Annotated in this window: 103 protein-coding genes (2 of these 103 running past the window's edge); 55 read left to right on the top strand and 48 right to left on the bottom strand. The window is 36.5% G+C overall.

The annotated features are described in order from the left end of the window. Nucleotides 1-477: the end of a cation diffusion facilitator family transporter gene (locus tag ACLMCG_RS13355; RefSeq protein WP_413959886.1), read on the top strand. 522 nt of this gene lie to the left of the window's left edge; the window shows 477 of its 999 coding nt (coding positions 523-999); the start codon falls outside the window, past its left edge; its stop codon occupies nucleotides 475-477. A 13-nt stretch (nucleotides 478-490) separates the two neighbouring features. Here the strand turns inward: ACLMCG_RS13355 and ACLMCG_RS13350 are convergent, their stop codons facing one another. Continuing rightward, entirely contained in the window at nucleotides 491-931 is a 441-nt protein-coding gene (locus ACLMCG_RS13350; protein WP_413959885.1) for an exosortase F system-associated membrane protein, read from the bottom strand. After that, complete coding sequence (xrtF, locus tag ACLMCG_RS13345; RefSeq protein WP_413959884.1) at nucleotides 918-1,448, bottom strand: exosortase family protein XrtF; 531 nt, start codon at nucleotides 1,446-1,448, stop codon at nucleotides 918-920. Before xrtF ends, ACLMCG_RS13350 begins: the two co-directional genes overlap by 14 nt. Nucleotides 1,449-1,689: 241 nt before the next feature. On the opposite strand from xrtF, the gene ACLMCG_RS13340 reads away from it, so the two are divergent. From ACLMCG_RS13340 to ACLMCG_RS13315, 6 genes are all read left to right on the top strand, one after another. Then, nucleotides 1,690-2,709, top strand: coding sequence for an aminoglycoside phosphotransferase family protein (locus ACLMCG_RS13340; RefSeq protein ID WP_413959883.1), 1,020 nt, complete (start codon nucleotides 1,690-1,692; stop codon nucleotides 2,707-2,709). 95 nt (nucleotides 2,710-2,804) lie between these two features. Continuing rightward, on the top strand, nucleotides 2,805-3,212 hold the full coding sequence (locus ACLMCG_RS13335) for an RNase adapter RapZ (RefSeq protein ID WP_223598421.1): 408 nt from the start codon (nucleotides 2,805-2,807) through the stop codon (nucleotides 3,210-3,212). A 109-nt stretch (nucleotides 3,213-3,321) separates the two neighbouring features. After that, nucleotides 3,322-4,035 (top strand): nucleotidyltransferase family protein, encoded by a 714-nt coding sequence (locus ACLMCG_RS13330; RefSeq protein WP_223598420.1) that lies wholly within the window; start codon nucleotides 3,322-3,324, stop codon nucleotides 4,033-4,035. Nucleotides 4,036-4,043: 8 nt separating this feature from the next. After that, nucleotides 4,044-4,796 carry a TIGR00730 family Rossman fold protein gene (locus tag ACLMCG_RS13325; protein ID WP_052186347.1) on the top strand — a complete coding sequence of 251 codons (753 nt, stop codon included), beginning with the start codon at nucleotides 4,044-4,046 and terminating at the stop codon, nucleotides 4,794-4,796. A gap of 58 nt (nucleotides 4,797-4,854) precedes the next feature. After that, on the top strand, nucleotides 4,855-5,325 hold the full coding sequence (locus ACLMCG_RS13320) for a DUF6702 family protein (protein WP_223598419.1): 471 nt from the start codon (nucleotides 4,855-4,857) through the stop codon (nucleotides 5,323-5,325). Between the two features lie 275 nt (nucleotides 5,326-5,600). Beyond that, on the top strand, nucleotides 5,601-6,152 hold the full coding sequence (locus tag ACLMCG_RS13315; RefSeq protein ID WP_149834031.1) for an inclusion body family protein: 552 nt from the start codon (nucleotides 5,601-5,603) through the stop codon (nucleotides 6,150-6,152). Nucleotides 6,153-6,246: 94 nt separating this feature from the next. On the opposite strand, the gene ACLMCG_RS13310 is transcribed toward ACLMCG_RS13315, so the two are convergent. Together ACLMCG_RS13310 and ACLMCG_RS13305 are read right to left on the bottom strand one after the other, a co-directional pair. Beyond that, nucleotides 6,247-7,671 (bottom strand): DUF5689 domain-containing protein, encoded by a 1,425-nt coding sequence (locus ACLMCG_RS13310; RefSeq protein WP_413959882.1) that lies wholly within the window; start codon nucleotides 7,669-7,671, stop codon nucleotides 6,247-6,249. A 26-nt stretch (nucleotides 7,672-7,697) separates the two neighbouring features. Beyond that, the gene (locus ACLMCG_RS13305) at nucleotides 7,698-10,574 is read right to left on the bottom strand and encodes a carboxypeptidase regulatory-like domain-containing protein (RefSeq protein ID WP_413959881.1); all 2,877 of its coding nucleotides are present in this window, start codon (nucleotides 10,572-10,574) and stop codon (nucleotides 7,698-7,700) included. A 250-nt stretch (nucleotides 10,575-10,824) separates the two neighbouring features. Between ACLMCG_RS13305 and ACLMCG_RS13300 the strand changes: the two genes are divergently transcribed. Both ACLMCG_RS13300 and ACLMCG_RS13295 read left to right on the top strand, forming a co-directional pair. Further along, nucleotides 10,825-12,015, top strand: coding sequence for an endonuclease (locus ACLMCG_RS13300; protein ID WP_223598416.1), 1,191 nt, complete (start codon nucleotides 10,825-10,827; stop codon nucleotides 12,013-12,015). Nucleotides 12,016-12,066: 51 nt separating this feature from the next. Continuing rightward, the gene (locus ACLMCG_RS13295) at nucleotides 12,067-12,486 is read left to right on the top strand and encodes a DUF6146 family protein (protein ID WP_413959880.1); all 420 of its coding nucleotides are present in this window, start codon (nucleotides 12,067-12,069) and stop codon (nucleotides 12,484-12,486) included. Nucleotides 12,487-12,557: 71 nt separating this feature from the next. Here the strand turns inward: ACLMCG_RS13295 and ACLMCG_RS13290 are convergent, their stop codons facing one another. Together ACLMCG_RS13290 and rho are read right to left on the bottom strand one after the other, a co-directional pair. Further along, nucleotides 12,558-13,154 (bottom strand): superoxide dismutase, encoded by a 597-nt coding sequence (locus ACLMCG_RS13290; RefSeq protein WP_255813510.1) that lies wholly within the window; start codon nucleotides 13,152-13,154, stop codon nucleotides 12,558-12,560. Between the two features lie 197 nt (nucleotides 13,155-13,351). Beyond that, complete coding sequence (gene rho / locus ACLMCG_RS13285) at nucleotides 13,352-15,184, bottom strand: transcription termination factor Rho (protein ID WP_413959879.1); 1,833 nt, start codon at nucleotides 15,182-15,184, stop codon at nucleotides 13,352-13,354. Nucleotides 15,185-15,327: 143 nt separating this feature from the next. On the opposite strand from rho, the gene ACLMCG_RS13280 reads away from it, so the two are divergent. The 4 genes from ACLMCG_RS13280 (at nucleotide 15,328) to ACLMCG_RS13265 (ending at nucleotide 19,209) form a co-directional block, all read left to right on the top strand. Then, entirely contained in the window at nucleotides 15,328-15,717 is a 390-nt protein-coding gene (locus ACLMCG_RS13280; RefSeq protein WP_223598412.1) for a DUF4293 family protein, read from the top strand. A gap of 132 nt (nucleotides 15,718-15,849) precedes the next feature. Next, nucleotides 15,850-16,770 (top strand): M28 family peptidase, encoded by a 921-nt coding sequence (locus ACLMCG_RS13275; RefSeq protein WP_413959878.1) that lies wholly within the window; start codon nucleotides 15,850-15,852, stop codon nucleotides 16,768-16,770. A 234-nt stretch (nucleotides 16,771-17,004) separates the two neighbouring features. Beyond that, nucleotides 17,005-18,843 (top strand): ABC transporter ATP-binding protein, encoded by a 1,839-nt coding sequence (locus ACLMCG_RS13270; protein ID WP_223598410.1) that lies wholly within the window; start codon nucleotides 17,005-17,007, stop codon nucleotides 18,841-18,843. An 18-nt stretch (nucleotides 18,844-18,861) separates the two neighbouring features. Further along, nucleotides 18,862-19,209: a DUF1801 domain-containing protein gene (locus ACLMCG_RS13265; RefSeq protein WP_413959877.1), complete on the top strand. Its 348-nt coding sequence runs from the start codon at nucleotides 18,862-18,864 to the stop codon at nucleotides 19,207-19,209. Between the two features lie 49 nt (nucleotides 19,210-19,258). Here ACLMCG_RS13265 and ACLMCG_RS13260 read toward each other — a convergent pair whose 3' ends face one another. The 9 genes from ACLMCG_RS13260 to rsfS all read right to left on the bottom strand — a co-directional run bounded on the left by ACLMCG_RS13260 (nucleotide 19,259) and on the right by rsfS (nucleotide 28,299). Continuing rightward, a complete protein-coding gene (locus ACLMCG_RS13260; RefSeq protein WP_413959876.1) occupies nucleotides 19,259-21,058 on the bottom strand; it encodes a hypothetical protein in 1,800 nt (599 codons plus the stop codon). A gap of 300 nt (nucleotides 21,059-21,358) precedes the next feature. Next, nucleotides 21,359-21,679 carry a helix-turn-helix domain-containing protein gene (locus ACLMCG_RS13255; RefSeq protein WP_413959875.1) on the bottom strand — a complete coding sequence of 107 codons (321 nt, stop codon included), beginning with the start codon at nucleotides 21,677-21,679 and terminating at the stop codon, nucleotides 21,359-21,361. A 1-nt stretch (nucleotide 21,680) separates the two neighbouring features. After that, nucleotides 21,681-22,094, bottom strand: coding sequence for a transposase (locus tag ACLMCG_RS13250; protein WP_413959874.1), 414 nt, complete (start codon nucleotides 22,092-22,094; stop codon nucleotides 21,681-21,683). Between the two features lie 97 nt (nucleotides 22,095-22,191). Then, nucleotides 22,192-23,184 (bottom strand): helix-turn-helix transcriptional regulator, encoded by a 993-nt coding sequence (locus ACLMCG_RS13245; RefSeq protein ID WP_413959873.1) that lies wholly within the window; start codon nucleotides 23,182-23,184, stop codon nucleotides 22,192-22,194. A 429-nt stretch (nucleotides 23,185-23,613) separates the two neighbouring features. Continuing rightward, nucleotides 23,614-24,270, bottom strand: a complete 657-nt coding sequence (locus ACLMCG_RS13240; protein ID WP_149834046.1) for a phosphatidylserine decarboxylase family protein — start codon at nucleotides 24,268-24,270, stop codon at nucleotides 23,614-23,616. Nucleotides 24,271-24,274: 4 nt separating this feature from the next. Beyond that, nucleotides 24,275-25,147 carry a phosphatidate cytidylyltransferase gene (locus tag ACLMCG_RS13235; RefSeq protein ID WP_223598403.1) on the bottom strand — a complete coding sequence of 291 codons (873 nt, stop codon included), beginning with the start codon at nucleotides 25,145-25,147 and terminating at the stop codon, nucleotides 24,275-24,277. Nucleotides 25,148-25,172: 25 nt separating this feature from the next. Then, complete coding sequence (locus ACLMCG_RS13230) at nucleotides 25,173-25,754, bottom strand: LUD domain-containing protein (RefSeq protein WP_047422252.1); 582 nt, start codon at nucleotides 25,752-25,754, stop codon at nucleotides 25,173-25,175. 136 nt (nucleotides 25,755-25,890) lie between these two features. Continuing rightward, the gene (ftsH, locus tag ACLMCG_RS13225; protein WP_047422251.1) at nucleotides 25,891-27,912 is read right to left on the bottom strand and encodes an ATP-dependent zinc metalloprotease FtsH; all 2,022 of its coding nucleotides are present in this window, start codon (nucleotides 27,910-27,912) and stop codon (nucleotides 25,891-25,893) included. A 21-nt stretch (nucleotides 27,913-27,933) separates the two neighbouring features. Then, nucleotides 27,934-28,299 (bottom strand): ribosome silencing factor, encoded by a 366-nt coding sequence (rsfS, locus tag ACLMCG_RS13220; RefSeq protein WP_047422250.1) that lies wholly within the window; start codon nucleotides 28,297-28,299, stop codon nucleotides 27,934-27,936. Nucleotides 28,300-28,386: 87 nt separating this feature from the next. Between rsfS and ACLMCG_RS13215 the strand changes: the two genes are divergently transcribed. Further along, nucleotides 28,387-29,100, top strand: a complete 714-nt coding sequence (locus ACLMCG_RS13215) for a biotin--[acetyl-CoA-carboxylase] ligase (RefSeq protein WP_413959872.1) — start codon at nucleotides 28,387-28,389, stop codon at nucleotides 29,098-29,100. On the opposite strand, the gene ACLMCG_RS13210 is transcribed toward ACLMCG_RS13215, so the two are convergent. From ACLMCG_RS13210 to ACLMCG_RS13195, 4 genes are all read right to left on the bottom strand, one after another. Continuing rightward, a complete protein-coding gene (locus tag ACLMCG_RS13210; RefSeq protein WP_223598400.1) occupies nucleotides 29,094-30,206 on the bottom strand; it encodes an LptF/LptG family permease in 1,113 nt (370 codons plus the stop codon). The two genes, ACLMCG_RS13215 and ACLMCG_RS13210, sit on opposite strands and share 7 nt — an antisense overlap. Before the next feature lie 6 nt (nucleotides 30,207-30,212). Continuing rightward, nucleotides 30,213-31,343, bottom strand: a complete 1,131-nt coding sequence (tgt, locus tag ACLMCG_RS13205) for a tRNA guanosine(34) transglycosylase Tgt (RefSeq protein ID WP_142717246.1) — start codon at nucleotides 31,341-31,343, stop codon at nucleotides 30,213-30,215. Between the two features lie 64 nt (nucleotides 31,344-31,407). Further along, complete coding sequence (locus ACLMCG_RS13200) at nucleotides 31,408-31,776, bottom strand: DUF4296 domain-containing protein (RefSeq protein WP_223598399.1); 369 nt, start codon at nucleotides 31,774-31,776, stop codon at nucleotides 31,408-31,410. A gap of 5 nt (nucleotides 31,777-31,781) precedes the next feature. Continuing rightward, on the bottom strand, nucleotides 31,782-32,498 hold the full coding sequence (locus ACLMCG_RS13195; RefSeq protein WP_047422245.1) for a polyprenol monophosphomannose synthase: 717 nt from the start codon (nucleotides 32,496-32,498) through the stop codon (nucleotides 31,782-31,784). A 242-nt stretch (nucleotides 32,499-32,740) separates the two neighbouring features. On the opposite strand from ACLMCG_RS13195, the gene ACLMCG_RS13190 reads away from it, so the two are divergent. From ACLMCG_RS13190 to ACLMCG_RS13170, 5 genes are all read left to right on the top strand, one after another. After that, on the top strand, nucleotides 32,741-33,409 hold the full coding sequence (locus ACLMCG_RS13190) for a DUF4271 domain-containing protein (protein ID WP_413959871.1): 669 nt from the start codon (nucleotides 32,741-32,743) through the stop codon (nucleotides 33,407-33,409). Nucleotides 33,410-33,421: 12 nt separating this feature from the next. After that, entirely contained in the window at nucleotides 33,422-34,162 is a 741-nt protein-coding gene (locus ACLMCG_RS13185) for a uroporphyrinogen-III synthase (protein WP_149834373.1), read from the top strand. Nucleotides 34,163-34,334: 172 nt separating this feature from the next. After that, entirely contained in the window at nucleotides 34,335-36,380 is a 2,046-nt protein-coding gene (locus tag ACLMCG_RS13180) for a S9 family peptidase (protein WP_413959870.1), read from the top strand. A gap of 10 nt (nucleotides 36,381-36,390) precedes the next feature. Further along, on the top strand, nucleotides 36,391-36,750 hold the full coding sequence (locus ACLMCG_RS13175; RefSeq protein WP_047422502.1) for a four helix bundle protein: 360 nt from the start codon (nucleotides 36,391-36,393) through the stop codon (nucleotides 36,748-36,750). A 40-nt stretch (nucleotides 36,751-36,790) separates the two neighbouring features. Next, on the top strand, nucleotides 36,791-37,132 hold the full coding sequence (locus ACLMCG_RS13170) for a hypothetical protein (RefSeq protein ID WP_047422243.1): 342 nt from the start codon (nucleotides 36,791-36,793) through the stop codon (nucleotides 37,130-37,132). A 112-nt stretch (nucleotides 37,133-37,244) separates the two neighbouring features. Here the strand turns inward: ACLMCG_RS13170 and ACLMCG_RS13165 are convergent, their stop codons facing one another. Beyond that, a complete protein-coding gene (locus ACLMCG_RS13165; RefSeq protein ID WP_413959869.1) occupies nucleotides 37,245-37,736 on the bottom strand; it encodes an SRPBCC family protein in 492 nt (163 codons plus the stop codon). 201 nt (nucleotides 37,737-37,937) lie between these two features. Between ACLMCG_RS13165 and ACLMCG_RS13160 the strand changes: the two genes are divergently transcribed. The 5 genes from ACLMCG_RS13160 (at nucleotide 37,938) to ACLMCG_RS13140 (ending at nucleotide 44,195) form a co-directional block, all read left to right on the top strand. Continuing rightward, nucleotides 37,938-39,482, top strand: a complete 1,545-nt coding sequence (locus ACLMCG_RS13160) for a sensor histidine kinase (RefSeq protein WP_142717251.1) — start codon at nucleotides 37,938-37,940, stop codon at nucleotides 39,480-39,482. A 161-nt stretch (nucleotides 39,483-39,643) separates the two neighbouring features. Continuing rightward, a complete protein-coding gene (locus tag ACLMCG_RS13155; protein WP_002982671.1) occupies nucleotides 39,644-40,330 on the top strand; it encodes a response regulator transcription factor in 687 nt (228 codons plus the stop codon). Between the two features lie 78 nt (nucleotides 40,331-40,408). Continuing rightward, on the top strand, nucleotides 40,409-41,038 hold the full coding sequence (locus tag ACLMCG_RS13150; RefSeq protein ID WP_413959868.1) for a hypothetical protein: 630 nt from the start codon (nucleotides 40,409-40,411) through the stop codon (nucleotides 41,036-41,038). Nucleotides 41,039-41,057: 19 nt separating this feature from the next. Next, on the top strand, nucleotides 41,058-41,420 hold the full coding sequence (locus ACLMCG_RS13145) for a hypothetical protein (RefSeq protein WP_413959867.1): 363 nt from the start codon (nucleotides 41,058-41,060) through the stop codon (nucleotides 41,418-41,420). A 69-nt stretch (nucleotides 41,421-41,489) separates the two neighbouring features. Beyond that, nucleotides 41,490-44,195 (top strand): TonB-dependent receptor domain-containing protein, encoded by a 2,706-nt coding sequence (locus tag ACLMCG_RS13140; protein WP_413959866.1) that lies wholly within the window; start codon nucleotides 41,490-41,492, stop codon nucleotides 44,193-44,195. 212 nt (nucleotides 44,196-44,407) lie between these two features. Here ACLMCG_RS13140 and ACLMCG_RS13135 read toward each other — a convergent pair whose 3' ends face one another. From ACLMCG_RS13135 to ACLMCG_RS13080, 12 genes are all read right to left on the bottom strand, one after another. Then, nucleotides 44,408-44,905 carry a phosphoheptose isomerase gene (locus ACLMCG_RS13135; RefSeq protein WP_413959865.1) on the bottom strand — a complete coding sequence of 166 codons (498 nt, stop codon included), beginning with the start codon at nucleotides 44,903-44,905 and terminating at the stop codon, nucleotides 44,408-44,410. Between the two features lie 23 nt (nucleotides 44,906-44,928). Beyond that, nucleotides 44,929-47,211: a GH92 family glycosyl hydrolase gene (locus ACLMCG_RS13130; RefSeq protein ID WP_413959864.1), complete on the bottom strand. Its 2,283-nt coding sequence runs from the start codon at nucleotides 47,209-47,211 to the stop codon at nucleotides 44,929-44,931. Nucleotides 47,212-47,234: 23 nt separating this feature from the next. Then, nucleotides 47,235-48,095, bottom strand: coding sequence for an ROK family protein (locus ACLMCG_RS13125; protein WP_413959863.1), 861 nt, complete (start codon nucleotides 48,093-48,095; stop codon nucleotides 47,235-47,237). Nucleotides 48,096-48,225: 130 nt separating this feature from the next. Beyond that, nucleotides 48,226-50,634, bottom strand: a complete 2,409-nt coding sequence (locus tag ACLMCG_RS13120) for an endo-beta-N-acetylglucosaminidase H (RefSeq protein ID WP_413959862.1) — start codon at nucleotides 50,632-50,634, stop codon at nucleotides 48,226-48,228. Nucleotides 50,635-50,692: 58 nt separating this feature from the next. Continuing rightward, nucleotides 50,693-52,846, bottom strand: coding sequence for an endo-beta-N-acetylglucosaminidase H (locus ACLMCG_RS13115; protein WP_413959861.1), 2,154 nt, complete (start codon nucleotides 52,844-52,846; stop codon nucleotides 50,693-50,695). A gap of 108 nt (nucleotides 52,847-52,954) precedes the next feature. Beyond that, nucleotides 52,955-54,382: a glycoside hydrolase family 125 protein gene (locus ACLMCG_RS13110; protein WP_413959860.1), complete on the bottom strand. Its 1,428-nt coding sequence runs from the start codon at nucleotides 54,380-54,382 to the stop codon at nucleotides 52,955-52,957. Between the two features lie 31 nt (nucleotides 54,383-54,413). Further along, the gene (locus ACLMCG_RS13105) at nucleotides 54,414-56,645 is read right to left on the bottom strand and encodes a GH92 family glycosyl hydrolase (RefSeq protein ID WP_413959859.1); all 2,232 of its coding nucleotides are present in this window, start codon (nucleotides 56,643-56,645) and stop codon (nucleotides 54,414-54,416) included. A 128-nt stretch (nucleotides 56,646-56,773) separates the two neighbouring features. Next, entirely contained in the window at nucleotides 56,774-57,745 is a 972-nt protein-coding gene (locus ACLMCG_RS13100) for a glycosidase (RefSeq protein WP_413959858.1), read from the bottom strand. Between the two features lie 30 nt (nucleotides 57,746-57,775). After that, nucleotides 57,776-59,077, bottom strand: a complete 1,302-nt coding sequence (locus ACLMCG_RS13095) for an MFS transporter (protein WP_413959857.1) — start codon at nucleotides 59,075-59,077, stop codon at nucleotides 57,776-57,778. A gap of 175 nt (nucleotides 59,078-59,252) precedes the next feature. Next, the gene (locus ACLMCG_RS13090; protein ID WP_413959856.1) at nucleotides 59,253-60,875 is read right to left on the bottom strand and encodes a SusD/RagB family nutrient-binding outer membrane lipoprotein; all 1,623 of its coding nucleotides are present in this window, start codon (nucleotides 60,873-60,875) and stop codon (nucleotides 59,253-59,255) included. A gap of 10 nt (nucleotides 60,876-60,885) precedes the next feature. After that, nucleotides 60,886-63,849, bottom strand: a complete 2,964-nt coding sequence (locus ACLMCG_RS13085; protein ID WP_413959855.1) for a SusC/RagA family TonB-linked outer membrane protein — start codon at nucleotides 63,847-63,849, stop codon at nucleotides 60,886-60,888. A 387-nt stretch (nucleotides 63,850-64,236) separates the two neighbouring features. After that, nucleotides 64,237-65,115: an AraC family transcriptional regulator gene (locus tag ACLMCG_RS13080; RefSeq protein WP_223598382.1), complete on the bottom strand. Its 879-nt coding sequence runs from the start codon at nucleotides 65,113-65,115 to the stop codon at nucleotides 64,237-64,239. 201 nt (nucleotides 65,116-65,316) lie between these two features. On the opposite strand from ACLMCG_RS13080, the gene ACLMCG_RS13075 reads away from it, so the two are divergent. From ACLMCG_RS13075 to fabF, 6 genes are all read left to right on the top strand, one after another. Continuing rightward, complete coding sequence (locus ACLMCG_RS13075) at nucleotides 65,317-66,183, top strand: helix-turn-helix domain-containing protein (RefSeq protein WP_223598381.1); 867 nt, start codon at nucleotides 65,317-65,319, stop codon at nucleotides 66,181-66,183. An 86-nt stretch (nucleotides 66,184-66,269) separates the two neighbouring features. Beyond that, nucleotides 66,270-66,689 (top strand): OsmC family protein, encoded by a 420-nt coding sequence (locus tag ACLMCG_RS13070; protein ID WP_002982623.1) that lies wholly within the window; start codon nucleotides 66,270-66,272, stop codon nucleotides 66,687-66,689. 174 nt (nucleotides 66,690-66,863) lie between these two features. Then, the gene (locus tag ACLMCG_RS13065; protein WP_413959854.1) at nucleotides 66,864-67,469 is read left to right on the top strand and encodes a TetR/AcrR family transcriptional regulator; all 606 of its coding nucleotides are present in this window, start codon (nucleotides 66,864-66,866) and stop codon (nucleotides 67,467-67,469) included. A 10-nt stretch (nucleotides 67,470-67,479) separates the two neighbouring features. After that, nucleotides 67,480-68,748, top strand: coding sequence for an acetyl-CoA C-acetyltransferase (locus tag ACLMCG_RS13060; RefSeq protein ID WP_413959853.1), 1,269 nt, complete (start codon nucleotides 67,480-67,482; stop codon nucleotides 68,746-68,748). A 10-nt stretch (nucleotides 68,749-68,758) separates the two neighbouring features. Continuing rightward, the gene (locus tag ACLMCG_RS13055; protein ID WP_223598378.1) at nucleotides 68,759-69,184 is read left to right on the top strand and encodes a PaaI family thioesterase; all 426 of its coding nucleotides are present in this window, start codon (nucleotides 68,759-68,761) and stop codon (nucleotides 69,182-69,184) included. A 2-nt stretch (nucleotides 69,185-69,186) separates the two neighbouring features. Beyond that, nucleotides 69,187-70,428 carry a beta-ketoacyl-ACP synthase II gene (gene fabF / locus ACLMCG_RS13050; RefSeq protein WP_213277724.1) on the top strand — a complete coding sequence of 414 codons (1,242 nt, stop codon included), beginning with the start codon at nucleotides 69,187-69,189 and terminating at the stop codon, nucleotides 70,426-70,428. A gap of 155 nt (nucleotides 70,429-70,583) precedes the next feature. Here the strand turns inward: fabF and ACLMCG_RS13045 are convergent, their stop codons facing one another. From ACLMCG_RS13045 to ACLMCG_RS13035, 3 genes are read right to left on the bottom strand one after another with little or no spacing between them, the layout of a single operon-like run. After that, nucleotides 70,584-71,063, bottom strand: a complete 480-nt coding sequence (locus tag ACLMCG_RS13045; protein ID WP_223598376.1) for a hypothetical protein — start codon at nucleotides 71,061-71,063, stop codon at nucleotides 70,584-70,586. A 21-nt stretch (nucleotides 71,064-71,084) separates the two neighbouring features. Next, on the bottom strand, nucleotides 71,085-71,504 hold the full coding sequence (locus ACLMCG_RS13040; RefSeq protein WP_413959852.1) for a Dabb family protein: 420 nt from the start codon (nucleotides 71,502-71,504) through the stop codon (nucleotides 71,085-71,087). Between the two features lie 10 nt (nucleotides 71,505-71,514). Next, a complete protein-coding gene (locus ACLMCG_RS13035; protein WP_413959851.1) occupies nucleotides 71,515-72,843 on the bottom strand; it encodes a hypothetical protein in 1,329 nt (442 codons plus the stop codon). A 238-nt stretch (nucleotides 72,844-73,081) separates the two neighbouring features. On the opposite strand from ACLMCG_RS13035, the gene ACLMCG_RS13030 reads away from it, so the two are divergent. Together ACLMCG_RS13030 and ACLMCG_RS13025 are read left to right on the top strand one after the other, a co-directional pair. Beyond that, nucleotides 73,082-73,768 carry a response regulator transcription factor gene (locus ACLMCG_RS13030; protein WP_213277721.1) on the top strand — a complete coding sequence of 229 codons (687 nt, stop codon included), beginning with the start codon at nucleotides 73,082-73,084 and terminating at the stop codon, nucleotides 73,766-73,768. Next, the gene (locus ACLMCG_RS13025) at nucleotides 73,765-75,138 is read left to right on the top strand and encodes an ATP-binding protein (protein ID WP_413959850.1); all 1,374 of its coding nucleotides are present in this window, start codon (nucleotides 73,765-73,767) and stop codon (nucleotides 75,136-75,138) included. The genes ACLMCG_RS13030 and ACLMCG_RS13025 overlap by 4 nt, the downstream gene beginning before the upstream one ends. Nucleotides 75,139-75,171: 33 nt before the next feature. On the opposite strand, the gene ACLMCG_RS13020 is transcribed toward ACLMCG_RS13025, so the two are convergent. Next, nucleotides 75,172-75,927, bottom strand: coding sequence for a murein L,D-transpeptidase catalytic domain family protein (locus ACLMCG_RS13020; RefSeq protein WP_413959849.1), 756 nt, complete (start codon nucleotides 75,925-75,927; stop codon nucleotides 75,172-75,174). Between the two features lie 127 nt (nucleotides 75,928-76,054). Continuing rightward, nucleotides 76,055-76,594, bottom strand: a complete 540-nt coding sequence (msrB, locus tag ACLMCG_RS13015) for a peptide-methionine (R)-S-oxide reductase MsrB (RefSeq protein ID WP_413959848.1) — start codon at nucleotides 76,592-76,594, stop codon at nucleotides 76,055-76,057. 83 nt (nucleotides 76,595-76,677) lie between these two features. Here msrB and ACLMCG_RS13010 point away from each other — a divergent pair, with 83 nt between their 5' ends. After that, nucleotides 76,678-77,922 carry a DUF445 domain-containing protein gene (locus tag ACLMCG_RS13010; RefSeq protein ID WP_413959847.1) on the top strand — a complete coding sequence of 415 codons (1,245 nt, stop codon included), beginning with the start codon at nucleotides 76,678-76,680 and terminating at the stop codon, nucleotides 77,920-77,922. An 18-nt stretch (nucleotides 77,923-77,940) separates the two neighbouring features. Beyond that, nucleotides 77,941-78,831 (top strand): hypothetical protein, encoded by an 891-nt coding sequence (locus tag ACLMCG_RS13005; protein ID WP_413959846.1) that lies wholly within the window; start codon nucleotides 77,941-77,943, stop codon nucleotides 78,829-78,831. Between the two features lie 30 nt (nucleotides 78,832-78,861). On the opposite strand, the gene ACLMCG_RS13000 is transcribed toward ACLMCG_RS13005, so the two are convergent. Together ACLMCG_RS13000 and ACLMCG_RS12995 are read right to left on the bottom strand one after the other, a co-directional pair. Then, nucleotides 78,862-79,899, bottom strand: a complete 1,038-nt coding sequence (locus ACLMCG_RS13000) for a quinone-dependent dihydroorotate dehydrogenase (RefSeq protein WP_413959845.1) — start codon at nucleotides 79,897-79,899, stop codon at nucleotides 78,862-78,864. Between the two features lie 363 nt (nucleotides 79,900-80,262). Beyond that, on the bottom strand, nucleotides 80,263-80,970 hold the full coding sequence (locus ACLMCG_RS12995) for a pseudouridine synthase (protein ID WP_413959844.1): 708 nt from the start codon (nucleotides 80,968-80,970) through the stop codon (nucleotides 80,263-80,265). Nucleotides 80,971-81,174: 204 nt separating this feature from the next. Here ACLMCG_RS12995 and ACLMCG_RS12990 point away from each other — a divergent pair, with 204 nt between their 5' ends. Both ACLMCG_RS12990 and ACLMCG_RS12985 read left to right on the top strand, forming a co-directional pair. Beyond that, nucleotides 81,175-82,716: a glycine--tRNA ligase gene (locus tag ACLMCG_RS12990; RefSeq protein WP_413959843.1), complete on the top strand. Its 1,542-nt coding sequence runs from the start codon at nucleotides 81,175-81,177 to the stop codon at nucleotides 82,714-82,716. Between the two features lie 82 nt (nucleotides 82,717-82,798). Continuing rightward, on the top strand, nucleotides 82,799-84,328 hold the full coding sequence (locus tag ACLMCG_RS12985) for a hypothetical protein (protein WP_413959842.1): 1,530 nt from the start codon (nucleotides 82,799-82,801) through the stop codon (nucleotides 84,326-84,328). A gap of 130 nt (nucleotides 84,329-84,458) precedes the next feature. Here ACLMCG_RS12985 and ACLMCG_RS12980 read toward each other — a convergent pair whose 3' ends face one another. Further along, nucleotides 84,459-85,787, bottom strand: a complete 1,329-nt coding sequence (locus ACLMCG_RS12980; protein WP_413959841.1) for a M48 family metalloprotease — start codon at nucleotides 85,785-85,787, stop codon at nucleotides 84,459-84,461. A 98-nt stretch (nucleotides 85,788-85,885) separates the two neighbouring features. Here ACLMCG_RS12980 and ACLMCG_RS12975 point away from each other — a divergent pair, with 98 nt between their 5' ends. From ACLMCG_RS12975 to ACLMCG_RS12965, 3 genes are read left to right on the top strand one after another with little or no spacing between them, the layout of a single operon-like run. Further along, nucleotides 85,886-87,019 carry a serine hydrolase domain-containing protein gene (locus ACLMCG_RS12975; protein WP_413959840.1) on the top strand — a complete coding sequence of 378 codons (1,134 nt, stop codon included), beginning with the start codon at nucleotides 85,886-85,888 and terminating at the stop codon, nucleotides 87,017-87,019. A gap of 5 nt (nucleotides 87,020-87,024) precedes the next feature. Further along, nucleotides 87,025-87,636, top strand: coding sequence for a YdeI/OmpD-associated family protein (locus ACLMCG_RS12970; protein ID WP_413959839.1), 612 nt, complete (start codon nucleotides 87,025-87,027; stop codon nucleotides 87,634-87,636). A 16-nt stretch (nucleotides 87,637-87,652) separates the two neighbouring features. Beyond that, nucleotides 87,653-89,212: a tetratricopeptide repeat protein gene (locus ACLMCG_RS12965; protein WP_413959838.1), complete on the top strand. Its 1,560-nt coding sequence runs from the start codon at nucleotides 87,653-87,655 to the stop codon at nucleotides 89,210-89,212. On the opposite strand, the gene ACLMCG_RS12960 is transcribed toward ACLMCG_RS12965, so the two are convergent. The 4 genes from ACLMCG_RS12960 to ACLMCG_RS12945 all read right to left on the bottom strand — a co-directional run bounded on the left by ACLMCG_RS12960 (nucleotide 89,213) and on the right by ACLMCG_RS12945 (nucleotide 93,655). Next, nucleotides 89,213-90,124, bottom strand: a complete 912-nt coding sequence (locus tag ACLMCG_RS12960; protein WP_413959837.1) for a hypothetical protein — start codon at nucleotides 90,122-90,124, stop codon at nucleotides 89,213-89,215. 11 nt (nucleotides 90,125-90,135) lie between these two features. Then, on the bottom strand, nucleotides 90,136-90,948 hold the full coding sequence (locus ACLMCG_RS12955) for a hypothetical protein (protein WP_413959836.1): 813 nt from the start codon (nucleotides 90,946-90,948) through the stop codon (nucleotides 90,136-90,138). A 10-nt stretch (nucleotides 90,949-90,958) separates the two neighbouring features. Next, nucleotides 90,959-91,819 (bottom strand): hypothetical protein, encoded by an 861-nt coding sequence (locus tag ACLMCG_RS12950; protein ID WP_413959835.1) that lies wholly within the window; start codon nucleotides 91,817-91,819, stop codon nucleotides 90,959-90,961. 564 nt (nucleotides 91,820-92,383) lie between these two features. Next, nucleotides 92,384-93,655, bottom strand: coding sequence for a DUF4113 domain-containing protein (locus ACLMCG_RS12945; protein ID WP_413959834.1), 1,272 nt, complete (start codon nucleotides 93,653-93,655; stop codon nucleotides 92,384-92,386). Between the two features lie 310 nt (nucleotides 93,656-93,965). Here ACLMCG_RS12945 and ACLMCG_RS12940 point away from each other — a divergent pair, with 310 nt between their 5' ends. From ACLMCG_RS12940 to ACLMCG_RS12865, 16 genes are all read left to right on the top strand, one after another. Further along, nucleotides 93,966-94,466, top strand: a complete 501-nt coding sequence (locus ACLMCG_RS12940; RefSeq protein ID WP_223598357.1) for a M15 family metallopeptidase — start codon at nucleotides 93,966-93,968, stop codon at nucleotides 94,464-94,466. Nucleotides 94,467-94,711: 245 nt separating this feature from the next. Then, on the top strand, nucleotides 94,712-95,749 hold the full coding sequence (locus tag ACLMCG_RS12935; protein WP_413959833.1) for a patatin-like phospholipase family protein: 1,038 nt from the start codon (nucleotides 94,712-94,714) through the stop codon (nucleotides 95,747-95,749). A 156-nt stretch (nucleotides 95,750-95,905) separates the two neighbouring features. After that, a complete protein-coding gene (locus tag ACLMCG_RS12930; protein WP_413959832.1) occupies nucleotides 95,906-96,151 on the top strand; it encodes a hypothetical protein in 246 nt (81 codons plus the stop codon). Nucleotides 96,152-96,384: 233 nt separating this feature from the next. Further along, complete coding sequence (locus ACLMCG_RS12925; protein WP_413959831.1) at nucleotides 96,385-97,020, top strand: leucine-rich repeat domain-containing protein; 636 nt, start codon at nucleotides 96,385-96,387, stop codon at nucleotides 97,018-97,020. A gap of 8 nt (nucleotides 97,021-97,028) precedes the next feature. After that, entirely contained in the window at nucleotides 97,029-99,200 is a 2,172-nt protein-coding gene (locus ACLMCG_RS12920) for a hypothetical protein (protein ID WP_413959830.1), read from the top strand. Nucleotides 99,201-99,206: 6 nt separating this feature from the next. Further along, the gene (locus ACLMCG_RS12915) at nucleotides 99,207-103,361 is read left to right on the top strand and encodes a hypothetical protein (RefSeq protein WP_413959829.1); all 4,155 of its coding nucleotides are present in this window, start codon (nucleotides 99,207-99,209) and stop codon (nucleotides 103,359-103,361) included. Nucleotides 103,362-103,378: 17 nt separating this feature from the next. Then, nucleotides 103,379-103,741 carry a hypothetical protein gene (locus tag ACLMCG_RS12910; RefSeq protein WP_413959828.1) on the top strand — a complete coding sequence of 121 codons (363 nt, stop codon included), beginning with the start codon at nucleotides 103,379-103,381 and terminating at the stop codon, nucleotides 103,739-103,741. Then, nucleotides 103,734-106,409, top strand: coding sequence for a hypothetical protein (locus ACLMCG_RS12905; protein ID WP_413959827.1), 2,676 nt, complete (start codon nucleotides 103,734-103,736; stop codon nucleotides 106,407-106,409). The genes ACLMCG_RS12910 and ACLMCG_RS12905 overlap by 8 nt, the downstream gene beginning before the upstream one ends. Nucleotides 106,410-106,423: 14 nt before the next feature. Then, the gene (locus ACLMCG_RS12900) at nucleotides 106,424-106,762 is read left to right on the top strand and encodes a YrhB domain-containing protein (RefSeq protein WP_309873830.1); all 339 of its coding nucleotides are present in this window, start codon (nucleotides 106,424-106,426) and stop codon (nucleotides 106,760-106,762) included. A gap of 290 nt (nucleotides 106,763-107,052) precedes the next feature. Beyond that, nucleotides 107,053-107,361, top strand: coding sequence for a hypothetical protein (locus ACLMCG_RS12895; protein ID WP_413959826.1), 309 nt, complete (start codon nucleotides 107,053-107,055; stop codon nucleotides 107,359-107,361). Between the two features lie 16 nt (nucleotides 107,362-107,377). Next, nucleotides 107,378-107,746: a hypothetical protein gene (locus tag ACLMCG_RS12890; protein WP_413959825.1), complete on the top strand. Its 369-nt coding sequence runs from the start codon at nucleotides 107,378-107,380 to the stop codon at nucleotides 107,744-107,746. Nucleotides 107,747-108,053: 307 nt separating this feature from the next. Next, nucleotides 108,054-108,440 (top strand): hypothetical protein, encoded by a 387-nt coding sequence (locus ACLMCG_RS12885; protein ID WP_309873829.1) that lies wholly within the window; start codon nucleotides 108,054-108,056, stop codon nucleotides 108,438-108,440. Between the two features lie 139 nt (nucleotides 108,441-108,579). Beyond that, the gene (locus ACLMCG_RS12880; protein ID WP_223598354.1) at nucleotides 108,580-109,500 is read left to right on the top strand and encodes a helix-turn-helix transcriptional regulator; all 921 of its coding nucleotides are present in this window, start codon (nucleotides 108,580-108,582) and stop codon (nucleotides 109,498-109,500) included. Nucleotides 109,501-109,553: 53 nt separating this feature from the next. Then, on the top strand, nucleotides 109,554-110,168 hold the full coding sequence (locus ACLMCG_RS12875) for a hypothetical protein (RefSeq protein WP_413959824.1): 615 nt from the start codon (nucleotides 109,554-109,556) through the stop codon (nucleotides 110,166-110,168). Next, a complete protein-coding gene (locus ACLMCG_RS12870; protein ID WP_413959823.1) occupies nucleotides 110,168-110,761 on the top strand; it encodes an energy transducer TonB in 594 nt (197 codons plus the stop codon). The genes ACLMCG_RS12875 and ACLMCG_RS12870 overlap by 1 nt, the downstream gene beginning before the upstream one ends. Beyond that, complete coding sequence (locus ACLMCG_RS12865; RefSeq protein ID WP_413959822.1) at nucleotides 110,762-111,193, top strand: nucleoside deaminase; 432 nt, start codon at nucleotides 110,762-110,764, stop codon at nucleotides 111,191-111,193. Nucleotides 111,194-111,345: 152 nt separating this feature from the next. Here ACLMCG_RS12865 and ACLMCG_RS12860 read toward each other — a convergent pair whose 3' ends face one another. The 4 genes from ACLMCG_RS12860 to ACLMCG_RS12845 form a co-directional block, all read right to left on the bottom strand. Continuing rightward, nucleotides 111,346-111,873, bottom strand: coding sequence for a GNAT family N-acetyltransferase (locus ACLMCG_RS12860; protein ID WP_413959821.1), 528 nt, complete (start codon nucleotides 111,871-111,873; stop codon nucleotides 111,346-111,348). A 60-nt stretch (nucleotides 111,874-111,933) separates the two neighbouring features. After that, nucleotides 111,934-112,692 carry a type III pantothenate kinase gene (locus ACLMCG_RS12855; RefSeq protein WP_413959820.1) on the bottom strand — a complete coding sequence of 253 codons (759 nt, stop codon included), beginning with the start codon at nucleotides 112,690-112,692 and terminating at the stop codon, nucleotides 111,934-111,936. 223 nt (nucleotides 112,693-112,915) lie between these two features. Then, nucleotides 112,916-114,754 (bottom strand): M1 family metallopeptidase, encoded by a 1,839-nt coding sequence (locus tag ACLMCG_RS12850; RefSeq protein WP_413959819.1) that lies wholly within the window; start codon nucleotides 114,752-114,754, stop codon nucleotides 112,916-112,918. A gap of 189 nt (nucleotides 114,755-114,943) precedes the next feature. After that, nucleotides 114,944-115,343 carry the 3' portion of a DUF1572 domain-containing protein gene (locus tag ACLMCG_RS12845; protein ID WP_413959818.1) on the bottom strand. It continues 71 nt past the right edge of the window, so the window shows 400 of its 471 coding nt (coding positions 72-471); its start codon lies off the right edge, out of view — the gene reads right to left on this strand; its stop codon occupies nucleotides 114,944-114,946.

Genomic DNA, 115,343 nt, shown 5'->3' with positions numbered 1-115,343 from the left:
TTTACTAAAATTTATTGGCTGGATTCAGCGGTAGCACTATCTTTTGGGCTTTACATCATATTTGTTGGCTATAAAATCGTCCGAAAATCTTTAAGCGGTATCATGGATGAGCAGGATCCCGAAATACTGAATCAGGTCATCAGAATCCTTGAAGGAAACAGACAAATAGAATGGATTGACGTACACAATATGAAAATACAGCAGTTTGGTTCTTCCTTGCATATTGATGCTCACATAACATTGCCATGGTATTACGACCTTCGTGATGCCCACAGTGAAATGGAAAAGGTAATTATCCTTCTTGCCAAAAATATGAAACGAAGCATTGAGTTCAATTTTCATATGGATGATTGTAAACCGATTTCATGCCCGGTCTGCCAGATCAAAGACTGCCCTGTCCGCGAAAAAGATTTTATCAAACGAGTAGAATGGACTCCGGAAAATGTAACCAGTGTAGATAAACACACCGTAGAATAAATAATACATTCACTTATGTACCCTCTTTATCCATCATCTGCTTTCTGTAATAAAACATCGGAACAATCAGCAGTATAATCAAAGGCTGGATTACAAACCTTCTCATATAGAACGAAAATAAGTATCCTATTTCAAATTTATCATGAATACAGTACAGGTAAATCGGTAATGTAATAGCAAAGACAGCAACGATCATTACTGCACCCTGCAATGCCCATTGTTTGTTTTTGAATAAACCATAAATGATCAGGCAGGAAAACAAAAGATTTAAAACGAATCTAAACAAATGTCCGGCAATCAGTTTTCCCCATTCAAATGCAGGGAATTCAATATGTTTATTCGCTTCATGGAAATAACCAAGGAAAGGATCATAAAAAAGAGTATCCTCCAGAGCTCTCACCCCAATCAATCCGCAGATTCCTGCTATAACCAGAAGCCAATTAAGAATTTTCATGTTTTAAAGCAAAAAATTTAATCCAGATCAGCCAAAGCACAACGACACTTCCATAAATAATAGCAGGAAAAATAAAATCATGGAACATTTTACCATATTCTTTATGATCTGTCATGACGATATTCAAGCCTACAATTCTTAGAAGATTCATTATGTATAGGATAATCAACCCTGCCCCAACAAAGACAAAGGTTTTCATTCCTTTATAAAAAGCGAAAACGAAAGAAACAAACAAAATGATCACAGAAACAGCATTACAGCCCTCCACCATTCTCGTCTCATAGCGTTGTTTTACATAAAACCAAACCTGCTCATTCTTTACGTCATCATAAAGCTCCGTAGGATAACCTATGCTATTCTGCAGAGCAGCTACCTGATTGGCAATTATTCTTGAAAAAGAGTCCAACCCGGCATCTTTACCACTATTCAGATAGAACTGATAGGCAAAAAGCAATACCAGGTAAATAATAATGAAACGCAATAAAATACCTAAAACAGGTTTAAAGTCTTTCAGCATTCTGCAAAGATAAAAATTAGACTGTAATATCCTGAATTTGAATCAAGAAACTTAAAAAACACTCATCAGATCTTTCGATTATGGGATATAATACTGTAAAATTTTCTTTAAAATCTTTCATAAAATAAATATTCAACACTTCTTTTACACCTTCATTACAACGGTCTCTTCCTTTCACATTTTCACTTCTTTAAACTATAATTCCCAACTCACGTTAATTTAGTATATTTGTTTCCATATTATGACTTCTGAAAACGCAAAACGATTTTTTGAAAACCATTTGGGGAAAAAATCTTCCGAATTCGTCACATTAGCTCAAAGCGGCTCTGCGAGGGTAAATTTTCTGGCCACTGCAGGCACTGAAAAATATATCATCACCTACAATGAAAATATCCCGGAAAATGAAAGTTTCCTTTACTATTCTGAGTTATTTTCAAATTTGAAACTCAATACTCCTACTATTCTTGCCGTTTCTGATGACAGAAAAATGTATATCCAGGAATTTCTGGGACAGCACACTCTTTCGGAGGTTATTACAAAAGAACAGCAATCTTCCACTGTAAGAGCTTTGGTACAGCAGACATTGCAAAGACTTTTCCAAATGCAGACACAGACACAGGGAAAAATTGATTTTTCAAAAACCTTTGAATACGAAAGTTATGATGAGCTTCCTGTGATTCATGATCTTTATTATTTTAAAAATTTTGTGGCTGATGTCCTGGAACTTGAATACAACAAATCAACACTTTTAAAGGAATTCAAAAAAATCGCTTTACTCATTGAAAACATTGAGCCTAAAGGAATTATGATCCGTGATTTCCAGGCAAGAAATATCATGGTGAATGAAAAGAATGAAGTTTCTTTCATCGATTACCAGTCTGCAATGAGGGGACCGTTAATGTACGATGTCATCTCTTTTCTTTTTCAGGCTAAAGCCAACTTCACAGAAGACTTCAAACAGGAAATGCTGGAATTTTATATTCAGCAGTTTGAAAATCCTGAAACAAAGATTCAACTAAAAGATGCGGTAATGCCCATTCAGATGATGAGATTCTTACAGGTATTGGGAGCCTATGGGTTTCGGGGGCTGATTCAGAGAAAACAGCATTTCATGGCCAGTCTGGAAAAAGGAATTCAGAATATCACACAATTTGCCGACTCATGGGGGCAAATGAATAATTACCCAGAACTGAAAAAAGTAATTCAGCAGCTGACTTCAGACAGAGCAAAGCAAAAAATTGAGGAAATATTAAATAACTAAGTCTTCGACTCCGCTGAGACTGACTGAAACGAAATAAAAAACACATCAATATCACTAAATAAACCTTAATGGTTTAAAAATTTAAAAGAAAGAATATGCTACACATCGAGATACACAGTTTTTCATACAAGAAAGGAGGAATTCCTAAAGACAATTCAGGAAATGGCGGAGGTTTCGCTTTTGACTGCCGTGGAATTTTAAATCCCGGAAGAATTGAAGAATATAAAATTCAGACCGGAAATGATATCGGAGTTCAGGAATATCTGGAAACAAAAACAGAAATGCCAAAGTTTCTTGAACTGGTAAAATCCATTGTTTCAATCAATATCGACAACTATCTTGACAGAGGATTTGAACATCTGCAGATTAACTTCGGATGTACCGGCGGACAGCACAGATCAGTATATTGTGCCATAAAAATTGCTGAATTTATCAAAGAAAAATATCCTGAAGGAACTGAGATCACCCTTCAACACGATGAACAACCGCAACTGAATTCATAAAAGATAAGCGATGATTGATAAATGATTATTTTCCAATGTTATTTTAATGATCATTTATTAATTATAAAAGTTTTATCATCCATCAACTATCATTTATCAATTATAAAAAATGAAAGCTCTAATTTTCGCAGCAGGAAAAGGAACCAGATTGAAACCGTTTACCGATCACCATCCGAAAGCGTTGGCAAAAGTAAACGAAATTCCACTTCTGGAAAGAAATATAAATTACCTGAAAAGTTTCGGAATAAAGGATTTTGTCATCAACATTCATCATTTTGGAGAACAGATTGTTGATTTCTTAAATAAAAACAATAATTTCGGATGCAGGATTGAAATCTCTGATGAAACCAACGAGCTTCTTGAAACAGGCGGTGGCTTGATTTTTGCGAGAAAATTTCTTGATCATGGAGAAGATTTTTTAATCATGAATGCGGATATTCTCACAGACCTGAACATCAATGCGTTGGTTGAATACCACAAAAAGATAAAAGATTTTGCTACTTTAGCGGTTTCCGACAGAGAAAGCTCGAGAAAGCTCCTCTTCAATGATGATATGGTTTTGAGAGGCTGGCTGAATGTCCAAACTGGTGAACAAAGGCTGGCAGAATTCAATAAAGGCTTTAAAGCGCTTGCTTTCAGCGGAATTCATTGTATCAATCCTACGATCTTCGAAAAAATAAAAAGAACAGGCAAATTTTCTGTTATGGAAGAATATCTGGACCTTATGCAGACCGAGCATATACACGGTTTTGTACATGACAGTATTCTTATCGACGTCGGAAGACCTTCATCTGTAACAGAAGCCGAAAAACACTTTAAATAAATTTTGCAATGGAAATTGATGGAACTAGGGATGAAAGTTTAGTAAATCCGGAACTTGACATTAACGAAACAAAACTACATAACAGTTTCAGACAAAAAACCTGGGACGAAACAATTGCCAAAGACAGCTGGATGGTCTTCAAGGTCATGGCTGAATTTGTAGATGGTTATGAAAAACTGGCCAAGATTGGACCATGTGTTTCTATATTTGGTTCTGCCCGACTGAAGCCGGAGAACAAGTATTATGAAATGGCTGTAGATATTGCGGAGAAGATTACCAAAATAGGCTTCGGAATCATTACCGGAGGTGGTCCGGGTGTTATGGAAGCTGGAAATAAGGGAGCTTTCAATGCTAAAGGAAAATCTATCGGATTGAATATTGATCTTCCTTTTGAACAGCATTTTAATCCTTACATCAATAAATCCTATTCTATGAATTTTGATTACTTTTTCGTGAGAAAAGTAATGTTTGTAAAATATTCTCAGGGGTTTGTGGTAATGCCTGGCGGTTTCGGGACATTGGATGAGCTTACTGAAGCGATGACTCTTATTCAAACCAACAAAATAGGAAAATTCCCAATTGTTCTGGTAGGAAGCGAATTCTGGGGAGGATTATTAGACTGGTTCAAGGCAACTTTGTTGAAAGAAGGAATGATTGCTGAAGATGATTTGGATCTTTATCGTGTGGTAGATACCGCTGACGAGGCTGTAGCACATATTAAAGCCTTTTATGATAAATATTCTGTGAATGTAAATTTTTAATTGGCATATTATTTGTGACTTATAACTAACAAGTATGATTGTAAATCTATTAATTAAGATGAAAAAACTTTTATATATATCAGGAATTTTAACATTTTTTGTGTTAATGAGTTTTATGTATGTAGACTTTTTCTCTTCAATGACCAAAGTGGATTATGTTGATGGAAGCAAGACATTGAAGTTTACCACAAAAATGAATACAAGCCACATCTCTGACGCGATCAAGATCAACCCCAACACGGCTGGATTTGAAGCAGAGGTAAAAAAATATGTGAACAATAATTTTGATGTGTTTGTCAATGGTACTCCTAAAACGATAACCTTCACAGGAAGTCAGGTCAGTGGAGAAACTGTATGGGTGTATTTTGAAACCGGAGGTGTTTCAGATATCAACACCTTAAAGATTAAAAATACGATCCTCTTAAGCGCTTTTCCTAAGCAGATCAATCTGGTGAACATCGCCTACAAAGGCAGCCAGAAAACAATGAATTTTCAAAGAGGAAAAGAAGTGAATGAGGTTTCTTTTTAACGTGAATTAGATTTAACCATTATAAAATGGGTACCCTGGAGAGTAAAACTTTTCAGGGTATTTTTTTGTCCAAATCAAACAAATCACGAAAAAGAGATTAATTACGTAAAAATACCTATCTGAAAATTTCAGCATTTACACTGTAATATTTTCATTATCAGGAATGTACATTTGTATTGTAATTACAACCAAACGTGAAGCCGGAATCACTTTAATAACGGGGCAGAATCTGAAAAGCCAAATGAGTAAGAAACACCAAACTAAAACCAAATATCATGGACGATGTAACACTTAAATCATCGAGTCAGGCAATAGATGTCCTGATTGTAATTGACACGGATTATGTACGAGCAAATTATAAAAACCCCAGTACGGATCCAAATAAGCCTGTAGGAATTGACCATAACAGCCAGCATATGATTGTTTCCAATGCCAACGCTATTTCCGGACAAGGTTCTGCTGACCTGAACTTCAGCGCAAGAGCCGGAGATACAGTTTCATTCAGAGGAACTTCAATTTATCAGAATTCGGATGACGCAGTTATTATTTATAATATTAAATACTGGTCAGGAGATCAGGTTTTTAATAATTTCGTATACAATTCTGTGAGAAGAAAGCAAGCTGCTGTACCAGATGTAAATTCTTTAAACGGTCTCCCTGCCACCTCTGCAGATATCAGCTTTGCCAGTATTGACTCAAAAGTAAGATCTACTGGAAAAGAGAACTTCTATGTACAGTTCGGTCTTTACATTTTAGACCCGAATGACAGTAACAAACAAATTTTGTACGGTTACTTTTACTGGGATCCAACAATTACGGTTAAGTAAACGAAAATAAAACCTCTTATAAATAAAATCGGGCAGCTCGTACGAGCTGCCCGATTTTTATAAAGTATATTAGAATATATTTTATCCTAATGTATTACTCAATTTTGATATTGTCAATCTGAAGATCATATATTCCATCTTTTCCTGTTTTTAGGGCAAACATAGTTTTTCCAGAGGTAATGTTAAGATCGGTAAGACCTGTAAGGGTAAGCTCAATCAGTCTCCATTGTCCGTTTGTATTAATTGAACCAGTATATGAATTAGTACTTTCAGGGCTTAAGGTAGCACCAGTAGAGAATGTTCCTAAATTGAATGTATAGAAAGCAGATGTATTAGGAGCTAGTGGTGTTGCTCTATATACATTGAAGGAAAGTGATTTTCCTGATGCAGTCCCTTTGATATACATTGTAATTCTCTTTGGAGTCGCTGGTATTCCTGACGCAGCATTCGCTGTAAATACATAATCATTATTGGCAGGTGTACCTTTAATCTGAAGAGAATTTGTATCGTTATACCCCAAACCACTACCTTGAGATGCATAAGGCATAAGCCCAAAGCTATTTAAACTTGACAGGAAAGATGTCCAGTTTTCAAAATCAGAGCTCGGGAAAAGATTTACGGCATTAGCAGAAGGAAGTTCCGGCTCCCCCGGCGTGAATCTGGCGTTAGGGAAATTAATATCATTAAGATCTCTTATATAAGCCTGATCTGTGAAAACTGTCGCGTTATTTGAGCTTGTAAAACGGCTTAAAACAAGAACGATATCACCACTTTTTTCATATTTAGGAGCGATCGGAGATTTTCCAAAAGTTGAAAAGTTACTGAAACGAAGATCTAATCTGCCTGCTTTTTTATCCGTAATATAACGATCCCCTGTAGCTGATTCGTCAGCAAAGTTCTTTGCCAATTCAGGCTCTTCAAACTGAACGTTTTTTATTTTCACAAGCTGGTTAATGTGTGCACCGTTTTTCAGAGCATCAGAGATAAAGTTGAACTCTAATGGTTTCATTGCGGCTACTACAGGCTTCTGTCCGTCGCAAACTCTTGCCATGTAATTTGAAACTTTATTTGGGTTGATTCTACCGATAGGATAGTTAGGATCATAAGTACCTACTTTAATGTTTCCATTAACTCCCTGAACGATCAATCCTTTCAGGTTGATTCTTACTAAAGCTCCTACCGGATAATCAAGATATTGGCTTGCACCATCAATATCAATTTCAATACCTTGTGTCGGGTTTTCAGGCTTATCCTGAAGGAACATCATTTTGTAAAGATTTCCGGATTCATCACTTGAAGAAACATAAGCTTCTACGATGAAATCTTCTTTAATGATATCAGCTTCAACGGGTTTTGCTTTTGCAATGGTTGTAATTTCAGATAACTGGTGATTAGCTGCTGCAAATTTGTTGGTACATTTGATTTCCGGCACATCATAATCATCAGTTTTTACACAAGACGAGATTGCCAGCATTGAAATGGCACTAAAGATCGCCGCTTTAAAATATATATTTTTCATTGTTTTCGATTTTTAATTTTAATTTTTTAGAATCTGAATTGAAGGTTAACAAAATAAGATCTACCCTGATTATACCAATATTTAGGAGCGAATACCATGTTTCCGCTGTCATAATCATTAGCATAGTCAGTATAGTTAACATTTCTCGTCTGCTCAAATCCACCTGTAATAAAGTTTCTGTTATTAAGGATATTATTTACGGATCCAGACACTAATACATAATATTTACCAATCATCCAGGATTTACCTGCATTCACATTGAAGAAGAATGCTGAAGGTAATTTTGTAGGGGTAAGAATTCTTGCAAGTTCTTCTGCACTTACGTTATCATAAGGTACTCCCGGTGTATTAGGGTTCGTATAGAATCTTTCTGTTCTGGTTACCGGAGACGGATCAAGGAATGAATGTCCGAAATAGTTCCATGTAGCTCCTACCCACCAGTATTTAGGGCTGCTGTAACGAAGACCTAATGTATACGCCTCCTGAGGTGTTCCTCCCTGTCTGTAGTTTTTAAGGGTAGCCTCTCCCATATTAGTATAAGATCTTGATACGATATTTCCGTTTCCGTCAAGCTCTCTGAACGTTCCTACAGCATCAGATGCAAAATAAACAGTAGGGTTATTAGTATAAGTATATTGTCCTACACTTAATAATCCGCTGGCTGTTAAAGTAGGCGTAACTTTCACCTGTGCACCAAGCTCAACACCCATATTTCTCTTATTAGCACCTGCCAGTACCTGAGTAATGAAAGCCCCATCCTGAACAGGAGTCTGATCTCCGCTTTCAGTCAGAGTAGTCAGCTTAACTCCCTGTGCGAAGTATCTTTGTACACTTGTTTCATTTTGAGTGTTAACAAGATAACCTGTCAATCTAAGTTTTACAATCGGAGTAGAGATTACATAACTCAAATCGTTGGCATCAACAACAACATTCTTGATTCCCGGAGTGGTAACACCGCTTACTCTTGTATTAAAATAAATATCATTTAAGAAAGGAGACTGTGAAAAGTAAGCTCCGTTATAAACCAGGAAGTTTCTACCATTGATTTTATACGTAACCTGACCTTTAACCCCTGCATTCCAGAAGTTTTGGTCTGCTCCTTTTCCGTAAGAAGACTCATATAGATAATGCTGAAACAATCCTTCTCTGCTGTTCGTTGTATATCCGAATAATCCGGAAACAAAAACATCAAATTTCCCAGTCGAGAATTTGAAAGCAGGATTTACTTTAAATTCCTGTCTTCTGAAAATATAGCTGTATCCTATTTTGTCGCCTTCTCTTTTGGCAACATCGGTATCATTTTCTCTTGTATTAAATTTACCCCAAACACTGCCTGCCGTTGTATTGGATGCAAACGGGTCCATATTCAAAGCGAAATCAGCACCCAAAAGATCATTTACTTCTCTGTACTGTTCAGATCTGTAGTTCTGGTAAGATAAATTTAAAATAAAACGGGATGTATCGCTAAAATTATATGTGTAGTGTGTAGAGACATTCCATACTTTATCGTCTTTTACGTCATCCACAAGATAATAAGCTGCTCTTCTACCCCCTAACATAGCATTATACTCTACGTTTCTGTTGGCATTATAAAGATTATCCCAGTTGATCTGTGTATGTGACTGATCATCATTAGTCCACCAGTCTCTTGTAATACCGATATTGGCAGCCTGTTCCGGAGACGGATTTGTATAGTTTAACCAATAGCTTGGTAAATTACGGTAATAGGTCGGAGACGGGTTATTAGCTCTGTACCAATCCAGTCTCGAACTGTATTCTTTACCAAACTGGTAAGAAACAGACGTCCATAGCTGAGCGTTTTTATTGATTTTCCAGAAATCCTGCAATTGGATCATTGGCTGGAAACCTCTTTTTACTCTTTCATTTCTTTTATCTCCGTTTTGCCATCCCCAGTAAGAATTATAATGAACTCCTCTGAAATCATATACTTCCTGAGTGCTTGGACTTGAAGAACTTCTTGAATATTTGGAACCAATGGCATTTAAGGTCATTGTATGGCTGTCACTGAATTTCTTCTCAATACCAACATATCCACTGTATGCATCATAAGCAGTACCATCCTGAATCCCTTCCTGTGCCCATCTTCTTGCGATCATTCCTGTAAATGCCCATCCGTTCTTATTCATTCCGGAAGAGAATCTGTAAGACAGTCTGTTCGTATAGTTTCTGTTGGTCAGAGAGTACGTCAATTGACTTCCTTTTCTGTACTCGCTGGCTTTAGTATTCTTATAAAATACTCCGGTAGTTCCTCCGAAAGCATATTCAGAAGGTGCATGATTAGCTGAAATTTCCGGGTAACGGGTGATTTCGTTCAATCCTCCCCAAGTACTGAAATCTACATCTCCATTATCTGCAGCGGCCATAGAAACCCCGTTGATCATATTCTCCCCTGTTCTGCTATCAATTCCTCTTGGGCGAAACCAGTACGGTCCTAAATCGAAACTTGCAATTCTGTTGAATACATCCTGAGAAGACTGCAGTAATCCTACAGTGGCTGTTTGCTGTGCACCACCGCTATCACTTTCTCCCGAATCTTCTATGATAGCCAGTCCCTGATCTGCACCGTTCAATGCAGAATAAAGAGTAATTACTCCAAGATCTTTTCTCTTCTCATCACTGGTTACATCAAATTCAAAAATTTTAGTTTCGAAATTTGGTTTTGTAACCATAATCTGATAATGTCCTGGCATCAAATCCGTAAATTGGAAATATCCGATTTTGTCTGCCTTTGCATCATTTCCTGCTCCTTTTAAATCTACACTTGCTTGCTCAACAGGCTTTCCTTCCGCATCCTTAAGATACGCAAACACTGTTGTCTGCGCATAATAATATGAAGCAGGCAGCAAAGTAAATAAAGAGATCAATGATAATTTTTTAATCATGAGTATGTTTATTTTTTTAATACTTTTCTTATTAATTTTCAACAGTTTAAAAGTTGGGGGCACAAATTTAATCAAATTTTGTAATTCACCACTTTTTTAACCCTATTTTTCCTTAACACTGCAAGGTTTTAAGAATCATTATATAATTGACACTAAGACAATTGCTTTTAAATTTACAAATATTTAAAACGTAGTGAATTAAAAAAAGTAAATTTGTAAATTAAATAGTATTAATAATAACTCAAAGAGGATGAAGAGATTTTCGAGTCTGTTTGCCATCATTATTTCGATCATGGCATTTTCACAGCAACAGGGAAAACTGAGAAAAGTAGCTACCGTAGGTTTTTTAAACGTAGAAAACCTTTGGGACACTATCCGCTCAGCGGATTATATTGATGGGACCAAAGACATTAAAAATCCTGCTTTTCACAGAAGTATTCCTATAGATTCTATCAAATTTCTGGAGGCTGAAAAATATGACGGACCATGGAGCGACGGAGCTTTGATTGGTAAAAAAGTAGTTAGAGAACAAGGTGGTTCTGAAGAATTTACCCCAAAAAGCGCAAAGAACTACGGGACTAAAATTTATAAAGCAAAACTGGCCAATGAAGCCAAAGTAATTTCTGAAATGGGAGCACAATATACCAAAACAGCTCCGGCAGTAGTTGGCTTAATTGAGGTTGAAAACAGACAGGTTATCCAGGATCTGATCAACGAACCTGCTTTAAAGAAATATGATTACGGAATCATTCATTACAACTCTTATGACTACAGAGGGATTGACGTTGCATTGATCTATCAGAAAAGAAGATTCACTCCTACCAATTCATTAAAAAAAGAACTGAAAATATACGGTGACAACGGAAGAAGAGAATATACGAGAGATATCCTTGTTGTAACAGGGTTTTTAGATAATGAAAAAGTGGCATTCTTTATGAACCACTGGCCTTCAAGAAGAGGAGGTGAAGCAATTTCTTTACCGAAAAGAAATGCAGCTGCAGCTTTATTGAAACAACAAATGGACAGTATAAGAGCCGCAGACCCAGCAACTAAGCTTTTTGCAATGGGTGACTTTAATGATGATCCTGTAAGCCCAAGTTTAAAAAACCACCTGAAAGCACAGGCAGCACCTAAAGATTTAAGTGAAGAAACACCCTACCTGAATCTGATGTATCCTTTATATAAGAAAGGGGTGGCATCTCTTGCTTATCAGGATGCACCGAACCTGTTTGACCAGATTATTGTTTCTAAAAACGTAATTTCAGATCAGGTAACTAAAGAATATTCGGTGTACAAAACCGAAATTTTTGCCCCGGCTTATTTAGTCAATAAAGAAGGAAATTATAAAGGATATCCTTTCAGATCCTGGAATGGAGATCAATTTACAGGAGGCTACAGTGATCACTTTCCGGCATTTGTAGTTCTTCAGAAAGAACCATAAACAAGTTAGGCACTCTTATTGGAGTGCTTTTTTTATGTAAATACCTTAATCATGAAAAATATTATTTTATTGGTATTGATCGCGTTAATACCTTACAGCTGCTTTTCCCAGGAAAAACCAAAGAAAGATAAAGAACAACATGAAATGAAGCCTTCTAAAAATGAAGACGGAGAATGGGATCTTACGGTTATTGATACGCAATTCGATTATTTTTTGAGCGCTGTTGCCAAACCCATCAGCCAGTATACAGAATCTTATCTGAAGACAAAAAACACATTTTTGGTGAACGAATGGAACAGTTATTATAACTCTGGGAGGTACAGAAATATCATAGAATCCGGAATAGATTATGATCCTCAGGAAAATTATGGGATTAAGTTTGAATATAAATTATATCAGGTTTTCGTATATGTAAACTGGAAATATAAACTAAGAATGAATGGTTTATCCGGAAGCGATGCCATAAGATAATTATACAATGACACTCAATAAAAAAGGTTCAGAGTAATTCTGAACCTTTTTATTTTTATAATAGCTGAAAATTATTTATTGAATAATTCCTCTACTTTATCCCAGTTTACTACATCGAAGAATGCAGAAACATAGTCAGGTCTTCTGTTTTGGTAGTTTAAATAATAAGCGTGCTCCCAAACATCTAATCCTAAAACCGGAGTTCCTTTAACGTCTGCTACAGGCATTAACGGGTTGTCCTGGTTTGGTGTAGAAGAAACAGATACAGAACCGTCAGCATTTTTTACCAACCATGCCCATCCTGAACCGAATCTTGTTTTAGCAGCATCAGAGAAGTCAGTTTTGAATTTCTCAAGACCTCCGTAATTTTCGATAGCTGTTTTTACATTTCCTACAGGCTCTTTGCTTCCTCCCGGAGTTAAAATTTCCCAGAATAATGAGTGATTGAAGTGTCCTCCTCCATTATTTCTTACTGCTGGCTTATCAGTTCCTGTCTGGCAGATTTCTTCAATAGTTTTTCCTGCTAGTTCAGTTCCTTCAATTGCTTTATTTAAATTGTCAATGTATGCCTGGTGGTGTTTTGTATGGTGGATTTCCATAGTTCTTGCATCAATAGTTGGCTCTAATGCATCATATGCATATCCTAGTTTTGGTAATTCAAATGACATAATCTTTATTTTTAATGTTATATTCCAAAATTAGCCAATATTTAAGGGATTATCAAGGATTGAATATTACTTTAATAAATCTTTAACATTGATATATTGATTTAGAATGAATTACGTTTTAAAATATTTATCTACATGACAACAAAAAGCACGAACCCAATGGCCCGTGCTTTCTATTAAACAATAATTAAATTAATTTATTTATTCATAGACATCAGGAATTCTTCATTATTAAGAGTTCCTTTAATGTTTTTATTTACAAATTCCATTGCTTCCACAGGATTCATTTCAGAAAGGTATTTTCTGAAGATCCACATTCTCTGAGAAGTTACTTCATCTAAAAGAAGATCATCTCTACGGGTGCTGGAAGAAATTAAGTCGATAGCAGGATAAATTCTTCTGTTTGCAATTTTTCTGTCTAATTGAAGCTCCATATTACCGGTACCTTTAAATTCTTCAAAAATCACTTCATCCATTTTAGATCCTGTATCAATCAATGCAGTGGCAATGATCGTAAGAGATCCTCCTCCTTCGATTTTTCTTGCTGCTCCAAAGAATCTTTTCGGCTTGTGAAGAGCATTGGCATCTACCCCACCGGAAAGAACCTTACCTGATGCAGGAGTAACAGTGTTGTATGCTCTTGCCAATCTTGTGATTGAATCCAGTAATATAACAACATCGTGCCCGCATTCAACCATTCTCTGAGCTTTCGCAAGAACAAGGTTAGCTACTTTCACATGTTTTTCAGCTGCTTCGTCAAAGGTGGAAGCAATAACTTCTGCATTTACACTTCTTTCCATATCAGTAACCTCTTCCGGACGTTCATCAATCAAAAGAACCATCATGTATACTTCAGGGTGGTTAGCAGCAATAGAATTGGCGATATCTTTCAGCAACATCGTCTTACCTGTTTTAGGCTGTGCCACGATCATTGCTCTCTGTCCTTTTCCAATAGGTGCAAACAGGTCTACAATTCTTGTAGAAACCGTAGATTCGCTTCCTGCAAGATTGAATTTCTCTTCAGGGAAAAGCGGTGTAAGATATTCAAAAGCTACACGGTCTTTAATGAACGCAAGATCACGACCATTAACTTCTGTAGGTTTTAATAGTGAAAAATATTTCTCTCCTTCTTTTGGAAGTCTTACAATTCCTTTTACAGTATCTCCGGTTTTCAACCCATAATTTCTAATCTGAGCAGTAGATACATACACATCATCAGGAGAAGAGATATAACTGAAATCTGAAGAACGTAAAAATCCGTAGTTATCCGGTAGTATTTCCAAAACCCCTTCAATACTTACCAATCCATCGAAATTAAATTCTTTTTTATGGTCATGCTGCTCCTCTGCCTTCTCAGAATGTCTGTTTTGATTCTGATTTTGGTTTTGATGCTGCTGGTGCTGGTTTTGGTTTTGATTTTTATGTTGGTTTCCACTGTTCTGTGGATGGTTGTGTCCTTTTTGAGGTCTGTTAGCCTGTTGTTGAGGGGGATTGTTCGGCTTTTCTTCGGCCTGAGCAGGCTCTTGAGATTCTGTGTTTTTTGGAGCTTCTGTTTTTTCCTGAGATACTTCTGCGTTACCTGTATTGGTAGAAACTCTTTTTCTTTTCTTTTTAGCTTGAGCTGCGGCTGATACATCTTCTGTGGTGGCCGCTACCGATACTTCTGCTTTAGGTTCTTCCTGTTTTATTTCTTCAGGAGCCGGTACCTTTTCTTCTACTTTTTCCTCTGCTTTAGGTTCTTCCGGAGCTTTTGTATTGGCTTTTGGTTTTGCTGCCGTTTTTTTCGGAGCAGCTTTTCTTACCGGGGCTTTAGCAGTTTTTTCTGCTGGGGCCTCTTCAGTATTTATACTGGTGGTTTCTGTGGCGTTGAAATAATCTTTTGCAACTTTAGGGTTAGAAGCCTGAAAGTCAAGAATAGCAAAGATCTTGTCATTTTCATTGCTGGTTCTTGCAACTTTAACGCCCAAATCTTTTAAGATTTTAGTCAGTTCCGTTACGGATTTTGACCTTAACGTTTCTATGTTAAACATATTTATGTAAAAATGTAATTAATTGTGAGTAAGAAAAGTAAGTCCGGTGACTTTTGTTTTCAAGTACATTGTATAATGCAAATCTACACTTATTTTTGAATTGTGCAAAATTTATGTTATTTTTGCCAAGAATTTAATATTCAATGCTACAGAGAATACAAACTATATGGACGCTATTGGCAGTTTTAGCTGCTGTTTTCCTTTTTATAACAGGACAGGATGTTGTCATTTCCGACAGTATTCCTCTACTTAATATTGGCAGTATAGTGCTTGTAATCATTGGAGCATTAAGTATTTTTAGTTTCAAAAACAGAAAAAGACAAATTTTGCTGAATACCATCAGCATCATTATAAACGTTTTGTTGATTGGTGTATTGGCGTACTGGTTACTCAACTTATCCGGAGGAATTCAGATTCCTGAGAAGGGTATTGAGCCAATTTTCCCATTGATTGCGGTAATATGTCTGCTTATTGCAAACATCTATATCCGTAAAGATGAGAGGCTCGTAAAATCTGTAGACAGACTTCGATAACCTTACAACGATTTTTTGAGTGAGAACAGCTTCTTTTAAGGAGCTGTTTTTTTATTTACCATATATTCTGTAAATTCAATGCAACTTTTTGATCAAAACCACGACAGATCATATAACTTTTAATAAAAGACAATGAAAAAGCTAACATACCTTACTTTATCACTATTCTCTGTATTTACTTTTGCACAGGAGGTTTCCAAAGAAAAAGTAAAAACAGTTCTTTCCACTCTTGCTTCAGACGAAATGAAGGGCCGTGAAATCGGAACTCAGGAAAATGAAAATGCTGCTAACTACATTGCTAAGCTCTTCAAAGAAAATAATCTGGAATACTGTACCGGAAAATCATATCTGGTACCATTTGATTATAATGGGAAAACGGTATACAATGTCTGCGGGGTTAAAAAGGGAAAGACAGATCAATATCTTGGATTTTCAGGGCATTTTGATCATATCGGGACCAGTGACAAGAGTGGTGACAACATTTATAACGGAGCAGATGATGATGCCAGCGGAATTACAACTCTTGTAAGTATTGCCGACTATTTTAAAAATAAAAAGCCAGAATTCTCAATGGTTTTCATGGCCTTCAATGGAGAAGAAAAAGGAATGCTGGGGTCAAGAGCTATTTCCACAGACACCAATCTGGATCCTATTTATAATAAGATGACTGCCCTTTTCAATTTTGAAATGGTAGCTACAGAATCGCAATGGGGAAAAAATGCATTATATATGACCGGAGACGGATTCTCAGATCTTGATGAACTTTTCAATAAAAATGCTGTAAACGGATTAAAAATCAATGCAGATCCCTATGCAAAACAGCAGCTGTTTTACCGTTCAGACAATGTCAGCTTTGTAAAAAAGAAAATCATTGCCCATTCATTCTCTACCGTTGATATGACGAAAGCTTCTCATTATCACCACGAAAATGATGATATCAACATCGTAGATTTCGATAATATGACGCAGATTATCAATAATTTTGGAAAAACGCTGGATAAACTGAATCCTAAAAATTTCAATCCAAAGTATAACGATCAGGTAAAATTTTAATTAAACTATCCTATAGAGAACCGCTTTTTCAGCGGTTTTTTTGTTAAACAGCCACAGCCTTATATCTTTTAATATTGAGTTTCAGTGTCCAATTATTTACTAAAAAATAAAGTACAATACTCCTGAGTTGTAACAAAAAGACATTTTTTGGAACATATCCATTAAAGTAAAACAGGATTAAGAACGTCTTATCTTTTAATTTTACGTAATTTTGCTATCCAATTTTTTCATTGAATGAACCAATATATTAAAATACTGAAGTTCGCAAGACCTCACCAAAAATACATCTACGGAAGTTTGTTTTTCAACCTTATGTATTCTGTATTTCAGATTGCTTCCTTAGGGACTATTCTACCGGTTTTGGGAATGCTTTTCGGAACCATAGAGGCTAAAAAATACAGCCATCCTCCTGTTTATTCAGGAGAGATTTTAGATTTTTTCTCTTATGCAAAAGAATACGCCAATTATTATGTTCAGACTTTAGTAACTGAACATGGAGCCCTTAACGTTTTGGCCTGGCTTTGCGTGATAACGGCTTTTATGTTTTTACTGAGAAACCTTTTCAGATATTTGGGTTCGTTTTTACTGATCAATTATCGTGTAGGGGTTACTAAAGACCTTCGTGGAGCGATGTACAGAAAGATTCTTGCTTTACCTGTTTCCTTTTTTACGGAAAGCAGAAAGGGAGATCTGATGTCCCGTATGTCAAATGACGTGGGTGAAGTAGAAGGTAATATCTTGGGAAGTTTAGTGGAATTAATCAACGCACCTTTCATGTTGATAAGCACATTGGTGACTCTTTTCTTCTTAAGTACAGAGATGACTCTTTTCTCACTTCTGGTATTGCCTGTAATGGGGACGATGATTGCTTTAATAGGGAAAAGCCTGAAAAAAGACTCTCATGAAGCTCAGAATGAAATGGGAACTATTTTCTCAATTGTAGATGAAACATTGAAATCTACAAAAGTGATTAAGATTTTCAGTGCCGAAAAAATAATGGACAACCGTTTTATGCAGTCAATGCAGAAATGGATCAACAGTTCCATAAGATTAGGTAGAAAAAAGGAACTGGCATCTCCGATGAGCGAATTTTTAGGTTCGGTTACGTTCTTAATTATCGCCTGGTACGGTGGAAAACAAATTATTGTAGAACAAAGTATTTCACCAGCTGACTTCTTGGTTTTCCTGGGGATTTTCTTCCAGATTTTACCTCCTGTGAAAAGTTTATCACAGTCAATTTCGAATGTACAGAAAGGAGAAGCTTCTCTTGAAAGAGTATTAGCCATTCTGGATGCTGATGTAAAAATTGATGAAATAGCAAATCCTGTTTCTATCTCAACATTAAATAGTTCAATCGAATTTAATAATATTGGTTTTTACTACGATAAAGACCATACGATCCTTAAAAACTTCTCACTTTCTATTCCAAAAGGAAAAACGGTTGCTCTTGTTGGACAAAGTGGAAGTGGTAAAACAACCATTGCCAATCTTTTAGCTAGATTCTATGATGTTTCTGAAGGAGAAATCATGATTGACGGCACGAATATTAAACATTTAAAATTAAATGAATACCGCAAGCTTCTGGGTATGGTAACCCAGGAATCTGTATTATTCAATGATTCCGTTTACAATAATATTCTGATGGGTAAACCTGATGCTACAAGAGAAGAAGTGATTGCAGCGGCAAAAATTGCCAATGCAGATGCATTTATCACAAGGCTTCCTGAAGGATATGATTCCAATATCGGAGATGATGGCGGTAAGCTTTCCGGAGGTCAGAAGCAGAGAGTTTCTATTGCGAGAGCTGTATTGAAAAACCCACCAATTATGATTCTGGATGAAGCAACCTCTGCATTGGATACGGAATCTGAAAGATTTGTACAGGATGCACTGGAGAAAATGATGGAAAACAGAACTTCCCTGGTAATCGCCCACCGTCTTTCAACAATTCAGAAAGCAGACTGGATCGTGGTGATGGAAAAAGGTGATATTGTAGAACAGGGAACACATCATGACCTGATCGCTAAAAAAGGAATGTATAATAAACTTGTTGAACTTCAAAACTTCGACTAATATTTTAATTCAATTAAAATGAATCCCATACAAGAGTATTTCTACAGAATCGAAGAGCCTGAGAGAAGTACTCTTTTATTTTTACGTGATTCTATTTTAGCTTCCGATCCCGAAAATATTACGGAAACATTCAGTTTCGGGCTTCCGTTTATCAAGTACAAAAAGAAGATGCTGTGTTATTTCTATTACAGCAAAAAATATAAGAAACATTATATCAGCTTTTACCACGGTGACAGACTGGATTATCCTGAGCTGATAATGGATGGCAGAAAGAAGTTTAAAATCCTCTTGATTGATCCTGAAGAAGATCTTCCCGTAGAATTCATATTAAACCTCACGGAAGAGATTAAAAAGCATATAAAATAAAAAACTCCGGCACGAATCATCGTACCGGAGCCCTCTTTAAAAAACTTTATCATTGTGTGTTTATTCCGCTGAATTCCGCCTGTTTGATTGCCCACGCGATCATATTGGCAAAAAGAATCGAATTCTGAACCTGCATTGATCCTGTTGCATATCCGTTTCCGGCATATCCGTAAGAAGATTTCTGAACCGGGAAATATCCTCCCGAACTCGGTGCTACAAAAGGCTCAATGGTATTGCTTGCATATTGATTTCCGTTCGCATTTTCATTACTTAAAAAACCACCGTCACCAAACCATATAAAGTTTAAACTGGTATTTCTTAATCCCGAAATTCCTGTTCTTGCAGTGGTGCTGTTAATGGGTTGTGCATAGCTGTAAGGAACAAATCCACTTGTCAATCCGGAAATATTTACTGTTGTAGAGGCATCTTCCCCCCAGTTTTTACCTCTTACATCTCCAAAAGGTCCGTTAAGGATAGGATCATCAGAATTGGTAAGAGCATAAACAGAACCTGCACCGCCACCATAAGAAGCTGAGATTGTAGGATCAGAGAATATTCCTCTGAATAAATTCTGTGCTGTACCTGTATCATCTGTCATAGCAATTACAACTCCTTTTTTATTAAGGTAAGAAGCAATATAACCGGCTTCTGTAGCATTAGGGGTATAATTGTAACCAATGACAACAATATCAGGTTTGTTATTAAGAGCTGTCTGAATAGCTGCTGATGAAGGTGAGTTTCCTAAAGATATATGGGTAAAACCTTCATATTTAACAATACTTGAGGCTGTTGTTCCAAAATTTGTCGGAGCATCCATCAGACTTCGTGAAGGACCGGTGTAAGCACTATAGCCATACGCTGTTTCTAATCCGATATGAAGTACTGTCTTCTTAGGAATTACAACCACTACATTTACAGAACAGGTTGTAGATACTCCTCCCTGACTGTCTGAAGTAATAGTAATTGTTTTCACTGATGTAGAAGACGGTGTTCCTGTTCCGCCTAATGTTATATTTTGATTTCCTGTTGCTGTAAATGTTCCTGACCCACTGAAAGATATCCCGTCAACTGTATTGGATGTAATCGTGTAACTTCCCAATGTTGAAACATTTACCGGTAACGTAATCGTATTGGAAGCTGTAAGAGCCGTTCCTACTTTGTACACGCCATTTACCGTTGCATTTCCACAGCTCATGGTATATGTTCCTGCAGGACTCAATACTGTAATTGAGATCGCCGGAGTACAGGTAACAGCAGTTCCATTGGCTTCAAGTGATACATCATCTGTCTGGATATTCTGAGGAGTTCCCTGCCCAGGAATCTGTATCGTTTGTGTTCCTGTATTCAAAAATACTCCCGTTCCATAAAAGTTATACCCGTTTGTCGTAGTTCCGGAAATAGTGTAGTTACCCACTTTTGTAACATTTACCGCGATACTCAGGTAATTAGAATTGGTAAGTTCTTTCCCTTTCACATAGCTTCCCATTGCTTTGGAAGTAGAACAATCTATAGTAAAAACAGCTTTTCCCATTTGTCCGCAAACACTTTTCCATTCGTTATCCGCAAGACTCCAGTAATTGAAACAATCTTCTGTAGTATTGTAAATTGTCAGTCCGTCATCTTTGGATTGATTAATTACAATGGCATTTCGTTGTGCTTCTGTAAGCCGCGGAATCAGCACTCCTTTGTTATTATTTCCTGAGATGACATCCAAAACAGAATTATCATTCGGTGTAGTAGTGTTAATTCCTACCGCGCCATTATTGGCTTGTGAATAAAATTTTCCAAAGGCAAAGAGCAGTGCTATCAGCAAGACTTTGATTGGGGGAATTGTAAATTTTGTTTCCATCATTTTAAAGTTATAATTGTTTAATGATTAAAATTTTTGACTAAGTCATTTAACCGTCACAAAATTATCACCCTCAGACAATTACAAATTAATTTTCACTACGCAATACTACTCACGCGTAGTAAAACTCACAAAACCACAGCAAATTCGGAGCGCATGGAAATACAGATAGAAAGTTGAGTTATTTCATTTAATTCAATAATAAATTCAAAAAATTACAACCAACCAAACACAAAAACAATTATTATTTGCTTATCAAAAAAAATAATTTAATTAAGCCCAATGAACTACAATGTCATTTCATATTTTAAAGACAGTTTTCCATTTGGCAATGGTATTTCTGCTTATTTTAAAATGACAGCCAAGCTGAAAATTGCTAAGTCCGTTTTTTTTCTGATATCTGAGAATTTCCAAAATGGATTCTTCATCATAAGAGCGGAGTCTTTGACTTTTGAACCCAACTGCATATTCCGGATCACCAAAAATCAATTGATTAAACTTTAGAATATCAATCGCTGAATGTAATCTTTCTAACTTATTCCTGATGGTTATATCTATTAGTTTTTCCGGAAACTTTTCCTTAAGAATATCGGTATAGATCTGCTTATAGTCAGGTATCATATTATAGTTTTTTCATCCATTTGTATAAAGTTGTTTTGGGGATCTTATATCTTTCAACAACTTCATTGGCAGTCATTGCTCCCATTTCTATTTTTTCAAGTATAAAATTCTTTACCTCCTGGGTATAAATACTTTTCCTGAAAACTATGGAACTCCCCTTTTCTCTGAATTCATTATCAATTCTTGACTGCGGAGCATATAAAATAAGATGACCGGTATAAAATCTAAAAAAATCAAACTTTAATAGCTTACACCATTTCATCAATATATCCGTATCAATACTTTTTGCCTGATACATCATTTCTATATCATCTTCTGTTCTGTCTAAAAATCGGGAGATCCTTTCTATTGAAATCTGATGTTCTACTACTTTGGATCTTATCAGGCTTCCAATATGAATGTTCTTAATATTCATCACAATATTTTTAAGTAAAAATATTGACAAGAAAAACAAAAAATACCACCCATCGGTACTCAACACTACGTATGAGTAACAAAAATCGGAATTTTGTTTAAATTTTAATCAAAAAGCTGTTGATATTGATCTCAGAGGATATATTCAGTTTTTTTCTAATCCTGTATTTTTTACTTTCTACTGCCCGAATACTGTTATTGGTACACTGTGCTATTTTCTTGGTATCAAAATCAAGTTTCATTAAAGCACAGAAATACAGCTCGGAATGAATAAGATTAGGATTTATTTTTAAAACACCCGGTATAAAATGAGGGAAAAACACCTGGAATTTTTCAAAAAACATGGGTGAATTACTTTCTGCCAGACTTAAAATTTCCTCAATATTTTCCTCTGAAAGATGGTTGATAAGCATCTGATGTTTCATCAGTTCCGTATTTGTTTTTACCAGATCTTTAATGGTAGAATCTTTCTCTTTTTTATCAGAAATCAAGCCATGAATCAGTGCATCTTTCTGAGTAATAAAAACAATATCCATCAGGAAAGAGGCAATGGAAAATAAAATATTCAGCAACTTTATTGTTTTAAAATCCCCGGCTTCTATAAATTGACTCTTAGGCAGGAAGTCAAAATCAAAATACAGACATACAATAAAATTAATACTGATCATAAACGTAATGAAAAAAATAGCAAAAGCGTCTTTTTTATAGTTCAGAAAGAACGGAACGGCAAACAAGAGACAAAAATAAAAATACTCTACTCCCGCATTTTTGTAAGTATAAATATTAAAGAAACTCACTATAAAAGTCAGTAAGACAAATATAAAGAGGATGGAACTTTTCAAGACATTTCTAAACCGTTTTGTCTTCCCTTTTAACGCCATTAGAAACAACCAGAAAAAGGTAATAACCGTAAGAAATGTTGAGATCAGCATATCCCCGAAAAAAGTAATAATAAAAACGGAATAGAACAGGAAGATGAGAAACAATAAAAGCAGGTAACGGTTAATAAGATTCAGATAGTTGCTGTCAAAGTCATCATCCGTTTTCTCCGTTTCATCATTAATCATCTTAAAGAAAAACTTATAAATCATCTTGTTGTTTTTTTATGTTTTCACAAGCTCAAGTTGGCATTTGTACTACTGACAGCATAAATTTCCCAATATTAATAGCTTTTAAATAAAAACTCACAAAACAAAATATAGGTTTGTAATTTTTAGCGATAAAAGAATATGATTTGTGTTTTCCAGTTACAATTTACTAAAATCCAACATTTAAATTATCAAATAAAAGACATTTTCATAAAAATTAATGTCTGTTTATTTTACCTCTTTTAAAAGTTTAAATAGCTTGTGTATTTTTTAATATGCAAAATTATAAATACAAACAAAAAGGTATTCTTTCCTTGATACGCAATATTACTCATGCGTAGTTAAACTCAAATGTGCTGTTTAGTCCTTCATCCTTCAAATAAAAAAGAGAGCCAGGAAGGCTCTCTTTTCAGTTTATATATGATAAGAATCTTAATTTTCTTTCAGTTTGGCAATAACATCCAAACCTCCTTTTGTAATATCTCCGATCTTACAGATAATCTCAGTATCCAAAGGCAGGAACACATCCATTCTGGAACCGAATTTAATAAATCCGAACTCATGTCCGGCTTTTGCTTTATCGCCTTCATTACAATAGAAAACAATCCTTCTGGCCACATATCCGGCAATTTGTCTGAAGACCACTTTATGATTGGTCATAGTTTGTACAGCTACAGTAGTTCTTTCGTTCTCTGTAGAAGACTTTTCATGCCATGCTACCAGATATTTTCCCGGATGGTATTTTTTGTAAATCACTTCACCCGAAACCGGATATCTACAGATGTGAACATTTAGCGGTGACATAAAAATAGAAACCTGAATAGCTTTCCCTTTTATAAATTCATCTTCATCCACTTCTTTGATCATTACCACTTTTCCGTCCACCGGAGCTATCACGTTTTCTTTGTGATCTAAGATATTACGATCCGGAACTCTGAAAAACCAGAAAACTAAACTGTAAATAACCAACAAAGGCATAATGATCAGCAGGGACCATATTTTAAGGAAATAAATTGCTAAAGCGCCCAAAATAATAAAAAGTATGGTCGCAACGGTAATTGTTCCTTTTGATTCTCTATGTAATTTCATGAGACTAAATAAATTTTTCTAAAATAAAGTACAAATATACGACAGGAACGCAGATAATAAAACTATCCAGTCTGTCTAAAACTCCTCCATGCCCTGGAATGATGTTTCCACTGTCTTTCACACCGAAATTTCTTTTCAATTGGCTTTCTACCAAATCCCCTAATGGAGCAAAAGCAGCAACCAAAAATCCTACAACCATCCAATTCCCTCTCAATTCAGGCTGATAATGTTCAATAAAGTAGGATAAAACCAATGTTAACACTACACCTCCTGCATATCCTTCCCATGTTTTTTTAGGGGAAATTTTAGGAGCCATTTTATGTTTACCAAAAAACTTTCCTACCAGATAAGCAAAGGTATCGCTACTCCAGATGAGGATAAACAAGAATAAAACTTCCAGTGAGAAAGTATCACTATAGCTCGAAAACTTTGGCAGTCCCAATGCAAAACTGAATGGGAGCGCTACGTAAATAACGGTAAAAATAAGTTTCCCGCTGTCGAAGTATAATTCGTTGGGATATTTGAATAAAGTAACCACAGCAATCCCAATTAGAGCCAGCGCCAGTATTTCACTGAGTCTGAAATCAAAAAAGAAATCGTGGCTGAAATATCTTTTTGAAAAAATATAGAATATAAAAATGACCAATGGATATACGATCCATTTTTCATAGCCGTTTCCAAACTTCATTATTTTGACACATTCCCATGTTCCCACAATCAGTAACAGACTCATTAAGCCATAAAAAAGATACTGTTGTTTGATAAGGCCCGGGGCAATGCTGTTCAACAGTTGCGCTCCCAGCGGAGTCGAACAAAGAATAATGACGGCTACATAAACTATACCTGATACGGTTCTTTGAATGAGATTTTTATCCAAAATTTAAAATTTAGAAGTGGTTTGCTTAATCTTCAAGCAATAATAAAAACAGTTTTGTATTGGAATTGGAAGAACTGTCCATTTTTGACTGGCTTCCACTGATGGAAGTAAGGTTCTTGATATTTCCATTTCTTTTTATTTTTCCCATGGCATCATTCAGGTTGTTCACAATCTGAGAAACATTGGCAATGATGATAATTCTATCGGGAAGTCTTGAAGAATGATAATGAAGAATATTATTGTGTGAAAGCATGATTCTGCCATCATAGGCGATCAGGTATTCACAAGTAATGAATGCAGCGTCATTAGATGGCTGCAGTTCTGACGTGTAAGAAGTCTTCACAACGTTCAAAAAGTTATGAAGTTCTTTATCCCAACAGAAAAGATTGTGGATACCTTCTATTTTGATAATTTGATTTAAAGTTTGTAGAGCCTCCGCTTCATCTGCACAATAATTAAAAAATCCCCCCGAATGCGTAAATAATTGCGCAAACTTATAGTCAAGATCCGCATTTTTCAGCGAATCCCCAAGCTTCTCCAGGCTCTGTTTGTCCTCTTCTTCAGGCTGGTTGGTAAGTTTGCTTACAATCCTCTTGAATAAATTCAACTTAATCTATTTTTAGTCAACTTTATACAAAAATAGAAAATAAATTACAATAGAGTCCAAAATATCTCTTTAAATATGAAAAAACCTGACAATTTTGGAGTTGTCAGGTTTTGGTAAGGTTTATTTTTTAAGAATCTTAAAGCTGTGTCGGGCTTTCTGGAGCCTGTATTTCGCTTTCTTCTTCTTTATCTTTGATCTGAGGTGTTTCCACTACTACCGGCTGATCTTTTTCAGGAATCGTATTGGTAACGGGCTTCTCTGTCAATTCAGGATCCCATGCTCTTTTTCCGAATATTTCTTCTAAGTCTTCACGGAAGATCACTTCTTTTTCTAACAATTTATTGGCCAGAGCATCCAGTTTATCTTTATTTTCTTCAAGAATCCTTACTGCTCTTTCGTACTGATTTTCGATAATCAATTTGATCTCCGCATCAATTTTAGTAGCCGTTTCTTCAGAATAAGGTTTTCCGAAATTATACTCTGACTGGCCTGAACTGTCATAGTAAGAAATATTACCAATATTGGGGCTTAATCCGTAGATAGTCACCATAGCCTGTGCTCTCTTCGTTACTGTTTCAAGATCAGAAAGCGCTCCTGTAGAGATATTGTTGAAGATTACCTGCTCTGCTGCTCTACCTCCTAATGTTGCACACATTTCGTCCAACATTTGCTCAGTAGTGGTCAATTGCCTTTCTTCCGGAAGATACCATGCTGCTCCTAAAGAACGACCTCTTGGAACAATCGTTACTTTTAAAAGTGGTGATGCATGTTCTACGAGCCATGAGATGGTAGCGTGACCTGCTTCATGATAAGCAACTCTTCTTTTTTCAGATGGCTTGATGGCCATATTTTTCTTTTCAAGTCCACCAATAATTCTGTCTACCGCATCCAGGAAGTCCTGCTTTGTAACAGAAGTATGGTTATATCTTGCCGCGATTAATGCTGCTTCATTACAAACATTGGCAATATCTGCTCCACTGAATCCAGGAGTTTGTTTTGCTAAGAAATCTCTATCAACATTATCATCAAGCTTGATCTTTTTCAAGTGAACATCAAAGATCTGTCTTCTTTCGTGAAGCTCTGGAAGATCCACGTAGATAGAACGGTCAAAACGACCTGCTCTCATTAATGCTTTATCAAGAATATCCGCTCTGTTGGTAGCCGCCATTACAATTACATTGACATCTGTTCCGAAACCATCCATTTCAGTAAGAAGCTGGTTCAATGTATTTTCTCTTTCGTCATTTCCGCCAGAGAAATTATTTTTTCCTCTTGCACGTCCGATAGCATCAATCTCATCAATAAAGATGATCGCCGGAGATTTTGCTTTAGCCTGAGCAAAAAGGTCTCTTACTCTGGAAGCTCCTACCCCAACAAACATTTCAACGAAATCAGAACCAGAAAGTGAGAAGAACGGAACTTTAGCTTCACCTGCAACGGCTTTTGCCAATAATGTTTTACCAGTTCCCGGAGGGCCTACTAAAAGGACTCCCTTAGGAATTTTACCTCCCAGTTTTGTATATTTTTCAGAGTTTTTCAAGAAATCCACAACTTCCTGAACTTCTTCTTTAGCTCCTTCCAATCCTGCAACATCTTTAAATGTCACCTGAATTCTTTCTTTTTCGTCAAAAAGCTTTGCCTTAGATTTACCGATAGAGAAGATTTGTCCGCCAGGGCCTCCGCCACCTCCCATCTTTCTGAAAAGAAGGAAGTAGAATAATCCCAGAATCGAAATCCAGACCAGTGCAGGAACTAAGATGTCCATCAATGCACTTTTTCCTGTTCCGTAATCTTTTGTAGTTTTAATAACCGGATTGCTGGCTTTCACCTGCTCAAATTTCTGAAGGAAAAGTTGAAGGTCTCCATATTTCACAGAAAAATCTGCTTTAGGAGCCATTTCAAAGGCAGAAAGAGGGTTATTTTCTTTTCCGGCTTTGGAAACCATTGCCGATTTTGCTTCTTTTGTTAGGAAAACATCAGCTTTCTCTATGTCTTTGTATATAATTATATTCTGGACTTTCCCCGCCTGCATTTCTCTAAAGAAACCATCTTCATCAATAGATTTTGCACTGTCACCTCCAAGGAAATTGGAGCCAAAGAAGAGCAAAAGGGCTATGATTGCAATTGGAAAGAACCAGTTGAATCCTTTATTATTCATTTAGACTTTTTAAAATTTTTATTATTGATTTTCAATTTTGGTAATGACTGCGTCACCCCAAAGCTCTTCTATATCATAGTACTCACGTACCTGCTTCTGAAATATATGAACCACCACTGAAACGTAATCTACCAATACCCACATTGCATTTTCAGTACCTTCTACATGCCAAGGTCTGTCCTGCAGTTCGTTTCTTACTTTTTTCTCAACACTTCCCGCCAATGCAGCTACCTGTGTATTTGAGTTTCCACTACATATCACGAACGTTTCTGCTACGGAGTTTTCGATGTTGGAAAGATCGAAGATCATAATGTCTTCTCCTTTTACATCCTGGATAGCTTCAACGATTTTATCTATTAACGCTTGTTTTTCTGCTGTTTTATTCATTAAAAAAATACTATAATCTGCAAATTTATTGTTTTTTCTTTACTTTAACCTTACTTTTACCCTCTTAATGTCTTAAAGTTTTCTTAAATGAGCCAACTCTTCTATCTGAAAGAATGTTCTTCTACTAATGACGAAATATCAAAGTTTTTACTTTACGAAAATTCAGATTTTATTGGACTGCATACTTTTAATCAAACTAAAGGTCGTGGTCAGTATGGAAATGTCTGGACTCAAACTGCCGGAAAAAACCTGGCTTACACGCTGGCAATCAATACTCAGAACATCTTGTGCTCTGACTTTATATTCAATTATTATACCGCAATGATTATCCGGGATTTCCTTGCCAAATTGTCTGAATCAGAGGTAAAAATCAAATGGCCGAATGATATTATCCTTAAAGGTAAAAAAATCGTTGGAATTTTAATAGAAAAGAAAAAAATTAATCAAAATAATTATTTCATCATAGGAGCCGGAATCAATATTCTTCAGGACAAATTTGATGAAATATCTAATGCAGGATCACTCCTGACGCAGACAGGCATCCCATTCGATCTGGAAGAAGTTTCATTAAACCTTCATGAATATATGTCTGAGAAGCTGAAAAACATTCCTTCTGACCAGAAAATCCTGGATGGATTCAACGCCAACCTTTTCAGAAAAGATCAGATCTCTGTCTTTGAAATTGAAAAAGAGCGACAAAATGGCATCATCCGAAATGCAGACGAAAAGGGTGAACTCTGGATCGAACTGGAAGACGGAATGCATTCCTTTTATCACAAGGAAGTAAAATTACTTTACTGATTGGCTCTTTTGATATACAGATAAAGGGTAAGCGGTAAAAACACCATATTTGGCAGCCACATGGCTACTGCCGGAGACAAACTTTTATTTTCTGAAACTACTTTCAAGGCTTCAAATGAAAACACGAAGATAAAGGCCAATGAGATTCCTATTGCAAGGTTTATTCCCAATCCTCCTCTTTTCTTTTGTGATGACAGGGAAAGCGCCAGGAATGTCAGAATAATGATAGAAACTGGCATTGAAGTTCTTTGATGAAGTTCATTCAGATAAGAATTCAGGTTACTGTTTCCTCTTGCCTTTTCTCTTTCAATGAATTTCAGAAGCTCGGGTGTCGTTTTATTTTGACCCAAAAGTTCGTTAGGGAAAAGTTCTTCCGGCGAATGTCCGTAGTTTTTCCTTAATTCTATTCCGTTGCCTAGCTTCTCTGTATTGTCTTTATTGATTGTTTTTTCCAGATAATTATTGAGAACAAACTGTTTTTTGGCTTGATCCCAATACACTTCGCTTGCTTTCAGCTCATAGGTCATTTTTCTGTCTTTATCATATTTCTGATAAACGAAACTAGATCCTCTTTTTTCTCGTTTATTCCAGGAATCAACAAAGATATATTCTGTTTTGCTCAGCTGTGAAGAGGCTGGAGCTGTTCCTAAAATCTTTTCTTTATTGGCTGCATTATAAGTGTATGCTTCCAGTTCATTTTTCTTGATATTCGCCCAAGGGAGAACCATATGATATACCACAAGGGCAATCAAACCAATAAAAATGGATGTTACAAGATAGGGTTTGGAAAACCTGTAAAAACTGGCTCCACTACTGATAATAGCAACAATTTCGGTATTATTTGCCATTCTGGAGGTAAAATAAATCACCGAAATAAATACCAGAATGGAGAGGAAAGTCACTACAAGATTAATAATCCAGAAGGGATAAAAATGTACCAGGAAATACATCAGATCCAGTTTCGGATCAATGGCTTTGGCGTTTTCTATCCTTGGAATCTTTTGCTGAACATCGATTACCAATACGACTATAGACAATAACACCAACATGAAACTGAAAGTTCCAAGGTATTTTTTAATGATATATCTGTCTACAATTTTAAGCATATTCTCTTATAATCTTTGTCTAAGAACCGGTACTATGGAGTTTTTCCATTCGTAGAAATCTCCGGCAATAATATGTTCTCTGGCTACTTTTACCAGATCAAGATAGAATGCAAGATTATGAATCGAAGCAATCTGTTTTGCCAGATATTCTTTAGATACGAACAGGTGGCGAAGATACGCTTTTGAATATTCACGATCTACGAAACTTGTTCCAAATTCATCCAAAGGCGAAAAGTCGCGCTTCCATTTTTCATTTTTAAGATTCATCACCCCCTGCCATGTGAAGAGCATTGCATTTCTTGCATTTCTTGTTGGCATTACACAATCCATCATATCAATTCCCAGTCCGATAGACTCAAGGATATTCCATGGAGTCCCTACTCCCATCAGATATCTTGGTTTTTCTTTTGGAAGGATATCCGTCACTTCATCTGTAATTCTGTACATTTCTTCTTCTGGCTCTCCAACGGAAAGTCCACCGATGGCATTTCCTTCGGCTCCTGCTTCAGAAATTACTTCTGCAGAAATTTTTCTGAGATCAGAATAAGTAGACCCCTGAACAATTGGGAAAAGTCTTTGCTTATACCCATACAATTCAGGATTATCATTTGTCCATTCAATACATCTTTTCAGCCAACGGTGTGTAAGCTCCATAGATGATTTCGCCTGGTTATAATCACAAGGATAAGGAGTACATTCGTCAAAAGCCATGAAAATATCGGCTCCGATCTGTCTTTGAATCTCCATTGATCTTTCCGGAGAGAACATGTGGTAGCTTCCGTCGATATGAGATTTGAATCTCGCACCTTCTTCTGTCATTTTTCTGTTACTCGCCAGTGAAAACACCTGAAAACCTCCTGAATCGGTAAGAATAGGAAGATCCCAGTTCATGAATTTATGTAAACCACCTGCATCCTGCATCGTCTCCATTCCCGGACGAAGGTAAAGATGGTAAGTATTTCCCAGAATAATCTGTGCTTTAATGTCTTCTTTTAATTCTCTCTGATGAACTGTCTTCACACTTGCAACAGTTCCCACAGGCATAAAAATGGGAGTTTGAATCTTCCCGTGATCTGTGGTAATTTCCCCTGCTCTTGCTTTTCCTTCAGAGGTTTTTTCTATATTAAAAAATTTCATCTTTCTACTTTTTTAATTCACCTTTTTATCAGTGATTCCTTATAGGTTAGAAACTCCATCCGCATTATCTCACCAAAGGGGGTACAACAGCGTTCTGTTTCAGTTTATCCTTCACGTATTTATCTGCTTTGGGATCTTTTTTCAGCAGTATTTGCTGTGCATCATTGGTAATCCCATCCATTTCTTCTTTGATCACATAGTATTTGAAACTTTCTACAAAGTCTTCAGATTTCACTTTATGCGACTTCAGGACAGCTCTTGTACCAGCTTCCATATTTTTGTCAGGATATACAAAGATCGCCTGATCGTTGATCGCAAGATCTGCAATGATTTCTGCCATTAGGTCTTTATCGATCAGATTTTTAGGCTTATCTATATAATCGCTGCACGAAAACAGGCTCAGCAAAACGAAAATAAAGATTAACTTTTTCATCAGTTTCATAATCTGTTGATGATTGATTTCCATTTTAAGTTCAGTACTCCAAAAACCGCTTCATGAATAATTCCACCGTTCATTTTGCTTTCTCCTAAAATTCTGTTGGTAAATATAATAGGAACTTCTACAATTCTGAAGCCTTTCTTGAATGCTCTGAATTTCATTTCTATCTGAAACCCGTAGCCTTTCAATCTTACATTATCCAATCCTATTTCTTCTAATACTTTTCTTGAAAAACAGACAAATCCTGCTGTAGTATCATGAATCGGAAGACCTAGTACAAATCTTACATATTTTGATGCAAAATAAGAAAGCAGGACTCTTCCCATGGGCCAGTTGACCACGTTCACTCCTTTTGAGTATCGGGAACCGATGGCCATATCGGCATTCATACATGCTTCAAACAATTTCGGCAGGTCATTAGGATTATGGGAAAAATCGGCGTCCATCTCAAAAATATAATCGTATTTATTTTCGATAGCCCATTTAAATCCGTGAATATATGCCTTTCCCAACCCGTCTTTCACATGTCTTATTGAAAGATGCAAATAATGCGGATGTTTCTTCTGCAATTCTTTTACAACCTCTGCTGTTCCATCCGGGGAAGTATCATCCACAACTAAGATATGAAAGTCGTCCTCCAATGCAAAAACCGCGGAAATAATATTTTCAATATTTTCCTTTTCGTTGTATGTGGGGATAATGACGAGTTTTTTCATTTCAGTTTGCAAAGATAGTTTATTTAACCTTTTTATTTTATACAAAATAATCTATAATTTTGCAAAAATATTTCTCAGGGATTAAGCGGATGAAACAGAAACTTTTATTCAACAGATCTGAACAATACGTAAAATCGATGAGAGCAAATATTTTAACTGCGGATACATGAAACAGGTGACAGTAAAATCTGTGCCGGATTGTGCTATCAGAAGTTAAATAATAAATAATAAAAACTTAAATTTTGCCATCATCACAACACTTCATCAATCACGTAAGAATACCTGAGAACAATGACTGGGTAATCTTTATCCTCGTGGGCTGTATATTTTTATATGTTTTTATGATGAACGTCATAGAAAGGGATGCCAGTCTCAGGGATTTTCTGCTTCAAAAGTATTTTGATGCCAGCAACAACCTTCCCAGCTGGATTATCACTTCTTGTGTGACGACCCTCACCCTATCTGTTCTGATCTCACAGTATATTCCTGTTGTACCGAAATACATTGCCGATCTTCAGCTTTTGGGGTATCAGCTTAATAAATTTGGGTATACTTTGCTGGCTGTGTTGTTTTTTTATTTAATAAAATCAACATTTGGTTTTTTATTTTATCAAAGTATAGGGGACGGAAAAAAATGGACTATTTTTTATTTTACCTCCACAAAATTTTATTTTATCCTTACATTTTTGTTAATAATTCTTTGTGTAGCCCATTATTACTTCCCTATCGACAGAAATAAAATGTTCTTGTATTATTTGTGTTTCTTTTCTTTTGTATTCATTTTCAAAGTTTTTTTCTATTTATTTCACAAGAACAAGATTCTTCCTGAAAAATGGTATTATAAATTTTTGTATATTTGCACCCTCCAAATCGCACCATTATTATTGCTTTGGAAGTTGTTATTTTTTTAATAAATGTCAATGATGAGAATAAAGTCTATATTGGTTTCTCAACCAGCGCCTAGTGAGTCTTCTCCATATTTGGATATAGCGAAGAAGGAAAAAATAAAGATTGATTTCCGTCCATTTATCCACGTCGAAGGAGTTGACAATAAAGAGCTCAGAACACAGAAAATAGATCTGACGCAGTATACCGGTATTATTTTTACCAGTAAAAATGCGATTGACCATTACTTCAGACTTGCGGAAGAACTTCGTTTTGCCGTTCCGGATACAATGAGATATATCTGCCAGTCGGAAGCAATTGCCAACTACCTTCAAAAGCATATTGTGTACAGAAAAAGAAAAATCAGCTTTGGGGAGAAAAATTTCTCAGACCTGCTTCCTCTTTTCAAAAAATTCCCAACTGAAAAATATCTGTTGCCATCTTCAGATGTTTTAAGCCCGGATATTGTGAAAACCATGGATGCATCTAATGCAGACTGGACAAGAGCAATCATGTACCGTACCGTATGCAGTGACCTTACAGACATCAACATTAAAGATTATGACATGTTGATCTTCTTTAGTCCACAAGGAATCAAATCGCTACAACAAAATTTCCCTGACTTCAAGCAGGATGAAACCAAGATCGGAGTTTTTGGAAACACGACGTTGGCTGCTGCAGAAGAAGCTGGATTAAAAGTAGATTTAATGGCACCTACGAAGGAAACTCCTTCCATGACAATGGCCCTTGAAAAGTATATTAAAGCACTTCATAAATAGTCTTTAATTATAAAAATACCATCAACCATCTTTTCAATAAAGGAAAGATGGTTTTTTTTTACCTAAATTTGAACGAAAATTAACATTGAATGAGACGTCTGCATAAATTGCTTACTTTCAGAAGGAAAGTGTAAAGACAAACTCTGCTCAATAAAAAAATCAAAATATCCGGATGAAAGCTCCACAGGCAAAAAAAATAGAAAAAATAATAGAAACCCACGGCGATAAAAGGATCGATAATTACTTTTGGCTGAATGAAAGGGAAAACCCTGAAGTCATCAAATATATTGAAGAAGAAAATGCCTACGAAGAATTCATCATGAAAGATACAGAGGCTCTTCAGGAAGAGCTTTTTGAAGAGATGAAAGCCCGTTATAAAAAGGATGATGAATCTCTGCCTTATTTCTTTAATGAATACTGGTATATTGTACGTTATGAAGAAGGCAAGGAGTATCCTATTTTCTGCAGAAAGCACAAAAGCCTTGACAACGAGGAGGAAATTGTACTTGATGTTAATATACTGGCAGAAGGCAAAGAATTTTTTGAAGTAGGAAGTGTAGCAGTAAGCCCTGGTAACGAACTGGCTTCTTTCTCTTCTGATGACGTAGGAAGAAGAATTTATACGCTTAATTTTAAAAATTTAAAGACAGGAGAAATTTTACTGGACACTATTCCAAATACAACAGGAAAAGCAGTTTGGGCGAATGACAACCAGCATGTTTTTTACATTAGAAAAGACAAGAGTCTCCGTGCATTCCAGGTATACAGACATCAATTAGGAACTGATTCTTCAGAAGACATACTGATTTTCCATGAAGAGGATGACACTTTTGATGTCAACGTATTTAAAACAAAATCTTTACAATATATTTTCATTGCAAGTTCAAGTACTATTTCTGATGAACATCGTTTTATTCCTTCTGACAATGTATTTGCAGAATGGACGGTAATACAGCCAAGAATTGATGATCTTGAATATTCAGTAGAGCATTATGAAGATGAATTTTACATCATTACCAATGCTGACGATGCGATCAATTTTAAAATTGTAAAAGCTAAAATTGATAATTGTGGTATGGAAAACTGGGTAGATGTTATTCCACACCGTGCTGAAGTTTTGTTAGAGGGCTTTGAAATTTTCAAAGATTATCTGGTTCTTGAGGAAAGAGAAAGAGGATTGCTTCAGATCAAAATTATTGATGAGAAGACACAGGAATCTTATTATTTACCATTCTCCGATCCTACTTATACAGCTTATATCGGAATTAATCTGGAATTTGACACAGAAATTTTACGCTACGGTTATACCTCTCTTACACAACCTAGTTCTACGTATGAGTATAATATGAAGGACAAAACCACAAAACTGCTGAAACAACAGGAAGTGTTGGGTGGAAAATTTGTTCCTGAAAATTATATTTCAGAAAGAATATGGGCAGACTCAAGGGATGGAAAGACCAAAGTTCCTATTTCATTAGTATATCATAAAGACACCAAAAAATCAGCTGACACTCCACTTCTTCTGTATGGATATGGAAGTTATGGGCATACGGTTGACGCCAGCTTCTCAAATGTAAGATTATCTATTCTTGACAGAGGCTTTATTTATGCTATTGCCCACATCCGTGGTGGAGAATATTTGGGAAGAGAATGGTATGAGGACGGAAAAATGTTATTCAAGAAAAACACATTCTTTGATTTTATAGATGCAGGGAAACATTTAATCAAAGAAAATTATACTTCATCGAGACATATGTACGCGATGGGAGGAAGTGCCGGAGGTCTGTTGGTAGGTGCTGTGGTCAATTACGAACCTCAGTTATTCAACGGAATTGTAGCACAGGTTCCTTTCGTAGATGTTGTTTCCACAATGCTGGATGATACGATTCCTTTGACTACCGGAGAATATGATGAATGGGGAAATCCAAATGATGAAGAATACTACCATTATATGAAAGACTATTCTCCATATGATAATGTAGAAGCTAAAGATTATCCACATATGCTGATCACAACAGGATTCCACGATTCTCAGGTGCAGTATTGGGAACCTGCCAAATGGACGGCAAAACTTAGAGAACTAAAGACAGATAATAATATTTTAGTCTTTAAAACCGACATGAGTTCCGGACACGGAGGAGCAAGCGGAAGATTTGAATCTCTGAAAGAAGACGCATTAGAATATGCATTTCTGTTGAAAATAAATGATAATTCATAAATGATCAATGATGGATAGCCCTGATTATAACACAATTTTTGCTTCTAAAACAAAGCAGCTAGCCGTCACTATTATTAAGGAATTATCTAAACAGCCCTATAACGAAGCGTTTTCAGTTATCAGAAAGCAAATATATAGATCTTCTACATCCATGGCAGCCAATTATAGAGCCATGTGTAGAGCAAGATCAAAAGCTGAAAGATTTTCTAAAATATCTATAGTGATAGAGGAAACTGATGAAACTTTATTTTGGCTTGAAATGTTGGAAGAACTGGAATATGTTCAAAAAACAATTTTAACAGATATAAAAACAAACACTGAAGAAATACTGAAAGTAACTTCTTCGTACAGAAAAATGCTAAAGGAATGACTTTATCATTTATCAATCATCATTTATTATTTATCAAATTATGATCAACGAGTCCGAATATTGGAAAAAAATAGAACAGTTCTTCGAAGACAATTTCCAGACTGAGAAGAACCCGCCCATAGAAACCCTTTTATTTTTGATCGGGTTGCAGGAACTGGGAAGCGGCCAGCAGAAATATACTAAAGAAGACAAGGTAAACCTGATTCATATTGCTGTGTGCAGATTGCTTGAGCCTTTTGGTTATTATAAATTCACACACTATGAAGACGGATGGCCTCAGTTTGACAAACTGGAAGACCTTCCGGAATTAAAGCCCAATGAGCAGAGCTTACTTATGAAAAAGGCGATTATTCATTACTTCCAGGAAGAAGAGCTTTTGTAAAAGCTGGAAAAAAGAAGCAAGAAGTTAATAACTTCCGATAAATAAAAAGAGGGTTTTCCATGGAAAAAACCCTCTTTTTTATAAATAACTGTATTCTATACATTTTCAAATTTTATCCAATCAGTTCTTCAAGTTGACTGAGTCCCATAGTAAAACCTTCTTCAAATCCCATCTCCAAGATTTTTTTCATAACTTCCTCAGAATGGTAATGGATATTGATGGTTACTTTGGTTCCCTCTTCCACTCCGGTAAAACCGAGCAGCCATTTTGACCTTGGAAAATCTTCGTTGATCTTTCCTTTTTCATCACAGAAAGCACTCATCCAGTCAACACTTCTGTGTTCCGTAATTTCGCCATACTGAGACTGAGCATACATAGGTCCTTTTTCACCGTTTGGTCCTATCATTGAGTACATCCAGATTCCACCTTCTCTGAAATCCTGTTTTACCGTTTCACATCTCCAGGGTTTAGGTCCCCACCATTGATCCAATAATTCGGATTTGGTAAAGTGATCCCATACTGTTGAAACATCAGCTTTATAGATTTTCATGACATAAATAGAGGCTGCATCAAAATCTTTGTTGAAAATGATATTAGATTCCATATATTTTTATTTTTAATAAAGTTAGCACTTTATTTATTGAAAGGGACTTTTCATATGACAAGTAAAAGATAATTCATAAATAATTGTTAAAAAACACTCTTTTAAGAAAAATAAAACAATTATTTGGCTCGTTTTTTGTTTATGTAGTCTTAAAACAATTAATTTTAACATTCATTTTTCCAAAACATATATAATTAAATAATGAATAACAAATTCATCCCAATAATTTCAGTGTTTATGACGATCTCACTGATTGTCTTTGTGACGCTCCAATTTTATTGGTTGAAAGGCTATTACGGTGTACTGGAACAGGATTTTTCAAATAAAGTGTATGCAGTTTTGGAAAGTACTTCAAAAAGTATTGAAGAGATTGAAGCCGACAAATATCTGAATCAGGATTATAAGGACTTCAGAAAAAATATTCTTGCGAACAGCAAACAGCCGTCTTTAACGACTATTCAACAGGTTGAAGACTCCGGTACTCAGAGACAGATTATTTACTCCAAAAATATTATTGAAAAAACACAGCTGCCGATTTCTCAAAAAGGAGATTCTATCAAGCTGACAACATTATATACAGACGAGGCAGCCTATAAAATAAAAAGAGATACCACTAATCGTGAGCTTCTTACCACAGATATCAATCAGGAGATTGAAACCGGAGATTACTCCATGAAAGAATTTGTGAAAGTATATGGTAATAATCTCCCTATCACCAAAAGAGTGGATCCGAAAACGCTTGATTCCGTGATTGCTAAAGAACTCAAAATAAGAGGAATATCTGCCAAGTTCGGATATGGAGTTCTTGACCGCAACAACAAGCTGACAAGCATTGTGAATAAAGCTTACAAAGAGAAGAAGGACAGTAATATCTACAGTTTTCCACTTTTTGCAGATAAAAAAAATACACTGTACAGCCTCGCATTGGTTTTCCCTAAAAAAGAATACTCACTGGCGATGAACAACTGGCCTATGCTTTTAGGAACTTTTCTTTCTCTTCTTACTATTCTTGGAATTTATATTATTTCCATCAATTATATGATGAGACAGAAAAAACTTGCTGAAGTAAAAACAGACTTCATCAACAATATGTCTCATGAGTTCAAAACACCACTGGCAACCATTTCTGTAGCAACGGATTCTTTAGCGAATGATAAAATTGCCACCAATCCGGATAAGGTAAAATATTATTCAGAACTCATCAAGCAGGAGAATTTAAGGATGAAAAAACAGGTGGAAAACGTGCTTAACATGTCCAAGCTTGAAAGAAATGAAGTGGAATTGTTTTTAAAAGAAACCAATGTAAGAGAATTGATCAAAAGAACCACAGAATCTTTCAATCTGATTGTACAGCAAAGAAACGGTTCGCTTACCCAGAAATTCAACGCCACCCATTATAATTTTAAAATAGACGAATTCCACATTTCAAACATGCTGGTCAACTTACTGGATAATGCCAATAAATACTCTCCTGAAGCACCGGAAATACATGTGGAAACAAGAAATGAAGGACACTGGTATATCATTGAGATTTCCGATAAGGGAATGGGAATGGATACCCAAAATAAAACCAAAATTTTCGAAAAATTCTTCAGGGAAGAAACCGGAAATATTCACAATGTAAAAGGACAGGGATTAGGCCTTTCCTATGTGAAGAAAATTGTAGAACTGCACAAAGGACAGATTATCGTAGACTCTCATAAAGGAAATGGAAGTACGTTCACGATAAAACTGCCAATGAGCTAGAAAAAAAATGATAGATGATAAGCGATAAATAATAAAAAAATCTCTTTCATATCAACGATCATTTATTATTCATCAATTATAAAGTTTAAACCAAATATCAAAATATAGAAGATAGAGTGAGGAAGTTCATTCTTAATGTTAATTATTAATTATTAAAAGTTATGAGCAACAGAATATTATTAGTAGAGGACGATCAGAGTTTCGGGGCGGTGCTTAAAGATTATTTAACCATCAATAATTTTGAAGTAACACTGGCTACTGATGGGGAGCAGGGACTTAAAGAATTTACAGAAAATGAATTCGACATCTGCATATTTGACGTAATGATGCCTAAAAAAGATGGGTTTTCATTAGCTGAAGATGTAAAAAAGATTGATAAAAATACACCGATCATATTCCTTACAGCAAGAAATATGAGAGAAGATATTTTGAAAGGATACCAGCTGGGAGCTGATGATTATATCACAAAACCTTTTGATACTGAGCTTCTTTTATACAAAATCAAGGCTATTCTGCAGAGAAGTTCTACATTGGAAAATGAGGAACAGGAGCAGTTTAAAATCAGTAACATTTTCTTTGATTCTATGCTGAGACAGTTGAAAGTAGGTGATAAAGAATACAAACTTTCTCCTAAAGAAAATGAATTACTGAAGCTTCTTTGTATCCACAGAAACGATTTCATGCCTAGAGATCTTGCTTTAAGAAAAATCTGGAAAAAGGAAAATTACTTTACAGCAAGAAGTATGGACGTATATATTGCAAAACTTCGTAAGCTCTTAAAAGACGACGAAGGATTAGAAATTATCAACGTTCACGGAGAAGGATTCAGACTTTTGGTAAAAAATTAAGGCAAAAACCTTATTATAAATATAAAATTAGCAAAACAATTGAAAATGTTTTGCTAATTTTGTTTCATACCCATGGATATGAAGAATACATTTATAGGTTTGATCGCCGTATCACTATTAGCTGCATCTTGTAAGAAGGATGAAAAAGCAACTTATTTAAAAGAAGAAGCCAACGCCGGACAACCCAGCGTAGCTCTTAATACAACCTCAAAAACATCACTGATGGATCAGGCAGGTATTCAATCTTCCTCTACTCCTGCTCCAATGGCTACCGCTCCAGGAATGAACCCTCCACATGGACAACCTGGCCATAGATGTGACATTCCGGTAGGACAACCGCTGAACAGTAAATCTTCAGCTGCTCCAGCTTCACAAAATATAAATACAAACGGAAATAATATTGTTCAGATTGATCCGAATGCAGTATCACCGGGAAAAATCACTCTTGATAATAACGGGAAGCAGGCAAAAACTGCTCCGGGGATGAATCCTCCACACGGACAGCCTGGGCACCGATGTGACATTCCTGTAGGGCAGCCATTAAACAGCAAACCTGCACCAGCTCCTCAACCAGCCCAAAATGTAACAACTCCTGCTCCAGCACCTGCTGCACAGAATCTGGCAATGGGAGAAAAACCTAAATTAAACCCGGCACACGGAGAACCTTGGCACAGCTGTTCTCTAAAAGTTGGTGATCCTTTGCCATAAATTTCTTATTTTTGCAGATATGAAGCTGTTTCATCTACTTGCAATTGTATTTTGCCTGGGAGTTTTTTTAATTCCCAAGGATAATTTCTATGCACAGGCAATGCAGGAAACATGCTGTAAAGCAGAATCTTCGAAAAAAAGTGACTGCTGCAAAAACCATTCTTCAAAAAAAGACAGCGAACATGACAAAACAAAATCATGTAATGATGACTGCTGCTCATCATGTGTTGCCTGCTATACTTTTATTGAAACTCCTTTCTCAAAAAATCTACGTCTGGAACTATCTTATTACAAAGCGAATAAGAATGCCCAGTTCCGATATTCAGATCCTTATCTTTCAGACCGTTTAAAGGAAATCTGGCAGCCGCCTAAGATAGGTTAATTAAAATACTATGGGTTCATTATACTCTATAATGAACTGATTTTTAATTAATTTAAACTTTTAAACAAAATGAAATTACCAATTTCCAGGTTGATACTTGGTGCATTATTCCTGTTTACACAATTTATATCTGCTCAGACACTTTCAAAAAATCAGTTCAAGGTAAAAGGGAACTGCGAAATGTGCAAGACAAGAATTGAAGGTACTGCCAAAAAAGCAGGAGCTAAAACAGCAGTTTACTCTGTTGATCTTCAAACCTTAACTTTAGAAACGGACAAGGTATCTACAGATGACATTCTTCAAAAAGTGGCTGAAGCAGGCCATGATAATGAAAAATTCAAAGCTTCAGATGCTGCTTACAATAGCCTTCCGGGATGTTGTCTGTATAATAGAGATTTGCAGCCATCCCAAGCGGAAACTCATCACGAACACCATACAAATGCCAATGTTTCTGTTAAAAAAGAAAATGAATTCTATGTTAGAGGAAACTGTGCTTCTTGTAAAGCAAGAATTGAAAAAGCATCTAAAGATGCAGGAGCCACTGCTGCAGAATGGAATGCAGAAAAGCAAACCGTTATTTTAAATTTTGACCCGTCAAAAACTTCAGCAGATAAGATCTTAAAAGCGATTGCCGATGCAGGTCATGATAATGAAAAATACAAGACTTCGGATGCAACGTACAATGGGCTTCCGGGATGTTGCCTCTATGATAGAGATTTTACTTTTGGTGAAGCCAATCCAAAGGTACATTATGAAGAAGAAACAAAGCAGGGAGATCATAAAGACCACGAGACTTCACCAGCTAAAGAAGACCATTCCCAACATGAAAAAAACATTGACGGTGTAGTGGTAACAGGTTCTAAAGCTGCAACTTCATTGAGCAAGAAAGAAGCAGGTCTTGTTTTTAATATTGATAAAAAAGAACTTTTAAAAGCAGCTTGTTGTAATCTGTCTGAAAGTTTTGAAACCAACGCAACGGTTGATGTTTCTTTCAGCAATGCCGTTACCGGAACAAAACAGCTGAAAATGCTCGGTCTGGATCAGAAATATACCAGCTTAACAAAAGAACAATTGCCCGAAATCAGAGGTTTGGCTTCTGCCTATGGATTAAATTTCATTCCGGGAAGATGGATCGAAAGTATCCAGCTTACGAAGGGAGGAAGTACTGTGACAAATGGTTATGAAAGCATTACGGGACAAATCAATACTGAACTTTTAAAGAATGCCAAGACTCCGGAAACTTCACTGAACCTCTTTTCTGATTTCAATGGAAGGGCTGAAGTGAATATTACCAACGTCTCTCCCATCAACGACAAATGGTCACAAACTTTCCTTCTTCACGGAAACGGAACTTTTGGAAATACGGATATGAATGATGACGGTTTTCTGGACAGGCCGAAAGGAACTCAGATCAATGCAGCGTATTTGTTGAATTATAATGATCTTGAAAAATCTGGATTCGGATCTCACTTCGGAATTAATTTTATCCGAGATGAAAGAACGGCAGGACAAGTTGGTTTTGATAAAAAACTGGCTCAGGACAAACAGCCTTTTTATGGGGTAGGAATTGATATTTCAAGATTTCAGGTTTGGAATAAGACCGGATATGTTTTTAAAGGAAAACCTTACCAGAGTATCGGATGGATGAACCAGTATGTGTATCACCAGCAGGATAGTTTCTTCGGACTGAGAAATTATGCAGGGCAGCAGCACACGTATTATTCCAATTTAATTTTTGAAAGCATTATCGGAAATACCAACCACAAGTATAAAGCTGGAGCAAGTTTCTTGTATGACGGTTATAAGGAAACTTATTTGTTGAACGACCTGAAAAGAAATGAAATTGTACCGGGAATCTTTGCGGAATATACTTTAACAGGTTTAAAATATACTTTAGTAGCGGGAACCAGAGTGGATTTCCATAATCTGGCAGGAACTCAGTTTACGCCAAGGCTAAATTTCAAGTATGATTTCACACCTCAGACTATTTTAAGACTTTCAGCGGGAAGAGGATTCAGAACAGCGAATGTATTTGCGGAAAGCCAGCAATATTTTGCATCGAACAGAGCTATTAACATTTTATCCAACGGAGGAAATATTTACGGTCTAAAACCTGAAATTGCCTGGAACTACGGTGCAAGTTTACAACAGGAATTCAAATTATTCGGTAGAAAATCCAGTATCATCGCTGATTTCTTCAGAACAGATTTCCAGGATCAGGTATTGGTGGATCTTGACAAATCTCCTCAGCAGCTGACATTCTATAATCTGGAAGGAAAATCGTTTGCAAACTCATTCCAGACTCAGTGGGATTTCACTCCTTTCAAAAACTTTGATGTAAGACTTGCTTACAAATACTATGATGTACAGGCAGATTATATCGGAGGAAGAAGAGAAGTTCCTTTTATGGCAAAGCACAGAGGATTTGTGAATTTAGCCTATTCTACCAATAAAAATAACAATGGAGGATTCTGGAGCTTTGATACGACTTTAAACTGGGTAGGAAAACAGAGACTTCCTGATACTTCAAGTAATCCGGCAGAGTTTCAGTTGCCAACGTATTCGGAATCGTATGCGGTTCTTAATGCTCAGATCTCAAGAAACTTCAATAAAAAGATCAGAGCTTATGTAGGAGGTGAAAACCTTACTTCTTATTATCAGAAAAATGCGATTGTTGATTTTAAAAATCCTTTCGGAAATTATTTTGACGGAGGAATGGTATACGCACCGATTATGAAGGCCAACTTTTATGTAGGACTGGATGTGACGTTTTAAGGCGGGAAGCTGGAAGAATGAAGCCTGGAGTACTATTAGTCGGTGAATTTCTTATTGGGGATACCTTACTGATATATGTTCTCTGAAATTCATCAGTAGTAACGGAGGAAATCTAAAAGTTACGTAAACCTACAGGAACTTCCTTCTTCCAGCCTCAAGATTCCTTACTAATAAAAAGAATCGGCTTCGATATTGAAGCCGATTCTTTTTATTTATCTTCCAAAGTCATCCTGTACTCTTACGATATCATCTTCATCGGAAGGATTGGACGCATCGGTGTGCTGCCAGATTTCGGCTACAATTCCCCAGCCTGTAAGACCAATTAATCTGTGTCTTTCCCCCTGCTGAAGTTTTACCTGATCTTTTGGTCCATATTCTCCTAATTCTCCTTCTTCATCGGTATTACTTCTTTTGATTCCTACAGTTCCTTCCACTACCTGCCAGATTTCGGCTCTTCTGTGGTGATACTGCCAGCTTAATCTTGCTTCCGGAGCCACGATAAGAATTTTTGGGCTTAGCTTCCCTCCTATTCTCAAGTTGTCTACATCAATCCCATCAAAATACTGGTTGGCAAAATCCTGCGCCTGTGTTTCATCAATTACAAAAAAACCACCCCATGGTCTTGTATCATCTTTAGCTGCAATAGTAAAACCTTGTGTCTGCAGCATGTTCTCTACTCTATCGAATAGTTCTTTTTTTTCTGTACTCATACAGCTATATTTTTAAATTAAAATTATTTATTTGATTCTTCTTTTGACATTGAATATGGAAAATCTTTTTCCTGTGAACCTCTTTCTTTATTTGGTTTGTTATCCATTTTAAAGTCTAACACAGCTCCTTTCATCAACTCTTTATGGCTCAACCAGTTTTTGAAATAAGGCTGTTGGTTTACATTCAGCGATTTTACATATAGATTTTCGGAATTATTTTCCGGAGCTTTTATTTCAATTTTCTTACCATTTTCAAGATAAATAGTTGCTTCTTTAAATAATGGTGCTCCCAACACATACTGATCTGTTGCCGGCGTTACGGGATAAAACCCAAGGGCTGAGAAAATATACCATGCAGAAGTCTGTCCGTTATCTTCGTCACCGCAATATCCATCAGGAGTTGCATGATACAGTTTATTCATTACTTGTCTTGCCCAATATTGTGTTTTGTAAGGCGCTCCTGCATAATTGTACAGATAAATCATGTGCTGAATAGGCTGGTTTCCGTGGGCATACTGACCCATATTCATGATCTGCATTTCTCTGATCTCATGGATAACACCTCCATAATAGCTGTCATCAAAAACCGGTGGCAATGAGAAAACCTCATCTAATTTAGCTTCAAATTTCTTTTTTCCACCCATCATTTCTGCAAGACCATCAATATCCTGAAAAACTGACCATGTATAATGCCAGCTGTTTCCTTCCGTAAACGCATCTCCCCATTTGAAAGGATTGAAAGGTTTCTGGAAGTTCCCGTCTTTATTTTTACCACGCATCAAACCTGTTTCCTTATCAAAGACATTTTTATAATTATAAGCTCTCTTCTTATAAATATCAATTTCTGAAGCGGGTTTCCCCAATGCTTTTCCTAGCTGATAAATTGAAAAATCGTCATAAGCATACTCTAATGTTCTTGCCGCATTTTCATTGATTTTCACATCGTAAGGAACATAACCCAATTCATTATAATACTTTACTCCTGCACGGCCTACTGCTTCTATAGGACCTTCGTTATTCGCTCCGTGTTTTACCGCCTGCCAAAGAGCTTCCGTATCGTATCCGCGAAGTCCTTTGATATAAGCATCTGCCACTACTGATGCAGAATTGTTTCCGATCATAATATCAGAATATCCCGGGCTGCTCCATTCCGGTAAGAATCCGCCTTCTTTGTAAGCATTAGCCAATCCTTCCTGCATTTCTACATTGATGCTTGGGTAAACAAGGTTCAGGAAAGGGTACAAAGCACGGAAAGTATCCCAGAATCCGGTTCCTGCAAACATTTTTCCGTCTGCAATTTTACCGTTATAAGGACTCCAGTGTTTTATTTTATTCTGAGCATCCACTTCATATAGTCTCTGTGGGAAGAATAAAGTTCTGTACAAAGAGGAGTAAAAGGTTCTCATCTGCTGATCTGTACCTCCTTTTACGTCTATTTTGCCTAATGTCTTGTTCCAGATATTTTTAGCATCGGTTTTTACCTGTTCAAAATTTCTGGTTCCGATTTCTCTTTTCAGATTCAGTTCTGCCTGTTCAAAACTGATGAATGACGAGGCTATTTTTGCATAAACCGTTTCTTTATTTTTAAGCTTAAAACCTACGACAGCTCCTGTATGATCGCTGGTAATTTCTAATTGGTCATTAACCAGTTTATCATTTTTCCAGGTTTTTGTCAGTTCAAAATCTTTATCAAACTGAACGACGAAATAGTTTTTAAAATTATCATATTTCCCGGTAGAATATTTTGTGGTATACCCAATAATTTTTCTTTCTTTAGGTAAAATTTTGATGTAAGAACCTTTGTTCAAAGCATCTACGACGATGTAAGCACTGTCTGTCTTGGGAAAATCAAATTTAAAATAGGAAGCTCTTTCTGTAGGTGTAAATTCTGTAGTTACATTGATGTCCGCAAGGTATACACTATAGAAATAAGGAGTTGTAACCTCAGCTTTGTGACTGAACCAGCTCGCTCTTTCGTCTTCTTTAAATTTCACTTTTCCTACTCCCGGCATGATGGCAAATGCGCCGTAATCATTCATCCAGGGAGAAGGCTGATGCGTTTGTTTAAATCCTTTTATTTTATCTGCATCGTAGGTATAGGCCCATCCATCACCCATTTTACCGGTCTGCGGCGTCCAGATATTCATTCCCCATGGAAGTCCGACTGCCGGATAAGTATTTCCGTTGGATAAGGAAGGCTTGGACTGCGTTCCCATTAAAGGATTCACATAATCTACGGGAGATAGGTTCTGACCCAGGGCCCACGCCTGTAACAGCAGTAAGCAAGTAGAAAATATAAACTTCATTGTATCTCGTTTCGTTTGTTAATTTATATAAGCTTTTTTAATGCATAGCTGGCCGCTCCAAGAATGGCTGCATCTTCAAATATAGCGGAAATTTTAACCTGCAAGTTAATATTATTCTTTATTAAATTCTGAATAAATCTTTGTTCAAAATAAGGGTATGCCTTCGCAATATTACCCCCTATAACTAAAACTTCCGGTTTGTAATGATCTACATATTTCACAATAAATTCAGAGAAAGAATCTGCATATTCATCAAATATTTGGGTTTGTATTTCTGCTGGTTTATCTAACAAATCTTTAGTCCCCGAAATTTCTTCTCCGGTGAGTTCTTTATAACGATTCACAAACCATCGTGTTGCCAGATAATCTTCACTGATAGAGTTTTTAAAAGGGGAATCCCATAAGTCTTCATCGGTAGCAAATTCTCCATTGAAGAAGGTTGTTCCCAATCCTGTCCCGAGTGTCACTCCAAAAATTTTGTTGAATCCCTGAGCGCATCCACCGAATACTTCACCTTCCATGAAAGCTGCCGCATCATTTACAAAATGAATCTGTGCCTGAGAAACAGACAATCTTTTGGCCAGCTCTTCTTTGATATTTACCTGATAGATATCAATGAATTTCCCCTGCTGCATCAATGATATTCCATTTTCATAATCGAAAGGTCCTGGCATTGCAACCCCAATTAAAAGATCTTCTTTTACCAGATCATGGGCCACTTTATGAATTGCCGAAACCCATGCGGAGAAAATAACTTCTTTGTTTTCAAAAGCATCTACATGTTCTCTTACATAGGTGGATGAAATGATTTCGCGTTTTTCCGGATCTACCTGAGCCAGCGTGATATGTGATCCTCCGATATCTATTCCTACTATATTCTGCATTATTTATTATTTTAAATTCAAACATCCTTTGACTGAAAAAACAGACAAACAGGAATACATCACCTGTCTGTCTGCTTTGTATTTCAGACTTTATATTATTAATTCTGATAACTATTTCATTATCTGAATCTTACTTTACAATTATTTTACCAGTCGATAGTACTTTACTGTTTGAGGATGTAATTTTGTAAATATAAGTACCACTGATTAAATCCTGTGTATTGACTGCGTTATTATTTTGATTAATACTCTGTTTTTTGAACAATTTTCCTGAAGCATCATACAATGCCACTTCACTTGCAGAGTTATCGCTGATGGTGAAATGAATATCATTTCCTCTTTTCACAGGATTCGGATAGACAGCGCTGCTCTCTTTTACAGATTCAATATCTTTCACGGCAAGAGATGAAGCACAGGCAACATCTGTTCTCCAGTTCGCATCTGTCATATTGATCAGGGTTGCAAAGTGAGTATTTGCTGTAGCATCTAATGCACCTAAACCACTTCCTTCATCCATTTTCCAGTTGGCTTCAAGACCTGTGGAGTTGGCTGGAACATTACAGTTGTTACTTAATATTTCCTGAGGAGTCAAGGCTCTTTTCCAAACTCTGAATTCATCCAGGAATCCGTTGATTGTACGGGAATTATCATAATTTCTACCCAGATAAAGAATACCGTTGGCATTGAAATTACCCGTCACTGCTGAACTTGCATCCAGGTTTCCATTGACATAAATTTTCATCGCTGCACCATCATAAGTGGCTGCAATATGGTACCATGTATTGGTATTAAATGCTGTATTACTGTTAAGCTTCACCTGAGAGGAACCAAAACTCAAAATAAACTGAAGTTTATTATTAGCCAGATTTCCGTCTCCAAATCTAAGCATAGCCGAGTTATTATCTCCCACTTCAATACCCATTACTGATGAAATATAAGGGAATCCTGTTTTGAAGGCATTTACTTTTACCCATCCTTCAAATGTCATCGCATTTCCACTCAGGTTAAATTGGCCTGCATTCAGATAGTGTGTGCTTCCGTTGAAAGAAAGAGATCTTGCACCAGGACTTGTAACAGGAGCAAAACCGCTGTTGAATGATCCTTCTCCTGAATAGGTACTTGTAGTTCCTCCAGCACACCCTGCCTGCACTTTCCATACATAGTTTGTATTAGGTGTCAGGTTCTGTAATGAATAGGAATTCGTGGTAATATTCGGGATTTCAGACCATGTTGTGGCTGCAGTAGTTTTATACTGTAATGTATATGAAGTTGCATTTCCTGCATCCCATGACAGTTGGGCAGTATTACCAAGGAAACTTCCGGAAGTTAATCCTGATGGCGTAGTGCAGCCACTTCCGGAGTTAAACCTTGGTGCAAAAATATAAGTACTTGTTAATGTCGGTGAACAGTTAGACTGGATTCTCCAATCGTAATTGGTATTCAAGGTAAGGTTGTTGATGACAATATTATTTCCTGAATAATTGTTGGCAACGTTCGTCCATACCGTTGAATTAGCTGGTTTGTAATCAATATTATAAGACTGGGTTGCATTGGAAGTCCAGTTCAGTTTTGCTGAAGTTCCTGTTACATTGGAAACATCCAGTCCCAATGGCGGATCGCAGGTTTGCCCCTGAGACCATGAATATAACTGACCGCTTAAGAGCGTATTTTCGTTGTAAAGGATATTGGAACCTGTACTCAGATAGCTGGCAACATTTGTTCCTGCCAGGTCATACCACATGAAAACGCCGTATTGGTCATTCTTTGTATTGGTCGCTAAGTTTGCTAATGTGGTTGCAGAAGTTGAGCTTGGATTCGAATTTTGAATCCATGTAGCAGCAGCTGAGATTTTGGATTTATTAAGAGGAGGAACTACAGGTGCATTGTATGTACTGTACATTGCATTCCAGGTGTAATCGATATAATTTCCGGCCAGATCTCCGTTGTAAGTTTGTCTTGTGGTAGCGGGTCCATAATAATAGAATGTAATCAGTTTATCTGGCATTGCTGTTTTCAATTCCTGCAAAAGCATTACAAAAGAACTGTTATTTGGCTGTCCTGTTCCGTTATTTCCGTAGCCTGCATATTCATCATCAAGGTCTACTCCATCCAGTCCGTAAGTGTAAACAGTGTGAGCTACCTGTAAAGCGAAATCTTTTGCCGCCTCACGATTAGGGAAGTTAGAAATCCCCGCTCCCTGATGGTTTCCTAAAAGATCCAGAAGTACTTTTATTCCTTTTTGCTGTAAAGGTTTCACATAGGTATTGACATCATTCAGAACTTTAGTGACATTGTTATTATTTGAGATATAAGCACGGTTTTTAGAAACATCATAGTTGATATTGGCTGCAAAAATAATCGCAACGTCAAAAAGTTGTCTGTTGGTATTCTGCAAAGTATAAGAACCTGCATTCAGCATATTATTGTTGTTCACTTCCACATAGCAGACTCCTAAAGGATCAAGCTGCTGTGCTTTGAGCAGAGGAGCAGTCTGGAGCATAAGTGTCATTAAGGGAATAAAAAAGGATTTTTTTCTCATAGTATATCAATTTTGTAGTAGAAAAAATCATTGGGCCGAAGCCCAATGACTGGTTTTGTTATTTTACAATTAGTTTTTCGGATTGTTTTAAACTTCCGTCATGAGATTCAAACTGAACAATATAGCTTCCTGCTGAAAGTCTTGTCAATTCAATTTGATTATCTCCGGAATTAAGTGATTTTGTGTCTACGATTCTTCCATTAAAATCATAAACCGTTAATTTCCCTTTGCTGTATTCATCCGGAACAGAAACTGTAAGTGATGAAGATTTACTTACCGGATTCGGATACAATTTGATTTGATTTTTAATATTGGTCTGTCCTGCACTTATTGCCTTTTGGCTTGAAGCATTTCTTGCCAATAATGAACTTCCTGTTGCACATGGCAGATCTGTTCCCCAATTGGAAGCATCAACACCTGTTAAGGTTAAAGTCACTCCGTTTCCTGATGTATCCTGAACAGTAGAACCACTTCCTTCGTTAAATTTCCAATAGGCAGCCAATGATGTTGCCGGAACCGATACATTACACATATTCTGACTGATTTCCGTCTGGCTCAATGCACGTTTCCAAACTCTTACTTCGTCTATTTTGCCATTGAAATTTCGGGAAGTATTGTATAGATAGCCTACGTTGAACGCTCCGGATGAATTTACACTTCCGGTTTGTGCTTTAGTTGCATCCAGAACACCGTTGATATAAATTTTCATATTGGCACCGTCATATGTTGCTGCAACATGATACCAGGTATTGGCATTCAAAGCAGTTGCGGAAGCCAGTTTTTGCTGAACATTATTAATACTTACTACAAACTGAAGCTTATTATTGGCCAGGCTGGCATCTCCTAATCGTAAGAATGCAGAATTACTGTCGCTTACTTCTGTTCCCATGATAGAAGAAATATAAGGAGAAGCAGACTTGAAGGACGAAGGTTTGATCCAGCCTTCAAAAGATAATGCAGAACCGCTCAAGTTCATGCTTCCGGCAGCCCCTGATTCAGTGCTTCCATCCAGAGATAATGCATAAGAACCTGTAGGGGTTGTTCCTGAGGTACTGGTAAATCTTGGTGCAAACATGTAAGCACTTTTCACGCTGCAGTTGGTTCTGATTCTCCAATCATATTCAGTATTGGCTGTTAAGCCTGAAACATTTACAGAAGTAGCGCTCGTTGCAGATACGGCGTTCGTCCATGTTGTTGAAGAAGCCGGCTTATAATCAATATCATAGGTATTGGTTCCTACGGCTGACCAGTTCAGTTTTGCGCTTGTTCCGGTAAGATTGCTTGTGTACAGGCCGATAGGCGCATCACAGTTCGTACCTTGTGTCCATGACTGTAAAGTACCGCTTAAAACGGTCGGTTCTCCGTATAATGTTTGAGTTCCTGCTGAAAGTTGTGATGTTTCATTGGTTCCGTGAAGATCATACCACATAAATACTCCATAACCTCCATTTTTAGTTTGGGTAGCCAGGCTGGTTGTTGTAGAATTGGAAGTGTTTCCCATCCATACAGCTGCCGGAGAGATTTGTGCTTTGGTAAGAGGAGGTACATTGGGTGCAGAGAATGTTCCGTACATCGCATTCCAGCTGTAATTGACGTTGTCTCCTACTCTGGTCCCGTTCCAGGAAAGTCTTGAAGCGGCAGGGCCATAATAATAGAATGAAATAATCTTATTCGGCAATAATGCTCTAAGCTCCTGAACAAGCATTACAAAAGAGCTGTCATTAGGCTGTCCTGTTCCGTTATTTCCGTATTCTGAATATTCGTCATCAAAATCAATTCCATCAAGACCGTAGGTGTTCACTGTATTGGCAAGCTGTAGTGCAAAATCTTTTGCTGCTTCACGGGTAGGAAAATTACAGATTCCTGCTCCCTGGTGGTTTCCTAAAATAGTCAGGACTACTTTCATTCCTTTCTGCTGAAGGGGCTTTATGTAAGTATCCGCATTGGTAAGCACTTTCGTAACATTATTATTGGAATACAGATAAGCTCTTCCACGGCTGGTATCATAATTAATATTAGCCGCAAAAATATTCACCACATTGAACAGGTAGCTGTTCGATGTCTGCAGTTTGTACGCTCCTGCATTCAGCAGGTTGTTGTTATTCACTTCCACATAGCAAATCCCTGTAGGATTAAGCTGCTGTGCGTTAATCAGAGAACCTGACTGAAGCATCACTGCCATCAGTGCGGTAAGGATGGATTTTTTTTTCATTGTATAATTTTTTTAAGGTGCTTTGGTGTCTGAATTTTATATAGCTTTCCCCTGATACCTTCTTTTCAGGAAAGTACCTTAGATAAATAAGCCATATAAAAGGGAGGGCTATGTCAGTAGCTCAGGGTTTTCGTTAAAGGTTTTCCATAACAATTCACCGAATAACGTATTCGCCCATGCAAACCATTCTCTGGTGAATTTTTTGGCATCGTCTTTATGGAAGGATTCATGCATAAAGCCTGTTCCTCCGTGCGTTTTCTGCAAGGTATCTATACACCATCTGATCTCACTTTTATCTTTTGTAGTAAGTGCCTTCATGATGATACTCATTGGCCAGATCATGTCAAGTCCTATATGTGGACCTCCTATCCCTTCTGCCAGTTTACCTTTGAAGAAGAACGGATTGTTTTCTGACCACACAAATTTTCTTGTATTCAAATATACAGGGTCATCAGCTTTCACCGCATCCAGATAAGGCAGTCCCAGCAAACTTGGACAGTTCGCATCATCCATCAGGTTGTAGCTTCCAAAGCCATTTACTTCAAAAGCATAGATTTTTCCAAATTCAGGATGATTGTAAATTCCGTATTTTTTGATGGCTGCATCTACCTCATCAGCAAGGCTGTTCAGCTGTTGAGCCAACGTTTTTTCGTTTTTAATCTGAGAAACCATTTCCGCTGCCTGACGTAAACTTACGACAGCAAATAAGTTAGATGGAATCAGGAATCCATAAATAGTAGCATCATCACTTGGACGGAACATAGAGCTGATAAGGCCCACCGGTTTTGTCGGATAACCATATCCTCCCATAGGAACTCCATCTGTTGCCCACGCTGTTGTACGTTCAAATTTGTAAGGTCCCAGATCATTTTTTCTCTGCTGTTCTGTGAAAGTCTGCAGAGTAAGTTTAATTCCTTTCAGCCAGTTGGCATCGAAAGGTTTTGTGTCTCCTGTTGTTTTCCAGAAGTGGTAGGCCAGACGGATAGGATAACACAGAGAGTCGATTTCCCATTTTCTTTCATGAGTTCCCGGTTTCATATCGGTATGGTCATATTCTTTCCATTTACTGATCTTCTGGTCATCGTTATAGAAAGCGTTTGCATAAGGATCTTTCAAGATGAAAGTAGTCTGTTTGTGGATTACTCCTGAGATCAGTTTGTGAAGCTTTTCATCTTTTTTAGAGAACTGCAGATAAGGAAAAACCTGTGCAGAACTGTCACGAAGCCACATCGCATCAATATCTCCTGTGATTACGTAAGTATCAGGTGTTCCGTTGGCTTCACTATAGAAAACAGTAGTATCTAATGTATTCGGAAAGCTGTTTTCAAAGAGCCAGCTGAGTTCTTTGTTTTTAACTTTCTTTTTAAAAGCAGCGATAGCATTTTCTACGGATTCGCTGGTAAAATGTCTTTTCTCTTTAGGAACACGGACAACAGGAAAATCGTCCAGTACTAAATTTTTAGCAAAAACATTCTGAGTAAACAGCAATCCGGCTCCTGCCAGTGCACTTGTTTTAATAAAATTTCTCCTTTCCATTGATACTTTGTTTCGTTTATTTTTATGAGTCTTATTTTACAGGTTTGCTCCCCATTACGAATCTCAATTCACCACCGTTCATGATATCGCTGTGATTCAGTTCCCAGCTTTTGTATTCTTTTCCGTTCAGGAACATTTTCTGTACATAGATATTCTTGTCAGATATTTTGTCTGCAATCACGGTGAAAATTTTCCCGTTCTCCAGCTTTAAAGAAGCTTTCGGGAATTGTGGTGCTCCGATAGCATAAACAGGTTTTCCCGGTGTCACAGGATAGAATCCTAATGATGAGAAGATATACCATGCTGACATTTGACCGCAGTCTTCATTGTTAACGATTCCATCAGGTTTAGCGGCGTACATATTGTCGCGGATATATTTTACCATTTTCTGAGTCTTATAAGGACTTCCTGCATAGTTGTACAGATATGGAACATGGTGTCCCGGCTCATCACCAAATCCCAAAGATCCAATAAATCCAGAGATATCAACATGTTGTTCTCCTTCCATATGAAGCGCTTCTGTAAAGGTTTTATCCAGTTTTTCTTCAAATCCTTTTTTTCCTCCATACAGATTCATCATTTCATCAATCTGATGCGGAACAAAGAAATCATAGGCCCAGATATTTCCGGAAACCCAGTGTGGCTGGAGTTTTTTCCAATCGTTAAGCTTGAAATCTGCTAAGAATTTCCCGTCTTTTTGTCTTGGCCAGAAGTGATTATTTTCTTTATTGAAGGTATTCAGGAAGTTCATAGAACGTTTTTTATATACTTCCGATTCTTCTTTTTTACCTAATTTTTCAGCAAGCTGTTGAATACACCAGTCATCATATGAATATTCCAGTGTTGCCGAAACAGAAGCTCCGTTTTCTGATGGGGTGTAGCCTAGTTTGATATAATCATTAAGACCACCGCCACCGTCGCTGCTGCTCATTTTATCTGTTAAAGAAGCATCTTTCATGGCAGCAAATGCTTTCTCGGCATCAATACCTGGAACTCCTTTTGAAATAGCATCCCAGATTACCGAAGCACTGTGATAGCCCAGCATACAGAAATTATCATATCCACAAAGCTCCCAGATCGGCATGTGATCTTTACGATCTGTATATCTGCTGATCAGAGAGTTGGCAAATTCTTTTGTATGTTTCTGATCCATAATGGTCAAAAGCGGGTGCGTTGCTCTGAATCCATCCCAATACGAATAAGTACTGTAGTTCGTGAACCATTTGGTATTCATGTTTTCCTGAGCGGCAACATAATCTCCATTCACATCCATATAAAGGTTGGGTGCAATGAATGTATGGTAAACGCCTGTGTAGAAAATTTTTCTCTGGCTGTCTGTACCTCCTGTTACCTGGAATCTTCCGATAAGTTCTCCCCAGGTTTTTTGGGCCGTTTCTTTTGCTTTTGCAAAGTCAATATTTTTTGCTTCGGTATCGAAATTTTCCTGTGCGTTTTCTGTACTCACCGGAGATAAAGATACTTTTACTTCAATGCTTTCCTGGTCTTCTGTTGAGAATCTTACGAATGCTTTAGCGTCTTTAGCGAGGGCAATTTTTTCATCATTTTTGATTTTTCCGTCAGCATACACGCCGTAAGACTTAAACGGTTTGGAAAACTCCATCACGAAGTAAGCAAACCGTTTACCTCCCCAGCCATTGCTGTAGCAGTACCCTTTGATTTTATTATTGCCTTCCACACTCACTAAAGTATGGTAGATATTTCCGAAGATTTTATTGGTAGGATCAATAATGATATTGGCTTCACTACTCTTTGGAAAAGTATATTTGTGGAATCCGACTCTTGGTGAAGCAGTAAGCTCTGCTTTGATTCCATAGCTGTCCAGCATTACGGAATAATATCCCGGAGATGCCACTTCTTTATCGTGTGTAAATTTTGAACGGTAACCTGTCTCTGGCTTTTCTTCAGATCCCGGAACCATTTTCACCTGTCCCACCGTTGGCATTACCAGAATATCTCCCAGGTCTGCCCATCCTGTTCCACTCAAATGGTTATGGCTGAATCCCATGATCGTTTTACTGCTGTAGTGGTATCCGGAACACCAGTCCCAGTCGCCGCTTTTCGTATTCTGATCCGGACTCAGCTGTATCATTCCGAATGGCGTAGTTGCCCCCGGAAATGTATGCCCATGGCCTCCTGTCCCTATGAAAGGGTCAACCCAGGATAAAACATCGTTTTTATTTTGCTGGGCACTGGCTACAGACATCAGAGTGGTAAAAAAGCAGATTAGCAGTTCTTTTTTCATGATAAGAGAGGTATCGGAGATTTTTTTGTTTAAAAGTTGGTTTAAAAATAGGAAAACCATTATAAAATTCCCAGTAAAAGGGAAAATTAAGATGATTAACCTATTTTCCTAAACTTTATATTACTGTATTAAATTGAATTCTTTTTCATAAAATCAATAATTTCTGAGATATATCCAAAGGCAATAGCAACTACAGTATCAGCAGCACCGTAATATACTGTTACTTTGTCTCCTTCAGTCAATGCTGCACAAGGGAAAACCACATTCGGTACATCTCCTGTCAGTTCATACAATTCTGCCGGCGCCAACAGATAAGGTTTCGTTCTGTACAATACTTTTGTAGGATCTTCAAGATCAAGCAAAGCTGCTCCCATTGAATATCTGAATCCTCTGCAGGTATTGATCACTCCATGATAGAAAAGCAGCCATCCTTCTTCTGTTTTGATCGGAACCGGCCCTCCTCCGATCTTTGTACACTGCCATGCACTGTCCTCAAAAGGAGTTACTTTCATCACGCAACGGTGTTCTCCCCAGTACTTCATATCAGGGCTATAGCTGATATAAATGTCTCCGAAAGGAGTATGCCCGTTATCACTCGGACGGCTCAACATGGCATATTTACCATTGATTTTCTCAGGGAACAAAACTCCGTTTCTGTTGAAGGGAAGAAAGGCATTTTCGCACTGAAAAAATTCTTTAAAATCAAATGTATACCCAATTCCGATGGTAGGACCATTATATCCGTTGCACCATGTGATCCAGTAACGGTCTTCTATGAATGTTACGCGGGGATCGTATTTGTAATCGGATTCAATCATGTCTGTATTTCCTGCCTTCATTTCAATAGGATCATGGTTGATATCCCAATTGATTCCGTCTTTACTGAAACCAGCAAAAATATTCATCTGTACTGCTTTATTATCACAGCGGAACACTCCGGCAAACCCATCCTCAAAAGGAATTACTGCACTGTTGAATATACTGTTGGATGTTGGTATCGCATATCTGTTAATGATCGGGTTTTCGGAAAACCTCCACATGATATCATTGCAATCTTCCGGGCGATCCTGCCAGGGGATCATTACTGATTGAGCTGTCATAAAGTATTTTTTACTTTTTATTTTTAATTATTATGAATTGATTTGTTGTTCTTTCTGATTTTCAGGATGAGGGAAAGGAACGAATAGAGTGACTAAAAATGCAGGAATGGTAGCAATCAACACCCAGATAAAGAACATTTTGTATCCAATCCAGTCACTGATCATTCCGCTGAACATTCCCGGAATCATCACCCCTAGGTTCATAATTCCTGTTGCAAATGCGTAGTGAGCGGTTTTGTGTTTTCCGGGAGCAATCTGCTGCATCATGTAGAGCATCAACCCTACAAAACCAAATCCATATCCGAAATACTCCACTACCACTGCAATTCCAACAGGCAAAAGATCTGATGGCTGATAATAAGCGAGTAGTGCATATACCACAAATGGAATATTGAATGCAGAACACAGCCATATCAAAGATCTCTTAAGTCCGCGGGCTGAGATAAAATATCCTGCCAGTACAGAACCTAAAATGAATGCACCAGAACCGTAAGTTCCATAGACAAGTCCGATGTCAGACGTGGAAAGTCCCAATCCTCCTGAAGTTCTTGGAGCTTTAAAAAATAAAGGAGCAATTTTGATCGCAAATCCTTCTGCAAAACGATACAGAATAATGAAAAGGATACACCATAAAATCTTCTTTTTGGTAAAGAAAGAGGTGATAACTTCCAATAGTTCTTTACGAACATTTCCGGCAGTTTTCTCATCTTTAGGTTTTTCTTTATTCTCTTTTGGAAGAATGAAATAATGATAAATAGCCAATACAAAAAACAATAGTGCATAGATCACCATAATAATCATCCAGGCATTGGTAACTCCTTTTGTTTTTTCTAAAACACCTGCAAAATAAACGAGCGCTCCGCTGCTGATAATCTTCGCCAGATTGTAAAAAGCACCCTGCCAGCCGATATATTTGGCCTGCTCTTTATTGGTAAGAAAACCAATATACGTTCCGTCTGCTACCACATCATGGGTAGCTCCGCAAAATGCTATTACTGCAAAAAGTGCAATACTGTATTTGAAAAAATCATGCATTGGCAGACTTAAAGCTACTAATGCAAACAGAATTCCTATGGCAAACTGAGTAGAAACAACAAAGAATTTTTTTGTTTTATAGATCTCCAGGAATGGACTCCAAAGTGGTTTTAATGTCCAGGAGAACAGGATAAGGGCTGTCCAGAATGTAATCTGTGAATCTGAAACGCCCATATCTTTATACATGATTCCTGAAACCGCATTAATGGTTACAAAGGGAACACCCATTGCAAAATATAATGTTGAAATCCAAAGAATTGGCTGGATCCGACGGGTTCCGGAGTTGTTTTTTCCCATATTTGAAAATAAGATTCTAAATAAAAGAGAACATCTCAAGGATTCATTCAGGCTAAAAAAAACGAAACTATAAATTTTTTGGAGATTCTACTTTATTCTCCCGCCTCAATGAATGTATCAAATAAAATCTGATCTTGAGATGTCTCTTTACTGATGAGTGATTCTGAATATTTTTTTATTTCTTATCCCACCATAGCTTAGTGCCTCCGGTATCAGGTCCGTTAAGCATTTGTGCCGCCTGCTGGTAATTATAAAGTGAAGTTTTGGTATCAATAGTGAAAGGAATTCTTCTGATCATTGCTTCTGTACTGATGGCTCCGCCACTGTCATTTTTTCTTACTTTGAAAAGAACCGGATATCCTGTTCTTCTCTGCTCAGCCCATGCTTCCGGTCCGTTCGGATAAAGAGAAAGCCATTTCTGGGTAATAATTCTTTCTAACTTTCTTTCGTTGGTATCTCCGTTATTCCATGCGATCGTAATGGTACTTAACTGAGGGTTTCCAGCAAGTACGTTATTGTCTGCATTTTTCGGATCAAGATAAGGCGCTTCAGTAGAAGTATTATCGGCAAGATAAGCAGCAACATTCGCACTTTTCCCCCATTCTCCAAAAGACTGCTGAACTCCTGTTGTATAGTTAGTTTGAATATCTCCAGCCCCTGCATATCCTCTCAAAGCAGCTTCAGCTTTCAGGAACCATGTTTCTGCAGCAGTGAATAATTTCATTTTACCATCAGTACCGGAAAAGTAATCTCCGTTGGCAGATTTTGCCTGTGGTTGTGAAAATCCTCCATATGTTGATTTACCATTTAATAAATCAATTCCCTGACGTATTCCTATGTATTTTCCCTGCAAGCTTGGATCAGATGCAGGAATTGCATATGCCGGAAGTCTTGGGTCATTATATCCGTTCATATAAGCCATCAAAGGTGCCCCGATCAAACAGTCTCCCCAAGAATAAATGATAAAACTCAATTCTGATTGTCCTACACTTATTAAAGCGTTATCTGCATTGTCAGTGATCAATCCTGCAGATGAAGCTAATGCCTCTTCAGCATATTGTTTAGATTTCGCCGGATCAGCATAACTCATTCTCATCGCTAATCTCAGTTTTAGTGAGTTGGCAAGTTTTGCCCACTGAGCCATATTTCCGCCGTACACAAGGTCAGCTCTTTTTAATGCAGCTTTGTCACCTTCATTTCCTGTAGCAGGCATATTCTGAACTTTTTGTAAGTCCGTAATAGCTACAGTAAGATCATTGATAAAATTTTGATAGGCTTGCTGCTGAGAATCAAAATCAGTTACCCCATTTGCATTGGGTGTTTCATATTTACTGTATACTACCGGACCGTGATTATCTGATACTCTTGCTGCAGTGATTACCTTTAAAATCTTTTTAACAGCAAATGTCCCTGTAAAGTCTATTCCAGGATAGAAATTTTTAGCAGCATTATCGATGATGATAGAATAGTTGAAAATATCCTGTTGTCTGGCAATAATCCTGTTATTCCATCCATCCATCATAAAATAGGTCATATTGTTCTTGCCGCCATTAAACGGGGTTGCTGTACTGAACATACCACTAAACATATCTGCACTTAGATTGGGATACAGCTGATAATCTGACTGAAGACCTCTTTGAAGAGATTTTAAAGGATTAACAACCGCGTTATAATCTGCGTACATGTTTTCAGGATTCCCCAGCTTTTCCTGGTTATACTGATCTAGATCACTGCATCCGGAAGCAGCCATTAAGACTGCTGCACCCAATACCAGTGTTTTAATATTATTGAATTTCATTTTCGTTAAATTAGAAGTTAGCCTTTAATGATAGTCCTATTGATCGGGTAACCGGAAGTCCAAATGAATCAACTCCTACCCCACCAGGTGTATTTCCTGATACCTGCTCCGGATCAAACGGTGCTTTTTTGTAAAAGAAGAATAAATTGGTTCCTACTAAACTCACTGTCGCATTTCTCATATATTTCGATTGGATATCAAAGCTATATGAAATAGATGCCTGACGTAAACGTACAGTTGTTGCACTGTACATATAGGCTTCGTCAATTCCTGTTCCCATACCACCGGCACCACCTGTTCTTTTATAATATGCTTTTGAATCAGTAACTCCGTTATAAGCCTGCCCTGCTAAAGGTGTTCCTGGGGCATATACCGCATTTGGAATAGATACTCCACCAGCATCTCTTGCATCAGCAGTCGCCTGGCTTACTCCATATAAATCATTTGCTTTTTCTGTAAGAGACAATACTTTACCTCCGAATTTACCATCAATAAGGAAAGATATTCCCAGTTTACCAATATTAAAAGAGTTATTAAAACCTAGAATAAACTTAGGGTTTGGATTACCCAAATATTGAGGATCACCTGTAGTAGCTAATGGAACTCCATTTTCATCTACTAAAATACGTCCCTGATCATCTCTTTTGAATTTAACCCCATAAAGGTCTCCAAAAGACCCTCCCAGTCTCAGTTTTGTAAAATCTCCTCCTCCAGTTAATGAGAAAAGCTGGCTTTCGGGTATAGATAAACCTGATGGAAATAATTCAACAATTGTATTTTTGTTCGCTGAGGCATTCACTGTAGTTGTCCAACCAAACTTTTCTGTACCAAAAACTTTGTATGACAAAGAGGCTTCAAAACCTGTATTGCGTATTTTACCTGCATTAATATAATATGACCCTGATGGAATCCCTCCAAAGTTAGAGCCTATAGTAGTCTCCAGCAATTGATTGCTGGCATTAGAGTTATAATAGGTAAGATCAAAATTTAATCTGTTGCTAAACATTCTCAGCTCAGTTCCTGCCTCAAAAGTTTTATTAAGTTCCGGGCGTGGAATAAGATCTGGTCGGCTGGTTACGAATGAACTTTTTGGATATACAATACTTCCCGCATCTACTCCATAAGAATATGCATTATAATAGGCTACCATCGCATTAGAAATATTGGCTGGCAATCCTAAACCAACAGTTGCATAAGACCCTCTTACTTTCCAGAAATTGATCACTTCCGGAAGTTTAAAGATAGATGATAAGATTGCATTAGCTCCTACAGACTCATAATCAAATCCGCTTCTTCCTGTTAATGCTAAAGTAGAATCCCAGTCATTTCTAAAGGTCATATCTACATAAAACATATTCTTATATCCTACTGAAGCACTTGCAAAAACCGATCGCACCTGTTTTTTCAAATTCCAGTAGTTATTATGATATCCATCTCCCGGGCTTCGGTCTACATTCCATTGCAGGTTGTTTATTGCAAACAAATTAGGAATGGACAGATAAGCATTATCAATTTGCGTTACTTTATTGCTCGTCGTATTCACACTTCCTCCAACAGTAAAGTCTAAAGAAATTGATTCGCTTAATTTTGGACTACCAATCAACAAAACGTCACCATAGGTAGATGAATTTTCATAGACATTTTTAAGCATTCTTCCATTAATTCCTTGTTGCACAGCCAATAAAGAAGGCGCTGAGTAAGCAGAAATATCACGCTGGCTGTCTGAACTATTCCAGCTATAGTTTCCTCTTACCCGTGCAGTCAACCATGGATTGATCTGATAAGATAATGAAACGGCGCTGTATGCATTTTTATTTTTAACAGTAACCGGGTTTCTGTTTAAAATCCAATATGGGTTTTGAGTTTCCGGATTTCCTTTGAAACTTCCGTCCGGCTTTACCTCCCACCAATTTTGTGCAGGTAAAAGTCTTTTTTTATCTATGAAAGAATAATTGTCAGGTCCATATTGATCAAAATCTACTCCTCTTGGCAACCAGTATAAACTTGTCAAAGGAGAAAAAGAAGCTCCTGGTGTTTGTCTGTTTTTACTGTCCTGCAGGGAGCCAATGAAGTTAGCATCCAATGTCAGTTTATCATCCAGAAACTTACTTGAGTTTCTAAAAGAGACATTATACTGATCAAAATAAGACATTGGGATCACCCCTTTATTGGTAGTATTTCCAATGGAAAAATAGTTGGTTGATTTTTCGTTTCCAGATTGGAAAGAAAGACTGTTTACCCATGTTGTTCCGGTTTGAAGAAAATCTTTAAGATAGTCTTTTGAAGCACCTTTTGCCCCCCAGCTCTCAATATTATTTCCTGGAGATTGAGTAGGATCTGATGGGTCATAAGATAAATAACTGTGTTGCAGTTTTGGCAGACTATAAGCTCTTTCTGCCGTTAAGCTTGTGCTGTAAGAGATAGAGCTCTTCCCTATTTTCCCTTTTCTTGTAGTAATCAGGATAGCTCCGTTTCCACCTGCGGAACCGTATAATGCGGATGCGGACGCTCCTTTAAGGAAGTTAATACTTTCAATATCATCCGGATTGATAGAACTCAATACATCACCAGGATCCGGCATATTAGCATATTGACTTATATCTGTAGATTTTCCTGTTCCATTGATGATAGGAATTCCATCCACTACATACAATGGCTGGCTGTTTGATACAGACTTATTTCCTCTCATGATCACCCTTACGGAGCTACCTACACCATTGGTTCTGTTGATCTGTACGTTAGAAACTTTTCCATTGATCGAATTTAATAGATTGGGAGTTTTCACTTCTGTAAGCTCATCCCCACCAATCTGCTGACTGGAATACGTCAAAGAGCGGGCCTGCCTTTTTATCCCCAAAGAGGTGACTACGACCTCCTCAATACTGTTTGTCTTCGTAGTGTCGGCCGATTTTTTCTCCTGTGCATTTGCAGAAAGTGAAAAAACGAACAGAACAGGTATAACTGCTTTTCTCATAAGGTTTAGATTCGTTAGATTTAATTGAGAATCAGTGACATTACTTTAATTTTCAATACAAAAAAAATTATTGTTTTTTCAGCAAAAATTTGCCGTTTATGTATTAAATTATTTAAAGTTTTGTTAAGATTTAATTCACATTCACAAATCTAAATTTTGTAGCCAGTCTGATATAATACTATTTTATCATAAAACGATATTATTTTTTCAGCAATTTTATTTAAAACCAATTAAACCATTACATATCAATAAAATACACCATTTTAAAATCAATCAAAAAAAGAGGATTTATCATCGTTTTTAACAATAATAAACCCAGATATGAATACCCGGATTTTTATTTTATTTTGAGCTGACTATACAAAAAAAGTGAATTTCAAAAGTACATTATTCAATTTTTTTCACTCCTTTAAATTGCTCCTTAAATTCAGTTGGAGTTGTCTTTTTGATTGATTTAAATACCTTATTAAAGTTGGCAATATTGTTAAAGCCTGCTTCAAAAGCAATTTCAAAAACAGTAAGGTTTTTTTCCATCAGCCAGCGTGCAGCATAGCTGATTCTTATCTCATTAAGATAATTAATGAAAGTTTTTCCTGTTCTTTTTTTAATGAATCTGTTGAATGTTACATTACTCATATTCACCATAGAAGCCACTTTATCCAGCGTAATCTTATTTTCAAAATTTTTATGAACAAAGTCGTGGATAATCTTCATTTTATCATTATCAGCAAAGGTTTCAAGCTCAATACTATATGATGACAAAAGTGTTTTGTTTTCTGCCACTGCCAGTTCATTCAGAATCTTCATAATTTCTATGAAAGATTCAAAACTGTTCATCTTTGACAGGTTGAGAAACGAATCTTTTAGTTTTTCAGCGGTTTCAGAAGAAAAAAGAATCCCTCTGATAGAATCTTTCATCAGATTGTTGATGGGCTTCAGAATATTTTTCTCCATGAGCGACTGCTGAAAGAAATCCTGATTAAATTGTATCGTAATTTCGTGGGTTTTCCTGTTTTTGCATCTGTAATTCGCCCAACAATGTGGTAAATTTGGGCCTACCAATACCAGTTCTATATTCCCGATTTCTCCGGTGTGATCTCCTACCATTCTGCGGTAACCTTTCCCTTTGTAGATGAAGTTGATTTCAATTTCCGGATGATAGTGATACGGAAAGTCGAATGATGCTTTAATCCTGTCAAACACGAGAAAACTATCCTCAGGAGATAGTGGAGTTATTTCTCTCAGAATATTTTCTAATTCGCTCATACAGGGAGTTATGAAAAAAGGGTTAATAATATAGGTCGCAGTACAAATCTTTGTAAAAATGATAAAATAATATCAATGTAAAAACATATTTCCGATTTATTTTATTCCAAATTTTATATGTCAGACATCAGAAATTTGGGTTTCAATAATTTAATACAGTTCAAATCATGCTTTTTTGTATCTTTAAACTAAAGTTAAAGTATGCCCCAACAGCTTATTTTTGAAGATCACTATAAAAGACTCGGACTGGAAATATTTTCAGGAGAAAATCTGGAGAATTTTAACGGGAACCATTTCAGAACTGATATCAAAGTATTTTTCATTCCTTCAGGATACGAACTTACGGTAGACTTTAATCATTATAAAACAAAGAAACCTTCACTCTTTTTCCTGACTAACCAGCATCTAAGCATACAAAAAGGTAAAGATGAATCTATTCTTCTTTTTTACAACCGTGATTTTTACTGCATTCAGATTCATGATAAGGAAGTAGCCTGTGATGGTCTTCTTTTTCATAATGTATTTGAAATTCCCTTTGTAGAACTAGATCCTTCCGAAACAAATCTTATAAAAGATCTTTTTCAGAATATTAAAGATGAACTTGAATGGAAAGATTCCTCTGCCGAAGAAATGATCAGAACGTATGTAAAACAGATCATCATCCGGGCCACCCGAAAATGGAAAAAACAGAATTTAGATAATGAAACTCTCAGAATACCAGGTAATGAGCTGGATATTTTCAGAGATTTCAGCAGACATCTGGAAATTCATTTCAGAGAAAAACATAATGTTGCAGATTATGCAGATCTGCTTCACATTGCCCCGAAAACCTTAACGCATAAGTTTAAAAATTTAAATCTGGATTCTCCCAATCAGTTTATCATCAACAGAATTTTATTAGAAGCAAAAAGGTTACTATTTTATACGGATAAGCCTGTAAAAGAAATTGCTTATGATCTGGGCTATGAAGATCCCGCCTATTTCAACCGGCTTTTCACCAACAAAACAGGAAATACACCGGCTAATTTTAAGAAAAATTACTCCTCAGGAAAAAAGTACAATATTTAAGTCTTTTTATCTATTGAATATGCCATTCCACAGATATATCTTTGTATCATCAAAATCAAACAACATTAAATACAAAAACAAACATTATGAGACGTAACGCAACAGCCGTTTGGAACGGTACCATCAAAGAAGGAAAAGGACACTTAACTACTCAGAGTACAACTTTAAACCAAACTCAATATTCTTTCAACAGCCGTTTCGCAGATGGTGTGGGGACTAACCCTGAAGAATTACTGGCAGCAGCTCATGCCGGATGTTTCACGATGAAACTAGATGCAGAGCTTTCACAGGCAGGATACAACCCTGAAGAGTTAAAAACAACTTCTGTAATCACTCTTGACCCAAATATCGGAAAGATTACAAAATCTGAGTTGACTTTAACGGCAAAAGTTCCGGGAATTTCTGAAGAAGAATTCCAGAAGTTTGCTAAAATTGCTGAAGAAGGATGTCCGGTAAGTGCAGCATTCAACTTTGAAATTACATTGAATGCTACTTTGGAAAATTAAACTAAGCTTTCATTCAACATCAATAGGAACGGGCTTTAGCCCGTTTTTTATTTTAAAAACAATTCCAGTGGCTTTAGCCAAAATTTAAAGCCCATAATATCTGTATTGGTAAAATCCTAAATAAAATATACCGAGTGGTATATTTTTGTATATTTGCATATACAATCATTAATAATGTCGAAGGCAGAAAAAACAAAACAGCATATCATCGAGAAAACAGCAACTCTTTTTAATACAAAGGGTTATATATCGACTTCGCTGTCCGACATTACCCAGGTAACCGGACTGACGAAAGGCAGTATTTATGGAAATTTTGAAAACAAAGATGAAGTAGCGATTGAAGTCTATAAATACAATGCCGGACTATTGAGCAGAACCCTTAGCCGTTCTTTTGGTGAAGAATATCCTAAATCCGTGGATAAGCTTCATGCTTTTGTAGCGTTTTACCGAAAAAACTGGAAGTTCGTATTCGCCAACGGCGGATGTCCATTAATGAATGCTGCAACAGAAGCAGATGATTCTTTCCCGGCATTAAAAACTCAGGTTAAAAGATCCTTTGAACAATGGATGGTCAAAATATCAGCCACTATTCTGGAGGGACAACAGAATGGGGAAATTGATAAAAAAATCAATGCTGAGCAATATGCCTCCTTATTTATTATGCTTATTGAAGGCGGAATACTGCTTTCAAAAACAATGGGTGATCAAAGCTTTCTAAACCACGCTTTAGACAAAATTGCCCACATGATTGATCATGAACTCAATATTCTTCCATCATAAACTATACAATATGGAAACAAAAAAAGTGGCCATCATAGGATACAATAGAATTCCTTTCGCCAGAATGAATACCGCTTATTCAGAACAGGGAAACCAGGATCTGCTGCTCGCTTCTCTGAACGGATTGATAGATCGTTATCATCTTAAAGGAAAAAGGCTCGGAGAAGTTGCCGGAGGTGCTGTTATCAAACATATTTCTGAAAGCAACCTTATCAGGGAAACCGTAATGAATACCACTCTTGATCCTGCAACTCCTGCATGTGATCTTCAGCAGGCGTGCGATACAGGAATTGAAGCTGCCATTTACATTGGAAATAAAATTGCTCTGGGCCAGATAGAGTGCGGTATTGCATGTGGTGTGGAAGCAATGAGCAACATCCCGTTTGAATCTTCACCTCGATTAAGAAAAGCTTTGTTAAAAGCGAATAAAGAAAAATCAGCATTCGGGAAATTAAAACAACTGTTAAGCCCGAAACTGAAAGACTGGATGCCCATTCCTTATAAAGGACAGGAACCTAAAACAGGTCTGGTAATGGGTGAACACACAGAAATTACAGCAAAATATTACAATATATCAAGAGAGGAACAGGATCAATTAGCGTTAAAAAGTCATCAGAATATGGCAAAAGCTTATGATGAAGGATTTTTTGATGATATGATGACTCCCGCTTTTGGCTTAGATAAAGATAATAACTTAAGACGTGACAGCAGTATTGAAAAACTGTCACAATTGAAACCAGCTTTTGATAAGCAAAACGGAACTTTAACAGCAGGAAATTCGACACCATTTACGGATGGAGCTTCGGCAGTTTTACTGGCCAGTGAAGAATGGGCAAAAGCCAACAATCTTCCTGTTTTAGCTTATATCACCTTTTCAGAGTTGGCAGGGATAGAATATGTTGAAAATAAACAGGATTTACTTTTAGCACCCGTTTTTGCTGCTGAGAGAATGCTGAAAAAAGCAGGGATGAATCTCTCAGATTTTGATTACTACGAAATCCATGAAGCTTTTGCTGCACAGGTTTTGGCCACCATAAAAATCTGGGAAAACGATGATCTTGCCAAAAATTTCGGATTGGAAAAGGCACTTGGGAAGATTGATAGAAGTAAGCTGAATGTAAAAGGAGGAAGTCTTGCTGCAGCCCATCCTTTTGCCGCAACAGGAGGAAGAATTATCGCAACGCTGGCAAAATTACTTCACGAAAAAGGCAGTGGAAAAGGTTTTATATCCATTTGTGCAGCACGTGGACAGGGAGTAACCATGATTTTAGAGAAATAAAATTGAAAGTATGGATAGATTAGCACAATTACAGCAATTCATCGGAAAAGAATTCGATCAGTCACCATCTCCTTTTATGAAATGGCTGAACCCAATTGTTCTTTCCGCCGAGGAAGGTCAACTGGAATTTCAATATACGGTAAGACCGGAGTGGCTGAATCCTATAGGTAATCTTCACGGCGGCGTTACCGCTGCTATTGTTGATGATATTATTGGCGCCACCATGTTTTCTTTAAATGAAAATTCTTTCATTACCACTATAAATAATGTCATAGATTATTTTTCAACTGCAAAAGAAAATGATAATATTGTAGCTGAAACTAAAATCATTAAAAGAGGTAAGCAATTCGTAAATGCACAATGCGAAATATGGAATGCAGATAAAACACGATTAATCGCAAGAGGAACCTCGAATTTATTCAAAATCAATAACTAAGTATGAAGAGAGTTGTCATTACAGGTCTTGGCGCAGTGACGCCTTTGGGAAATAATGTCGAAGAATTTTGGCAAAACAGTATCAACGGAGTGAGTGGAGCAAATCAGATTACCCATTTCGATACGGAAAAATTTAAAGTACATTTTGCTTGTGAGGTTAAAAATTTTGATCCAAAACTCCATTTAACACACAACGAAATCAAAAGAAGTGATCTATTTTCACAATATGCAATGTATTCTACCGCGGAAGCTCTTAAAGATTCCGGACTTGAACTGGAAAATATGGATCCATTTGACGTAGGTGTCATCTGGGGAACAGGACAAGGTGGAATGTGGACTTTCGAAAGCGAGGTCATGAATTTTGCTGCCGGTGACGGAACGCCAAGATTCAATCCTTTCTTTGTGCCAAAATTCATCGCCAATATGGCATCAGGAATGATTTCTATGAAATATGGCTTGCAGGGAATTAATTATACAACAGTTTCTGCATGTGCAACAGGAAATACGGCGTTGATGGATGCCTTTAACTATATCCGTCTAGGAAAAGCAAAAGTCATTGTAAGCGGTGGTTCTGAAGCTGCTATTTCTCCTGCCTCTATCGGTGGATTTTCTATTATGAAAGCCATGTCTACAAGAAATGATGATTTCGCGACAGCCAGTCGTCCTTACGATGCAGAGAGAGACGGTTTTGTAATGGGTGAAGGTTCGGGAACATTGATTCTTGAAGAGTATGAACACGCTAAAGCAAGGGGAGCAAAAATATATGCGGAATTGGTAGGAGCAGCTATGACAGCGGATGCTTATCATATGACGGCACCTCATCCGGACGGAGTAGGCGCAATCAAAGCTATGCAATTAGCACTTCATGAAGCAGGAATCAACACAGATGATATTGATTATATTAATCCTCATGCAACATCTACTCCTCTTGGAGATCTGGTTGAGCTCAATGGAATTAATAAATTGTTTAAAGGAAGTAAAAACCTGGATATCAGTGCCACAAAATCCATGACAGGACACCTGTTGGGAGCTGCAGGAGCTGTAGAGGCCATTCTTTCTATTAAAGCCATTCAAAACGGAATTATTCCTCCAACAATCAATCTTCACAGCATTGATGAGAATATTCCGCAGGATATCAATATTGTATTTGGAGAAGCAAAGGAAAAAGATATTACCTACGCTTTAAGCAATGCTTTTGGATTTGGAGGACATAATGCCACCGTAGTATTTAAGAAATTCAGTTAATTTGATTAAATAATAATAAAAATCCCTGTATGAAAATCATGCAGGGATTTTTTATTTTATAACTGATTTTAAATCTAAAAAAAAAAGCAGCCAAAAACTGGCTGCTTCAAAACATAACGAATTATATATTTTCCCAAAAAGAAAATGACTTGTAATTATTGGGCATCCGGGATAAAAAAATCATCGGCATTTTCAGCAATCGGAATATAAAGTCTCTCCCACTCCTTGCTTTTCACCATATCCCAGCTGTGACCGGTTCCTTTAAGGTCTTCAGCCAGAAGAACCACGCCAGGTTTAATTATAAAAGTGGAACCATCTGTTACTTTAAATCTTATATTTCCTTTGATGGTAATCACATATTGTCTTCTGGGCGCCGGATGTGCATTTTTTTCCCACTCTTCCGTTTTATTGCTCATCCAGAATGTAGTGGTATTCATGTGTTTAAGAGTAGGTATTTTTCCTTTCTCAAAAGCACATGATCCGTCAGGATGGTTGATTAGTCTTATGGCAGGAATAAACTCAGTGGAGGTTTCCGCAGTGACACTTACATTTTTATGGTTTTTGTGTTGTGCATTCATAAATCCTACAGTACTTACTACTAAAACAAGGCTTAAGCCTTTCATGATGTTTTTCATTATAAATTTAATTTTTTATTTTTAATTATAAACAGTATCGTAAACCAGCATTCTTTCAAAAAAGGGTTTATATTTCTGAACCAAAGCCAGATGTTCAGGAAGCTTTCCATATGCTTCAAGCTCCTCCAGAGTATCGAATTCCATGGAAGCATTATAAGTAAATGTGCTGTCTAAAACACTTCTCGGGGTGGAAGCAGCAGGCTTTCCATAACGGAGATTTTTCTGATAAGGAAGCTTTTTAAGACCTTCAAAAAAATTTTCAAATTCTTTTACTTCAGACTCCGAAAGATCTTTTCTAAGCCAGAACAACAAATAATGGAAGTACATTTTTTTCTTTTTTATAGGGTTAAACATGGGTAAAGCAGAGGCAAACATATTTCCTGAAACCAGCAGCAGGGCAGAGGCCTGGACTGAGCGGAATAAAAATTTTCTTCTTTCCATTGTCATTTATTTAATTAAAATCTATTCTGTATTTAAGGACAAACTGCCATTTCCGGTCAGTAACTACAGCATTGTTTGAAGGATCATTGGTATAAACAGGTCTGTTCTGGGCGTCAAAGGTTAACCGGGAAGACATTCCGTTCATCAGCAGGGAGATTCCGGCATCATAAATCACTGCATTGTCATGAAGTCCTTTCAGATCAGATAGCTGCATTCCTACAGCAGGCTGAAGCTGCAGGTTTTTCTTTTCTTTATCAAGATAAGGAAGTGTACCTCCCAATTGCACATAATACGTATTTCCGGTTCCGATAACAGGCATTGCATTTCCTGCTCCATTCAAACTCGCTTGTGTAACATCTACAGAAGTTGCAGGGTTATTGGTTCCTACATACCGGATATAATTGGGTCCATAGTCGTTATGCATCGCCATTCCATATGCGCTTATTGACGTTCCTTTTTCTTTGTTCAGCGGCGCATCATAAAATAAATCTACCGCAAAGCTTTTCATATCATCATTCACTGTATTTTTGCCTGCATCCATATGCCATAATGCATTGTGAATGTAATCAAAACCAGCTCCCAGGCTCAATACATTCTTTTTTCCTACATAGGTTCCGGAATTAAAAGGTGTAGAAATATTCTCTTTATCTAAAAAAGCATATCTGAAATACCCGGAGAAGTCTTTTCCCGGAGAATTTTTACTGAAGGAAGCTACATTCAGTTTCGGATCTGAAGTTGCCATGGTGTAAGGATCGGCTACCACCAAACGGTAATCAAATCTTCCAAGCTGCCCTTTAATATAGGCACTCAGTTCCCTTACTGTATAATCTGTAGTCCCTGCATTGGATGTTGCATAAGCCGGCAGATCATATAACAGCGTATTCAGAGGTCCTGTGGTAAATCTTGAAAGACCGCGCCACGTGGAACGCCCTGCACCAAAAGCAATCTTATCATTAAAAGCATATTCAGCATAAGCATCCAGAAGGTCAAAATAATTACTTCCTTTAGCATTTACATTCACATTGGTGGTTCCTCCCTGCAAAACAAACATCAGCTTTTCGGTGGGCTTATAAGTCATTTTTACACGAACTCTTCGAAGAGATAGGTCAGACAAATCCGATTTTGCCTCATTATTGACAAGGCTTCCGGGGTTAAGCTGTGTATATCTGGCCCACAATTCTGCATATCCGCTAAGAGAAATATATCGTGAGTGTTCTTCATTGAAGTAATGGGTTAATCCGGGGTTATTAAAGTCATTTTTTTTCTGAGCTTCTAATTTTCCCATGAGTCCCACTAAGGAAAACAAAGCAATTGCAGTTTTGAAAGAGGTAGTCTTCATATTTTTCTATTCTTATCTTTTTGTTGATTTCAACGGGACAAAATTAGATCGGGAATGTCTGGACAGGTATTAGAAATCTATTAGAAACCTTATAGAAAACTATTAAAAGGGTTAATGTTTTCTGATAAAAGAAAAATATGAAATACCTTTGTACAGTGCTTTGGGGACAGATGAAAATCAAGCTTTTAAAATCAAAAAAAATTTGAAAACCGAGGTATATATCCTATAGTATTTCTTTATGAAAATTTTAATTGTAGAAGATAATTCGCGTGTTTCAAGCCTTTTGAAAAGAGGACTGGAGAGCCAGGAATATCAGGTGTATATTTCGGAAGATGCAGAAGATGCTATTGTCCTGCTAAATAAAATTTCTTTCGATCTGGCGATTACAGATATTATGCTGCCAAAAATGAGCGGTATTGATCTATGCAAACTGATCAAAGAGAAATACCCTGACCTTCCCATCATTATGCTCACCGCTCTGGGCACGATTGATGAAAAAATTGAAGGATTTGACGCCGGAGCGGATGATTATATGGTAAAACCTTTTGAAATCAGGGAACTTTACGTAAGAATCAAGGCTATTCTGCAAAGAAGATCAGCCAGAAATAAAGAAGCATATCTGACCGATCTGGAATATCATGATCTGAAGATTGATAAAAAATTCAACAGAGTTTTCAGAAATAGAACGGAAATAGAACTCACTCCCAAAGAATTTAAACTCTTGGTATTTCTGGTAAACAATGCCGAAAGAATTCTTACCCGTGAAGAAATTGCAGAAAATGTATGGGGAAATCATTTTGACACAGGAACCAACTATATTGATGTCTACATTGCTTATTTACGGAAAAAGATTGATAAAAATTTTGATCATAAACTGATTCACACCAAACCCGGAGTAGGATTTATTTTTGCTTCACAATTATGAAAATAGCAACCAGAACAGCACTTATTTATTCTATCCTTACTGCAGGCATTTTATTTTTGTTTGCTTATGTTCTCTATTTTGTATCTGAAAAGAACAGGGAGGATGAGTTTAACGACCGTTTAGGATATAAGGTGATCTGGAGGTCAGAATTTATCTTCGATGTCAGAATCAGTGATGAAAAAATCCGTGAGCTTCACCAGCGTAACCAAAAGTTGCTGAATGAGGCAGACATCAGTGTTTATAACAGTAAAAAAGAGCTTACTTTCACGGATGTTCCTCCTCTCAAAAGCAATGAAAAATATCTGGATAAAATTATCAGATCCAATAAAAACAGAATATTCTGGCAGCAGGGCGACCGTCAGTATATTGCCATTCAGTTTCAATCAAACGGAGAAAAATATTATATCATTGGAAGTGCATTAGACGTCACAGGAAAAGCCCATATTTCTGAGTTTAAAAAAGATATTATCATCATTTATATCAGTTCCATTGTCATCATTTTTATTATAGGATTTCTTTTTTCATACTATACCCTTAAGCCCTTAAAGGATATTATTCTCCAGATCCGCGATATTTCAGAGCATAATCTGAATAAACGGCTGGATATTCCCAAAGCAAAAGATGAGATTTATGAACTGACTGAAACTTTTAATTCCACTTTCAACAGGCTGGAAAAATCTTTTAATAATCATAAACAATTCGTCACCACCATTTCCCATGAATTCCGGACTCCACTTTCCACCTTAATTGCAGAGCTGGAGCTTGCCAAGGAACTAAATGTAACGTTGGATGACTATAAGCTTTCTATTGACAATGCTCTTCAGGATGCCAATGATGCATCGGAGCTTTCTTCTGCTTTGCTGGATTTCGCCAGAGCCAGCTATGATGTATCACAGATCAGTCTTACCAATCTGCGTCTGGATGAGATTTTGGCAGAAGCCAAGCTTGCATTGCTGCAAAAAAATGTCAGCTACAAAATAGGGATCAATTATATGGGTAATGCGTCAGATGATGATGAAAACAATTATGATTTTCATGGTAATCCTTACCTGCTGCAGGTTGCTTTTTCTAACCTGATAGAAAATGCCTGTAAATATTCAGCAGACAAAAGCTGCCATATTGAAATAGAGACCAACTCGGACCATATAAAAATCCGTTTTATTGATCATGGGATTGGTATTTCAGAAAAGGATCTTTTGAAAATTTTTGATTTGTTTTACCGGGGTTCCAATAAGAATTTCGAAAAAGGAAACGGCATCGGTCTTTCCATTGTAAAAAGGATTATAGAAATACACGAAGGCAAATTGACGATCGATTCTGAAGTGTCAAAAGGAAGTGTATTTACTGTAACATTTCCCTCAAAAAAATAAAAAAGCAGTCAAAAAACTGACTGCTTTTTATTTTTATGCTTTCAACCATTCTGAGGAAGAAAGATAATTCTGATCGGGATAATAGATGAACAGACAGTTTTTACCTTTAATCGTATTAATGATAGACTGTGTCAGTTCTCTTGGAACCGCGGGACATCCCCAGCTTCTTCCAATTCTTTTATGCATGGCTGCAAATGCATCGCTTACATAATCAGCACCATGTAATACAATTGCTCTTCTGTAAGCCGCATCATTAAACCCTTTATCCATTCCCAATAGCTTCAGAGAATATCCGTTATCACCCTGATAAGTTGCATCCGTGATATAAAATCCTAAACTGCTCTGTAACGAACTTTCCCTGTTAGAAAAATTCGTCGCAAATTCTTCGCCTGTATTTTTTCCGTGTGCTACCAATGAGTTGAACAGAACTTTTTTGTCTTCCAGGTCAATGATCCAAAGTCTTTTTGTGTTAGAAGACATAGAAAAATCGCAGATAGTTAATAAATGCGAGTCTTGGGTAAGCAATCCTGCTTTTTTTAAATTTTCATACCCAGTCAATGCTTTTGAGAACACTTCATAATTCAATTCATGTTCAGGATCAAATGCAATTGATTGGTATAGTGCTTCTGATGAAGATACAGCTGTTGTGCTCTTCTCAGATTTCGTTTCAGCTGCTTTTTCTGTTTTCGTTGTATTGACATTCTCACTTTTCACCGCCATTCTTGGAGAAATGTAGAATGAAGTCGTCACCATGTAAACAAGGCCTAATACGCTATAAAATCCTTTCATTCAATAATATGTAAATCCAAATTAGTGGGGCAAAATTATAAAAACATAATTACCAGGGGGTTATAACTCTAAAAAGTTTAACGCTATTTAAGAAACTTTAACGTCCTGATTCTGTGAATTAAAAGTCTTATTTTTGCTCATCCGCCACAAATTCCAGGCTTACAGAATTCATACAGTAACGCAGTCCTGTAGGCTTCGGCCCATCATCGAAAACATGCCCAAGATGGGAGTCACATCTTTTGCAAAGAACCTCTACTCTATCCATTCCATAAGACTGATCTCTCACATAATAAACTCCTTCTTTATCCGCTTCAAAGAAACTTGGCCAGCCACAGCTGCTGGAAAATTTGGATGTAGAGCGAAACAGGTGATTTCCGCACACCGCGCAATAATATTCTCCGATCTCATCAAACTCATTATATTTTCCGGTAAAAGCTCTTTCTGTTGCCGCTTCTCTGGCAATTGCATACAAGTCTGGCGCGAGGATTTTTTTCCATTCATCATTGGAAACATTAAGTTTTGTAGTATCTGTTCTGGAATAGTATGGATTGTTTTTTGCTTCTGTATTTTCCATAGAGGAGATTTTAATAGGTTCGTATTTCTGCGTACATGCCTGCAGAAAAAATAATAGGGTGATTGAAACTAAAAATTTCATCGTAAATTTCATTCTTTAACCACAAAAGTTTTGAGGTTTAAAAGCTTTTATTAAGATTAAACGGTTTCATAACCAAATTTAGTAAATTTGAGAATATGAATGACGAAGCAAAAAGAAAACAACTGAGAAAATATAAAGCATTTGCCACAGGATTATTCGTTCTGATGGCTGTTATTTTCATTGTTACCACTATTTTACAGAAGTCTGATAGCTCTCATTGGATCGGCTACGTTCGTGCTTTTGCCGAAGCTGCTATGGTTGGGGCTTTGGCTGACTGGTTTGCTGTAACCGCATTATTCCGTCATCCTCTCGGCCTTCCGATTCCCCATACCAACCTGATTGAAAACAGTAAACAGAGATTGGGGGACAACCTTGGAAGTTTTGTAGTAGGTAACTTTCTTTCTCCCCAGAATATACGTCCTTATATCCAAAAACTTAAAGTTTCCAATTTTGTAGGTGAATGGCTGGGTAAGGAAAAGAGCCAGAATATTTTGATTAAAAACCTTTCAGATATCGTTCTTGATATTCTTAATAAGCTTGATGATTCCACGGTAAGTCAGTTTATCAGCAAAAAGGTGTCTGAAATGACGGATGATATAAAGCTTAATAAAGTAGTAGGAAACGGAATCGGTTATATTCTTGAAAAAAATGACCATCAGAGAATCATTACCAATCTTTCTAAACAAATCAAAGAATATATCATTGAGAACGATGAAATGATCAAAGACCGTGTAAAAAAAGGCAGTTACACATTCATCCCTTCTTTTGTAGATAATAAAATTGCAGATAAAATTGCCGACGGACTTTCTGATTTTTTTAAAGAAATAGAAGAAGATCCGCAGCATGAGGTAAGAGGGTTGATTACTCAGAAGATCCATGAGTTTTCTATGGATTTGAAAGAAGACCCGAAATGGGATGAGGAATTTAAAACCATCAAAAACGGACTTCTGAAAAATGACAAACTGGATGAATATTCCAACGACATCTGGGTTTCTATCAAAAAAACACTGATGAAAGAGCTTCAGGAGGAGCATTCCGCTTTGAAAAACTATCTTTCTAAAAACCTGAATGAATTTGCACAAAACTTAAAGACCGATGAAAACCTTCAGAACAAAATAGATCATTGGGTTCGGGTAACGGCCTATAAATATATTCTGAAAAACACCCACCAATTCGGGAACCTCATCAGTACAACCGTTGGAAACTGGCAGGGAAAAGAGCTTAGTGAAAAACTGGAACTGGAAGTGGGAAAAGATCTGCAGTTTATCCGGGTCAACGGAACGCTGGTCGGCGGTCTGGTAGGGCTTATTATCTACACCATCGCCCATTTCTTCCTCTAAAAACTAAGACAGCCAACCATGAAAAAAATATTTACTTTATTATTTTCTTTAAGTCTCACATTTTTTCTCAGTCAAAAAGTTGAATTAAAGAAAGTAACTGATTCTTCACAGATTTTCACCGGAGAGATTGGAGGAATACCTATTACCATGCAACTTAATTACACAGGCATTGTAGATTGTGATCAGTATCAGCATTATGTTGACGGATGGTATTATTACGATAAATACAAAAAGAAAATCCCGCTCACCGGAATATATGATTATTATGGTGACCTGTCATTATATAATTTCGGGACTAAACAGAAACAGAATTCCAGGATTTTAAAAGATCAGATCACATCGCTGCAAAAAGTAGAAAAAACGAATGAAATAGCACAAAAGTTAGCTCCTCTGGAATCTATTATATTGGAAAATATCAGCATGAAAAACAACCCGATTACCGGGATTTTTTCGATGGGCAAAAAAACTCAGCCTATGCAATTATTTACGGGTAATGCAATGATTTACCGCCTCAACAATTATCTGTTCCTGCCCAATAATAAAAAGATCAATACATTCGACTTCATTAATAAAGCCGGAGGAAATGAACTTGTTTCCTACTCTTCAGGGGAAAACGGGAACAGGGTCCTTCTGTATTTTGAGCAGACTTCAAATTTTAACGCCTGCGGACAATGTGGGGCAAGTGATGGTGAAAAAGGTTACAGAGTTCTTTATTTTACAAAAGACTGGAATTATAAAAACTACGAGGAATTCCTAACTGAAAGCTGCTGGGAAAATATTTATGATACGACGAAAACAAAATCAAAGGATAAAGAAACGATACAATATAAAGTAGGTAAATCTTTCTCTTCTCCCGCCTATACATTTACTGTAGATATTAAAAAAGCTTCCATTATAAAGTCAAAATAAAAAAGAGAGTTGTGTAAACTCTCTTTTATTTTATCTAGGTAATCTGCTTGCTCTTTTCAGAAGTTCCTTATTTATATCATTAATCAGTTCCGGTCCTTCATAAATAAAGCCTGTATACAGCTGAATCAGGCTGGCTCCCGCATCCAATTTTTCCATGGCATCTTTTGCAGAATGTATTCCTCCTACTCCAATGATTGGGAATGCTCGGTTACTTTTATCAGAAAGGTATTTGATCATTTTTGTACTTCTTTCACGGATAGGCTTTCCGCTCAAACCTCCGTTTCCTATCTGTTCTAAAACTTCAGGAGAGGTTTTCAGACCTTCTCTGTTGACAGAAGTATTGGAAACCACAATACCATCAATCTTTGTTTCTGCAATCAGATCAATGATTTCGTCTAATTGATTATTATTAAGATCCGGTGCAATTTTCAGGAGTATAGGTTTCTGTACAGATTTTGACTGGTTGATCTTCTTCACTTCTGTAATCAGCTCTCTCAAATATTCTACATCTTCAAGTTTGGCGTGACTTCCAACGTTGGGACAGCTTACATTCAGTACAAAGTAGTCTACGTGAGGGTGAAGACCTTCAAAACAGTCCAGATAATCCTGAGTATAGTTTTCCGGGCTTGTATCTGTATTTTTTCCGATGTTTCCACCGATGATTATTTTTCCTTTGTTAGATTTCAGTTTTTCAATAGCCGCTTCAAGACCTTCATTGTTGAATCCCATTCTGTTGATAATTCCGCCATCTTCTATCAAACGGAACAATCTTTTTCTTGGATTTCCGGCCTGAGCTCTTGGGGTTACCGTCCCGATTTCTACAAATCCGAAACCTAAGTCTCCCAATTCGTTGAACAAAATTGCATTTTTATCGAAACCGGCAGCCAATCCTACAGGATTTTTAAATTTCAATCCGAAAACTTCTCTTTCCAGACGTTTGTCTTCAATAGGTTTTGGTAAAAATAATTTTGTGAGGAATCCAAAATTCTTAAGCATTGAAAATGTAAAGTGATGAACATCTTCAGGATCAAATTTGAAAAGAATTGGACGAATGAGCGATTTGTACATTGAAAAAAAGTTTTACAAAATTACTCATTTTAAAATTAATGCTCAATTAACCTATGATATTTTATCAAAATGGCTGATATATAGTATCTATAAACTATAAAACAACTATATATTCTACTAATAAGTGAGATTTTTTAACGCTATGATCGCAAACGATTATGACCATCCTGAAAACATTTTGTTCGCAAGGACGTTTCACTAAGCGAAGTACGCGCTATCAGCCTTGCTGAACGAAGTGCCTTTGCGATCGGAAATAAAAATCATTAATTAAACTTTGCGAACATTGCGTTAAAGCAATAGAAACAGAGAAATACCTCCATCATCCTTGTCAAGGTTTAAAACCTTGACAAGGATATTAAAATCTTAAAGTTTTAATGAAGAGTATGCACTCAGATCAAATTTCAGGATATCCCCTACTCTTTTGAACTCTTCATCTATAGTGGCATTTACCGTAATTCTTTCGTTAGAAACAGGATGATTAAAAATCAATTGATGGGCATGGAGCGTCATTTTATTGATGTCAAATGTCTGAAGCCACAATTTATTTTGCTTATTGCAGCCGTGCTTACGACAGCCTAAAATAGGATGCAGAATATGTTTAAAATGTTTTCTCAGCTGATGAAACCTTCCCGTTTCAGGAATGGCTTCTACCAAACAATATCTTGAAGTCTGATGTTTTAAGAAGGGTAAATCTATTTCTGAAGTCTGCAAACGACGATAATACGTAACAGCATTTTGCTTGACTTCATTTTCATTAACCAGATCGTAATCGATGGTTTCTTCTTCTTTTGCCCAGCCACGAAGAATGGCCAGATATTTTTTCTCCACTTCGCGTGATGCAAACTGTTCGCTCATTGTCCTAAGGGTATCTTTATCTAAGGTAAACAGAAGAACACCCGAAGTTTTCCGGTCTAACCGATGCACAGGATAAACTTTTTGTCCAATCTGTTTCTTCAACTCCTGGATAGCATAGGTATCGGCTTCTCCTGCATAGAAGGATTTATGAACCAATAATCCACTGGGTTTATTGATTGCAATAAGGTGTTCATCTCGATAAAGAATTTCTAACATGGTGCAAAAGTAGAAATTTTCGATTGATCTAGCCCTGATTGTAACGGCATCCTTTTGCAAAGCAAAAGATATAGTGGAAAGCAGGTTCCCGGCTTCTGAAAAATTAAATTGTAAATATTTGTCTGTTTATTAACTGCTTTTTTTATTGAATCTCATGATTTTGGATCCAAATTGCTATTTTTGCATCTCAGACGTAAAAAAATTATGGCAAAGCAAGAAGATGTTTTCAAGAAAGTGATTTCTCACGCTAAAGAATATGGTTTTATTTTCCCATCAAGTGAGATCTATGATGGTTTATCCGCTGTGTATGATTATGGACAGAACGGAGCCGAACTTAAAAATAATATCAAACAATACTGGTGGAAAGCTATGGTACAGCTTAACGAAAATATTGTGGGTATTGATTCGGCGATTTTGATGCACCCGACAACATGGAAGGCATCAGGCCACGTAGACGCTTTCAACGATCCATTGATTGATAATAAAGATTCTAAGAAACGTTTCAGAGCAGACGTTTTGGTGGAAGACTACTGCGCTAAAATTGAAGATAAAGAGAACAAAGAAATTGAAAAAGCGGCGAAAAGATTCGGGGATGCTTTTGATAAAGATCAGTTTGTTGCCACAAATCCAAAAATTCTGGAATACAGAGCAAAAAGAGAGGCTATTCTTTCAAGACTGGCAAAATCTCTGGAAAATGAAGATCTTGCTGATGTAAAAGCTTTGATTGAAGAGCTTGAGATTGCAGATCCTGATACTGGTTCTAAAAACTGGACAGAAGTAAGACAGTTCAATCTGATGTTCGGAACAAAGCTGGGAGCTTCTGCAGAAAGTGCAATGGATCTTTACCTTAGACCTGAAACGGCTCAGGGGATCTTCGTTAACTTCCTGAATGTACAGAAAACTTCACGTCATAAGCTTCCTTTCGGTATTGCACAGATTGGTAAGGCATTCAGAAATGAAATTGTTGCAAGACAGTTTATCTTCAGAATGCGTGAATTCGAACAGATGGAAATGCAGTTCTTCGTTGCTCCGGGAACAGAGCTTGAGTTCTATGAGCAGTGGAAACAAAAACGTCTGAACTGGCACAGAGCTTTAGGTCTTGGAAATGACAACTACAGATTCCACGATCATGAGAAATTGGCTCACTACGCGAATGCTGCGGCTGATATTGAGTTTAACTTCCCATTCGGATTTAAAGAGCTGGAAGGTATTCACTCAAGAACAGATTTCGACTTAAAGGCGCATGAAGAATTCTCAGGAAGAAAACTTCAGTTCTTTGATCCTGAAAGAAACGAAAACTATGTTCCTTATGTAGTGGAAACTTCAGTAGGTTTAGACAGATTATTCCTATCCATTTTCTCTCACTGCTTAAAAGATGAAGTATTGGAAGACGGTTCAGAAAGAACGGTTTTATCTTTACCTCCGGCATTAGCGCCAATTAAAGCGGCTATTCTTCCATTGATGAAGAAAGATGGTTTAGCAGAATATGCAGAAAAAATCTTCAATGATCTGAAGTATGACTTCAACTTATTCTACGAAGAGAAGGATGCGATTGGAAAACGTTACAGAAGACAGGATGCTATCGGTACTCCATACTGTATTACTATTGACCACGACTCTTTGACAGATCATACAGTAACCATCAGAGACAGAGATACGATGCAGCAGGAAAGAGTTCCTGTTTCAGAGTTGAGACGAATCATCGACGAAAAAACGAACTTCAGAAATTTACTTTCTCAATTATAATTTAAAAGCCCTGGTTTCAGGGCTTTTTTATTTTTATCAACATAAGGGTTAATTTATTACTTTTATCCCTCAAATTTTAACCATGAAAAAAATAACACTGATAGTGTTTGGACTGATCCAGACATTTGCATTTTCCCAAACCCAGGATCTGACAACACTTGCCGCCGGGGATCACGTGGGAATGAATGCTCTATTCGATGATAAAGACAATCTTTACGGCTATGTTTCTCTATATTCTTACGGAAAATCCGGTGATAAGACCAAAAAGTTTGAGTATGTAATATTAGACAAAAACCTCAACCCTGTTGCCAATAAAGAGTTTGAAGGTGATATCACTGCTGCATCTTATTTAGGATATGTTGATTTTAAAGGACAGATTATCTTAAAACCGTCAATGATGGATTATTCTTTGGTAAAAAGCCGAGAAGTATTTACTCCTGTTTCTATGGTGATTGATCCGAAGACAAATTCTATTACCAGAAAAATATATTATGACTATCTGGAAAACGGTACTTTCAAAGAAATCAACGAACCGAAGAGCTGGAAAGAACAGCGTAAGGAAAATCGTGATGAGAAAAAAGACAAAGGGTACAACTACGTTTCTGCCGTAGGTGAACTAAAAGAAGGCGGTTATTTTGCCGTAGAGTATAAAGATTACGGAAAGTATGAAAATAACAACAGCCTCATGAAATTTGATGAAAACAAGAAAGAGGTTTGGAGGTATAAATACAATACTGACGGAAGCAAGAAAATTTATTCTACCCTATCTGTTCTGGAAAGAGATGAAAACTACATGTACTGCATCATGAAGAAAGTGAATGAAAAACAGAAAACATTCAGTCTTCTTGTTCTTGATATGAAAACCGGAAAAGAAACTTCCAATAAGCCGGTAACCGGGTTATCTGATGATACCATAGACAATATTGAATCCTTCTACTCCAATTACAGAAAGCTTGACAATGACAAAAATTTTGATGATAAAGTCGTTTTGCTGGGAAGAAACTATGATGATTCCGAATCAGTAGGGTTTGCAAGAATGATGGTGGATAAGAAAAACTTTACGGCGGATACTAAAACAATCAATTATGAGCCGAATATCTCAGCTTTCCTTCCAAAAGTGAATAAAAACGGAATGGTAGAAAACGGATATATGCTTCAGACCAAAGACATGTATTTTATGAATGACGGAAGTGTAGGAATCCTGTCTGAAAAATATAAACCTGCAGGACAGTATAATGCTCCCAAAACCACAGACCTTGTTTACATCTACACAGACAAAGATTTCAAAGTGAAAAATGTACAGGTCTTTGAAAAAGAAAAATCAAAATGGGTAAACAGTGATTATCTGTTTTCTCAATACCTCAACGGAGGAAAAGACGTAGTATTTTTCTACCGCGACTATCAGAAAGATGAAGTAACAAAACAGAAAAGATGGAATTTGTTCATCAATACCATTATTGACGGAAAATTCAAACAGGAGATCATTCCTATTTCTGAAAAAGACAATTATGCGGTAACTCCTTATGTAGGAAAAGAGGGCTATATTCTTCTTAGAGAGTATAACGAAAAAGAAAAGTTTAATAAAATCCGTTTGGAGAAATTAAATTATTAGTATAAAAGAAGAATCCTGATGTGTCATCAGGATTCTTCTTTTACGTTTTGGCTAAAGCCAGTGGAATTTTTATTATTTTACAACGGGCTAAAGCCCGTTCCTATTGATATTTTAATCATTGATAATAAACTCAGTTTGCCTTTGCTATGGCTTCATTCGCCTGATAATAGTCTGCAATATTTTTTATTTCATCAAGACTTAGGTTCCACATAAAGTTCAGGAATTGCTGATAGCTTTCACTTTGATTCTTAGGTTCAATTCTATCCAGATACCGGTTCAGATTATAGTTTTTTCTGGCTTCATATATTTTGGAAAAGCATCTTCCCAGCCAGCTTTTATAATATTTTTCTTCCTCTTCATCCTGCAGAAACTGCATAGCCGCATAAATCCCCTGCCCATAATCTTCTGAGTGGAAATAGTTGGGTAAAATTTCCATTCTTGCTGTTTTTTTTAATGTTACAAACAGATCCGAAGGTTTTTCCGGAGCAATTGGACTTTTAAGTTCTGTAAACGTTTTTTTTAGCATCTCAATTCTTCTGGACACTTCAGGATGTGATGCGAGGGAATCTTTATTCAGTTTTTCTTTGTAGAAATTATAATTGTACAGTGAAAAGTCTTCCTTCTTCATCCATTTTTCGTTAAACGCCTGCTTTGGAAGATTAAAAAGTTTTTTATAGGTTTCCATCTTCAGTGCTCTAGGTGAAATGGTATCAAAATCCTGCAATCTTTGAAGCGCATTTACAAATTCTGCTTTCTTAAAATCGCTGTTTTTGAAAATGACATATCCCAAAGAATCTGCCTGCATTTCGCTTTGTCTTTTTTCCACACCTTTTTTATACACTGTATTTTTAAAGATATCGAAAGCTTTCTGATTCTGACTATGGCTTCGGCTTGTGGTAGTTGATTTGATATTCTCAACCAATACTTTATCCAATTTATCCTGTTCGATAATTTTTAAAAAGGTTTTCAGGGAATGTTCCTCTATTTTATGTCCCAGTTCATGGGAAATCACGGCTGCAATCTGCTCCTCATTATTGAGCCAGCTGTAAAGCCCCATATTGATTACAAACGTTCCGTCAGCAAGACAGTAAGCATTGGGAGTATTGTCTTTTGCGATCAGAATTTTCAAATCCTGAGGAATGGTTGGATTGTTCTTTTTAAGACGCTGAATCATAGACTGTATGCTGGCTTCAAATTCAGATTTAAAGATAAAATCCTTGTTCTTCACCTGCTTTTGAAAATCTGTTCCGAATTCTTTATAGATTTTGGATAATTCTGAGCCTGTTTTCCCGGAATACTGAGATTTTAATTTCTTTACAGTGGCTTCATTATTTCCTTCAAAACTCTTTAAAAAGGCTTTCCTCTGTATATAATCTGCAGTGTCTATCGGTTTATAAATCTGGGCCATTCCCATGATTGAAAATAGGGAGTACCCCAATACAATAAGTTTTCTGGTCATAGTTTTCATCAATAAGAACAAAAATAACTTATTTGCTCATTCATTTTAAATTTTATAGCCAAATTATTCTAAATTTGTTAAAGACCATTCATCAAAAAATGAGAATACTAAAGTACATGATAGGCGGAGCGGTAGCTGGTGCGGCAGCCGCTTATTTTCTGGGATATGATTATTTATTTAGTGGTATTTCCAAAACCTATCTTAAAGGAAAATCAAGTGCATCTATTGATGACGGAAATCTTTTCCCAAGCAATCCCATTGCCACAGAAGAACCCATACTCTGGGAAGAAGATCCGGATTACAACAAAAAGGATTTGCCTAAACATTTAGTTGACAATTTAAAACACTCCAGAACAGCTGCTTTTGTCGTAATAAAGAATGGAAAAATTCTTCATGAGCAATATTGGGAAGGGTATAATCAACTTTCACAGACCAATTCTTTTTCGATGGCAAAAGCAGTGACTGTCATGTTGCTGGGAAAAGCATTGGAAGAAGGCATTATCTCTAATATTGATGAAAAATTCTCTGATTTTTATACGGAATTTAAAAATAAAACATTCGGAAATCAGGTAACCCTTAAAAATCTGGCTCAAATGGAATCCGGGCTGGACTGGGATGAAAATTACAATAATCCGTTTTTACCCAATGCTAAGGCTTATTATGGGAAAAGTCTTGTAAAAGCTGTATTCTCAAGAAAATTTAAAGAAGAACCGGGGACAAGATTTGAATATCAAAGCGGCTCTACGCAACTTCTTGGTTTTGCCCTCAGAAAAGCTCTGAATAAACCATTATCGAGCTATTTATCAGAAAAATTCTGGATCCCTTTGGGAATGGAACAGAATGCGAAATGGAGCACAGACGACTATGGCATGGAGAAAGCTTATTGCTGCATTCATTCCAATGCAAGAGATTTTGCTAAACTCGGGCAGCTGTTTCTGAATGATGGAAAAGCCGGGGATCAGCAGATTCTCAATGCTGACTTTATTGAACAGATGAGAACTCCAACAGAAAAGTCTGAAAACATTTATGGAATGGGGCTTTGGATCAATCATGACAACCCTATCAAACATTATTATTTCCTGGGATTACAGGGACAGTATATTATTATGGTTCCGGAGCACAATATCGTTATTATAAAAACCGGAAGTTACTCCAACAACCCTAAAAATGACAGAGGAAGACCTGATCAGGTAAAATACCTCGTGAATGAAATTGTACAATTATTCCAATAAATGCTATGGAAAAATACAGTCCTAAAATAGATACCTATATTGAAAAATCACAGGATTTTGCTAAGCCTATCCTGCATTATATCCGTGAAACGGTTCATGAATTCTGCCCTGATGCTGAAGAAACCATGAAATGGAGTTTTCCTCATTTTATCTATAAAGGAAAAAACCTGTGTGCTATGGCTTCCTTCAAACAACACTGTACTTTTGGATTCTGGTTGGAAAAGGAAATGAAAACCATGCAGGAGATAACTCAGAATATTGAGAAGAATTCAATGTTCAGCTTAGGAAAAATAACAGGAATGGAAGATCTTCCCTCCAAACCTCAGCTGAAGAAAGCAATAAAAGAAGCCATGGAGCTTACGGATATGGGTGTCACAATGAAGAAAGCCTCACCTTCTAAGACAGAAATGGAAGTTCCTGACTATTTTCAGTCTGCTTTACATGCTCATCCAAAGGCTTCGGATATTTTTAAAAAGGCTGCACCATCATTCAGAAAAGAGTATATTGCATGGGTTACAGAAGCCAAAACAGAAGCTACCAGAAATAAAAGATTGGAACAGTCTTTGGAATGGATAGCGGAAGGTAAAGGCCGTAACTGGAAATACCAAAAAAAATAAACACAAAAAAAACACAATGAAGAAAAAAATTATTCTCTTTTTCTTCCTTATTATTTCGGTTTCTACATTCTCTCAGGCAATTGATTTTGAGAGACAGTATAAATATGCCCGTACTCTTTCATCCAGGAATCCGGACAGTTCGGAAATCGTTCTGAATAAGATTATAGATTCAGCGCAGAGAAGAAATCTCCCTGAATTTCTTGCTAAAGCTTATTATTTAAAATCATTCAACAGTTATTTAAAATCTGATGCTGAGAAAAGTCTTGACTTTGCAGATAAAGCCCTTAAAATATCTACCCAAAATGATTATGCTATCGGGAAAGCTCTGGCTTACAGAATGCAGGGAACCCAATATGCAAAGCTCGGATTGCTTAAAGAATCTTCTACAAGTCTTCGCAATGCCCTGTCTGAAGTAAAAAATAACAATACAGAGGAAGGGCATGAGCTGAAAGGAATGATCTTTAATTCTTTTTTGATCCTTCTCAATAAGAATCAGTATAAAGAAAAAGAGTTGTATTCTAAAAATGCCATTCAGGAATTTCAGAAGCTTAAAAATACAGCCCGGCGAAACGAACTGCTGATCTCCGCTTATACCAATATGGGATATAATTTATCGGAAGTAAAAAAATTTAAAGAGGCTAAATACTATTTCGTAAAAGCCCTTTCTTTAGTAAGAGAAAACAATCATTATCTGCAGTCTAATATTCTGAATGATATTGGGTTCTCATTATCGAAACAGAATAAGCCGGACAGTGCTGTGATTTATTATCAGAAAGCACTAGCTATTGTAGATCAGTATGGCTTCAATGAAAAAAAGATTGAGATCACGAAAAACCTTGAGGAAGCCTACACTCAGCTTCATGATGAACCGAATACGGAGAAATATAAACTTGAAAATCTTAAATTAAAAGACAGTATCGCTTACAACAAAGCAATGGCGGTCAACAAAACCTTATCCAAAAAAGAGGAAAGTTTTGATCAGCAGCTCAATAAGAGCCATTCCATTTCGAAGGGGCTTATTATAGTGTGTCTTGGCTTAATCATTGTTTTAGGGATTGTCATTTTTAACAGCATTCGTCTCCGCAAAAAGCATAAAGAAGCTGTTGCCAAAATTTACAAAGAAGGTATTTCTCCGGTGGTTTATGAAGAAGACCCTCAGGAAGTTTCTGATGATATCCAAAATAAAAATACCTCTACTCCCACAGAAATAAAAATTTCACCGGAAGTAGAGGAAAACATATTACACGGATTAAAAATATTTGAAGAAAACCTTGAGTTTAACAACAAAAATATTTCACGTTATAATCTTGCAAACACCCTGAATATCAACACAAAATATCTTTCAGCGGTTATTAAGAAACATAAGAAATTCAATTTCAATCAATACATTAATCACCTGAGGATCAATTATATTGTCAACCAACTAAAAAACGAACCGCAGTACAGAAAGTACAAGATTAATCACCTTTCTGAAATCACGGGATATTCTTCTCACAGTGCTTTTTCTCTTGAATTCAAGAAGATCACAGGGCTGCATCCGTCTGCATTTATCAAAACACTGGATGAAATCTCCTGACTACTGTTCTGCTATTGTCAAGTTATTATAGCCGCCGGTGTTATTTAATGAAAAATTGGCAACGATTGAATTATTTAAATTAAACCAGATGTAAGGCATCAGTCTCTGCCCTGCTGTCATGTAAAATGAGGCGGTACAGTTACTTCCTGCATCAATATTTCCTACACTGTTTGAAGACATTGTATTAACACATTTTACCGTATTTACAATATTGGTAACCGCTAACCCCGTTGTATTGTCATAAAGCTGCCAGATCGCTTCTATCTGAATAGGATTTAAAGGATCCGTAGTATAATTAATTGCTAATGGAGCAAGATCCGTCGTGAAAGAAGCTACATAAATTCCATTGCGGGGTGCAGTAAAAATACCAGTGGCAGCATTAAAACTCGTGCCGGAATTACTTTCAAAAGTTTTACTCCAGTCTACAAGATAGTTACTTGCTCTGTTCTGTAATCCTGCAGTAATTGTCGGAATAGACGGAGTTGCCAGTTTTACATTATTATTGGTTTTGGCTGCAATAACGATTACTTTATTATTTGTGGGTTGTGCGGTGAGCAAAGGAAGCCATTCATTTCCATTAGAATATTCCACTCCATTGTTATAACGTATTGCTCCTTCATCAGCGGCAAGTGCAGTGAGTGAAGAAGCTCCAAAGCCAATGGCTCCGTTTCCGGAATTTCTGGCATCAACTTTCGTAACCGGGACGAGCGTTCCCACTCCTATTTTTCCGGTGCTGTTCACAAGAATATCATTACTCTGCTGGGCCGGGGTAAATGTCGGTCCTGAAACCGGATTATCTTTTTGTCCATCAGTATGCAGGATACCCTGTGGATTTGGAGTATTGATTCCAATCTGTGAAAAAACACACTGGAAGCTTAAAGTCATTAAAATCAGTAAACAATTTTTTTTCATCATCTTTCTTTTTATAATCCGAAAATACTTAAAGAAGTAAGTGTAGCATCAGTATCCAAAGTTTTTGAACTTCCCAGTTTCTGATTCAGACTTACGGTAATATTATCCCCTTGATTCAGGTTAAAAATTCCTGAACAGTTCCCTGCAACACGGTTTCCAATGGTATTGGTTCCGGGGTAACTTCCTACACATTTGAACACCTTATTGGTAGTGGAAGATGTTGAATTGGTTTGGATTAAAGTTTCATATCTTGAATCATTCGCAATACTTCCCGATGCTAATGAAAAGGTAAAGGATACAATATACACTCCTGTTTTTGAAGCAGTAAAGGTTCCTGTGCCAGCATTAAAGCTGCTATTCACATCCGTTTTTTTAGTCCAGCCGGTAACAGCGGTCTGCACACCATCAGTAAAGCTTTGTACCGAAGAGTTTTCTGCGTCTACAAAATCATTGGATATTTTATGAGCCAGTGTAATCCATGAAGTTCCGTTAGAATAGCTCAGATCCTGAGTTCCTGAGTTATACCTCAACGCTCCGGCCTTTGCTGCAGAAGCAGACTGTGAAGTTCCTCCAATTCCGATTGCATTTAAACGTTCATTGGATCTAAGGTCCAGTCTGGTTTTGGGGGATTTTGTTCCTGCTCCTACATTTCCGGCGGGAGTAATAACTACATCATCATAATAACTGGAAGGTATTGAGACATTTGTATTTTTCTGTCCATCTATATGCACCGTTCCTTCCGGGGCAGACATATTGATTCCTATCTGAGCGTTCATCCACATACCGCAGCAAATGAATAAAGCCAGTTTTAATTTTTTTCTCATATCAAATGTGTTATTGTTCTAAAATAGAAAGGTTTACAAAGCCATAATCATTACTTGCAGAAGTAAGATCTGTTCTTAAACTTAGATTGCCATTATAAACAAACTGGTAGATATAAGGCTGAAGAGTGTCGCCTTTATTCAGCTGAACTCCGGCAACACAAGAACCTGCAACTTGTGCCTGTTTAGAATTATTCGAGAAAGATTTCACACATTTCTTAACAGTATTGCTTCCGTTCACGACATATCTCGCTTCCGAGAAATAGCCTGAGGCAATAGGGATTCTTACGAAATCATAGGTAAAAGAGACAAGATACACTCCGGTTCTTGGTGCTGTAAAAATACCTGTTCCGGGAGTGAAGTTTGCTGTTGGATCAGAGATTTCCGTCCATCCGGTAATACCCGTAGAAACCTGATAGGGAACTTTAACGGCGAAATTCGCTGCCTGAAGATTGGCTACCACTACAGCTTTGGTAGGAGAAGAAATAAGATCCTGCCATACAATACCATCTGAGTATTGCATCTTTCCGCCATTCAGCGGATTATATCTTACAGCACCTCCACCTGCTGATGAGGCAGCCTGGCTGGTCTCTCCTATTCCGATTGAATTATCTGTGTTAACTGCTGATCGTGCATCTATCTTAACAGCAGGAGATAATGTTCCGATTCCTATTTCTCCTGTGGAAGTTATGACGACATCGTTGGCTGCTTGGGCCGCGGAAGGAACTCCGGATGTCGGATTATCTTTTGCCCCATCCACATGGAAAGTGGTTTGAGGGTTTGAGGTATTAATACCAACCTGCGCTTTTGAGTAACTTATTGTAAAGCACAAGGAAATCAGTATTCCCTTCATCCAAATACTTAGATTTTTCATTTGATCTGTGGTTTTTAAACGTGTACAATTCTCGGTCAAAGATAAATGCAAAAGCACATCGCATACAATAGCTGCCCTTAGACCAAAAACACATAACCAACTGATAACAAATCAAATAAGCCTTTACTTTACATTGTCAAAATACGGAATTTTACTATTTAAAATAAAACTACCGTCCTATTTTTTGGGAAATTTTTATAGGATTTTTACTTTTTAAAGAAAATTATTATTCCGAAAACCTATTTAGAAAAAAGATTGAAGGTCATGAATAAGTTCACCATAGGATTTATTTTCTCCTGATTTCAATATTTTACCTGTCTCGAATTCTTCAATAATGATGTCATAGTAATTACTTTTAGGATAGTGAAATTTGAAATATAGACAACAATATTTTCTTTCTGTAATCCTAAAGCTGTAATATCGCCATCCCAATAATCAACTATCTCATATCCGAAAAAATTTTCCCGGGACAATTGCTTTAATAAATTATTGATTTCAGTCGTTTTATTTTTCATTCAGAAAGAAAGACGAAAAATAAGCAGAATTTTTGAATGAGGAATAGCTTTAATGAAATCTGAAATTAGCTTCCGGCAAGGTATTTTTTTTCAGGAAAGCCTCATACTCCGGAGATAGCTTTGCACGTCCGAAGGTATTCTCACCGCTCATACTACCAAGACGCACTTTATCCTTACCATATTTCCTGTTCATGGCATCCATAGCTCTCATCACGGGAAGGTGCTGGTTTTGTATATCTTCTTCAAAAAGACCGATCTGTCTCTGATCTTCGGGAACAAAATCATTCACCATAACTCCTGCTCTTTTGTAATGAAACCCGTCTCTGTAAATGGCTTCAAAAAGTTCATTCACCACTCTTCCTATTAAAATTGATGAATTGGTAGGATTGGAAAGAATCCGGGTCATTGCATTTCTGTATTCAGGCAGATCTTTCCTAAAACGATTGGTCTGCACAAAAACAGTAATCATTTTACAACAGGTATTCTGCTTTCTTAATCTCTCTGAACAATACATTCCAAAAGTTTCTACCCTTTCTCTTACTTCTTCTTTTTTCGTAAGCATCTGCATAAAACTTCGGGTAACAGCTATGGATTTTTTAGGCGAAGGAGAATCCAGCTCCAGCTGACGAATCCCCTTCAGTTCATTGATCATTCTTACTCCATGAATTCCCATAATCTTCCGAACCCATATTTCAGGTTTCTGAAGAAGATCCCAGGCTTTATAAACACCATTGTCATTCATTTTGACGGCCAGCCTTCTTCCGATTCCCCAAACATCTCCGATATTAAGCCATTTCAATGCCTTTTCAATTTTTTCAGGAGTATCCAGAATATAAACTCCACTAAAATTATCCGGAAAATCTTTTACAATTCTATTTGCTACTTTACATAAAGTCTTAGTGGGAGCAATTCCGATACTTACCGGAATATTTTCTTTCTCATTAATCTCATTTCTGATCTTAAGACAATATTCATACATATCAATGTATTTAAATCCTGTCAAATCAAGAAAAAGCTCATCAATACTGTAGACTTCATGATCAAGAACATAGGATTTGGCAATATTGATGACCTGCTGGCTTTTATAGTTATAGAGTTCAAATTTTGCAGAAAAACTTTTTACATCATGTTGTTGAAAAAGCTCCTTGTACTTGAATGCCGGAGCTGCCATAGGAATTCCCAGATCTTTTGCCTCTTTACTTCTGGATACAACGCACCCATCGTTGTTGGAAAGAACCACAACGGGTTTGCCCTCAAGATCCGGATCTAAAGTCCTTTCACAGGAAACAAAAAAGTTATTACAATCTACGAGTGCATACATGACAATTGTACAGTAAATATCTCTACAAAATTAGAATTTTTAAAGAATAAAATAAGCTTTTAGACTATAATTAACATCACATTTAACAGTCTGAAAAACAAACGAATGAAATTTTTAAATGCGACATGTTTTGTCGTATTAGCATTATAATTTCGCTCACAAAAACATTTTATCTAATCCCTTTTTATAGTCTCAATAATACCTGAAACAGCCAGGTTGAACACCGTAGAATTTTTAATAAAATTAAATAAAACACGTCAAGTTCCGTCGCTTCTGTTCTATACTTTTGTTATCATACAAAATAAGAAATATGGACAAAGTAACCTTAGAACGAATTCAGAAACTTCACCCGATGGTAAGAGATGAAGTAAAGCAAATTATACAGGAATGTGATGAAGCTCTTACCGGGAGAGCCAGGATACGGATCACTCAGGGACTAAGATCTTTTGAGGAGCAGGAAAAACTGTATGCGATCGGAAGAATTACTTCAGGAAAAAAGGTGACCAACGCTAAGGCAGGACAAAGCATCCACAATTATGGTCTTGCTGTAGATATCTGCCTGATGATTGGCGGTAAAACAGCAAGCTGGGATACGGTAAAAGACTGGGATAATGACAAAGTTGCTGACTGGTATGAGTGTGTAAAGATCTTTGCCCGTCATGGCTGGGACTGGGGTGGAAACTGGAAAACATTCAAGGATCTTCCGCACTTTGAAAAAAAGAGTATTCCTTCTAAAAAAGGACCTGTAAAAACCAGCTGGAGGACACTATTGAAGATGCCGAGAGATAAACAAAATTATGTTGTTTTTTAATTTTTATTAAAAACACACAAACAAACCTAACTAACTGATTTAAAGCTCTATTTTTTTAATAAAATTAATTAAAATCATTTATAATACGACAAGTTCTGTCGCTTCCTCCATCTATCTTTGCTTTATAAGAAAACACCAAAGCAATCTTTATAATAAGCTGAAACCAATAGACATTTTTTCGAAAATCTATTGGTTTTATTTGTCTAAAGCTGCCAGATGTTTCTTAAAAAAATGAAAAAAATAACATGAAAAAGACAACCATTCTTTCTTTGGACGGGGGCGGAATAAGAGGAATCATCACCTGCATTATTCTACGCTACATAGAAGAACAGCTTCAGTATTATGATAAGCCCACGGCAAAGCTTGGGGATTATTTTGATCTGGTGGCAGGCAGCAGTACCGGAGGTCTGATTGCTTCTATTATTCTATGTCCCGACGAAACCCGAAAAGCAAAATATTCTATTCAGAAAGGATTAGAATTATATGCGGAAAAGGGCGGCGATATCTTCCAGGTTTCCTTTTGGGAAAAACTGGTTAATCCATTCGGATTATTGAATGAAAAAATTCCACAGGAATCTCTTGAAAGGAATTTAAATGACTTTTTTGGAAATTTAGAATTAAAAGAATTAATAAAACCATGTTTAATAACAAGTTACGACATTGAAAACAGAAGAGCAAAACTTTTCAATTCATGGAAAGCCAACCTCAGCACAGATAACTTCTATGTAAAAGATATTTGCAGAGCGACTTCAGCTGCTCCAACGTATTTTAGTCCGGTACAGATCAAATCGATGTATGGACAGATCTTCAGCCTGATTGATGGAGGAATGTTTGCTAATAATCCCGCTCTTTGTGCTTATGCGGAAGCGAGAAAAATTCCTTTTGCAGAAGTTTTGAAAAATCATCAGAAAGCCAACCATCCGAGTGTAAATGATATGATTATTGTTTCTATCGGAACAGGAATTGAAGCCAGACCTTATCCTTTTAAAAAACTGGAAAAAGCTGGAAAAATTGGCTGGGTAAGCCCTATAATTGATATTTTAATGTCTGCCAATGCAGAAACAGTAGATTATCAGCTGGAGCAGATGTTTCAGACGCTAGGTTTGAGAAATCAGAAAAACTATTACCGTGTGAATCCTTCACTGAAAAACGCTTCTCCTGCAATGGATAACGTAAGAAGGTCTAATATTGAAAATCTGATACAGGCCGGATTAAGCTATATTGATGATAACAGAGAAATCCTGAATCAGATTGTTCAAAAACTCATCAGAAATAAAATATAAGCTTTGGACCTTATAACTGATTAATATAAGCCCTAAAGATTATATTTAAAATTAGAAAATATTTTTTTAACACGTCAAGTTTTGTCGTTTTGCCCCACTACCTTTGGAGTATCAAAAAAACACAAAACAACAATCTATAAAAATTTTTAACCGCCTTTGAATTCAACATGCACTTATGCTGAACAGCCTGAAATATGTTCAAAATATAATCAAAACCCAACAACACAAAACATGGAAACTCCCAATCTTAATACCAACATACTCTTCGACGAAAACCTCTATACTATAGAATGGAGTGACATTGAAAAGACTGAGATAGACTATGAAAACTATCTCAATGATATTGAAAACTTCTTCAGAGAAGATTTTGAAGAAACAGTACTTGAAGAAGATACTCTTTAAATAAAAGAAAAATAAAACACGACAAAGTTCTGACGCTGTCCAACACTATTTTTTGAAATCTCTATAATACGCGTACAGCAATCTCATTAAACATTCTCAACATCTTTGATTCACCATTCACAAAATGCTGGACAGCCAGAACTATGTCTGAAAATATAGTACAAAAGTGAATCTGTTTCCCGAAGACAGGACACAACAATCAATTTATTAACTAACAAATCACACAACGTTTTATGAAAACAAAAGAAGAATTAAAACTCTATTTCGAAAATGGAGATATCCCAAAGCAGGAAGACTTTTGGGAATGGCAGAACTCTTACTGGCATAAGGATGAGAAAATCACCCAAAACTCTATTGAAAGCATTGAAAAGGTAATACCTTTTTTCACAAATGGTAATGAACTTCTTGGTTCAGCAGTAGTAATTACCATTCCATCTAACACTAAAAAAATTATTGATGGTGCATATGCCTTTTCGGGAATGAATTATCAGGTTTTGAAAGTAAATTTAAATGAAGGACTTGAAGAAATAGGACTATCTGCCTTTTTGGGACAAAATATTAAAAGTATCAAAACACCTTCGACATTAAAAATCATTAAAGACCAGGCGTTTTGGGATCAAAAAAACAGTATTAACGGGCCTGATTCATTGGAAGAAATCATCCTGAATGAAGGCTTAACAACCATTGGAGCACAAGCATTTTATTGCCCCAGAGCAACTGTTATCGAAGCCTTATACATTCCAAGCACAGTAACATCTGTTGGACAAAACGCATTTGCAATCCCTTCCTTAAAAACAGTTTCTGCTCCTTCAGGATTAGATTTAAGCAACTCAGGAATCCCTGCTACAACCACAATTACCTATAGATAAAAACAAATATGAAAACAAAAGAAGAATTAAAAAAATATTTCGAAAACGGAGATATTCCAGTACAGGAAGAATTCTGGGAGTGGCAGGAATCTTATTGGCATAAAGATGAAAAAATTCCAGCAGATAAATTAGACTATGACCTATCTCAAAAAGCAGATATAACTGCTTCCAATCTAAGTCCTCAAAACGCACAGCTTTGGAAAGATAAAATTGAAACTCAAACAACTATTCAGGCTCCACAATTGAATGGAAACGTCTTAACAGTATTTTATACAGGTGAGAATGGTATCCAGCAAAGTAAATCGGTAGATTTAAGCAGTTTGATAACCCGTGATATCAGTATTGAGAATGCAGTATATGATGCCTCTCAAAATATTATTACAATTACCCAGAATGATGGTTCAGCCTTTCACATTAATCTTTCAGAATTCAGTATCATTCCAACCACCAATTCTGATGGAAGTGTAACATTGTCTCAGGAAGGACAGGAAAAAGTTACCCTGAAAAAAGTAGCTGTAACAGGCAGCTATAATGACCTTTCTGATAAACCGTCCTTTAGCGGGAATGATAATTTACAAAATGTTATCGACAGAGGTAACGGAACAACTAAACCTATTATTTTCCACCCGGGCGAAGGCAGAGCAGGCGAAATAAATTTCAGTCCTACAACTTATTCTTTATGGTTCGGAAATATGAATACAGACCATACCGGAACATATGGAATCGGAATCGGATACAATACTCTGCCAAAGCTAACAACCGGGCTAAGTGATATTGCTATAGGAGGTTTTGCAGGTGCAAATTTAACAACAGGAGATTGGAATACTCTTATTGGGGTAAATAGCGGCTCTCTTTTAACTACCGGAAACTATAATGTAATGATAGGAACTGAAGCTGGCAAAAACTCAACATCTGCTCTTTCATGTACTTATGTGGGAGATGAAGCAGGTGTTAAAAATATCGATGGAAAATATAATACTGCTTTAGGAGTTGGAGCCGGATACTGGCTTACTCATGGAGTTCAAAATACATTCCTTGGTGCTTATGCCGGTCAGACTCATGGAAAAGTTACTACCTCAGGTGCCTGGGGCTCCAATACATTTATCGGATATAACGCAGCCTCTACCACTCATGCTATGGGTGTTTGGGGAGATAACAACGTCGTCATCGGCTGTAATGCTCCATTAGGAGGTTCCACATTTAATAAACTGGTTATTGAATCCAATCCGGTAGCAAGACGTCATGATTTCGTTACCCCATTAATTGGTGGAGACTTTGCCGCAAGAACACTGGATTTTGATGCTGTAGTTTCTGCAAGAAGAACTCCTCTCGCTGACAACACTTATACAAAAGTAGCTGTTCTGAATGCCGGTAATGTATTTGGATATAAAAACTTATCAGACTTTACTGATTTTGTCCCATTGGCAGGAACCTCTGGAACTCCTGTAGCCGGTAATATTCAATTCACAAATGAAGATTCAACGGAAAGACTTCTTTATAGAATCAACGAACCTGACAGCGTAAAAAGTGCCCTTGGTTTATTTCCTGAATCTGTAATGATGTTTTCTGGTGACTTAGATGGGACGAATGCTGCAAGTGTTGATGTAAGTAAAGAAAATGGGGTTTTCGCGTTTGGTCATGGTTCGCATTTGATGCTAAATGACACAGGTGCTGCTTTGCGACAAGCCAATGGAGGAACAGTAAAAGGAATTTTTGTAAGCTCAAATTCTGATGAACCGGTATTTATAGAACATGAAACGATAAACTCCCGGGGATTAAGTTCTAAAACTTATTTCGGAGACAATGCCCAGGAAAATGATTATATCCAGAAACAATATGCAGACAAACAGCATTCCTACAGTACTAAAGAAGAGTTGACAGGTGGAAAATGGATCAACGGAAAGCCTGTTTACAAGAAAACCTTATATCTGGATCAGATTCCAAGAACAGGTGAAATTGATCTGAAGGCTGAATTCCCCGACCTCGAAACTATTATCTCCAACGAAATGTTTACAGAATGGTATGATCTTAAAACCGCATTTGCAGGTAACCAATGGCGAACAAAAGCTTACATCACCATCGAAAGAGAAATGGCTATCATAGAACTATTGAACGTACCTGATTATGACTATTCCCGTATCAACTCATTTACGCTAACTCTTGAGTACACAAAAAAATAAACGAAAATGCCAACAAACAATACATCAACAAAATCCGCACTTACCGTCGGAAAATCCTTAATAGGAGAAGGAATTATTAATTATAAACAAACAAACACTATGAACACCAGCAATCCATCACAAACACTTTTCAGATTCGTAAGCTTAAGAAGCCCGCAATTACCCGATGAAGATAAACAAAGTAAAAAATTCATTACAATTCCTGATTCTTTAAAAAGCGATAATGCATTTTATGTACCTGTAGCCTCAGGAACAAGGCCTAAGCAGGAATTGCTAAAAGAAAGAGCTGCTTTTTTTGCCCAAAGTGCCAGTTTTATTGCTGATATGGATGCATTGAAACAAACCTATGGTATTGTGTACGATTACGCACTTTGGCTTGCAAAAAATAAAAACACTTGTTCTTATAATCAATTTAATGGGAAAAAGAATCAGGTAAAACTATCCTCTTCTTACGCATTTCCCGATCTTATCAACTTATGGAACAATTTAATTTATCAGATTGCTACTCATAAAGACTTTTATGTTAAAGAAGGGTTAATGCAGGTTTTATTAGCGGCTCATACACTTCTCCCTGAAAATTCAGCTCCAGGCGAAGATGAATACAAAGATTTATTATCCGCAAGAGTTGTAATTCCCAGAGAACTGATGCTGGATACTCCGGATGCCAGCCCTATTGGTATTGCTGCAAAAATGGAGGAGCAAGAATCGGGAGAAGTTACATCACCTTCCTCTTATATGGAAAAGCAGCAAAATATCCAGGAGGGGCAGGCTCTTCTTAAGAGATATGAAGTGCTAACCAAAGAGATGTCTCTTATTGAAAACAGTTATAAAAAAGAATATAGTCAGGAATATAAAATCAGTGAAGAAAAACATAACGAATCCAACCAATCTATTCTTGACGAATATTATGCCCGTGTAGAAGAAGCAAGAAAAAGATATTGTGAGATCAGAAAACCAGAACTTCCTTATGATCCAGAAGATCCTTGTAGCAGACCAGAAGAGATTCCTTATCCGAAGCTTCCGAAATTTGAGTTCTCATTCCGCCCTGAAGTAGATGCAAGAACTCTTGTAAGTGGATTGAAACCCGATAGTATTGATACCGTATTATCACTTTTGGAATATGACTTTTCAGAGACAGACAAAGAAAGGATTGATGACTCGTCACTAATTGATAGTTTGCTGGCAGGAAGAAATACGTTCAATGAATTAAAAGACATTATCTCTAATGCTACAGAGAGAACCAATAAAGTTATTCTGGATAATATCATGGATAATTCTGAAAGCTATACAAGCATTGGTGGAGTTATTCTTCCTGTCTCAAGAGTAGAAACTATTCCTTTTACCTATCAGTTATGTCCAAGGCATATTTTAAGAAATACGTGTCTGGACTTATCTATCGATGTTCCTGATGCTTCCTGGAATGTAGCAAGTATGAGCTATACTTTCTATACCAATGCAGGACCTATTTCCGGTACTTATTTTGAAAAAAGCCGTGTTGGTAATAAGATTTTCTTAAGTAAATTATTAGGAAGCGCAACAACAGACGGTGTATACATTTCTCAAACAGAGAACTTTACAATGGATGTTAAAATCACCTTTACCAATGGTAAGGTAACGACTTTCTTCCCAAGAATTATTTCGATGAAATCCTGCTACACCTCATCTTTTGAGTTTGTAAATGAAATTAAAGATCCTGTTCAGGAACCTGATGATTCTTATATCCCTTCCGGATTTGGATTTAAGCAAATCGGTATTGCTGACTATCTTAAAGTAGAACAGACTACCCATGCATATGTAGAAGGGGAAGTGGCTCATATAGAAAACGTAATGGCCCGTGAGTACCGTGAAAAGGCAACAAGAAGGCTAAGAAGAAGCGAAAACACCACTACTACATCTTCAGATACTGAAAGAGAAAAACTTACGGACACCACTACAGCAACCAGATTTGAAATGCAGACTGAGATTGCCAAAATGATGCAGGAATCCAGAGATGCCAATGTACAGGCACATTTTGATGCCACCTGGAAAACTGGAACAGGCGCAATGGGTGCAACAATAAGTACAGGAATTGCCGGTGGGTATGCCACTCATTCTTCCAAAGAAGAAAGTACAAGACAAGCGCTTACCCAAGCTCAGGATATTACAGCAAGAGCATTAGACAGAGTAGTCACAAAAGTTCATGAAGAAAGAATTGAAAAGATTATTGAAGAGTTTGAAGAGAATAACAAACACGGCTTTGATAATACCAAAGGAGATAAGCATGTTGTAGGTGTTTTCCGTTGGGTTGACAAACTTATGAAAAACCAGATCTATAATTATGGCAAGCGTCTGATGTTCGAATTTATGGTTCCTCAACCTGCTAAATTACATACGTTGGGAATGACATTAGATAATTCAGCAACGAAGAGCGATCTTGTAAAACCTGAAGATCCAAGAAAAGCAAGCTATCTGCCATTAGAGAACTATTCATCTTTAGGTAACGAAGCAGCATTAAAATATTGGATAAGTAAATACAATGCCGAAATTGATGAGAGACCTGCAGAATCCTTTGCTATAAGTAAATCATTCAGTGGACGCGATGGAAACTTCGGAGGAAAAGATGATGACAAGGTTCAGATTGTAAACGGAAATGGAGAAGTTGAAGTTCCGGAAGGTTATTTATTAAAAACTGTTGATTATACTTTCCAAACCTATCCACATAGCTTTAAAGGTGCTCACCAGGCTTTCATGACAATTGGAGGACAAGGTACTTACTGGATTTCTTCACCTAACAGTACACAGGTAAGTGGAACAACAACAACCCTGAATATCAAAAATAAACTGGAATTTAGTTTTGCTACAGGAGAAAGTCCTATCATGCAGGGAACTATGAAACTGAACTTAGAGCTTACTCCAGAAGCAAGAAATGCGTGGCTTCAGAAAACATTCAAAGCCATTATTGATAGCTATGAAAAGGCTTTGGCAGTTTACGAACAGAAAATAGCGGAAGAAAAAGCTACCGGTATCCAGATTAAAGGATCCAATCCAGGATTCTATCGTCAGATCGAGAATACTGTACTCCGTAAAAACTGTATCTCTTATATGATCAACAGATCAGCCAATTCTACCCATGGTTATGGTATGGCAGGGCTAACTACCGGAAGTACCTTTACAGATTATGAAACAGATCTGTCATCAAAACTTGATAAATATACTGCCTTCCTTAAGTTTATGGAACAGGCATTTGAATGGGAAAACCTTTCTTACTATCTGTATCCTTACTATTGGGCTAATAAAACAGAATGGACTAATCTTTACCAGGCTGAAGATGTAGATCCATTATTCAGAGCGTTCCTGCAAAGTGGTATGGCAAGAGTAGTTGCTACGGTACGTCCGGGATTTGAAGATGCCGTTCAGTTCTACATGGCAACAGGTAAAATCTGGAATGGAGGCGAAGTTCCTGTCATTGGAGATTCTCTTTATCTATCGATTGTAGATGAAATGAAACAGCCTAAAGGTATAAAACAAGGAAAAGCCTGGATTACCAGACTTCCAACTCCATTAAATATTCTTCAGGCAGAAAGTATCGGCTTAAAAGTAGAGCATGCTTTACCATTTAGTACTGAAGATCCGAATGAATTTGAAGTACCGGGCGATATAATCACAGAAAGTAACTTCGTGAAAGATAATTCTTTGATGGGAAACAAATCCAGCATAAAACAGATCCAATTCTCTCTGAAAGAATTAGATAGTACAGGCTCATATAATACCATTGGAGACCTTGATCAAGCAGGCGAGTTTCCTAGAAAATACGAATGCATGGGACAGACTATTGAGGTTGTAAGAGACGCAACATGGGCAAAAACAGATTCCCTAGTAAAAGTTTATGGAGCTTTGGCTTCCGGACTTTCAGGAATAGACGGTATTGAAGCTTTTGCCAATACCAGGAATGGAGTTACCATCCGAGTGGATATAGACAAAATCAAAAATTTCAAATTTGTCAAACCTCCTTATACAGAAATGTCAGACACATTAGCCTTTACAACGGATGGAATTACTTTCCTGAAATTTGCTGATGATTTCTTCACCGGTTCATCCAACCGACTTTTTGACAAAGACGATAAGCTGGTTGATGCCCAAGAATATGCTGAAAAGCTCTCTCTATCAAGATTCCTAATTTAATCTAAAAACAAAAAACCATGAGCCGGGTAAAACCCGAGGCTATCTGGCAGCACGATAAAGTGCTGCCTTATATCCTCACGACCTTAAAGGACAAGATTGATGATATTACTGCTGTAGAAAAGATATTTCTTTTCGGAAGCAGAGGCAGGGTACCATTTGATAAATGGGACACGCTGGAAGGAAAAGACTGGGATGTTTTGGTACAGGCTAAATGCAAACTTAAAAATGCCCACACACTACTTGATAAAGATTACTATCTGGATCTTCTCGTATTGGATGAAGAAACAATTCAGAAGCATTATTACAACAATAAGCTTACGATGGTTTTTCCGGAAAATGAATTATCATCCGTAAATTCTAAAATCAACGAAAATGACTGATTTTGAACAAATCATTGAGTTTCTCAGGCTCTATCGAAGGTCTGAAGAAAGTGCAAAAAATGCGTTGCCTCCCACTGAAGTTCTTTTAACACCTTTAGATGATGGTAATGCTTATAATGTCAATAAGAACATTTTTGAAACAGACTTTAATAAATACAAACGAATTTTTGGTATTCTGAATAGCCATAATGCTGAAGCCATTTATCTGCTGAAAACCGGCGGAAATAATAAATATTATGTAAAAAACCTCAATGGAAAATATTTCAATCTTTTAGATGAAACCACTGAAACTATATCGGATGAATGGCTTATCGAATTTCCTATAGAATTTGGAACTAGTTCCTACATTTATGATACCGTTAAAAATCTAGTTGTCATTTATTCTGAAAGTCTAAAGGCTGTAACCATTTTTCCAGACAATATATACTATGACCCCAATGGAAAATATCTGAAAGATTTAGAAAATGACACCTATACTTACGATTATACTGATCATGTGACAACTTTTGGGAAAATTATAAAAATATTGTTTGATGATAAACAATATTTATGGAATAATCCGGAAAAGAAGGTTCAGGTTCTGAAATCTGAAAAAGAAGGTAGAATGACTTTGATTCCCTTTCTTCAGATAGAATATGGGCTAAAGAATTTCATACTAAAATACAGATATTATGAAAAAGGATACAGACCTAAGTTCTTCCTATATGATGACGAATGCTCCATTATATTAAAATTTACAAGTATCGGTGGGATACTTACTTTTTTAGATCAAACCCTGTTTAATGAAGGGTTCTCCTTAGAAAAAGGAGATAACAGCAATCCCCAGAGAGATTCTTTCAGAGATCAGTTTATGAACCAGGTTATACATAAAATAGAAGACAGCATTAAAAGTAAAAGTACCCTTGCTTACTATGATGCCATGAAAACGCTGTTTTATTTACCGGAATCTGTAGCTGTAATGTTTAATGAAGACTTCCTATGGACACTTATGGAAATTGCTGTAAGAAGGGATAGCCTTACAAATAAAAAAGATCTCGCGGAAGAAAACATTTTTATAAAACTCATAAAAATTATCCTACAAAAAGAAGGACAGGAAGTAAAACTCATGAATTGGTTCCTTGAGACGATAAAGGACGGAGACAAAAATATTTCCAAGTTTGAATTTATTTATGACAGGATCAATGGAGAAAATTTTCTGGAATTTGCAAAACTGATCAGCCAGACATGGAAAAAGTCAAGGTTTATATACCCTGATACAGAAAAAAATCCTGAATTTGCAACTACTGACGGACTTTTATTCCTGCCATATTCTTCTCAAAAAGCTTTCGGTTTTTATTTCAGTAATGTAACTATGTCTTTTGAGGCCCATCAGCAAAAAGGAAGGCTGATAAAAACTTTATATGATACTGGAAAAACAGAAATTGAAATGATGCCAGGTCTGAAGACTGATAATCTAGTGCCTACGCAGGTTCCTATTATAGATCAGTTCTGGTATCATCCTTTTTATCCTATTTATCTTAAGGATATTGAAAGTCAGGAAACAGAAATGAAGCTGGATTCTGTTGTCCCAGCCTTTATGCTGAAAGCCAATCGTGACAAACAGTTCTGGAGTAACGTCATTACAAGCGCAGAATATGCCGCAGATATTTTAACTACCGTTTCCGGAGTAGGAAACATTGGAAAATTCAGATATCTGGCAAAATTTGCAGCAAAAGCAGAAAAGCTTAGTTTTGTAAGTAAAGCTGGAAAAGCTGTAGCGAATGTAAAAAAGGCCGTAGCAGCAACAGCTGCCGTAGTAGAAATTACCAGTGGTACAGTCAATACATTACTGAAACTTTCCGGAGCAAGAGATGCCTCATGGGGCAAATCACTATCTGAGTATTTATTTTGGCTGGAATTATTATCTTTATCTGGCGAACTTTCTGTAGCAATTCATAATGGATTGAGAAAAAGTGCAAAAGAAATTCTGGAGCATGAAGATGATATCAGAAAATCTGCAAAGAATGCCGAGGAGGCAAAACAGATTGATCATGCTTTAGAAGAACTAAAACACGAGGGAGGGCATATAGCAGGTGAATCATTATTTGCAACTCGTGATGCAGAAAAGGTTAAAGCATTTCGAGAAGGGTTAAAAAAATTCTCAGAAAAAGTTAAAAATCCTTTTGACCATATACAGGAAGCAATGCCTTACTTTAACCATTATTTAAAAGATGATATAATAGCTCAAGTACATAAGTATAATTGTGGAAATGTAGTAGAATCTGTGATTAATTTCCTCAAAACTGGAGAGTTGAAATTAGCAAAGGAATCGGGATACCAAACATTTGAAAAAGTTGCCCCAAAATTTGGAGGAGGTCACTTTCAGCCAGCCAGACCATTTGGTAGGCTAAAGGAATTGATGAAAGAAGGAGAGATTGCAGTTATCTATGGCGTAAAATCTGTAGAAAACGTAAAGGGTCCTGGAGGAATAATTGGCCAATCCACTAAGGGGCATTATTTTGTAGGAATGAAGAAAGGAGGAGAATTACATCTATTTGATGGCCAGACAGGAGAATATGTCGTTTTTGCTTTAAAAGACGAGAAATTTGCTAAATTTATAGAAAGTAAATATACTAAACAGTATGCATCCGAAAAAGAGGGAGGATTCAAGTATTTAATTGTAAGGTAATAAAAATATAAAATATGTTAACAGAAAAAGAAATGCTCATCATAGCAGAACGTTTTTTAAAAAAACTAGGTGAAGGAGGTGAAAATATTGAAGTAGTTATAGATAAAGTTATTATAACGCCATATGGTAATGTATACTCTTATGATTCTAAAGAATATCTTTTAACAGGTGATTTTAATAAGTCATTAGTAGGTAATGGACCATTTTTAGTAGAAAAAAAAGCGGGAAGGGTGGTTACTTTTAGTACGTCAGGTAATCTGGAAGACCAATTAAAAGCTTATGAAAATAATACTTTACCATTATGTTTAACAGGTTATTGGTATCCAGACGAAGATCGTTTTGATTATAAATAATCAGGACACTTTACAAATATATACAAGAACTAAAAACTATTGAGTGAAAGCAGCAGTAGCTTTACTGCTGTTTTTATTATTCTGAAAGGGAATTACACTTTGAAAAACACATATTGGCTATAAAACAATTACACAAAAGATAAATATTACAAATAACACCTAAAATTGGAATGGAGATCTTCTAAAGTTGCAAAAGCAATTTCTCGATTGGGAAATAGACGGATTAAAAGAAGTTATTTACATAACCAAGCAAGGAGATATTAAATATTTAAAACTAAAAAAATAAAATCATGCCAATTACATATCATTTAAAGTTCCGAAAAAATTTAGAACAAAAAAAAGAACTTACTCAACTTATCAATGAGTATAAAAATAATATATTATTGGTATCAAATTTATATTCAAATCAACATGGCTATGAAGGAGGAAAATTTCAAGATGAATATTTAGATATTGATTTGAAAAATTCTTCTCAAATATCTTTCGATTTTTTACAAAAAGATGCAGAGCCGCAATACTGGAAGACAATGCTCAATGAGATTATTCATAAAATCATTAATGACATATACCCCAAAGAAGATTATTTTTTTGATTTTTAAGGCGATCGTTTACAAAATGAGGAAAAAAGAGGAATTAAAAAAAATTATGCTAACAGACAAAGAAATGCTAAAAATAGCAGAACTTTTTATAAGAAGAATAGTAGCAAAGAATATTGAGCCAATGATTATTCCTAATGCCACATTAAACAAACCATATGGTAATATTTATTTTTTCAATTCTAAAAAACATATATTAACAGGAGATCCTACTGCATCTCTAATTGGTTCTGGTCCTTTTATAGTAGAAAAAGAAACTGGAAGAGTCGTAAGTTTTGGCTCTCTTGGTACTTTAGAGGATAATATAAAATCTTATGAAAATGGAACAATGACTCCAAGTTTAGACCTTTATTGGTATCCTGATGAAGACAGATTTGATTATAAATAATTATTAGATTTACAAAAAAAACAAAAGAGTATAACTCTTGAGTAAACCAGCAGTATCTTTACTGCTGTTTTTTTTATTGACCTGATCATTATATGATTTATAAAAATTTAAGAGGTAGTGTCTATTTAATTGGATAGTTATTTTAAGATTGAAAATCTTATTGAAGACAATTGGAATTAATGTTTAGAATGGAATCCAGACACTAAAGAATGGGGTAAAAGAGTATTGATATAGAGCTTGATAACTATCTTGCTGGAGAATGGAATTTAAAAAATGAGTTAAAAATTAAATATACATTATTAAAAATATGAAACCGACAAAAGAACAAATCATACAAATAGGATTAAAAGTAGTTGATGATGTCTTTAAAGAAGCTTATAATTTGCAAACGGCTTCAGCAACAAAAGATAAAGTAAAAGTATATTCATTAGGCAATGATGGATATTATGAACATGACGGATGGCATTTTAGTGTGAATAGTAAAGAAAAATATGATAATGAATATAAATCTTTTTTTATATACTTTTTAGATAGTGGAGTTCCTCTTCATATGACCTCTTTTTTAGGAGATGACAAACCGAGGTTTGTTTATGCTATAAAAGATAAAAATGATAAATACACTGTTGTTGATGAAGATAAATATTTTAAACATCAAAATTTTGACTTTAAAAATTTTGTAAGGAAGAATTTTTAACACACTTCCAATAAGTTTATATAACAAAACTTTACTACAAAAAAATAAAACACGACACATTTTGTCGCATTAACCGCATATATTTGTCTTATAAAACTTTACCCTGAAACGCAGTTCTGCTGCACCCTAAAAAAAAGAAATGAAGAAAGATTTTTATTTGACAAGATATGCCTTAATTATAAAAAGATTAGAAAGTTCTCCAGCTACCTATTCCCAGCTGGAGGACTATCTTTTAAACTCTTTTGAATTTCAGGATGCTGAGATTAAGAGCTACTCTATCCGTACTCTGCAAAGGGACATCCGGGAAATTTCCGATCTTTTCAATCTTTCCATTCACAACAAGAAAAAGGGTGACAACCGATACTATATTGAGAGCCGCCCCATTATGGAAGTGGATGAATATAACCAAAAACTACTGGAATCTTTTCAGGTGAGTAACGCTCTGAATCTTCACCCTGATTTTTCAGATTTTATCTTTTTTGAAAGCCGTAAGCCAACCGGTGTGGAGCACTTTTATGACCTGTTCTTTGCCATCCGAAATAAAAGGGTTGTAAGTTTTGAACACTACAATTACAAAAACAAACTGATGACGTCCAGAAAAGTTCATCCTTTAGCCTTAAAAGAATCCAAAGACCGATGGTATCTTATTGCTATTGATACAAAAGATAAAGTTTTAAAATCCTTTGGGCTTGACAGAATCAACTATCTTGACGTAGCCAAAAATCAGTTTAGAGAGAAGTATAAATATAATTTCAGAGAGCATTTTAAAAATGCATTCGGAGTGATGAATCTGGCTGAGCAGAAACCACAGAATATTGTATTGAAATGCAGCCGCCATCAGGGAGAATATATCAGAAGCTTCCCTCTTCATCAATCACAGAAAGAGACCAAAGAAACTCCGGAAGAAATTTATTTTGAGTTCTTCCTTCATCCTACTTACGACTTTATGCAGGAGATTCTTTCTTTCGGTAAGGAAGTTACAGTTCTTGAACCTAAAGGTTTAGTTGATGATATCCGTAACCATTTGCAGGAATCCTTAAACCGCTATCTTGAAAGCTGATTATAAAAAATATATTTCATATTTTTTGTTATATTTACATAAATATACCCTTATTGAAAACTTTATTTGTTGGCATCAGCTGCTTTATCTCCACCTTTTTTCTGGCACAGCAGAAGGAAGAATTCCGGCTTGTAAAGAGCTATTACAACCAGCACAGAAATATGCTGAATAAAGAGTTCAAAAAAAAGTTTGATGCTGAATCCAGTACGGATAAAAAGTTGGCAATAAAAGGAGATTTTCTCTTTTTTATGAAAAAGATGGACAGCATTGAAAACAATGCCTTGATTGGAGCTTTATTGAAAGTAAGAAATCTCGAAGACCTCCAAACCATCAAAAATCCTAAATTAACCTCTGAAAAATTTTCAGACGCAGAAAAGATTGCAGATTATCCCGGAGGACTTAATTCTTTGAGACAAGAAGTTGCCAATCTGCTATACGTTGATGGCGTCTATTCTGTAGAAAAAATGATAAAAACAGATGTTGATTTTATTGTAGAAAAAGATGGAACGGTCAGCAATGTTCATGCACAGGGCGATAATTTCACTTTCAACAGGCAGGCGGAAATTGCATTATATTCTCTGGCAGAAAAGTTTTCTCCCGCAATGATAAAAGGTGATCCTACGACCTACCGTTTTAAACTTCCTTTAACTTTAACGATAACGGATTAATGAAAAAGCATTTCAGCTTATTTCTGTTTTTTGCTCTTAATCTTTATTTTTCACAGCAGACAGAAGGCCTCAGAACTATTAAGGTAAAATACGATATTCAAATTCAGAATATAGAAAATAGTTATACAGATGCTTTAACAAAAGCTTCTGTAAGAAAACAAGCTAAAATTACTTTAATAAAAGACAAAGAGATAAACTCTCTTAAATATCAAAGGAATATAGAATATCAGAAAGAAATAGAAAAGATACAATCTGCTTTTCCTCTCTCAGAATCAACTTTAACGGTTCTTAAAGATAATGAAGTTACACCACCTAAGTATCCTGATGGTATAGATGCTTTCAGAAAAGAAATCATTAATAATTTTAATATTGAAGCTATTAGAGGGAAGGGTAAAATCCAAACTACCGTTAAATTTATTGTTGAAAAAGACGGAAGCATTATTGTTGTAAAAGGGATTGGAGAAAATGAAAATTTTAACAGAGAGGCTGCTACCGCTGTTTTACTTACCCAAAAGAAATGGGAACCTGCTAAAAAAGATGGACTCCCCGAAAGAGCTCACATGAGCATTCCTTTAACTTTAAATTTCGATTAAATGTTTACTGACGAATATTACATGAAAATGGCTTTACAGGAAGCAGAAGCCGCTTTGGAAAAAGATGAGGTTCCTATTGGATGTGTAATGGTTTCCAATAACCGGATTATCGCAAGAGCCCATAACCTTACGGAAACACTGAATGATGTTACCGCTCATGCAGAAATGCAGGCCATCACCTCAGCGGCAAATTTTCTTGGAGGGAAATACTTAAAAGACTGTACTCTTTATGTAACGATGGAGCCTTGCGTAATGTGCTCAGGTGCACTTTCCTGGTCTCAGATCTCAAAAGTAGTGATTGGTGCACGGGATGAACAAAGGGGTTTTATCAATAAACATCTTTCTCTGCACCCGAAAACAGAAATTATTACAGGCATTATGGAAGCCGAATGCTCTTCTATTGTTAAAGATTTTTTTAAAAGTAAAAGATAAACCCTTCCATTGAAGAAATTTGATTTGTGTCTTTATAGACTTTAACCCTCGTCTAAGGGTTTAGAAAATAATAATAGTATAAAAAGCCGGAGAAAATTAAAATATCCTCCGGCTTTTGTTTTTATAGAATCAGGAATCCATATTCCTTACAATCAGTCTTTATAAATAGAGTATCTTACTATATCAAAATATTCTCCGTCTTTCTTTATTTCCTGTTTTAAAACAGCTTCCTGTTCCATTCCTATTTTCTCCATTATTCTTCCGGATGCCGGATTGTGAAGAAAATGAGTAGCAAAAATTTTATTGAAACCCAGGTCATTTAAACCAAAATCTACGATTGCTCTTGCGGCTTCAGTTACATATCCTTTATTCCAGTAAGACATTCCTATCCAATATCCCAGCTCTGCTTTATCATCATCCCTGTCATGCAGCCCGATAGCACCTATGATATGTCCTTCTTTATTCCGGATAGCAAAAGTATATCCTGTTTTATTATCAAAAGCTTCTTTTGACATTTTCAGCCATGATCTGGCATCATTTTCAACATAAGGGTAAGGAATATTAGAGGTAAGATCAGAAAAAATCCTATGCTGAAGATATTCAACAATAAAAGGGACATCTTTTTCTTCCAGTTGAGAGAGAATAAGTCTTTCCGTTTCTATGATGGGAAATTTTTCCATTGTATTAAGGTTAAAGTTGAAAGTTAAGATAGTACTTGAGCTGAAACCTGCTTTAATATATTATAAATCTTTCCCCAGGAAATAAAGACCTTTCAATGTGTGAAGTCTGTCCATCACATGGATCTTATCTGTAAGAGGTTTGTAGATATGGGAAACACCTCCCGTTGCCACTACAAAGCAGTCATCGTTCACTTCTTCATTGATACGGTCCACAAAACCTTCCACCATTCCCAGGAAACCATACACCATTCCGCTTTGCATACAGGTTACCGTATCCAGTCCCAAAACAGATTTCGGTTTTTTCAGTTCAATGTCCGGAAGCTGTGCAGTCTGATTGATCAACGAATTCAGTGAGGTAACAATTCCCGGAGCAATAATCACACCTAGAGTCTCCCCCGTTTCCGTTACACAACTTGCGGTAAGTGCGGTTCCGAAATCAATGACAATTTTCTTTCTGTTTGGATACAAATTGTGCGCTGCCACAAGATTTGCATAGATATCTGTTCCCATCTGCTTGGATTTTGCCTGAACGCCTGAAGGGGTTGATCTATCAACAATCACAGGATTAGTTCCGTGAATTTTTTTGATTCCCGAGCTCATTACTTTGGTAAGCTGCGGAACTACTGAACCGATAATTACTTTATCAATTTCTGTTGGTTCAATTTTATAGGTTTGATAAAGCATCAGCATCTGTACATAAAGTTCATCTGCCGTTCTGTAAGGTTTTGTATTGATTACCCACGAAATATCACAATTATCGCCATTGAAAAGACCAAATCTGATATTGCTGTTTCCTACGTTGATTACGATTGAATTCATTGACATATTTTTCAGAAGAAATTCTTGATTTATGATTGAAATTCCTGCTTGATTTTGAGGGATTAAATTTAATCATTTTTATAAAAACAAGATCTGAATCTCTTATAAATTAAGTCTATCTTTAAAATAAATCCACATCAACATTTACCAGCTACCTCTTTCTTTAAAATAAATAGCGCAGAAATAAAATTTCCGCGCTATTTATAATATTATTTTGTATTTATTATTTTACTTCCACAAAATTATTCTCTATGTTTATATCTGCAATTCTCTGGCTGAAATCAATTCCCAAAACAGATAACTGAGATTTGGTGTAAGGAATGGTAAGGGTATATTCTTTTTGGGTCCAAGGCCAGTAGGGCGCTGTTTTAAGATCACCATAAATATCCTTTTGTTTCCATGTATGCGTCATATTCAATGGTATCTGATAAGTAACAACTTTTTTATCCGTTGTCATCACTCCAAAATCTATCGGCATTGGAACCTGACCGTTGTTAATTAAAGTAATGGTTGTAGATTTCGCATCATATTTTACATCTTTAATCCCGTAATCAATCGTCTTTGTCGTATTGATCCAATAATTATGGAACCATTTCAGATCCATCCCGGAAACTTTCTGTGCAATGTGAAGAAAATCTCTGTCTGAAGAATGCTTCATGCTCCATTGATCATAATATTGTTTCAGGGTTTCCGCAAGGTTCTGCTCTCCCATAATGTATCCAAGCTGTACCAGGTATAATTCACCTTTTACATAAGATGCATACGTATAAGCTGTACCGTTATCATGGTGATCCCCTAACCAAACGGCAGGTTCTTCGATTCCTTTTTTAATAAAGCTTCTGTAAGCATCAAGTGTTTTGGCAAATGGATTCGGCAGGTCTTCAGGGAATAGCTGATACATGGTATACCCTTCCGCATAGCTTGTGAAACCTTCATCCATCCATGGACGTACAGATTCATTGGTAGCTAACATCTGCTGATACCATGAGTGAGATCCTTCGTGCGCCATTAAACCCATTAAATCTTTAACGCTTTTTGCTTCACCTAAAATCATGGTACACATTCCGTATTCCATTCCTCCGTCTCCTCCCTGAATGAATGCATAAGTAGGATATACATATTTTCCAAAGTGACTATTCATGATCTGGAAATATTTGGTGATATAAGGCTGTGATTCTCCCCATGCCTTCGTTTTATCATTTTTCTGATAAACCAGATATACTTTTGGACCTTCCGGAACATTGAAGCTTTCTACAGAATAATCTCTGTCCGCACTCCATGCGAAATCAAGAATATTTTTTGCAGTCCATCTCCAGGTTGCCTTTTTATCTTTTTCAGTTTTTATTTTAGCATTGGTGTCATAGCCTTTTACTTCTGTTGGGTTTTCAAGGTTACCTCCTGCTCCTACAACATAATCTTTGTTGATTTTAATAGTAACATCAAAGTCAGAGAATGGAGCGTGGAATTCTCTTCCCAAATAATCAAAAGTTGCCCAGCCGTCATAATCGTACTCAGCAATTTTTGGATACCATTGCGTCATTGTCATATCTACACCTTCCCTGTTATTTCTACCGCTTCTTCTGATCTGTTGAGGAATCACAGAATCCCAGTCCATTGTAAAAGTAGTTGTAGAGTTTGGTTTAATTGGCTCTGCCAGATAAACTTTCATAATGGTTTCCTGAACTTCAAATTTCAGATCTTTTCCATTTTGTTTAATCCAGTGGATATTCTGAGCTCCTTCCTGATCTTTTGGAATGGAAGCCAGCCTTGAAATACCGTCTTTCTGCAGCCTTCCGTCACCATTCTTGCCTTGGGAAGCCACTCTTTGATCCATCATGGAATTAGGTTTGAAAGCGTTCCAATATAGATGGAAATACACCACATTCAGCTCATCCGGTGAGTTGTTGGTGTATTCTAAAGTCTGTTTTCCCTGATAGGTAAATTTTTCAGCATTGACATCAATATCCATCTTGTACTTCGCAGCCTGCTGATAATAAGCTCCTTGCTGAGCCTGAAATTGTGAAATGATAAACGCAAAAATGATTGCAGCCGATTTTCTCATTTAAAATTTTATTTTTTTTAAAGGTAGGTAATTTAAACAAGACCCTCAAATAGGAGTTATTTTGAGATTTTATTCTGTTTAATATGGTTTTAGATGAATTTTAATCAGAATTGTTAAATTTTTTAGAAAGCTTTATTTTAACTTCACCATTTAAAACCTTGGCATGGTGAAGTTATTTTAGAAGTATTTTTACTGGTTCTTCAATAGTTTTTTGAGTAAAGTAATCTGTCCCAGATGATAGTAGCAGTGTTCAATCATTCCATCGATATTTCTTTGATAGGTTCCATACTTTTCATCTACAAAAACCTCATCAAGTTTAGTATCAGGCATCTGTTCCAGTAATGTTGCAAATTTTTCAGAATCCATCCATAGTTTATGTAACAACCCCTCCCATTGCTCCTGAGAGTCTATAGAAGGAAGATCAAAACTGAATTTATCTTTGATTTCAAGATCACCTCCTTCAAAAACATTGACAATGCCTGCAATATAATAATCAATGTGAAAAGTGAGCATAGCAATGGTATTTAAAGAATCTATCTTTTTTACTGCCTGTTCCAAGGTAACATCTGAAAGCTGGTCTTTAAAATTG

The organism is Chryseobacterium sp. S90, assembly GCF_047444895.1.
Taxonomy (GTDB): Bacteria; Bacteroidota; Bacteroidia; order Flavobacteriales; family Weeksellaceae; genus Chryseobacterium.
Note: the sequence above shows the minus strand (reverse complement) of the source record. Positions and strands in the feature narration are given on the sequence as shown.

What these genes read in the sequence shown, in the direction of transcription:
- ACLMCG_RS13350 (WP_413959885.1), bottom strand. Translation starts at nt 931, where the DNA reads ATGAAAATTCTTAATTGGCTTCTGGTTATAGCAGGAATCTGCGGATTG.
- xrtF (WP_413959884.1), bottom strand. Translation starts at nt 1,448, where the DNA reads ATGCTGAAAGACTTTAAACCTGTTTTAGGTATTTTATTGCGTTTCATT.
- ACLMCG_RS13340 (WP_413959883.1), top strand. Translation starts at nt 1,690, where the DNA reads ATGACTTCTGAAAACGCAAAACGATTTTTTGAAAACCATTTGGGGAAA.
- ACLMCG_RS13335 (WP_223598421.1), top strand. Translation starts at nt 2,805, where the DNA reads ATGCTACACATCGAGATACACAGTTTTTCATACAAGAAAGGAGGAATT.
- ACLMCG_RS13330 (WP_223598420.1), top strand. Translation starts at nt 3,322, where the DNA reads ATGAAAGCTCTAATTTTCGCAGCAGGAAAAGGAACCAGATTGAAACCG.
- ACLMCG_RS13325 (WP_052186347.1), top strand. Translation starts at nt 4,044, where the DNA reads ATGGAAATTGATGGAACTAGGGATGAAAGTTTAGTAAATCCGGAACTT.
- ACLMCG_RS13320 (WP_223598419.1), top strand. Translation starts at nt 4,855, where the DNA reads ATGAAAAAACTTTTATATATATCAGGAATTTTAACATTTTTTGTGTTA.
- ACLMCG_RS13315 (WP_149834031.1), top strand. Translation starts at nt 5,601, where the DNA reads ATGGACGATGTAACACTTAAATCATCGAGTCAGGCAATAGATGTCCTG.
- ACLMCG_RS13310 (WP_413959882.1), bottom strand. Translation starts at nt 7,671, where the DNA reads ATGAAAAATATATATTTTAAAGCGGCGATCTTTAGTGCCATTTCAATG.
- ACLMCG_RS13305 (WP_413959881.1), bottom strand. Translation starts at nt 10,574, where the DNA reads ATGATTAAAAAATTATCATTGATCTCTTTATTTACTTTGCTGCCTGCT.
- ACLMCG_RS13300 (WP_223598416.1), top strand. Translation starts at nt 10,825, where the DNA reads ATGAAGAGATTTTCGAGTCTGTTTGCCATCATTATTTCGATCATGGCA.
- ACLMCG_RS13295 (WP_413959880.1), top strand. Translation starts at nt 12,067, where the DNA reads ATGAAAAATATTATTTTATTGGTATTGATCGCGTTAATACCTTACAGC.
- ACLMCG_RS13290 (WP_255813510.1), bottom strand. Translation starts at nt 13,154, where the DNA reads ATGTCATTTGAATTACCAAAACTAGGATATGCATATGATGCATTAGAG.
- rho (WP_413959879.1), bottom strand. Translation starts at nt 15,184, where the DNA reads ATGTTTAACATAGAAACGTTAAGGTCAAAATCCGTAACGGAACTGACT.
- ACLMCG_RS13280 (WP_223598412.1), top strand. Translation starts at nt 15,328, where the DNA reads ATGCTACAGAGAATACAAACTATATGGACGCTATTGGCAGTTTTAGCT.
- ACLMCG_RS13275 (WP_413959878.1), top strand. Translation starts at nt 15,850, where the DNA reads ATGAAAAAGCTAACATACCTTACTTTATCACTATTCTCTGTATTTACT.
- ACLMCG_RS13270 (WP_223598410.1), top strand. Translation starts at nt 17,005, where the DNA reads ATGAACCAATATATTAAAATACTGAAGTTCGCAAGACCTCACCAAAAA.
- ACLMCG_RS13265 (WP_413959877.1), top strand. Translation starts at nt 18,862, where the DNA reads ATGAATCCCATACAAGAGTATTTCTACAGAATCGAAGAGCCTGAGAGA.
- ACLMCG_RS13260 (WP_413959876.1), bottom strand. Translation starts at nt 21,058, where the DNA reads ATGGAAACAAAATTTACAATTCCCCCAATCAAAGTCTTGCTGATAGCA.
- ACLMCG_RS13255 (WP_413959875.1), bottom strand. Translation starts at nt 21,679, where the DNA reads ATGATACCTGACTATAAGCAGATCTATACCGATATTCTTAAGGAAAAG.
- ACLMCG_RS13250 (WP_413959874.1), bottom strand. Translation starts at nt 22,094, where the DNA reads ATGAATATTAAGAACATTCATATTGGAAGCCTGATAAGATCCAAAGTA.
- ACLMCG_RS13245 (WP_413959873.1), bottom strand. Translation starts at nt 23,184, where the DNA reads ATGATTTATAAGTTTTTCTTTAAGATGATTAATGATGAAACGGAGAAA.
- ACLMCG_RS13240 (WP_149834046.1), bottom strand. Translation starts at nt 24,270, where the DNA reads ATGAAATTACATAGAGAATCAAAAGGAACAATTACCGTTGCGACCATA.
- ftsH (WP_047422251.1), bottom strand. Translation starts at nt 27,912, where the DNA reads ATGAATAATAAAGGATTCAACTGGTTCTTTCCAATTGCAATCATAGCC.
- rsfS (WP_047422250.1), bottom strand. Translation starts at nt 28,299, where the DNA reads ATGAATAAAACAGCAGAAAAACAAGCGTTAATAGATAAAATCGTTGAA.
- ACLMCG_RS13215 (WP_413959872.1), top strand. Translation starts at nt 28,387, where the DNA reads ATGAGCCAACTCTTCTATCTGAAAGAATGTTCTTCTACTAATGACGAA.
- ACLMCG_RS13210 (WP_223598400.1), bottom strand. Translation starts at nt 30,206, where the DNA reads ATGCTTAAAATTGTAGACAGATATATCATTAAAAAATACCTTGGAACT.
- tgt (WP_142717246.1), bottom strand. Translation starts at nt 31,343, where the DNA reads ATGAAATTTTTTAATATAGAAAAAACCTCTGAAGGAAAAGCAAGAGCA.
- ACLMCG_RS13200 (WP_223598399.1), bottom strand. Translation starts at nt 31,776, where the DNA reads ATGAAAAAGTTAATCTTTATTTTCGTTTTGCTGAGCCTGTTTTCGTGC.
- ACLMCG_RS13195 (WP_047422245.1), bottom strand. Translation starts at nt 32,498, where the DNA reads ATGAAAAAACTCGTCATTATCCCCACATACAACGAAAAGGAAAATATT.
- ACLMCG_RS13185 (WP_149834373.1), top strand. Translation starts at nt 33,422, where the DNA reads ATGAGAATAAAGTCTATATTGGTTTCTCAACCAGCGCCTAGTGAGTCT.
- ACLMCG_RS13180 (WP_413959870.1), top strand. Translation starts at nt 34,335, where the DNA reads ATGAAAGCTCCACAGGCAAAAAAAATAGAAAAAATAATAGAAACCCAC.
- ACLMCG_RS13175 (WP_047422502.1), top strand. Translation starts at nt 36,391, where the DNA reads ATGGATAGCCCTGATTATAACACAATTTTTGCTTCTAAAACAAAGCAG.
- ACLMCG_RS13170 (WP_047422243.1), top strand. Translation starts at nt 36,791, where the DNA reads ATGATCAACGAGTCCGAATATTGGAAAAAAATAGAACAGTTCTTCGAA.
- ACLMCG_RS13165 (WP_413959869.1), bottom strand. Translation starts at nt 37,736, where the DNA reads ATGGAATCTAATATCATTTTCAACAAAGATTTTGATGCAGCCTCTATT.
- ACLMCG_RS13160 (WP_142717251.1), top strand. Translation starts at nt 37,938, where the DNA reads ATGAATAACAAATTCATCCCAATAATTTCAGTGTTTATGACGATCTCA.
- ACLMCG_RS13155 (WP_002982671.1), top strand. Translation starts at nt 39,644, where the DNA reads ATGAGCAACAGAATATTATTAGTAGAGGACGATCAGAGTTTCGGGGCG.
- ACLMCG_RS13150 (WP_413959868.1), top strand. Translation starts at nt 40,409, where the DNA reads ATGAAGAATACATTTATAGGTTTGATCGCCGTATCACTATTAGCTGCA.
- ACLMCG_RS13145 (WP_413959867.1), top strand. Translation starts at nt 41,058, where the DNA reads ATGAAGCTGTTTCATCTACTTGCAATTGTATTTTGCCTGGGAGTTTTT.
- ACLMCG_RS13140 (WP_413959866.1), top strand. Translation starts at nt 41,490, where the DNA reads ATGAAATTACCAATTTCCAGGTTGATACTTGGTGCATTATTCCTGTTT.
- ACLMCG_RS13135 (WP_413959865.1), bottom strand. Translation starts at nt 44,905, where the DNA reads ATGAGTACAGAAAAAAAAGAACTATTCGATAGAGTAGAGAACATGCTG.
- ACLMCG_RS13130 (WP_413959864.1), bottom strand. Translation starts at nt 47,211, where the DNA reads ATGAAGTTTATATTTTCTACTTGCTTACTGCTGTTACAGGCGTGGGCC.
- ACLMCG_RS13125 (WP_413959863.1), bottom strand. Translation starts at nt 48,095, where the DNA reads ATGCAGAATATAGTAGGAATAGATATCGGAGGATCACATATCACGCTG.
- ACLMCG_RS13120 (WP_413959862.1), bottom strand. Translation starts at nt 50,634, where the DNA reads ATGAGAAAAAAATCCTTTTTTATTCCCTTAATGACACTTATGCTCCAG.
- ACLMCG_RS13115 (WP_413959861.1), bottom strand. Translation starts at nt 52,846, where the DNA reads ATGAAAAAAAAATCCATCCTTACCGCACTGATGGCAGTGATGCTTCAG.
- ACLMCG_RS13110 (WP_413959860.1), bottom strand. Translation starts at nt 54,382, where the DNA reads ATGGAAAGGAGAAATTTTATTAAAACAAGTGCACTGGCAGGAGCCGGA.
- ACLMCG_RS13105 (WP_413959859.1), bottom strand. Translation starts at nt 56,645, where the DNA reads ATGAAAAAAGAACTGCTAATCTGCTTTTTTACCACTCTGATGTCTGTA.
- ACLMCG_RS13100 (WP_413959858.1), bottom strand. Translation starts at nt 57,745, where the DNA reads ATGACAGCTCAATCAGTAATGATCCCCTGGCAGGATCGCCCGGAAGAT.
- ACLMCG_RS13095 (WP_413959857.1), bottom strand. Translation starts at nt 59,077, where the DNA reads ATGGGAAAAAACAACTCCGGAACCCGTCGGATCCAGCCAATTCTTTGG.
- ACLMCG_RS13090 (WP_413959856.1), bottom strand. Translation starts at nt 60,875, where the DNA reads ATGAAATTCAATAATATTAAAACACTGGTATTGGGTGCAGCAGTCTTA.
- ACLMCG_RS13085 (WP_413959855.1), bottom strand. Translation starts at nt 63,849, where the DNA reads ATGAGAAAAGCAGTTATACCTGTTCTGTTCGTTTTTTCACTTTCTGCA.
- ACLMCG_RS13080 (WP_223598382.1), bottom strand. Translation starts at nt 65,115, where the DNA reads ATGAGCGAATTAGAAAATATTCTGAGAGAAATAACTCCACTATCTCCT.
- ACLMCG_RS13075 (WP_223598381.1), top strand. Translation starts at nt 65,317, where the DNA reads ATGCCCCAACAGCTTATTTTTGAAGATCACTATAAAAGACTCGGACTG.
- ACLMCG_RS13070 (WP_002982623.1), top strand. Translation starts at nt 66,270, where the DNA reads ATGAGACGTAACGCAACAGCCGTTTGGAACGGTACCATCAAAGAAGGA.
- ACLMCG_RS13065 (WP_413959854.1), top strand. Translation starts at nt 66,864, where the DNA reads ATGTCGAAGGCAGAAAAAACAAAACAGCATATCATCGAGAAAACAGCA.
- ACLMCG_RS13060 (WP_413959853.1), top strand. Translation starts at nt 67,480, where the DNA reads ATGGAAACAAAAAAAGTGGCCATCATAGGATACAATAGAATTCCTTTC.
- ACLMCG_RS13055 (WP_223598378.1), top strand. Translation starts at nt 68,759, where the DNA reads ATGGATAGATTAGCACAATTACAGCAATTCATCGGAAAAGAATTCGAT.
- fabF (WP_213277724.1), top strand. Translation starts at nt 69,187, where the DNA reads ATGAAGAGAGTTGTCATTACAGGTCTTGGCGCAGTGACGCCTTTGGGA.
- ACLMCG_RS13045 (WP_223598376.1), bottom strand. Translation starts at nt 71,063, where the DNA reads ATGAAAAACATCATGAAAGGCTTAAGCCTTGTTTTAGTAGTAAGTACT.
- ACLMCG_RS13040 (WP_413959852.1), bottom strand. Translation starts at nt 71,504, where the DNA reads ATGGAAAGAAGAAAATTTTTATTCCGCTCAGTCCAGGCCTCTGCCCTG.
- ACLMCG_RS13035 (WP_413959851.1), bottom strand. Translation starts at nt 72,843, where the DNA reads ATGAAGACTACCTCTTTCAAAACTGCAATTGCTTTGTTTTCCTTAGTG.
- ACLMCG_RS13030 (WP_213277721.1), top strand. Translation starts at nt 73,082, where the DNA reads ATGAAAATTTTAATTGTAGAAGATAATTCGCGTGTTTCAAGCCTTTTG.
- ACLMCG_RS13025 (WP_413959850.1), top strand. Translation starts at nt 73,765, where the DNA reads ATGAAAATAGCAACCAGAACAGCACTTATTTATTCTATCCTTACTGCA.
- ACLMCG_RS13020 (WP_413959849.1), bottom strand. Translation starts at nt 75,927, where the DNA reads ATGAAAGGATTTTATAGCGTATTAGGCCTTGTTTACATGGTGACGACT.
- msrB (WP_413959848.1), bottom strand. Translation starts at nt 76,594, where the DNA reads ATGAAATTTACGATGAAATTTTTAGTTTCAATCACCCTATTATTTTTT.
- ACLMCG_RS13010 (WP_413959847.1), top strand. Translation starts at nt 76,678, where the DNA reads ATGAATGACGAAGCAAAAAGAAAACAACTGAGAAAATATAAAGCATTT.
- ACLMCG_RS13005 (WP_413959846.1), top strand. Translation starts at nt 77,941, where the DNA reads ATGAAAAAAATATTTACTTTATTATTTTCTTTAAGTCTCACATTTTTT.
- ACLMCG_RS13000 (WP_413959845.1), bottom strand. Translation starts at nt 79,899, where the DNA reads ATGTACAAATCGCTCATTCGTCCAATTCTTTTCAAATTTGATCCTGAA.
- ACLMCG_RS12995 (WP_413959844.1), bottom strand. Translation starts at nt 80,970, where the DNA reads ATGTTAGAAATTCTTTATCGAGATGAACACCTTATTGCAATCAATAAA.
- ACLMCG_RS12990 (WP_413959843.1), top strand. Translation starts at nt 81,175, where the DNA reads ATGGCAAAGCAAGAAGATGTTTTCAAGAAAGTGATTTCTCACGCTAAA.
- ACLMCG_RS12985 (WP_413959842.1), top strand. Translation starts at nt 82,799, where the DNA reads ATGAAAAAAATAACACTGATAGTGTTTGGACTGATCCAGACATTTGCA.
- ACLMCG_RS12980 (WP_413959841.1), bottom strand. Translation starts at nt 85,787, where the DNA reads ATGACCAGAAAACTTATTGTATTGGGGTACTCCCTATTTTCAATCATG.
- ACLMCG_RS12975 (WP_413959840.1), top strand. Translation starts at nt 85,886, where the DNA reads ATGAGAATACTAAAGTACATGATAGGCGGAGCGGTAGCTGGTGCGGCA.
- ACLMCG_RS12970 (WP_413959839.1), top strand. Translation starts at nt 87,025, where the DNA reads ATGGAAAAATACAGTCCTAAAATAGATACCTATATTGAAAAATCACAG.
- ACLMCG_RS12965 (WP_413959838.1), top strand. Translation starts at nt 87,653, where the DNA reads ATGAAGAAAAAAATTATTCTCTTTTTCTTCCTTATTATTTCGGTTTCT.
- ACLMCG_RS12960 (WP_413959837.1), bottom strand. Translation starts at nt 90,124, where the DNA reads ATGAAAAAAAATTGTTTACTGATTTTAATGACTTTAAGCTTCCAGTGT.
- ACLMCG_RS12955 (WP_413959836.1), bottom strand. Translation starts at nt 90,948, where the DNA reads ATGAGAAAAAAATTAAAACTGGCTTTATTCATTTGCTGCGGTATGTGG.
- ACLMCG_RS12950 (WP_413959835.1), bottom strand. Translation starts at nt 91,819, where the DNA reads ATGAAAAATCTAAGTATTTGGATGAAGGGAATACTGATTTCCTTGTGC.
- ACLMCG_RS12945 (WP_413959834.1), bottom strand. Translation starts at nt 93,655, where the DNA reads ATGTATGCACTCGTAGATTGTAATAACTTTTTTGTTTCCTGTGAAAGG.
- ACLMCG_RS12940 (WP_223598357.1), top strand. Translation starts at nt 93,966, where the DNA reads ATGGACAAAGTAACCTTAGAACGAATTCAGAAACTTCACCCGATGGTA.
- ACLMCG_RS12935 (WP_413959833.1), top strand. Translation starts at nt 94,712, where the DNA reads ATGAAAAAGACAACCATTCTTTCTTTGGACGGGGGCGGAATAAGAGGA.
- ACLMCG_RS12925 (WP_413959831.1), top strand. Translation starts at nt 96,385, where the DNA reads ATGAAAACAAAAGAAGAATTAAAACTCTATTTCGAAAATGGAGATATC.
- ACLMCG_RS12920 (WP_413959830.1), top strand. Translation starts at nt 97,029, where the DNA reads ATGAAAACAAAAGAAGAATTAAAAAAATATTTCGAAAACGGAGATATT.
- ACLMCG_RS12915 (WP_413959829.1), top strand. Translation starts at nt 99,207, where the DNA reads ATGCCAACAAACAATACATCAACAAAATCCGCACTTACCGTCGGAAAA.
- ACLMCG_RS12910 (WP_413959828.1), top strand. Translation starts at nt 103,379, where the DNA reads ATGAGCCGGGTAAAACCCGAGGCTATCTGGCAGCACGATAAAGTGCTG.
- ACLMCG_RS12905 (WP_413959827.1), top strand. Translation starts at nt 103,734, where the DNA reads ATGACTGATTTTGAACAAATCATTGAGTTTCTCAGGCTCTATCGAAGG.
- ACLMCG_RS12900 (WP_309873830.1), top strand. Translation starts at nt 106,424, where the DNA reads ATGTTAACAGAAAAAGAAATGCTCATCATAGCAGAACGTTTTTTAAAA.
- ACLMCG_RS12895 (WP_413959826.1), top strand. Translation starts at nt 107,053, where the DNA reads ATGCCAATTACATATCATTTAAAGTTCCGAAAAAATTTAGAACAAAAA.
- ACLMCG_RS12890 (WP_413959825.1), top strand. Translation starts at nt 107,378, where the DNA reads ATGAGGAAAAAAGAGGAATTAAAAAAAATTATGCTAACAGACAAAGAA.
- ACLMCG_RS12885 (WP_309873829.1), top strand. Translation starts at nt 108,054, where the DNA reads ATGAAACCGACAAAAGAACAAATCATACAAATAGGATTAAAAGTAGTT.
- ACLMCG_RS12880 (WP_223598354.1), top strand. Translation starts at nt 108,580, where the DNA reads ATGAAGAAAGATTTTTATTTGACAAGATATGCCTTAATTATAAAAAGA.
- ACLMCG_RS12870 (WP_413959823.1), top strand. Translation starts at nt 110,168, where the DNA reads ATGAAAAAGCATTTCAGCTTATTTCTGTTTTTTGCTCTTAATCTTTAT.
- ACLMCG_RS12865 (WP_413959822.1), top strand. Translation starts at nt 110,762, where the DNA reads ATGTTTACTGACGAATATTACATGAAAATGGCTTTACAGGAAGCAGAA.
- ACLMCG_RS12860 (WP_413959821.1), bottom strand. Translation starts at nt 111,873, where the DNA reads ATGGAAAAATTTCCCATCATAGAAACGGAAAGACTTATTCTCTCTCAA.
- ACLMCG_RS12855 (WP_413959820.1), bottom strand. Translation starts at nt 112,692, where the DNA reads ATGAATTCAATCGTAATCAACGTAGGAAACAGCAATATCAGATTTGGT.
- ACLMCG_RS12850 (WP_413959819.1), bottom strand. Translation starts at nt 114,754, where the DNA reads ATGAGAAAATCGGCTGCAATCATTTTTGCGTTTATCATTTCACAATTT.